Below are 115343 nucleotides of genomic sequence, written 5' to 3' on the forward strand. Positions count from 1 at the left end.
GGACCGCTCCCTCAACGTCCTGCCCTACGCGGTGAAGTTCGTGGCCACCGACGAGACCGGGCGCACCGCCAAGACGGGCTTCACGTTCAACCTGAACTTCACCTGAGCCAGGCCTCGAGGGAACCCCGCGCCGCCCGGGTGTCAGGGGCGGGGTACCGGCGGCGTCTCCGCGGCGCTAACTTGAGGACCGCCATGACGCCGCCGACCCCGCCCATCGCACCCGCTCGACGCCAGGCCGCCCGGGAGGCCCTCGCCCTGGATGACGAGGCCCTGCTGAAGGTCTGCGACGTGGAGTTCTTCATCGCCTCCGGACCCGGCGGCCAGCACCGCAACACCACCGCCAGCGGCGTGCGCCTCAGCCATCCGCCCACGGAGCTGTCCGTCACCGCCACCGAGCGCCGCAGCCAGTCCCAGAACAAGGACGCCGCCGTGCGCCGCCTGCGCGCCGGCCTGCAGGCCCTCACCTTCGTCCCCAAGGTCCGCAAGGCCACCCGCCCCACCCTGGGCTCCAAGCGCCGTCGCCTGGAGGACAAGAAGCGCACCTCGGAGAAGAAGGCCGGCCGGGGCGGCAAGCTCGCGGATTAGGCGGCCAGGCGTCCCGGGCGCTATGCACGACGTGCGGACCTCGCAAGCTTTGCGTAGCCGCTGACGTCGACTGGCCACAGCCACACGGTTTCTTTCCATGGCCTCCCCCGGACGGAAGCCTCCCACGCCGGGGCACACGGTGTGCACAAGCCAAGGGTTGCCCCCGACCCCGAGGGGGTCAGTCGATCCCCAACCCCCGGTGAACCCTTGGCCCCCATCCCCCCCAGAATCTCCGCGGCGCGGCGAATCCTGCTGGGCCTGGCGCTGCTGACGGCGCTGCCGGCGTCCGCGACGGACATCGTCACCTTCAGCCAGGGCGCGCTGATCATCCCGGAGCAGGCCACCTTCCAGCAGGGCTGTGGAAGCCTGTCGGCCTACGGCCTGGTGTGGCGCCTGTTGCAGTCCAACGAGGCGGGCGGCTTCAACGCCAACCACCCGGTGACGGTGTACCTGGCCATCGACGACACGAAGCGGTCTCCCAACCGCTGCGTGCCCACCAACAAGCACCAGCCGCCCCCGCCGCGCAACGGCCAGTGGAACGACCCCAGCTGGAATGACGGCTGCGACTTCCACATCTCCCGCGCGGACGCGGCGCCCGTCGTGCCGGTGCCGCCCCTGCAGGCGCTGCCCCCGAGCGGCCTGTTCCCCGAAGGGAACATCGACAACTTCACCACCAACACGAACCAGGCGCGGCCGAACTTCACGGCCACGACGCTCAACACCGCCAGCGGCTTCCGCGACGTCCAGTACATGGGTGGCGCGTTCATCATCGACGCGAAGGACGCGAAGAACGCGCTCGACTTCCTGAACTCCTCCACCGGGCCGGACGCGCCGAACAAGTTCCGCACCCCGTGCAACTGCAACACGTTCACCAACAACAGCGGCTGCTTCTACGTGCGCCTGCACCAGGCCACCATCGAGTTCAACGCGCCCATTGGCCGGCGGCTGAACCGCGTGCCCCCGAAGATCGCCCTGCTGGACCGGCACGACAACAACCCCGGGGACAAGTCGTTCGTGAAGGGCGGCATGCTGGATGACTACCTGCGCAACGCGGGCCTGGACTTCCCGGGCGCGGGCGGCTGCCCGCAGGGCACCACCAGCGGCTGCACCCTCAACGGCGGCCAGCCCGGCCTCATCTACGACGCGCTCCACGCCAACGCGGACCTCATCTCCACCGCGGCGTACCCCAACGGCCTGCTCAACGCCGTGGACCCCACCACCCAGCGCCCGCGCTACCGCGTGTTCTGGGCGCCGCACTGGCAGATTGGCGACAGCTCCCGCACCGAGTACCGCACCAACGGCGACGGCGCCGGCAACCAGGCGGAGAACGTCCTCAACAACATCGCCTACTTCACCAACCAGCGCGGCAACGGCCTGTTCGCCGAGTGCACCAGCATCTGGTCCTACGAGCACACCAACAAGGTGGGCGGCGGGCTGGTGCCTTCCACGCGCTTCCAGGGTGACGTCAACTTCGAGAAGAACAAGCTGGCCGACGGCGACACGTGGAGCGGCCGCAACTGCACGGACCCCGACTACCTCACCGAGTCCGTGCCCCGGCCCGCCTGCATCATCTACCCCAACCCGGGCGACCCCTTCTCCCAGATGGGTGACTTCCGCTTCAACAACGTGGCGGGCGAGACGGAGAACTACCGCACGACCTTCAAGAACGGCGTGCGGCGGCTGGCGGTGAGCTGGGTGAACTACGCCGCGGGCAACCAGTACGACAACGCCGCGCACGTGGCGGTGGACAACCACCGCGGCCACGACTTCTTCTCCTTCAACCAGAAGGACAATGATCCGCAGAAGGCGACCATCGTCTATCTGGCGGGCCACGACTTCAAGGGCAGCGTCGCGGGCACGCGCATCGTGCTCAACACGCTGCTCAACCTGGGAAGCGAACCGCTGCAGAGCGAGCGCACCGTGTCCGCGCCCGTCGCGCTGGACGACACCAACGGCAGCGACACCAACGGCTCGCGCGCCCTGCTGTTCAAGACATCCTACAACGCCGTGACGGGCTACCCGCCCGGCGCGGACACGTACACGCCCGCGCAGGGCTCGCACTGGGTGTTCCCCTACTACCCGGGCACGCTGCGCGCGCACTCGCTCATTGGCGGGGACGCGCTGTCCACGGGGGAGAACTCCCTGTCGGACGGCACGCTGTGGAACGCGGACGCGCGCATGCCCGCGCCCGGCGAGCGCAACCTCTTCACCTACTTCGGCGGCGAGGTGACGGTGAACCCGACGCTGCCCGCCGGCCGCACCGCGCCGCACGGGGTGATGCAGGTGGGCTGGAAGCCGGAGGAGGTCTCCGGCACGCGCATCAACAACAACTACGGCTCCGTCCCCAACTCCGGCTGCGTGGACGAGCTGAAGCTCGGCCGCGCCACCACGCGCGACGGAAGCTTCCGCTACGACTTCGTGAAGGGCCCGGACGGCATCTGCGATTTGCAGCAGGCGACGCAGTACTCGCCGCAGCTGGCCGGAGCGGACTTCGGCCTCACCAACGAGCTCATCAACAAGGCGCAGCTGACCGTGGACTTCAACGCGGTGGCGATGATGCTCCAGCGGGTGCGCGGCTACTGCTACGCCACGGTGTCCGGCAACGACGGCGCCAACGAGACGCCCATCCTCGAGCCCTCCATCACCCAGTGCAACAACGAGGACGCGGACAACAAGGCGCACCTGGGCGGCTTCATCCACTCGTCGCCCGTGGTGGTGACGGCCAGCCCCCTCATCCCGGACCGCACCGCCCCCCGTCCCACGGTGGCCTACGCCGCGGGCCTGGACGGCCAGGTGCACGCCTTCTACGTCTCCGGCGGCGCGCGCTATGACGGCCCGGCGCAGAACCTGAACTTCCCCAACCCGGACGCCAGCGCGCGCTTCAAGACGGACTTCGCCCAGCGCTTCCGCTCCGGCGCCACGCCCCCGCCGGGCACGGAGCTCTGGAGCTTCCTGCCGGCCACGCAGCTCGCGGGCCTGCGCAACAACACCGCGCGGGTGAACAGCGCGCCCGCCGTCTTCGACGTGTTCGCGGACTTCGTGGGCACCGGCCGCCGCGAGTGGCACACCGTGCTCGTCGCCAACGTGGGACAGACGGGGCGCGACCTGTTCGCGATGGACGTCACCCACCCGCTCAAGCCCGTGCTGCTGTGGCACCTGGTGGGCAGCCACTACGCCACCTCCAGCGCGCCCAACTCCGCGGTGGCGCTGGCGGACAAGCCCCAGGGCGGCACGGACTGGACGTACACCTGGGACGAGGACTCCAGCATCTTCCTCCTGCCGCCGCGCTCGGACCCCGGCCGTCTGCCGAGCGGCCTCTATGACTACAGCGGCCTGGGCGGTTCGCGCGGGCTGTCCGTGGGCGTGGGCCGGCTGGGCATGGAGCCCGTGTACGCCGTCTTCGTCGCCTCCAGCAGCTCCGGCGCGCTGGCGGCGCCGGGCTCCCCGGCTTCTCCCGCCAAGGGTGTGCAGGTGTTCGCCATCGACGTGGCCACCGGCCAGAAGCTGTGGCAGTGGCAGCAGGCCTATACCAGCAGCGTGGACAACAGCGCGCCCGCCGCGCCCACCGTGTCGCAGGACTCGAGCGGCGCCGCGCGCCTCTACGTGGGCGACATGGAGGGCCGGCTCTGGGAGCTGGACGCGTCCACCGGCATGAACATCAACGTGGCGCGCATGGGCCCCGTGTGCTCGGAGGCCTCGCCCTGCAAGTACACGGCGATGAACATCGGCGGGCTGCCCGTCACCAGCCAGCCCATCAGCACCAACGTGGGCCTGGCGCGCATTCCGCTCGACGCGGCGAACACGTCCGCCTTCAGCCAGTACAAGGGCAAGATGGTGGCCCTGGTGGGCACCGCCGGCATGGACTGGGTGCCGGACACGGTGGCCGGCCGCTTCCACGCGCTGCTGCTGGACGCGGGCCTGCGGCTGCCGCTGGGCATGGAGGGCAAGCGGCTGGACGGCGCGACCCTCAGCGCGAACCAGGCCCACTCGGAGGCGGTCAGCTACGGCGTGCTCCAGGAGCCCGCGCCCTTCCCGCTCATCTTCTCCGGGCCCGAGCACGTCTACGGCAACATCACCATCGCCGGGCGCACCGCGTACTTCAGCACCGCGGAGGAGTCGGTGAACGACCCCATGCTGCTGAGCGCGTCCATTGGCGGCCACACGTACAGCATCGACCTGGGCAACACGGCGACCACGCAGGCGGCCATCCAGCCCATGAGCGGCGCGACGCTGGCCAACTACGGCGGCGTGGCCGTCTACCACCGCGACAACGGAGGAGCGTCCACGGACTACGTGGTGGGCGCGGAGGTGAGCGCCCTGCGCGTCACGCGCATCGACAACCCGACCAACACCGGCGCCTCCAGCCCCAACGCGAAGGACTCCGTGGACGGCAACAACGGCGTGCTCTACCAGCTCCTCAACTGGAGCCAGAGGTTCCTCGAATGAGAGCCCTTCCCTCTTCCGCCGCCCGGCGCGGCAGCGGCCTCCTGGAGGTGCTCATCGCCACGGGCATCCTGGCGCTGGCCGCCGTGGGCGCCGTGATGGGCATGGTGGCCGCCACCCGCGACGTGAAGGACGGCCAGGTGCTCCAGGGCCGGCGCATGCTGCTGGAGGCGCGCGTGCAGCGGCTGTGGCTCGCGTCCAAGATGGAGCTGGCCAACCAGGCCGTCCCCCGGCCCGCCCTCTTCCCGCCGGACGTGGCGCTGGCCGCGTCGCCCTGGGTGCTGGACCCCAGCGCGCCGCAGGCGGGCGACATCGGCACGGGCGCCTACTTCCGCGTGCGCCCCACGGGCCAGGTGGAGCCCGCGCTGGACGTGCCCGCCGGCACGCCCTGCACCGCCGCCACCCCGGACTCGGTGCTGCCCCGCGACGTCTACTGCCGTGAAGTCCTGGTGACGCAGGGGCTGCCCAAGGACCTGCCGTCCGCGGCCCAGGCGCTGGTGCCCGCCGGGGCGCTGCCCTTCACCTTCTGGACGCGCGCGTACCGCAAGGGCGACAGCCTGGATCGCGCCATCGTGCACAGCGAGGTCTTCGTCCTATGAGGCTCAGGTCGAAGCTCCGGTCGAAGCTCCGGTCGACGCTTGGGGCACGGGCACGCGGCATGACGCTGCTGGAGACGATGGTGGCCGCGGCGCTCACCACCATCGTCCTGGCGGCGGCCACCGCGCTGCTGCTGGCGGGCGGGCGCGTGGTGCACAACACGGAGCACGTGGCGGACAGCCACGACCACGCGCGGCTCGCGGGAGAGACGCTGCTGTCCGCGGTGCGCCAGGCCGGCGCGGGCATGTCCGAGGGCCTCTGGATTGTGTCCGGTGGAACGTTCCAGCGCATCAACCCCGTCTTCGGCGGTGACGGCGCGGGCGCGGGCGTGCTCGCCGCCACCACGACGGGCAACGCGCCGGGCGCGAATGGCAGTGACGACCTGTGGCTGGTGGTGCCGGACCGCAACTACCTGGGCCGCGACTGCGCGCCGGGCGCGGCGATGACGGTGGTGAAGCCGGGCACCGGCGCCCTGGAGGTCAACTGCGCGGGCACGTTCGCCGGCGCCGCGCCCGCGAACCCCATGCTGGTGGCCAGCAACATGAAGAGCGCCGCGCTGCTCACCCAGACGTCGGTGACGAGCAGCCCGCCCACGGCCACGGTGAACTTCCTGGAGACGGGCGTGCCGGGCTTCTCCAACGCGCCCCACAAGGGCGGCTTCCAGAAGGGCGACCTGGTGTACCCCGTGCGGCTGCTGCACTTCTTCATCGGGACGAACGCGAACAACGGCCGCAAGGCGCTGATGCGCGCGGAGGGCACCCCCGCCAACGACGTGTCGGGGCGCCCCTTCATGGACATGGGCGACCCGGTGGTGGTGCAGGACTTCGTGGAGGACCTCCAGGTGACGTTCGGCATCGACGCCACCAACACGGGAGACCCCACCCGCTACGAGTTCCAGAACGGCCTTGCGCCCGAGTACACGCCGGGCCTGCGCTCGGTGCGCATCAGCGTGGTGGCCACCGGCCGCTCGCCCCGGCGCGACACGCAGAACAAGTCCGTCCTGACCGATGACCTGCCCATCGCCGTGGAGAACCACACCCCGGCCACGGCTCCCGCGGACGGCTACTTCCGCAGCCTCTTCTCCCGCCGGGCGGAATTGCCCAACCTGGCCGCCGCCAGCCTGTGAGCCCGTCCTCCGTGAGGCCCTCCCCCATGTCCCCACGCGCTTTTTCCCGTTCCACCCGCGGCGCCACGCTGCTGCTCGTCGTGCTGCTCGTCACCGTGCTCCTGGGCCTGGTGGCGGGCGTGATGGCCTACGCCAGCAGCGAGCGCTCGCGCGCCGTGACCTTCAGCCGCACGGGCCAGCGGCAGGGCTGCGCGGAGAGCGGCCTGCAACTGGCGCGCGGCTACTTCGGCCGCAACTACGCCCAGTGGAACACCTTCCTGGGCGCGCCGGGCACCTACGACCCCGTCCCCTCGCCCACCAACACCGCGCCCGCCAACCCGCGCACCGCCGACGGCCGCGCGGCCATCAAGACGGTCAACCCCGCGCTGTTCGCGGACCTGGACGGCGACGGCCGGGACGACGTGTACCTCTACATCCGGGACAATGAGGACGAGTTCAAGCCGCTCGCCCCGGAGTGGGACCGCGACAATGATCAACAGGTGATCGTGGGCGCCCTCTGCATCAGCGACACGCTGATTCCGCGCCGGAGCGACAACACGCAGGACACCAGCGCGCTCGCGGTGGAGGGCATCCTCCAGTACAACGGCGGCGGCCACGCCTACACGGCGCAGACGGCGGGCGGCACGGGCTCCGGCAACCTCAACCGTTGAGCCGTCCGCCGGGCGTGAGAAGCTTGCGCCCATGCCCACGCTCGAAGACGCCATCGCCCTGGCGGTGGCCGCGCACCAGGGTCAGCGCGACAAGGCAGGACAGCCCTACATCCTCCACCCCATGCGGGTGATGCTGCGCCTCGCCTCCGACGCGGAGCGCACCGTGGCCATCCTCCACGACGTGGTGGAGGACACGCCGTACACGCTGGAGCGCCTGCGCGGCATGGGCTACCCGGAGGACGTGCTGTCCGCGCTGGACTGCCTGACGAAGCGCGAGGGCGAAAGCTACGAGGCCTTCATCGAACGGCTGCGTCCCCACCCCCTGGCCCGCCGCGTGAAGCTGGCGGACCTGGAGGACAACATGGACGTGCGCCGGCTGAAGGACGTGACGCCCAAGGACGCCGAGCGCCTGTCGCGCTACGTGGCCGCCTGGACGCGCCTGCGCGCGGAGTAGCCGGAAAAGACGACGGCCCGGCGACCCTCTCATGAAGCGAGGGCGGCCGGGCCGCGAAGCCAGCGTGACGCGCCTCTACGCCTTGGCGAGCTGGCGCAGCACGTACTGGAGGATGCCGCCGTTGCGGTAGTAGTCGAGCTCGTTCGGCGTGTCGATGCGGCACAGCGCGGTGAACTCGATGGGGCCCTTCTCACCGGTGGCCTTCACGGTGAGCTTCTTCTGCGGCGCCAGCCCGTCCGCGATGCCGGTGATCTCGAACGTCTCGTGGCCGGTGAGGCCCAGCGACTGCGCGTCCTGGCCCGCCTCGAACTGCAGGGGCAGCACGCCCATGCCCACGAGGTTGGAGCGGTGGATGCGCTCGAAGCTCTTGGCGATGACGGCCTTCACGCCCAGCAGCTGCGTGCCCTTGGCCGCCCAGTCGCGGCTGGAGCCGGTGCCGTACTCGGCGCCCGCCAGCACCACCAGCGGCGTGCCGTCCGCCTGGTACTTCATGGACGCGTCGTAGATGCTCATCCGCTCACGCGTGGGGATGTGCACCGTGACGCCGCCCTCCACGCCCGGGACGAGCAGGTTCTTCAGGCGGATGTTGGCGAAGGTGCCGCGCACCATCACCTCGTGGTTGCCGCGGCGCGCGCCGTAGGAGTTGAAGTCCTTGGGCTCCACGCCCTCGGCCATGAGGTACTTCGCCGCGGGGCTCGTCTTGGCGATGTTGCCCGCCGGGGAGATGTGGTCCGTCGTGACGGAGTCACCCAGGAGCGCCAGCACGCGCGCGCCCTTGATGTCCTGGACGGCCTTGGGCTCCTTCGGGAGGTTCTCGAAGAAGGGCGGCTTGCGCACGTAGGTGGACTTCTCATCCCACTTGAACGTGGAGCCCTTGCTCACCTGCAGCTGCTGCCAGAGCGTGTCGCCCTCCATGGCGTTCGCGTACTGGCTGCGGAACTGCTCCGGCTTCACGGCCGTGCGGATGGTCTCCTTGATTTCGTCGTTGGACGGCCAGATGTCCTTGAGGAACACCGGGCGGCCGTTGGGGTCCGTGCCCAGCGGCTCGTTGTCCAGGTCGCGGCCCACTTCACCGGCCAGCGCGTACGCCACCACGAGCGGGGGGCTCGCCAGGTAGTTCATGCGCACGTGCGGGTTGATGCGGCCCTCGAAGTTGCGGTTGCCGGACAGCACCGCCGCCACCACCAGGTCGCCCTCCACCACCGCGTTGGACACGGGCTCCGGCAGCGGGCCGGAGTTGCCGATGCAGGTGGTGCAGCCGTAGCCCACGACGTGGAAGCCCACGGCCTCCAGGTAGGGCAGGAGGCCCGCGTCGCGCAGGTACTCGGTCACCACGCGGCTGCCCGGGGCCAGGGACGTCTTCACCCAGGGCTGCGGCTTGAGGCCCTTCTCCACGGCCTTCTTCGCCAGGATGCCCGCGGCCACCAGCACGGCCGGGTTGGACGTGTTGGTGCAGGACGTGATGGACGCGATGACCACCGCGCCGTGGCCCACCTGGTAGCTCTGGCGGCCCGCCTTCACGGTGACGGCCTGCGCCAGCCGCTCCGGGGGCACCGCGGCGGCCGGGGCCTTCGCGCCACCCTTGGGGCCCTCGTCGTCCTCGCCCTTGCTCTTGCCCGCGGCGAGCATCTCCACCAGGGACTTCTCGTACCCGGCCTTCATGTCCTTCAGGGGCACGCGGTCCTGCGGACGCTTGGGGCCCGCGAGGCTGGGCACCACGGAGGCCAGGTCCAGCTCCAGCGTGTCGCTGAAGACGGGGTCCTGCGCGCCGGCCTCCAGCCACAGGCCCTGCGTCTTGGCGTACGCCTCCGTCAGCGCCACGACGTCATCCGGGCGGCCGGTGAAGCGCAGGTAGTTGCAGCTCTCCTCGTCCACCGGGAAGAAGCCGATGGTGGCGCCGTACTCCGGGGCCATGTTGGCGATGGTGGCGCGGTCCGGCAGCGACAGCCCCTTCAGGCCCTCGCCGTAGAACTCCACGAACTTGCCCACCACGCCCTTCTTGCGGAGCATCTGCGTGACGGTGAGCACCAGGTCCGTGGCCGTGGCGCCCGCGGGCAGCTTGCCGGTGAGCTTGAAGCCCACCACCTGCGGAATCAGCATCGTGATGGGCTGGCCCAGCAGCGCGGCCTCCGCCTCGATGCCGCCCACGCCCCAGCCCACCACGCCCAGGCCGTTGATCATCGTCGTGTGGCTGTCCGTGCCCACCAGCGTGTCCGGGTACACGGTGCTGCCCTGACGGAAGGTCACCTGCGCCAGGAACTCCAGGTTCACCTGGTGGCAGATGCCGATGTCCGGCGGCACCACGCCAAAGCCCTTGAACGCGCTCTGGCCCCAGCGCAGGAAGGCGTAGCGCTCGCGGTTGCGCTCGAACTCCAGCTCCGCGTTCTCCTTGAAGGCCGCGGTGGTGGCGAACGAATCAATCTGCACCGAGTGGTCGATGACCAGGTCCGCCGGGTTGCGCGGATTGATCTTCGCCGGGTCGCCGCCCATGGAGGCCAGGGCCTCGCGCATGGCGGCCATGTCCACGACGGCGGGCACGCCGGTGAAGTCCTGGAGCAGCACGCGCGCGGGGTGGAAGGAGATTTCGGTCTCCGGGGCCGCCTTGGGGTCCCAGGCGAGCATCTTCTCGATGTGCTCGCGCTTGACGACGCGGCCGTCCTCGTTGCGCAGCAGGTTCTCCAGCAGGACCTTCAGCGAGAACGGGAGGCGGTTGACCGCCGGGTGGGCCTTCGCCAGCGTGGCCAGGCTGAAATAGTCGTAGGTCGCCGAGCCCACCTTGAGCTGGGCCTTCGTGCCGAAACTGTCCGTCATGTGCGTTGCCGTCCTTCCGTGCCGGAATGACGCAACTTCTAGGCGTGTCCCCCCCGGCATGCAAAGGGTTCCTGCACCGCGTTGAAGGCGGTGGACGGTTGTCTTGGCCCCCGGGCTTACGGGCCCGCTCAGAGCACCTTGCGGAAGAAGTACAGCACCCGCTCCACGGCCTTCTGCCAGAGGGGGCGGCGGCGGAAGGCGGCCAGGTCCACCTCGCGGCAGTTGCCGCAATCCAGGCGGAACGAGTCCTCCAGGTCACGCCCCAGCCGGGGATCCGTGAAGACGGCGTTCACTTCGTGGTTGAAGGCCAGCGACAGCCGCTCCAGGTTGAACGACCCGATGGTGCCCCACACCCCGTCCACCACGGCCGTCTTGGCGTGCAGCACGCCCCGGCGCCACTCGAAGATGCGGATGCCGGCGTCCATCAGCGGCTCGTAGAAGGCGCGCGTCGCGTGCTCGAGGAACGGGTGGTCGCTCTTGCCCCCGTTGAGCAGCAGGCTCACCTCCACGCCCCGCTTCGCCGCGTCCTTGAGCGCGGCCACCATGCGCCGGTCCGGCACGAAGTAGCCCGCCGCGATGAGCACGCTGGCCCGCGCGCGCTGGATGGCGTGCAGGTACGCGCGGTGGATGCTGCGGCGGCTGGACAGCACCGCCAGGCCCACGTCGCCCTTCCGGGGCCGGGCCTCCAGCGCCTGCGCCCCGCCGCGGATGCGACGGCGCAGCCGGCTCAGCCGGTCGCGGAACATCATCCGCCACGTGGCCAGGAACCTGCGCTCCAGCTCATGCACCGCGGGGCCTTCGATGCGCAGCACGTCGTCGCGCCAGGCCACGCCCTGCCCCTCCGGGGCCCAGTGCGCCGCGATGTTCACCCCGCCCGTGAAGGCGACCGTGCCGTCCACCACCAGGATCTTTCGGTGGTCCCGGCGCAGCAGGTGGCGCAGCCCGCGCTGGAGGCTGAAGGGCTTGAAGGCCCGCACGTCCACGCCCCGCGCGCGCAGGCCTTCGAAGAAGCTCCTGCGGCTGGTCCAGGAGCCCACCGCGTCGTAGAGCACCTTCACGTGCACGCCGCGCTCGGCGGCCTCCGCCAGCGCCTGGCCGAAGAGCTCGCCCACCGCGTCGGTGACGAACATGTACGTCTCCAGGCGGATGGAGCGGCGAGCGCGGCGGATGGCCTCCAGCATCTCCGGATAGGCCTCCACGCCGTCACGCAGCAGCCGGCACGCATTGCCCTGGAGGGTGGGGTGGTGGTGCGGCAGGTAGTACCGGGCGAGCAGGCGCCGGGACACCCCGGCGCTCCACACCGGAGCGTGTTCGGGCACCGGCCCCGGCGAGCGCGCCGCTGGAACCAACCCTTCCGACCGCCCGTCCTCCCCCGCCAGCTCACGCATCACCCCACTCAGGGTGGGAACGGGGGGAGGGACCGGCAACCCGGACGGGCCCTGCCCGCCTTCCTGGCGGGGTTGCACCGTCCGTTGGCCAACGGCTGCTGGCTACAGCCCGTACTCGGCGCGCTTGTTCTCCGCGCGCGTGGCGCACGGCTGGTCGTACTCGGGGAAGTACTCGCGCATGTGGTCCAGCGTGGAGGCGGCCTGCTTGTAGTGGCCCTGGTTGTAGTAGCCCTCCACCTCCAGCAGCAGCTTGGAGCAGGTGCGGTCCAGCTCCTGCTGGGCGCGCTTCATGGACTCCTGGGCCTCATCGTACAGGTCCGGCTTCGGGTCCGGGTGGGCCTCCAGCATCAGCCACGCCTCGCGGAAGGACTTCCAGGCCTCGTAGCGGTTGCGCGCGCCGATGTCCGGCGTCTGGAAGTTCTTTTCGCCCTTCTTGAAGAGGTCCCGGGCGTTCTCGATGAGCTGCTGCGTGGACAGCTGCTCGGGCAAGAGCGCGCGCTCCACCCAGACGTTCCACACGCGCCAGGTGTCCTCGCCCGGCGGGTTGCGGGTGTTGTCGAAGATGATGCGGTTGGGCTCGCCCTTGCGCAGTTGCTGGGGCGGGATCATCAGCTCCAGCGAGCGCTCCTGGCTGGCCAGCGTGTCCGGGGGCACCTTGCCCACGTCCACGCCGTTGACGCTCACCACCACCTCGTCCTTGGAGATGCCCTGGGCCTGGTAGTGGAGGATGACCACCGCGCGCGTCGCGGCGACGAACTCCCACTCGAAGACCTTCATGTCCGGCCGGTTCCAGGTGACGCCGTCACCCAGGCCGAACGAGTCGTTGATGGGCTGGTTGGACAGGCGCACGGGCTCCTCGCCCTTCTGCACCGTGTCCTCGCCGCCCAGCACCAGCCAGTACATGAGGGCGAAGAGGCCCAGCACCACCACGCCGCCGCCGGCCATCACGCCCGCGCGGACCTTGGAGTTCGCCTCCGCCCAGAACAGGCGCAGGTTGGCCACCAGGCCCGGCGTCTCACGGCGGATGCGGGCGCGCTCGGCCGCGGACAGGCCCCCCCCGCCGCCGCTGGCGCCACCGGCGCGGGGCGTGCGGGCCACCGCGCGGGAGGACTGGGAGCCGGTGCGGCGCGCGGGCGGAGGCGCGGGAGCGGGCTTTTCGATGGCCGCCGGAGCGTCCTCTTCCGGGGGCGGAGCCTGGGGCACCGCGCGCTGGGCGGAGGAGGTGGGGCGGCGGATGGCGCGCATGTTCATGCGCGTGGACTCCGCGCGGATGCCCTGCAGGTCCTCCTCGTCCGCGCCTTCCGGCACGAGCGCGGCGCCCTTCTTGTTGCGCGACTTGCGCACGGAGTCGATGGAGACGATGCGCGTGCTGTTGGCGCCGTCCTCCGCGGGCTTCTCGTCCTCGCCGGTGGGCGCGTCCTCCGCGGCGATCGCGAAGAGGAACGTCACCGGGCCCAGCGTGAGCGTGTCGCCGTCCGCCAGCGTCTGCTTCTGCACGGCCGCGCCGTTGACGACCGTGCCGTTGGCGCTCTTCTGGTCCTCCACGGCGTAGCCGTCACCGTCCTTGAAGATGCGGCAGTGGCGGCGGGAGATGCCAGGGTCGTACAGCACCACGTCGCACTCGGAGGTGCGCCCGATGAGCACGGAGTCCTGGTCGAAGACGAACTCCTTGCCTGCGTCTTTTCCCTCGGAGATCGTCAGTTGGAAGGCCATGTCGTCCTAGGAGCCTATCGAGGCATGTACGGCTCGGGCAACGGCGGCGCGCGCGCTCGCCGGCTCCAGCACCTCCGCCTCTCCCCCGAAGGATAGCACCCACTGCGTGAGCCAGCGCTCACTGTCTCCGGCCACCCGCACCTCCACCCCTCCGTCGGCGAGCGGGCGGGCGTCCTGCCCGAAGCGCTCCTTCACGTAGGGTGCGGCCGTGGGGGTGAAGCGAACCCGGACGGAGGCCTCGCTGGCGCCACGGGCCGGGTTGGGCACGTCCGCGCGGGCGTCCGGCGGAGGCTGGAAGGCGGTGGTGGTGACGGCCAGGTCCTCCATGCGGTCCAACCGGAACAGGCGCGCGTCCTGGCGGGTGTGGCAGAAGCCCTGGAGGTACCACTGGCCCCGGTGGCTGAGCAGCTCGTAGGGGCGCACCCGGCGCGGCTCCGCGGGGCGGCCGGGGCTGGCGTAGCCGAACGTCACCTCCAGCCGCTCCAGGATGGCCCGGGTGAGGGGCCCCAGCGCCGGGGGCGCGTCCGCGGAGGCGTCGATCTTCCGGTACATGTCCCGGAAGCGCTCGCGGGCGGCGGGCGGGATGATGCCCTCCAGCTTGGTGAGGGCGCTCTGGAGCGCGTCGCCGGTGGCCGGGCGCAAGAGCTCCGCCGCGGCGGCCAGGGCCGCGGCCTCGCCCGCGGTCAGCCGGGGCGGCGCGAACAGGCGCTGATCCAGGTCCACGTAGACGCGGTCGTTGTCCACGTAGATGTCGATGTAGTCGTCCGGGTTGAAGGGCGGCCGGCCCACGCAGGTGAGCAGGTCCAGCTCCTCCAGCAGGTCCTCGCGGCTGATGTTGAGGGCCTTGGCCAGGGCCTCCACGGTGACGCCGGGGTGCTTGGAGACGTAGGGGACGAGGAACAGCAGGCGGCGCAGCCGCTCGTGGACGTTGCTCATGCGCTCACCCGCTGACCTTCCACCGGCGCGTGCTTCGCCAGGATGTTCGCCGCCATCCGCTCCAGGCGCTCGCGCGCCTCCGGAGGCCCCTCCACGCGGCAGTCCTGCCCCAGGGACAGGACGAAGCGCGTCAGCCCGTCCAGGAACGTCACCGGGAAGCGGGCCCGCACCACGCCTTCGGACACCGGCTCCAGCGCCGCGCCCGGGAACAGCGAGCCCGCGCGCGAGGCCTGCGGCCCGGTGAGCTGGAGCGTCACCTCCAGCGGCTCATGGAAGCGGTACTGCCAGGGGAAGTACGCCACGTGGGCGTCCAGCGAGAAGTCCGCCGGCACCTCGAAGTCCGGCGTGCGCGGCCGGGCGGTGTTCACCTTCAGCTCGCGGATGCGGTGGACGTGGAAGGTGCGCAGGCCCTGGCGCAGGTGGCAGTAGCCCACCAGCGTCCACACGCCGCGCCGGAGCGCCAGGCCGTACGGGTCCACGCGCCGCTCCGTGACGCCGTCCTTGCGGGGGCTGCCGTAGGTCAGCTGCACCCACTTGTGCGCGGAGCACGCGTCCCAGAGCTGCTCCAGGCGGGCGGAGACCTCCTTCTCCTGGCCCTGCTGGCCGGTGCCCAGCTCCATGCGCACGCGCGGGGTGGGCAGGGATTCGCCGGCGAAGAAGCCGATTTTCCGCAGGGCGTGCGCCAGGTCGTCGCGGCCGGGAAACGCGCCGGACGCCAGCGCGGCGGAGCCGGCGGCGTAGAGCACGGCGAGCTCCTCCTTCGTGAGGTCCGCCTCCGGCAGGTAGTAGACGTTGCGGTCGACGAGGTAGCCGTCGCGCCGCTCGTCGTCGCCCTGCACGTAGCTCAGCGGGAAGCCCAGCTCGACGAGCTCCGCCTTGTCGCGCTCGAACTTGCGCTCGGCGGCGTCATCCGAGCCGCCGTAGTCCGCGGGGAAGTGCTCACGCAGTTCGGCCCACGAGATGGGTTCCCGCGCGTCGAGCAGCAGTGCCACGAGATCAAGGATGCGTTCCGTGCGGTCCATTCAGGTGATCGGTGACCATGGCGGACAGGACCCGGGAGATCAAGAGACCGGGGACTTCCGGGGTGGGAGAAGGGGGCAGGAGGTGAAACGAACAGAAAAGGAACAGTGGAGGGGGCCAGCTCCGTCCAAGGGGGGATAGCCGCCCCAACCTGAACAGGCAAGCAGGTATCGCCATGTACCCCTCGTTTCGTCCGCAAGCCAGCAGACAACCCCGGGCGTGGGGCTCGCACTCGGGGCGCGTCTGGGTTATTCCTTGGACATTGTCGATTTGGGTGAGAAGCGACAGCGGGCCTCCTGGAGGCCTTGCTGGCTGCCGTGGGGCCGACGCGGCGGACCGAAGCTTTTGACGAGGGCTCGACCATGGACCGCACCTCCCTGCTGAAGAAGTGGCTTCCCGGGCTGGCGCTGGTGCTGCTGGCCTTCGTCTCCACCCCGGCGCACGCCCGCAACGAGCCGCTCTACTTCGCGCTGGAGGTCCGGCGCGACGGCCGGCTGATCGCCCAGCCCAAGCTGCTGGGTGAAGCGGGGCGCACCCTTCGCGCCGAGCGCCGCCGTCCGGGCGCGACGGTGGCGGACTACCGGCTGGTGCTCACGCCCAAGGGCGAGGGCGATTCCTTCCAGCTCCAGGTGGACCTGTCCCTGCCGGAGGGGGAAGGCCACTCGCAGCTCGCCCTGCTGCACGGCCAGGAGCGCAAGCTCCAGCTCGGCCGGGTGCCGGGGGAGCTGGAGGTGTCGCTGCTCCTGATGAAGGTGGACTCCCCGGAGTTTCGCGCGCTGATGCGGCTGACGGAGCCGGAGACCGGCACGGTGAAGTCCGTCTCCTCCTCCATCTAGGCGCGCGTTGCGCGGACCGCGGCTACAGCACCGCCAGGTCGTCGCGGTGCACCGCCTCATCCAGGTAGCGGTAGCCCAGCACCGCCTCGATGTCCGCGCTGCGCCGCCCGGCGATGCGCCGGAGCTCGTTGGCGTCGTAGGTGGACAGGCCCCGGGCGAACACCGCCCCGGCCGCGTCCGTCAGGTCCACCGGGTCTCCCCGGCTGAAGTCCCCCTCCACGCCCGTCACGCCGCTGGGCAGGAGGCTGCGCTTGCCGGTGACGATGGCCTCCTTCGCGCCCGCGTCCACCACCAGCCGGCCCCGGGGCCTCAGGGCGTGGGCGATCCACGCGGTGCGCGCGCTGCGGCGTCCGGCGGGCTCGAAGAGCGTGCCCACGGCGTCGCCCTCCAGCACGCCGCGCAGGCGGCCGGGCACCGCGCCGGAGGTGATGACGCAGGGGATGCCCAGCTCCGCGGCGCGCGCGGCGGCGCGAACCTTGGACGCCATGCCGCCCGTGCCCACCGCGCTGGTGGCGTCACCGGCCAGGGCCAGCACGTCCGCGGTGACGCGCGGCACGGCGGGCATCAGGCGGGCCCCGGCGTCCTTGCGCGGGTCGGCGGTGTAGAGCCCCTCCACGTCCGACAGGAGGACCAGCGCGTCCGCCTCCACCACGCCGGCCACCAGGCTCGCCAGCGTGTCGTTGTCGCCGAACTTCAGCTCGTCCACGGACACGGTGTCGTTCTCGTTGATGACGGGCACCACGCCCGCCGCCAGCAGCCGCTCCAGCGTGTGCTTCACGTTGAGGTAGCGCCGTCGCTCCTGCACGTCCTCGTGGGTGAGCAGCACCTGGGCCACCGTCCGGGCCGCGTGGCCGAAGGCCTCCTCGTACGCCTGCATCAGGCGGCTCTGCCCCACCGCCGCGCACGCCTGCTTGCCGGGAATATCCCGGGGGCGGGCGGGCAGCCCCAGCCGCTCCATGCCCAGGGCGATGGCGCCGCTGGACACCACCACCAGCTCCCGGCCCCCGGCGGCCCACAGCAGGTCCTGCCCCAGCGCGTCGAAGTGGGCACGGTTGAAGCGGCCCGTGGCGCTCGTCAGCGCGTTGGTCCCAATCTTCACCACCACGCGGCGGGCCCCGCGCAAGGCGTTGCGTGCGGAATCAGTCACGCAAGGCAGCGTAGGCTGGAACGGGAAAGGACGCGCGTGGCCGGTTGTTCACCAGGCTTCGCGGCACACCGGCTGGGGGCTTTGTCATGAAACGCGGAGGGCCCCAGTCCATCCAATGCCTTGAATGCGGCGCGGGTCATTCGATGTCCGCGCCAGGAGAAACGGTTTGAAGGAAATCTTCGGCAACACCCTGGGCCTGAAGTCGAGCGAGCAGCAGCGGCTGCGCAACACGTTCCGCCGCCGCGTGGATCCGCGCGAAATCGTGTCCGCGGAGCTTGCCCGCCACCTCACCGAGCTTTCGCACGAGCTCAACCGCCAGGTGGGCGTCCTCATCAACCGCAAGGGCGACATCGAGCACGTCGTCGTCGGCAACGCGCACAAGCTGGAGCTGCCGGACATCGGCCGTGCGCGCGCCGGGCAGATCCGTCTGCGTGGCCTGCGGCTGGTGCACACGCACCTGAAGAGCGAACCCCTGACGAAGGACGACCTCACGGACCTCGCGCTCCTGCGCCTGGACTGCGTGGCGGCCGTGGGCGTGGGCCATGAAGGCCTGCCCGGCGTGCTGCACTGGGCCTACCTGGTGCCGGAGAACGGCGCGGGTGAGTTCTGGCACGTGTCCACCCTGCCCAACGTGCACGGTGAACAGCCGGACCTCCTGGCCACGCTGGACGCGCTGGAAGAGGAGTTCAACCGCAAGGCCGCCGCGCGCACGGTGTCCGGGAAGGAGCGCGCCATCCTGGTGGCGGTGTGCCTGGACGGCAACCGCGCCCGGGCGGAGTCGTCCCTGGCGGAGCTGAAGGAGCTGGCGCGCACCGCGGGCGTGGAGGTGGTGGACAGCGTGCTCCAGATGAAGCGCGAGGCGGATCCTCGCTACCTCATCGGCCGGGGCAAGCTGGAGGACCTGAACCTGCGCTCCATGCAGTCCATGGTGGACCTGCTCATCTTCGACAAGGACCTCACCCCGTCGCAGGGCCGCCACATCGGCGATGCGACGAGCCTGAAGATATTGGACCGCACGCAGCTCATCCTGGACATCTTCGCGCAGCGCGCGCAGACGGCCGAGGGCAAGCTGCAGGTGGAGCTGGCGCAGCTGAAGTACCGGCTGCCCCGGCTGGTGCAGGGGGATGACTCGCTCAGCCGCCTCATGGGCGGTGGCGTGGGTGGCCGCGGTCCCGGTGAGACGAAGCTCGAAATCGACCGCCGCCGCGTGCGCGAGCGCATCACCAACCTGGAGCGCCGCATCGACGTCATCAGCCGCGAGCGCAGCGTCCGCCGGGCGCAGCGCAACCGGCGCGAGGTGCCGGTCATCTCCATCGTGGGCTACACCAACGCGGGCAAGTCCACGCTGCTCAACGCCATCACCAACGCGGAGGTGCTGGCGGAGGACAAGCTGTTCGCCACGCTGGACCCCACGAGCCGGCGCCTGCGCTTCCCGCAGGAGCGCGAGGTCATCATCACCGACACGGTGGGCTTCATCCGGGACCTGCCCAAGGACCTGGTGGCGGCCTTCCGCGCCACGCTGGAGGAGCTGTACGACGCGAGCCTCCTGTTGCACGTGGTGGACGCGAGCGACCCGGCGCGCGACGATCAGGTGGAGGCGGTGGAGAAGATCCTCGCCTCGCTGGGCCTGATGGAGAAGCCGCGCCTGATGGTGTGGAACAAGGCGGACCAACTGGCCGCGGACGAGGTGGAGTCGCTCCTGCGCTCGCGGGGCGGCGTGGCCATCAGCGCGGTGAAGCGTGAAGGCCTGGCGACGCTCCTGGCCAAGGCGGACACCACCCTGTTCGCCGAGGGTGCGTCCGAGTCCATCGGCGTCGTGTGACGGTGGGCGGGTTGTCGGCGCGGGGGCCCTCCCCGTAGAGTCGGGGGGCCTTGGCTCCCGCGCTGAAACTGCTCATCCCCCTGTTGACGGCCCAAATCGAAGGCCTGCCCGGACAGGACTCCGGGCCGGACTACGACCGGCCCGTCTCCTCCATCTCCACCGGCTACTTCGAGCTGCTCGAGAAGAACAGCCACATCGTCTACCCGGTGCTCGCCGTGGTGACGCTGCTGCTCATCGGCTGGGGCATCCTGTCCTCGTGGCGCTCCCAGGACCTGGACGGCCTGCAGAAGAACGAGCTCAAGCGCGCCATCATCAACGAGCTGCGCGCCAACATCAGCGGCATGCCCGGCGATTCGCTGGGACGCAGCATCGGGTTGGACCGGCTCAAGACGAACCGCCTGCTGGAGGAGATGCAGACGGAGGGGCTCGTCCTGAGCCACACCAACTCCGAGCGGCTCACCGTGTGGCGCGTGCGCGGCGCCAGCCCCGAAGCGAAGCCGCGCCGCTACTAGCGCGGCCCCTGATGTCCTCCGGCATCCTCAGACGCCGGACAGCTCCGACTTCGGCTGGCGCGTCATCAGGTCCACCACCGCCATCTTGGCGTTCTTGCCCTCGTAGGCGATGAGGTAGACCTGCTCGCAGATGGGCAGCTCCACGCCCGTCTTGAGGGACAGGTCGCGCGCGCTCTTGGCCGTCTTGACGCCCTCGGCGACCTCCTTCATCTCCGCGAGGATGTCCGGCAGCTTGCGGCCCTTGCCCAGCTCCATGCCCACGTGGCGGTTGCGGCTGAGCTCGCCCGTGCAGGTGAGCACCAGGTCGCCCATGCCGGACAGGCCGGAGAGCGTCAGCGGGTTGGCGCCCTTCCTCACCGCGAGCCGGGTGATCTCCGCCAGGCCGCGCGTGATGATGGCGGCCCGCGCGTTGTGGCCCATGCCCAGGCCGTCCGCCATGCCCGCGGCGATGGCGATGACGTTCTTCAGCGCGCCGCCGTACTGCACGCCCACCACGTCCGTGGACGTGTACGAGCGGAAGGTGTCCGTCTGCAGCGCCTTCTGACAGCGCTGGGCCACCTTGTCCCAGTGCGACGCGATGGTCACCACCGTGGGCATGCGGCGCGCGAGTTCCTTGGCGAAGCTGGGGCCGGAGAGCACCGCGACGTACGGGTGGAACTCCTCCGGCAGGCAGTCCTCCAACAGCTCCGTCATGGTGAGCAGCGTGCCGTTCTCGATGCCCTTGGACACCGTGACCAGCGGCACGCTCTTCGGGAGGAAGGCCTTGGCGCGCGCGAGCACCTCGCGCGTGGCGTGGCTGGGCGTGGCGAGCACCACCATCTCCGAGCCGGCCAGCGCCTCCTCCAGGTCCGTGGTCGCGCGCACGCGCTCGGAGAGGGGGATGCCCTTCAAGTAGGTGTCGTTCTCGTGGCGGGTGTTGATGGCCTCCACGGTGGAGGGCTCACGGCCCCACAGGCGGACTTCGTCGCAATTCACCGCGAGCACGTTGGCGAGCGCCGTTCCGAACGAACCTGCACCGATGACACTGCCGCGCATGAGATGACCTCGGGTCGAGAGGTGGGAGGGGGATTTCAGAACAGCGTGGACACCACACCCACCGACAGCGTGGGCATGAACTCCGCGTCCGAGGAGCGGCTGCGGAAGTCGCCACCGAACGAGACAGCGTAGGACGTCTTCTCTCCAACGGGAAACTCCGCGCCCAGCCGGACGAGGACGGACGCATCCAGCTTCCACGCGGGCGGGATGCCGGACAGCGGATCCTTCTGGACGGGGTCCATGTCGAAGGCCATCAGGGCGCGGACGTCCAGGTACGGCCGCCACCCGCGAGGGCTGTCGCCCTGGAAGGACGCCACCAGCCCCGGGGCCACGTTCCAGTCGCGCCGGCCGCTCAGGTAGCGCGCGCCCTTGTCCTCCGTGTCCGGGGCACGCAGGAAGAACGCGTGGCCGCCGTCCACCACGAAGGCGAGGCTGACGTTGTCGCTGTCCAGGAGGGTGAGGCGGGCGCTGGCGCGCAGCTCGGTCATCAGGCCGTAGACGGTGTCCACGCCCAGCCCCAGGTCCAGGTGCTCCAGCACGCCGTACACGCCGCGCGCGGACACGAAGGGAAAGCCCAGCTCCATGCCCACGCCCGCGTGTCCGGAGCCCAGCGACCGGCCGCCGTAGAGGCCGTAGCGGTTGGGGGCCTGGGGCGGAGGCGGCGGACGGGGCGCCTTGACGCGGCGGCGCTCGGGGGTCGGTTCGGTGGGCAGCGGAGGCGGGGCCCGGGGCGGAGGCGGAGGTGGCGGCGCGGGGGCGGGGTCGGAGGCGCCGGGGAAGGACTCCCAGCCCCCGGCTTCGGGCGGCGGCTGGACGCGGGTGGGCGCCTCCTCGTTGGGAGCGGCCTGGGGGCGCGCGGGCGCGGCTTCGGGGGCGGGCTGGCCGGGTTCGCTCCAGGACTCGTCGGGGACCGCGCTCCGGGGAGCCGGACCGGGGGTCTGGGCCCGTGCGGAGAGGGCCGGCGCCAGGGCCAGGAGCGACAGGCTGAGGAGACCGGGGAGGCGCATGGAGGAAGAGGGCAGGCAGCCTAGCCCACGCTCCGGCCCTGAACGAGGCCGGCCTGCCCGACCTCTCCCCCGCCATCCGGTCGCGTCTGGAAAGCGGCAGCCGCGCCACAATGCTGATGACGGGGGCCGGGCACGGTCTACCATCCGCGCCCGCGCGCATGGCGTCGGTGAGGAGAGCCAACGGGATGAGGTTCGGACGGGGTGCACTGCTGATGGCGCTCGCCCTGGGCGCGTGCAGCAGGCCCGGTGCGGGCACGGAGGCGTCGGACGCGGGGGCCCTCGGGATGCCGGGGCGGCCGTCCACGTTGATGCTGCCCTCGTGCGAGGAGCTGCTGCCAGCGGACCTGCGCGACCTCACGCTGAACGGCTTCACGATGAAGGAGGCGCGCGCGTGTCCCACGTGCGGGCCCGTGTGCTCGCTGCGCTCGGCGGCGCTGGCGGACGTGGCCGTGTCGGTGACGTATGACTGCCAGCCGGGCTACGCGGGCGCGGATGTGCGCGCGCTGCTCGCGCCCACGTTGAACGCGGGCGGCGAGGAGATTCCGGCGCTGGGCAAGGCCGCCGCGCGCCGCAACCCGGTGCAGGGCATGACGCAGGTGGTGGCGTGGGATGACGACACGCCGTGCGTCGTGGTCGTGACCTGGCTGGGGGATGACCCCGACCGTGCGATGGACGTGGCCCGGCTCGCGGTGACGTCGAATCACGGCGTGGTGGATGCCACGGCGGACGCGGGCACGGAGCTCCCGGCGGACGCGGGGGACAGCCTCCTGCTGGACGAGCCGCTGGAGCCGCTGGACAGCCTCACCGCGCCGCGCTCGGGCTCGCCGGACCTGCTCTCCGCGCCGAAGGGAGCGCGCCCCGTGACGCCGCCGCCCGTGGCTCCGGCGCCCGCGCCGAAGAAGCCCTGAGGCTCGCGGCGCTGCTCGCGGCCTCCAGGAGGTTCCCCTCCCGGAGGCCTTCGCCACCGGGCTACAGCGTCTCCAGGTACGCCACCAGGTCGTCCATGTCCGCGTCGGACAGCCCCGCGGTCATGCCGTGCTGGTTCGTCTCGCGGCCGTTCATCAGGCGGGCCTTGAGCGTGGGCGCGCTGCCGTCATGCAGGTACGGCGCGGTGCGGCCCACGCCCAGGAGCGACGGCGTGTTGAGCCCCGCCTGGATGACCGCCGCCGCGTCCCGCAGCACGCCCGAGAGCACGAACGTGCCCACGTCCACGTTGCGGTTGTCCGTGAGCGCCGCGCCCGTGTGACACGTGTCGCACTTCGCCTGCGTGAAGAGGGCGGCTCCGCGCGCCTGCGCCGCCGTCAGCGGCTCGCCCCGGAACGCGTTGTCCGTCGCGGGGATGGCGTCGATGAACGCCCCCAGCTTCGCCACCGTGTCCGCGTCCAGCTCCTGGCCGCCCATGCGGTCCTTCACCGTGGCGCTCATGAAGTCGCCCAGCGCGGAGAACTCGCCGCTCCAGTGGAAGGGCGCTGTCGCCGTGGTCATGCGCCCCGCCAGGCTGGGCGTCTGGCGCGGCCCGTCCGGGAAGCCCCACACGTGGCCGTCCTCGCGGCCCTCCAGGTGGCACGACGCGCAGGACACCGCCACGGACGGGCTGGTCATCCGCCGGTCCACCGCGCTGAAGAACAACCGCCGGCCCTCCGCCGCCAGCGGCGACAGCGTGTCGCCCGCGATGACCAGGCGCTCGCCCTCCTCGCGGATGTCCCCCAACCCGTTGCCGCTGGAGCCCAGCGTGCTGACCGTGTGGTCGAACGCGTTGTAGACGTACGCCTTGCGCCCGTCCCGCGTGAGCGCGATGCCGTTGGGGCCCGCGCCCACCGCCACCACCTGCCGCACCGGGCTCGTCTCGTTCACCAGGTCCGAACCAGAGCGGCGCCACGAGGGCAGGATGGCCACGTTGTTCGAGTCCTGGTTCACCAGGAACAGCCACGCGCCCGTGGGGTCCACCACCGCCGCCGAGGGCCCCTGCAGGGGCGTATCGAACAGGGGGCTCGCGATGAGCGACGTGGGGTAGTCCGGCTTCTCCTCCGGCGGCGGCTTGCACTGGTCCAGGTCGTCCACCACCGGCCGGGGCGCGTCGTCCTCCGCGTCGAAGGTGATGAGGCCCGCGGCCACCACGCCGCCACCGGCCGCCGCGCCGCAGGGCGTCCCGCCGCCGTACATGGAGTCCCCCGTATCGGGCCCGCGCCCGTCCACGGGCCCGCCCAGGGGGTCTTCGCGCGACCACAGCACCGGCGCGAAGAGGCGCCGGCCGTCCGGGGCGCTCAACAGGTCCACCATGCCGCGCGACCGGAAGGAGCGCGGGCCCTGCTGGGGATTCATGGGCGGCGGATCGAACTCCGATGGGGCAGCAGGGGGCGACGGCCGGTTGGCCTTCGCGAGCAGGTCCGTGCCGCCGCGCATCACCTGGGGCTGGTTCGCGTCCGACAGGTCCACCGTCATCACGTCGCCCTGACGGAACAGGGACACCGCCGCCTTGCGGCCGTCCTCCAGCAGCGCGATGCCGCGCGGCTCCTCCCCCAGCGGCAATTCCCAGCGCGCCGTGAGCGTGCCCGTGTCGATGGCGGTGAGGCTGCCCCTCGCGGCGGACTCACGCATGGCGCTGTTCACCACGTACAGCGTGCGGCCATCCGGAGACAGCGCCATGCCCGTGGGCTCCACGCCCACCGGGACGCGCGCGGCCTCCACCGCGTCTCCCTTGCGGATGACGGACACGCTCCGGCCGCCCCGGTTCGTCACGTACACGGTGTCGTCCGGGCCCACCATCACGCGCTCCGGGCGCGGGCCCACCCGCACCTCGGACACCTTCTCCCGGCGGGCGGTGTCCACCACGGCGAGGATGCCGTTGTCCGCGTCCACCACGTAGAGCAGCGAGTCGTCCCGGCTGAGCGCCACGGACCCGGAGGCGTTGCTCCAGGTGTTCGCGACCTCGCGCTCCTTGCAACCCGACAGCACCAGCGTCGTCACCGCGCACAGCGCGGCCCATCCCTGCCGTCGCATCGGAAATGCCATCCCCTCCCGCGAAGGCTTTCGCGCGCTTCTTCCGGCCCCACCCCGCGCGCATGCCCCACGGCCTGTCCGGAAGGCGTGCCGGCCCTGCTCACACGCCTTCCCGAGGGCCGCATGCTCGCCCAGCCGCCCCCCGGAAGTCGATGGCTCCTCCACCCGCCGTATGCCTCCGGACAATGTCGGGAAGACTCCCCCCTCCCCCAAAAGCCGCGAGCACCCGGCCGCCGTCGCGTGTAGACACAGGGGGCCGTGTCTCGTCCCGCGCCCGTCATCCTCAGCTTCCGGCGCACGTTCGCGCTGCTCATCCTGCTGGTCGTGCTGCCCTCGGCCGGCCTGTCCGGCTTCGGCGTCGTGGCCATCATCAACGAGCGCGCCGCGGTGGAGAAACGCCTGGAGGCCGCGTGGCGGGGGACGCTGGCGGACCTGTCCGCGGAGGTGCCCCGCGCGCTCGGCAGCGGACGCCTGGAGCGCGTGGGCACCGAGCGGTTGGCCTTCGTGCTGCCGGATGACCGGGAGCTGTCCGACCCGGACGGCACCTTCCACGTGGAGAACGGGCTCGTCCGCACGAAGGACCCTCAACTGGCGGAGGCCCTGGCGGCGCTGGTGCCGGAGGCCGCCTCGCTGCCCACGGTGCCCACCGTCTTCTCGCTCGCCACGGGAGGCCGCGCGGTGATGGTGGCCGCCGAGCGCCAGGGCGCCGCCGTGCGCGGCGTGCGGCTGTCAGGCGTGGCGCTGGACGCGCTCCTGACGGAGAAGGCGCAGGGGCGGGCCACGTCGGAGCCGGTGCGCTTCACGCTCCTGCCCGTGCCGCGCGACACGTCGAGCGAGGGCGGGCTCGTCAACCGGCTGATGTCGGAGGTGGCGCAGGCCCGGCAGAACGCGCTGGGGCCGCCGGTGCTCGCGGAGCGCGTGCTGTCCGCGCCGCTGCAGGACTTCCGCCTGGTGGTGCTGCCCACGGGCGAGGACCCCGTGGCGAGCGCGTCCACGCGCAACCGCGTCGTGTACGGCGTGCTCCTGGGCCTGTTCTACCTGACGCTCACCTTCGGCGTGGGCTACACCGCGCGCGTGCTCTACCGCGAGGCGCGCCTGTCCCGGATGAAGACGGACTTCGTGTCGCTGGTGAGCCATGAGCTGCGCACGCCGCTCACCTCCATCCGGATGTTCATCGAGACGCTGGCCCTGGGCCGGCTGAAGGACCCGGCGCAGCAGCAGGAGGTGCTGGACCTGCTCACGAAGGAGACCGAGCGCCTGTCGGACCTCATCGAGCGGGTGCTGGACTGGGCGCGCATCGAGAGTGGCCGCAAGGTGTACCAGCGCGAGTCGCTCCCGGTGACGAACGTGGTGGACGCGGCGGTGGCGGCCTTCCGCACGCAGCGCCACGGCGACGGCATGGAGTTCACCGTGAACGTGGAGGACGGGCTGCCCCCTGTCGAGGTGGACCGGGTCGCGGTGGCGGGCGCGCTGCTCAACCTGTTGCAGAATGCCTACAAGTACAGTGGGCCCACCCACCGCAGAATCGCCCTCCGGGCGCGCAGAGACGGCGGACACGTGAACCTGTCGGTGGAGGACAACGGAGTGGGAATCGCCAGGAAGGACCTCAAGCGCATCTTCGAGCGCTTCTACCGGGTGGACAACCTGCTCACGCGCAAGACGGAGGGCAGCGGCCTGGGGCTCGCCATCAGCAAGCGCATCGTGGACGCGCACGGCGGCCGCATCTCCGTGAAGAGCGAGCCCGGCCAGGGAAGCTGCTTCACCATCCAGCTGCCGGTGGGCCACGAATGAGCACCTCCGTCCCTCACGACGACAAGCCCCAGCGCATCCTGGTGGTGGAGGACGACCTGTCCATCCTCACCGGCGTGTCCATGAACCTGCGCTTCGAAGGCTACGAGGTGCTCCAGGCCCAGGACGGCCGCACGGGCCTGGCCAAGGCGCTGGACGAGTCGCCGGACCTGCTGGTGCTGGACCTGATGCTGCCGGAGATGAACGGCTACGAAGTGATTCGCGAGCTGCGCCAGCGCGGCCGGGACACGCCCGTGGTGGTGCTGTCCGCGCGGGGCCAGGAGTCGGACAAGATATTGGGCCTCAACCTGGGCGCGGACGACTACGTGGTGAAGCCCTTCGGGCTCCAGGAGCTGCTCGCGCGCATCAAGGCGGTGCTGCGCCGCCGCTTCGGGACCACGGGCACCACGCCGCCGCCGGTGATGTTCGGGGACGTGAAGGTGGACCTGTCCCAGCGCACGGTCGCGCGCGACGGGCAGCCGGTGGAGCTGACGGCGCAGGAGTTCAAGCTGCTGGCGCACTTCCTCGCCCACCCGGGCCGCACCTTCACCCGCGAGGAGCTGCTGTCCGGCGCGTGGGGCTACCACTACGAGGGCAGCGCGCGCACGGTGGACAACTTCATGCGCCAGCTGCGGCTGAAGTTCGAAGCGGACCCGGAAGCGCCCCGCCACTTCCTCACCGTGCGCGGCCTGGGCTACCGCTTCGAGCGCTGAAGCGGGCTCAAACCCCGGCGACGCCAATCTGGCGCAGGTCCTCCAGGTCGAAGGGCTTGCCGTCGAAGCGGCCGTAGCGCTCGCGCAGCGTGAGTCCGCTGGCGATGAGCGCGTTCTCCAGCTCCTCCGGCAGGAAGTGCTTCAGCTTGAGGCGGCGGATGGGGCTCTGGCCGCCCGCCGGACGCCGCTCACGCAGGTGCAGGGCGAAGAGGGGGCGGCGGGGCTCCACGGCGGCGCCGGGCTCGTCGTCATCGCGAGGCAGCACGGGTTCGCGCGGGGCGTTGAGCACGTCGTAGATGAAGGTGCCGCCGGGGGCCAGGTGGTGGCGCACGGTGGCGAGGAACGCCTCCAGGTCGTCGCGGCCGGACATCAGGCCCAGCGCGTGCTGCGGTGCGAGCACCAGGGGGAACTGCTCCGGCAGCCGCAGCGCGCGGGGGTCCGCGACGATGAGGCGCGTGCGCCCGGAGACGTCCTGGGATTCGGAGGCGCGGCGCTCCTCGGCGGAGCGGATCATCGCCTCGGAGGGGTCCACGCCGACGGTGGAGAAGCCGTGACCCGCGAGCGCCCACGGCACCCGGCCGTTGGCGGCCCCCAGCACGAGCACGGGCCCGCCGTGCTCGGACGCCTGCCGTGTGTAGAAGACGAGGTCCGGCTCCTGTCCCACGAGGGACAGCGGGGTGCGGCCGCGCGCGTCGTTGCCTGCCATTGCCCAGGCCCTAGCACGGTTGAGGGGCGCTCCGGGACTCCGGCGTTCACACAATGGGTAGAGGTTTGCCCATCCGGTGTCGCGCAACCGACGCACACCGCCCGTGTCCCGACGGTTGGCGGCCCTCGGGGGCTGGCACCCTCCTTGCCTTGATGGCCGCGAACAATGGCTTCGTGCCGGGGGACCTTCCCCCGGCCCAGGGTGAGGTGGGCGGCATATGAAGCACGGGTGGCGGTGGACGGGGGCGCTCCTCCTGGCGGGAGCGCTGGGGTGGACGGGCTGCGGCGGGGACGGCGGCGACACGCGACAGGTGGACGACCCGGTGGTGCCGGTGACGCCCGTGGACGAGGACCCGCGGCTGCCAGACGCGGGCACGGGCGAAGTGGACGCGGGCACCGGGACGGACGCGGGCACGCAGGTTCCCGACGCGGGCACCGGGACGGATGCGGGCACGGGCACGGGCACGGATGCCGGCACGGACGCGGGCACGGGCACGGATGCGGGGACCGGGACCGACGCGGGGACCGATGCGGGGGTTCCGGAGAAGGTTCAGACCTATCCCCGCCCCTCGGCGCCGGGCTGGACGTTCTACAACCAGGAGCAGGGAGCGCCGCGCTACGTCTACGGCATCACCGCCGACCAGGGCGGCAACGTCTGGGTCGCGGGCGGTGAGGAGGGCCTGTTCCTCATCAAGAAGGGCTCCAACACCATTCAACGCTTCACGATGTCCGAGGGCCTGCGCCCCTACGGCCGCATGCGTGACGGCGTGGGCGGTGCGCCTCCGGGCGTGCCTTATCTCAAGGTCATCTCCGTGGCGGGCGGCCCGGATGGCACGGTGTTCGTCGGCTACGCCGGCAAGCCACCCCAGCCGGGCATGCCCACCTGCGAGGACGAGTGGGACCAGGCGGAGAACGCCCACCGTGAGCCGGACGCCAGCGTCTACAAGAGCGGTGACGCGGACAAGGTGACGCTCAAGGCGGACGGCACCATCGACGTGGTGCACTACGACATCCACACCGGCCCCAAGAAGGTGAAGGCCGAGCTGCGCGGGCGCGAGAAGGTCTGCACCATCTACCGAATCGCCTACGACCCGGTGAAGGAGGTCGTCTGGTTCGGCGGCAATCACGGCTTCGCCATGGGCGACGCGAAGTTCAACGGCATCGTCCCGGCCTACTGCTGGGACCCGCGCCCCTGGGAGACGGATGGCTTCAAGTGGGAGTTCGAGTGCGCGGGCCTCTACGAGCACGTGCACCCCGCCATCTCCGGCTCCAAGGGCGAGCTGCTGTCGGACCGCTATTACGGCATCGCCATCACGGACAACCACGACGTCTTCTTCGGCGGGCAGATCCGCTCCACGCGCTTCTATTACATGACGCTGAGCACCGACCCCGAGAAGAAGGTCGGCAACTACTGGGATGCGCAGTCCTACACGGAGGACTCGGGCTACGACTGGAACCGCTTCGACATCTGGCCGGACGCCGTTCCGAACTACCCCACGGTCGCGCAGCGCGTGGACGACAACGTCTCCGGCATGGCTCCGGCGTCCAACGGCGGCGTGTGGGTCAGCTCCTTCTACTACGGCCTCGCCCGCCTGAGCGCCAACGGGACCGTGGAGACCAAGGTGATGCAGGACCTGGTCAACTACACGCCCGCCAAGGGAGACACGCCCGCGATGGCGCCCACTTCGTCCGTGGCGACGGATCCGTGGGACGGCAGCCTCTGGGTGGGCGCCAACTGGTGGGGCGGCATCACCCGACTGAAGGGGGGCAGCTCGGTGAAGTACGGCGGTGACGTCTTCGGTCACACGGTCACCTCCTTCAGCAGCGTGTCCGACATCCAGTTCGACCGCTCCGCCGGAAGGCGCCGCGTGCTCGTCTCCTTCGAGGGCGTCAAGAACGAGAAGACCGGCGTCGTCACCCCGGGCCTCATCGGCATCTACGAAGGCGACTGACGCCGCATCCACACCGAAGTCCTGACACGGCCGTCCTTCCCGTCATGGGGAGGGCGGCCGTTGTCTTTTTGCGCGAACGCCTCAAGGGCAGGCCGTTGATGGAAAGGCGGCGAATGAACTGTCTGTCCTTCAGCAAAGCACCATCAACAAAGGCAGCCACTCAACAAAAACCCTCCCCCAAGGTCAGCTCGGGCCAGTGCATTCGACCAGGGACTCGCGCCCTCCGCGTAGCTGGAATGCGCGGCAACGCAGGAGACCGCGCGCCCCCATCGCACACACCTGGAGCCTCGCTCGTGAATCGTCGTGCTGCCATTCCATTTCTCTTCTCCGCCGCGTTTTTGCTGGCCTCGTCTGCTCAGGCGAATCTGGAACGCGACATTGTCGCCGGCTCTGAAGACTTCACCCTGCCTCACGCATCCTTCGTGCCTGCTACAGCCAACCTTCGATACGTCGACGCCTATTACACGGGCACATCGGATGGCAGCGAAGCGCATCCCTGGAAGTCCATTCAGGTCGCGATCAACTCCCTGCAGCCAGGACAGGCCGCCTATGTCCGAGGCACCTTCACGGAAAACCTGAACTGGACCGCCGCAGCCCATGGCACTTCCACCCAGCCCATCACCCTGATGGCATGGCCGGGCTACCGGCCCAGGGTGAAGAACCCGGGCTCGGGACCACTCCTCGACGTCACGAAGAGTTACTGGATCGTGGATGGGTTCGACCTGGATGGGGACCAGGTCTTTGCCAATGTCGCGCGGTTCAAGGGCGCAGGGGCGCACAACATCATCTTGCGGAACAGCCTCATCACCGATGCGCGAGGCGGCGCAGCCGTCTTTGTGGGGGACTCCGCCCACCACATCCAGATCCATCACACCACCATCCAGTGGACCAAGAACTGGAGCGGCCTGCGCTCCGATACAACTTGCCGCACCCATGCGGATTGTGCCGCACAGGAGACCTCCACGCCCGTAGGGCTCGTTTGCGTAGACGCGTTCCACTGCGCCACCCGTGAGGATGGTCACGCCGTCAGCATCTATCCGGACAGCCACCATGTGCTCCTCAGCGAGAACACGATGAGCGACAACTCAGGTGACGGCGTGCAGTGCGTGGGCCCTGTGCACGCGGAACCGGCAGGTACAGGGACCGTGAGGCCTCACGACATCTTGATGGTCGACAACACCATCGCGAACACCAGCAGCAGCGATGGCAACACCGAGAACGCCGTCGACATCAAGGACTGCGACCGCGTGACCATTCGAGGTGGCCACCTCAGCCACTTCCGCGCCACCCGCAACGAGACAGGCAACGCGAGCAAGGGCGAAGCCATCATCGCTCACTTCGATGCCCAGGGAATTCTCATCGAAGGAGTGGACATCGCTGACACGTGTCGAGGCATCAACCTGGGTCGCTACGCCACGAGTGAGCAACTGGCCAACGTGGTCATCCGCAACAACATCATTCGAGATCCGACCATCAAGACGGCACGGTGCCCCTCCAACGCGGTGTGGATGACACGCGTGGCAGGTGTTGACCTCTACCACAACACCTTCGACGGCTGGGAAGGCGCCTTCGTATCGGTCGGCGAAGAGATGCTTGGCATCAATGTCACCAACGTCGACGTCTGGAACAACATCTTCAAGGGCGGTGCGGGCTATTACCTGGGCGCGAGCCAGTACGGCGTGAGCCAGTTTGAAAGCGGCTACAACCTCTTCGCCCAGGGCACGCAGAAGATGCTGCGCTGCAATTACGACCTTGTGGACATGGCAGCCTGGAAGACGTGCCTGGGGATCCCGGGGCTCGGGCTCGAGGAAAACAGCAAGTGGGGAGACCCGCTCTTCTCCTCACTCGCGCGCGAAACACAACCTGGCTCGCCGGCCCGGGACATGGCCCTCAATGACGCCCAGACAACGACCTACTGTGGCAACGGCCCGGACGTGGGAGCGAAGGAGAGCTGCGCCATCGGCACGCAGCAGCCCTCGGATGTCGCGCCTTCGCCGGTGTGGGGGCTCCAACGAGGCACGACAGGGGATGACGTCTTCGAGGCCGTGGTCACCAACTCGCAGAACGACGTCTTCTACGCAGGATGGACGACCGGCGAGTTCAACTACACACCGCAAGGTGGTTGGGACGCCATCATCGGACGCTACTCGACGACAGGCACCATGGGCTGGTCCCGCCTGCTGGGAGGCTCAGGTAACGAACAGGCCCTCTCCATCACGGTTGACGCAGCGGACAACGTCTACGCGGCCGGGGTGACGACGAGCAACCTGGGTAACATCCACCAGGGCGGTGGGGATGCCTTCGTCGTGAAGTACGACGCGAATGGCGTGAAGCAATGGGTGGTTCAGCCGGGCACGGCGACTTCGGACGCGTTCACTGGCATTGCCTCGGATGGCAGCGCCATCTACGCGGGTGGCGTCACCGTAGGCAGCTTTCCGGGCCAGCCGCACCACGCGACTGCCGGAGGGGACTACCTGCTCATGAAGTTCGACGCGAACGGGAACACGCTCTGGACCCGAGTCTGGGGCACAGCCGACGACGAATCCGTGGAGGGCGTGGCCTACGGCGCGGGCGGAGTCTACGTCCTAGGACACGACTACAACCGGTACATGTCCGTCACGAAGTTCACGCCCGGCGGCGACAAACTCTGGGAGCGCATCTTCCCTGCGTCATTGGCCCGGGCTTCGGACATCACCGTGGATGCCACAGGCAATGTCTACGTCGCGGGCTTCTTCCAGCCCTATCCTGAGTCCTACACGCCGTGGATCATCAAGATCGACAGCGCGGGCAACGAGCAGTGGACCCGGACCACCACCTTTGCCGGCCCCTTCACTTCGCTCTTCGGCATCCGCACGGACTCCGCCGGCAACGTCATCGTTGCAGGCCATTCCTGGGGCTCCATGGCGGTCTACAAGCTGACTCCCACCGGCAACCTCATCTGGGAAGGAGGACAACCGAGCACGGCTGCCACCTATGGTCTCGCCATCGCGGTCGACAACGCGGACGACATCCTCCTTGTGGGCGAGACCCGCGGGGACGTCTTCAGCACGAATCAGGGAGAGCGCGATGCTTTCATCCTGAAGTACCCCAACTAGCGGGTGTCGCCCCCTCTCGCACCGCGAGAAAACAAACCGGCTCACACGCTTTTGACGCGCCGTGCCCGGCTACCCTCCAGCCGGGCACGGCATTCACCGACAGACAGCCCGCGCGGGCCCGAAGCCGTCTAGAATCCCCGCCCGCTCATGCCTTCCGGTCCTCCCGTCCCCATCCCCACGCACACCGTCGTCGCCGCGCGGGCGCAGGGGGAACGGCTGTCCGCGCAGCGCTTCCACCTGGTGCTGCTGGACACCGAACGAGCGGGCACCGTGTATCCGCTCGCCACGGAGGACCTGCGCGTCGGCAAGTCCACCGACAATGACGTCGTCATCGACCACCCCACGGTGAGCCGCAACCACCTGGTCGTGCGCCGCCAGGGCGACCGCTTCCTCGTGCAGGACCTGGGCTCCACCAACGGCACCTTCCTGGACGGCGCACAGGTGCGCGAGGCCTACCTGCGCCCCGGTGCCCTCCTGGAAGTGGGCGACGTGCGCCTGCGCTTCAGCCCGCAGATGACGCCCGTGCAGGTGGAGCCCACCGTCGAGGACCGGCTGGGCGACCTCGTGGGCCGCAGCGTGCCCATGCGGCAGATCTTCGCGCTGCTCCAGCGCATCGCCCCCACGGACTCCACCGTGCTGCTCGTGGGCGAGACGGGCTCCGGCAAGGGCGCGGGCGCCAAGGCCATCCACAAGTTGAGCCCCCGCGCGGCCGGGCCGCTGGTCGTCTTCGACTGCGCGAGCGTGTCCGACTCACTCATCGAGTCCGAGCTGTTCGGCCACGAGAAGGGCGCCTTCACCGGCGCGGTGGGCCAGCGCATCGGGTGCCTGGAGCGCGCCCACGGCGGCACCCTCTTCCTGGACGAAATCGACGACCTCGCCCTGGACCTGCAGCCCAAGCTCCTGCGCGCCATCGAGGACCGCGAGTTCCGCCGCCTGGGCTCCTCCACGCCCATCTCCTTCGACGCGCGCATCGTCGTGGCCAGCAAGAAGGACCTGTGGGCGGAGACGCAGGCGGGCCGCTTCCGCGAGGACCTCTACTTCCGCCTGTCTGTCTTCACCGTCAGCCTGCCGCCCCTGCGCGACCGCAAGGAGGACATCCCGCTGCTCGTGGAGGCCTTCGCGGGCGAGGGCCTCTGGCCCCGGCTGCCGGAGAAGATTCAAGAGCAGTTCCTGGGGCACACCTGGCCGGGCAACGTGCGCGAACTGCGCAACGCCCTGGAGCGCGCCCGGCACATGGTGGACATCCCGGGCCTCACCGGGGACAACCTCCTGCGCGAGTTCACCCGCGACGTGCCCACGCCCGCCGGGGACTTCCTGCCGGTGGAGTTCACCGGGCCGTTCAAGGTGTGCAAGGACGAGCTCGTGCGCGCCTTCGAGCGCGAGTACCTCACGCGCCTTCTGGGCCGCGCCCGGGGCAACATCGCCCGCGCCGCCCGGGAGGCGGAGCTGGACCGCAAGCACCTCTATTCGCTGCTGCACAAGTACGGGCTCGTTCAGAGCGAGCCGGACTGAGCCTTCATGGCATGGTGGCGGCCGCTTCCAAGCGGTCCCCCATCCCCCAGGAGGGCTTCATGAAGTTACGTCCGTCCCGTTGGCTCGGCGTGCTGTGCGCGGGTGTCCTGATGATGCATGCGACGGGCTGTTTCGGCTCGTTCAAGCTCACGACGAAGATCTGGCAGTTCAACAAGGGCATCTCCGGCAACAAGTTCGTCCAGTGGCTGGTGTTCCTCGTGTTCATCGTGGTGCCCGTCTATGAAATCGGCACGCTGGTGGACGCGCTCGTCGTCAACAGCATCGAGTTCTGGACCGGCGGCAACCCGGTGAGCAGCGTGGAGGGGGAAGACTCCAACACGCGCATCGTGAAGCTCAGCCCCACCGACACGCTGAAGATGTCCCGCGACGTGGAGTCCGGCGTCATGCGCCTGGAGCTCCAGCGCGAGGGCCAGGAGCCCGTGGTGCGCTACTTCGAGCCGCTGGAGGACGGCATGGTCGCGCGCGACGAGGCGGGCGCCCTGCTCATCCGCGCCCAGGGCCAGACGGACGGCGCGGTGAAGGTGACGGACGCCGCCGGCTCCACCGTGACGGTGCACGCCCGGGACGCGGTGGACGCCGCGCGGCAGCTCTTCCTGGACGGCGGCGCGCCCGCGCTCGCGCAGTTCGCCACGCACCAGGGACAGCTCTCCCAGGGCATGGCCACGCTCGACGCCTGCACGCCGTGAGCTGAAACACAGGGCTTCCGGTGTGACTTCGCCGGAAGCCCCGGAGTGCTTCAGGGCGCGGGTTCGTCGACCACCACGTCGCCCAGGTCCGGGCCGAAGCCCGCGTCGAGCGCCAGGGAGTTGAACGTCCCCTCCATGCTGCGCCCCGCGCCGTAGCCGTCGCCCTTCTTGAACGACAGGGAGAAGTCCCCGCGCGTGGGCTCGCCCACGTTGCCGCCTTCATCCAACACCAGGTCGCCGCGCTCCACCTGCGTGAAGACGCGCGCCGGCTCACCGGCGGCCACGTGCACCACCGACGCGCGCTCGCGGCCGGAGGGCGTGGTGCCGCCCAGTTGCACCTTCGTGCCCGGCTTCAGGTCCACGCCTTCCGTGTCCACGGTGAGCCGCGCGACCAGGTCCACGTCCAGGCCGTTGTTGCGGAAGTAGCTCACCTGGAGCGCCTCCGGGTTGCGGCGGATCTCCACCCGCGACACGTCGGTGACGGGGAACAACTCCGACACGCTGCCAGACAGCTCGTTGTCACCGCGACACGCGATGGCGCCCGCGCCGGAGAGCACGGCCGCGAGCCCCAGCGCCGCCACGGCGCGTCCCGCGAGGCTCACCGCTCCACCGCCAGCATCAGGACGCTCGTCGTGGGAACGCGATAGAGCACCACGCGCTGGCCCGTGGACAGGAACGCCAGCTTGGGCGACCAGCCACCCGCCGTGTCCACCGTCACCTCACGCCACTGGTCCTCCACGCGCGTGGCGATGACGAGCGCGTCGTCCGACGGCGAGCAGCCGCCCTCATTGCGCCCGGGCTCCAGCGAGCAGATGTGGAACGCGATGGACGGGTCGTGCGTCTTCGGGTCGAACGCGAGCGACGGGTACCAGCCGCCCGTGCCCGTCTGGTAGACGGGGTCCGGCAGCGTCCAGTCCCCAGGGGCCGTGCACTGCGTGCCCGTCTTGCCGTCGCACGAGATGTACGTGAGCTTGTTGTCCGAGCGGTCCACCACCGCGATGCCGAACCCCACCGCCGGGTCATACGCCAGCGACGCGCCCAGCATCGTGTTGCCCACCGATTGAATCTTCCTCGGCGGCGTCCAGGTCTTCCCGTCCGAGCCGCGACGCTGGAAGTACACGTTCTGTCCCGGGGCATCCGCGGCGTTGAGGGCCTGATCGAACACCAGCGCCGGCTGACCACCCGCCAGCACCATGTCCAGGTGCCCACCGTACGCGGGCTTCTCATCCGCGCCGTCGCCGCCCAAGGCCACCATCTGGTGCTGCCACGACGTGGGGCCGCCGATGGCCAGCTCCGCGTCACTGGCGTTCCAGTCCCCCTGCGGGAACTGCCCGTTGTGCACGTCCCGGTAGGCGACGAGCGCCTCGTTCCCGTTGAAGACGAGCGCGGGATCGAGTCCCACGATGTTGCCCGAGTCGCTGACGCTGTTGTTGGCGAAGGCCTCGTTGCTGCGTCGCACGGCCACCTGCTCCGTCCACGTCCCGTTCGCGGCGCGGTACGCCACCGCCAGGTCGCTCTGGAACCAGAAGATGGATTCGGAGGAGGTCCCGTCGTAGACGCCGCCCAGGTAGCTCACCGCGGGCTGGCCGTTCGCCGCGAAGGCCAGCGATACGCCATACACGCGCTGCACGGTCCGGATGGTCTCCGCGTTCGCCTGCACCTGACCGTCCTTCACCTCGCGGTAGCGCAGCTCGAAGTCCAGCTCCTTGCCGGGCACCTTCACGAAGTACGCGATGCCGATGCGGTCGTCCGGGCCCACCGCCATGGCGATGGAGGAGATGCGGTGCAACTCCGTCGGCTCCGTATCCACCGTCAGCCGCACGAAGGGCGTGTCCGTCGTTCCGCCATCGTCCTGCGGCTTCGGGCCCGCGTCCGGGTTGGCCGGCTTGCCGCCGCCACATCCCAGCGCGAGCGCCGCTCCCAGTAGCCACGCGTGCCGTTTCATGCGGTCCTTCTCCTTGGTTCAGTCGGCCTGGTTGAGCGCGCCATCCTATGTCAGCCACGCGCGTTGTCCGTCACGCCTCGTGGTGCGTCCCCTCGTCACGCACGCGGTGGGCGGCCAACCGACCCCGGAGCCTTTCTCATCTGCCGTGAAACACAGGCACCTGGGTTAGGCTCGCACGCCATGGCTCGCGCGCGTTCGCTCCCCCCGAAGCTGTCCCGGCGCACCTTCATCCAGCGGCTCACCTTCTTCGGCGGCGGCGTGGTGCTGCTGGGCGGCGTTGCGTGTAAACGTTCGAAGGAGGCGGAAGCGAAGAAGGCCCCGGAGCCCACCGGCACCACCTCCGCCGGCCAGGCCCTGCGCACCTTCTCCGCCTTCGAGTACGCCGTCGTCGCCGCGGCCACGGAGCGGCTCATTCCCCGCGACGAGGACCCGGGCGCCCAGGACGCGGACGTGGCGCTCTACATCGACCGCATCCTGGAGACGCAGGGGCTGGAGTCCATGCACCGCGACTTCCTCCAGGGCCTGTCCGCGCTGGAGCGCCGCGCGCAGCGCATGTTCCAGAAGGGCTTCGCGCAGGCCACGCCCGCCCAGCAGGACGAACTGCTCGCCATCTTCAAGGACAGCCCGGCCGGCAGCGGCGAGGCCCACTTCTTCGAGCTGTTGATGACGCTCAGCCTGGAGGGCTTCCTGGGCGACCCGTCCTACGGCGGCAACAAGGGCCGCGTGGGCTGGCGCCTGATGGGCTTCGACACCGTGGGCACGCTCGCCATGGCGCCCCCGGAGGGCTACGACGGCCCGAAGTGCCTGCGCGAGTGCGGAGGCCACCACCCGTGAGCCTGCCCTCCGTGGACGTGTGCATCGTGGGCAGCGGCGCGGGCGGCGCGCCGCTCGCGCTGGAGCTGGGGCGCGCGGGCTTCAAGGTCGTGGTGTTGGAGAAGGGCCGCCACTACCAGCCCAAGGACTTCGTCCACGACGAGATCCTCAACAGCCGCCGCAACTTCTTCATGCCGCTGCCGTGGGAGGAGCCGCACCTGGTGCGCCAGGGGTCCAAGGCCCGCTACGAGCGCAGCAACGCCGCGTGGACCGCCAACTGCGTGGGCGGCGGCACCGTGCACATGAGCGGCTTCTTCTACCGCCTCAAGCCGGTGGACTTCCGCCTGCGCTCCACGCTGGGCGCCGTGCCCGGCACCACCGTGGCGGACTGGCCCATCTCCTACGAGGAGCTGGCCCCCTTCTACGACAAGGCGGAAGCGGAGCTGGGCGTGTCCGGCCAGGCCGTCCCCCACCCCTTCGCCGAGCCCCGCAGCGGCCCCTACCCGCTGCCGCCCCTGGACGTGCACCCGGTGGCGTCCGAAATCGACAAGGTGTGCGCGGCCATGGGCTGGCACGCGCTGCCCACCGCGCGCGGCATCATCAGCAAGGCCTACAAGGGCCGCGCTCCGTGCGCGTACTGCGCGCTGTGCGGCAGCTACGGCTGCGAGACGGGCGCCAAGAGCAGCACGCTCGCGAGCCTCATCCCCAACGCCATCGCCACCGGCAACGTGGAGGTGCGCCCGGGCTGCATGGCGCGCTCCATCGAAGTGGATAAACAAGGCCGCGCGAAGAGCGTGGTGTACCTGGACAAGGACGGCGTCGCGCAGGAGCAGCCCGCGAAGGTCATCATCGCCTCCGCCACCGCCGTGGAGAGCGCGCGCCTCCTGCTCAACTCCACCTCCAGCCGCTTCCCCAGGGGCCTGGCCAACGGCAGCGGGCTCGTGGGCAGGAACCTGCTCTTCAGCTCCTTCGGCGGCTCGCGGGCGCACTTCCGCGTGTCGAAGCAGAAGGCCGCGCGGCCGTGGCTCACGGACCCGGCACCCTTCGTCAACCGCAGCCTCCAGGACTTCTACGTGATGCCGGATGGGCGCCACGGCTTCCGCAAGGGCGGCACGCTGGGCTTCATGTGGGCGCACCCCAACCCCATCTACGCGGCGGTGGGCCTGGCGGGCAGCGGCAAGACGGGCGTGTTCGGCAAGGAGTTGAAGGACCGCATGCGCGCGTACCGCGACTCGCGCATCCTCGAGTTCGAGGTCTACGCGGAGTTCCTCCCCACGCCCGGCACCTCCGTCACGGTGGAGCCCGAGGTGAAGGACAAGTACGGCATCCCCGTGGCCGCCATCACCCTGGACCGGCACCCGGCGGACTTCGCCGCCACGCGCTTCCTCGTGGAGCGCGGCGAAGAAGTGCTGATGCGCCTGGACCCGGACAGCGTGGAGCGCGTGGGCACGCAGGGCGAGACGACCATCCTCCAGCACGGCACCTGCCGCTTCGGCGACGACCCGGCGGCCTCCGTGCTGGACAAGCACTGCCGCGCGCACGAGGTGCCGAACCTCTACGTCGTGGACGGCAGCTTCATGCCCTCCGGCGGCAGCGTGCCCTCCACGCTCACCATCGCCGCCAACAGCTTCCGCGTGGCGGACCACCTGGTGCGCACGCTCAAGGGCTGAAGGCCGCGCGCTACTGGAGGCGCAGCGGCGTCACGTCCACCTTCACCACGTAGCGCGCCTGCATGTCGGAGTCGAACTCCACCAGGTGGTCACCCACGCCGGTGACGTCCGCCTGCTGGGTGAAGACGCCGAACTTCTCCATCTGGTCCAACGCCGCGCGGCCCGTGGACGCCTTGCGCTGGCGTGCGCGGCAGCCCTCCTCGTGCACGGTGATGGCCGTCTCTTCACCGGCCGCCGTCACCTCCTCCAGATAGAAGCTCACCTTGATGGTGGAGGCCTCCGGCACGCGCACCAGCACCTGGCTGTGCCCGGGGAAGCGGCCCTCGGAGTAGCTCTCCGGCCCGAGGATGCAGCCCGCGTACTCACTGCACACGGGCCAGGACGCCTTGCAGACATCCAGCACGCGCGCGCCGATGAAGTCATCCCGCGAGCCGCCGCATGCGACGAGCATCAATCCCATCACAGCGCCCGCCAGCCGCGAGACATTCCGTGTTACAACACCAGACATTCTGCTGAACCTCACCGAGGAGTGGATGTCCATGCGCATGCGCAACCTGTGGCTGCCCCTCACCATCATCGCCCTGACGGGCTGCGGAGACGAGACCGAGGACCTGCCGAACACGCCGCAGCTGCTCATCGACCGGACGGAGCTGAGCTTCGACACGGAGTTCTCCGCTGGGACCTACGTGGGGGCGACGACGTTCAACACGCTCTACATCGAGAACCGCGGGCTCCAGACGCTGGAGCTCAACGAGGCCTCCATCTCCGGCCCCAGCGTCTTCACCATGAAGCGGCCGGAGAACTGGCCGGAGAACGGGCCCCTGAAGCTGGAGACCTACCAGCGCGCCTTCATCGAGGTGGCCTTCAAGCCCAACGCCGCGAAGGAGTTCACCGGCACGCTCACCCTCAAGTCCAACGCCGCCAACGGCGAAACCCGCGAGCTGGCGCTCAAGGGAAAGGGCATCGCGCCGTAGTAGTCCCGGCGGTGCCCCCGGAGGCGGCGGAGGCGTGAAGCCCCGCCGCCCGCCCGGGCCTGCTAGCGGGTGAACTGGCAACCGCCCACCCACGTGCCGCCGTCCTGCGTGGGCGCCGGGCACGACGTGGGCGAGCCGCCATCCGCCGCGTTGTAGCTGCGCGGGTAGTCGCCGTAGCCGGTGCGCAGCGTGTAGCTCACGGGCGTGTAGTCCGTGCGCTCGGTGGCGCTCACCGCCACCTTGAGCGTGCCGCCCCGGATGAAGCGCCGCTCCAGGCAGGCGCACGTGTAGGGCGCCACGGTGACGCGCGTCGTGGTGGCCGTCTTCTCCAACTGGTACAGCGCCTGGTAGCTGCTGAGCGGCGCGCTCGCGGAGGTGTGCCACGCGCGCATCGCCGTGGGGTTGTAGGCCAGCGTCAGCGCGCCGCCCGTGCTGGTGGTCGTCACCGGCGTGCACCCGGCGGTGCCTCCGTCCGTGGCGGAGCCGTCACAGAAGGTCAAATCCAGCGCCAGCCCGTGCGGCGTGCCGCCATCCGGCAGGTTGTCCACGTCCCACTGCACCAGCCACGCCGCGTCCTCGGGCGCGCTCAGCGCGGGGAGCTGGTACTCGAAGGTGTCCGTGTCGGAGGGCACCGCGTCGTAGTCCGTGGGGCCGCGCACGCCCAGGCCCGTGGCGCGGTCGTTGTTGCGCAGCCGGCTGTGGCCGTACGTCAGCTGGCCCTTCGCCTCGAAGGTGGCGTTGCCCACCGGCAGGTTGCCCGTGCCCACGCCGCCGAGCGTCCTGGAGCGCGGCTGCTCCACGCCGCCGCTGTAGGCGCTCTCCTCTTCCGCGTCCTCCGCCTCCCAGGACACCTCCAGCCGGTAGTCGCGGTCATCCGCCCAGTTGTTGCCGTCGTCCTGCACCACGAAGTGGTACGTCAGCTCCCCGCCGTGCGCGGGCACCGGCAGCCGGCCCTGGAAGTTGCTCAGGTTGGGGAAGCGCGCCGGGTCGGACTCCTCGCGCACGGACTGGATGCACAGCACGGCCTCCGCGTTGTTGCAGTAGGTCTGCACCAGCCCCGGCGCGTCGGGGTGCTCACGCGGGTCGCGCGGGCACACGGCCGGGTCGTTGGTGCAGGTGGCGCGCTGCTCGGCGGTGACGGACGTGCTCACGGTGGTGAACACCAGCACCTGCCGGTCCGCCAGCTGGCCCAACGGCAGGGGCAGCGGGTCGAAGCGCGGGGTGGTGGGCCGCTCCGTCAGCCGGTAGCGCAGCACGCTGGGCTTCGTCAGGCTGGACAGCTTCACCGCGAACCAGTCGCGGTCGGTCACGTAGCCCAGCCGGCCATCGAAGGTCGTGGACGCGCCCGGCGCCCCCATATTGTTCACGTACGCGCGCGCGTAGGCGTCGTTGTCCCCGGACTGGTCGCGCGGGTCTTGCTCGTCCACCACGCGCACCTCCACCTCGTACGGCTGGCGCAGGTCGCCCGCGGGCACGGGCTCGTTGTTGCCCCGGTAGCCCTTCACCACCAGGGTCCAGGTGCCCGCGAGCTTCACCTTGCGCGCGGTGGCCAGCACGCCCGGGTGCACCTTGGGCAGCACGTTGCCCTCCGACTCCTTGTCGGTGCCGTTGGGGCGCAGCAGCTCATAGGACAGGCGGAAGTTGGGCGCGAAGCCCTGGTCCGGCGCGGTGACGCGCACGTAGGCGATCTTCCCCGCCGTCAGCGGGAAGCTGAAGCGGTCCACGTCGTTGTCCGTGGCCAGGTAGCCCTGCGCCGTGCCCACCTGCATGGCCCCCTGCGCCGCCAGCGCGATGGGCGTGGGCGTGACGTCGTTGGGCTCGTTCGCGTCCGGGTTCTCCAGCAACTCCACCGTGAGCCGGTAGGCGTTGCGCGCGTCGTAGTTGGGGCGCGCGGGGTTCGTGGGCGCGTCGCGCACCACGATGATGAGCTGCGTGTCCGGCGTGCCGTACGGCAGGATGATGTCCACCGGCTTCGGGGCGCCCGCGCCGTGCTGGTCCGACTTCGACACCAGCGCGGTGCTCTTGTCCTTCTCCTGCACCGTGACGGACAGGTTCACCGGCGTGCTGGACGCCAGGTACGTGCCGGTGACGTGCACCAGCGTGCGCGCGTTGGCGGTGGCGGGGATGCGGACGCTGTACCAGTCCTCGTCACCGGCCTTCACCTCGCCCGTGAGCGCCAGGAAGCGCTCCAGGGGCACGCCGGGCTTCAATTCACAGTCCGCGTTGGACAGGGCCTCCTCGCGGCTGTTGCAGAGGTCCTCCACCACGCCCGTGCCAGCATCCGGCGTGTCTTCCCCTTCCGAGGAACAGGCGGCCAGGAGCAGGAGCGCGAGCGGGAGCAGTCGGGTGCGAAGGCGCATGGGAGGCTCGAAGGGAATCAGGGGACGGGCGAGAGGGTCGGGGCGACGCCGGGGCAGCCGTCCACGAAGTCCTCGGGGTTCACGCGGATGACGCCATCCGGAGGCGACTTGATGCCGCCCACCGGGTAGCGCACGGAGTCCACGCGGAAGGTGCGCACCAGCGTGCGCGCGGTGGGGTCGTCCGCGGGCAGCATGGCCACGGAGAGGTAGATGTCGTTGTAGCCCGCGCCGCGCTGCACGGTGCCGGCGTCCACGCCGCCATCCACGCCGCCGTCGGCGATCATGGCGATGGTGGGCGCGAGCAGCACGTTGTCCACGCGGAAGCGGTAGCACTGACGGCCCTGGTCATCCACCGGGCCGTCCGCCTCCATGCTGTAGCGGTACGCGTCCGAGGCCAGGTTCGCGGTGTCCACCTGCAACGGGCGCATGTGCATGCGCGCCTCGCTGCGGTTGGTGAGCCCGTCCGTGTCCGGGTCCTCGTCCATGTCGTTGCTGGAGCCCTGCGTGCCACCCCGCCACTCCATGCCGTCCGGTACGCCGTCGCCGTCGCTGTCCTGGAGCGTGGCGTTGGTGCCGATGAACTGCTCGTCGCAGTCCAGGAGGCCGTCGCAGTCGGTGTCCACGCCGCGCAGCGCGGGCGGGCAGCCCTTGTCCAGGCCGCCGCCGTCCGGCTGCACTTCCTGGGTGGGGTCGAACTGCACGCCGCGGTCGCGGAAGTACACCTCCACGCCGTCGCTGAAGCCGTCGCCGTCCGTGTCGCGCAGGTTGGGGTTGGTCCCCAGCTCGTACTCGCGCGCGTCGGTGAGGCCGTCACCGTCCGTGTCCGCTTCATCCAGCGGGCTGCCCGGGGGCGCGGAGAAGTTGGAGGCCACGAAGTCCTTCACGATGAAGGCGCGGCGCACCTGGCCGAACTGGAAGTTGAGGAAGTTGATGGGCTCGTTGTTGCGGAAGTCGCGGAAGTTGCCGCCGCCCAGCGTGGCCATCTTCTCCAGGCGGTCCGCGTTCTGGTTGATGATGAGCAGCGGGCAGCCGCCGTCGCCGAAGCCGCCGTCCTCCGCCACCAGGTCGCACACGGACGGCACCGGCTGCGTGGGGTTGAAGACGTGCACGGTGTTGAAGCGCACGTCCTCCACCAGGTCGCGCAGCTGGCGGATGCGCACCACCGCGTCACCGCGGATGAGCTCGTCGTCCTGGTTGTTGGTGGGCTTGCCGTCCGACAGGAAGATGACCGAGTAGCGCGCCTGCGCCAGCGCGTCGCTCCCGCTGGGCTGCTGCCGCGCCCGCGCGATGTCCGTGTTGATGAGCGAGTAGATGTCCGACAGCGGCTTGACGAAGTCCGTCGAGTCCCGGTTCGGCGACGTGTCCGTGTTGCGGAAGGTCAGCAGCTTCTCCGTGAGGATGGCCTTCTGGGTGGCGTCCAGCCTGGACACCTGCACGAAGCCATCCTCCGCCGGCGGCCCCGGGTCCTGCGTGAGGAATGCCGTGGTGCTGCCCGCGAAGAGCATCACCGCGATGGAGACCTCGTCGTCCTGCGGGAGGTTCTCAATCAGGTCCACCAGCGCCGTGGCCCGCGTGCCGTCCGGGTCGCTCACGCGCATGGACTGGCTGGCGTCCATGGCGACGATGATCTTGATGGGCCGGATGACCTCATTGGCGCCCAGCGTGCAGAAGCGCCCGTCCAGCGCCACGGCCCGGTCCGCGGGCACCTCCGTGTCGCGGCGCGGGTCGTAGAGGTACGAATCCGTACAGGCCACCACCACGGCGAATCCCACCAGGGTGAGGGCCAACCAACGTCCCGCGCGGCTCACGGCGACGCGCCTCCCTGCGAAGGCGACACGCCGACGCAATTGCCCTGGGCTCTCCAGGGGTCCACCAGTTGATCCGGACGGCGGAAGTCACTGTCCTGCATGGCCAGGTCCGGCGCCAGCGGCACGCGCACGCTGGGCGGCGCGTACTGCGCCCACGCGCACGCGGTGCGCCAGACGCCGTAGTCCGTGGCCACGCCGCTCTCCGGCGCCTCCGCGAACCACACCTTGAACAGGTTGTAGCCCTGCTTCACGCCCGCGCGGTCCGGCGGCGTCACCAGCTGCAGGTTGGAGACGGTGAAGTCGTAGCAGACGCCGTCCGTGTCGTTGCCGCCCGGGACCTTCTTCACCTCGTACTGGATGCCGTACTTGTCGTGGAAGGGCCGGTCGCGCCGGGTGGGGTCGCTGCCGGCCTTCAGCTCCACGTCGTCCGGGACCCCGTCGCCGTCGGTGTCCAGGCCGGCCACGCTCGACTGGAGCGGGTTCAGGCCGTACTTCGCCTCCAGCCCGTCCGGCACGCCGTCGCCGTCGCTGTCCACGATGCCCTGGCGCGTCTTGAGGTAGGCCTCGGCGAACTGCGACAGCCCGTCACCGTCCGTGTCCCGGCAGGTGCAGCCGGGCGTCAGCGGGGACTGCGGGTTGCAGCCGCGCGCGTCCAGGTCGTTGCCCGCCTTGAAGCCCTGGTCCTGGCGGCGGTACTCGAAGCCGTCGCTCAGGCAGTCCCCGTCACTGTCGATGGTGAAGGGGTTCGTCTTGAGCGTGAAGCTGTTGTCCAGCGAGTCCGGGACGCCGTCGCCGTCGCTGTCCAGCACGCGGCCGTCATCCCCCGGCGCGGAGCTCAGGGGCTCCACCAGCAGCGTCTTCATCACGTTGGGCGACGCGAAGGAGGAGTAGTCCAGCGCGCCCAGGCCCAGCTCGCTGATTTCGGCCGTGTCGCTGAACTCCTGGTACACGCCGTTGCCCATCTCCGCGAAGCGCTTGAGCAGGTACGAGGCGATCTTCTTCGCCGCGGCCGGGTACTGCGCCTCCGGGACGCCCGGGTAGGTGCCGTAGATGTCCTGGCAGATGGGGCCGCAGGCGCGCACGGCCTCTTCGTTGAAGAGCAGCACCGTGTGCATGCGCACGTCGCCCACGTTGTACTGCGTCTTGAGCTCCATCAGCCGGCGCACGTAGCTGAAGAGCTGGTAGTTCTGGTTGCGGTCCGTGCCCACCTCGAAGCCGGTGATGGCGTCGGTGGTGCTGGTGGCGTTGCAGAAGCTGGAGATGGAGTCGCGCCAGGTGAGGTCCGGCGTGTCCGGCCCCGCGTAGACGGACAGGTCGTCGTTGGCGGAGCAGCGCGGGTACGGCGTGCCGTCCGTGAGGAACACGACGACGTAGCGCGTGCGCGGCAGCAGCTCCGGCGTGGACTGGGACACCGCTTCGATGTCGCTGGCGATGAGGCTGTACGCGTAGCTGAGCGCGCCCTGGTAGTCCGTGCCCTTGCCCAGCTGCGACTGAAGGCCTTCGATGTAGCCGTTGATGTTGCCCGGCGGCGCGAAGCGGTCTCCCGAGGAGGCCGGCGGCCAGGTGTTCTTCACGTTCGTTTCGAACGGGGCGATGGCGATGCTGATGTTGCCCTGGCCCGCGGCGTTGATGCGCCGGAAGCCGTTCACCACGTTCTTCAGGGCGCGCACGCGCGCGGGCTCCGTCACGCCCGGCGGGATGATGGCCTGCACCTCCGCGCGCTCGCAGAAGCCGCTGCCCTCCTGCGAGCCCGGCGGATCCGACACGCACATGCTGCCGGACTCGTCCACGACGAGCACCACCTTCACCGGGAAGCCGGTGGGGTTCGCCGGGCGCGTGCACACCCGGCCGGTGAGCGTCAGCCGGTCATCCAGCTGGGACTGCTCCTGGGCGCGCGGCTCCAGGAGCGTGTCGGAACAGGACAGCACACCCAGGACCAGGAGGCCGGTCGCAAGAAGCGGAACGACGAACGGACGGCGCATGCGATGCGGACCTCCTGGCATGGGGGACATCTCTCCTTACGCCTTCTTGCGGCGGCGCAGCAGCAGGCCGAGCACGCCAGCGCCCAGGGCCGCGGCGCTCCCGCCGGCGGGCAGCGAGGTGCAGCCGCCGCCGTCGGAGTCCTGCTTGCCCACCTTCACGAAGAGGCTGGACACGGAGGCGCGCTGCTCGGGGAACACGCGGTCCGCGAAGGCCAGGCGCGTGGACACCTGCAGTTCGTACTCACCTTCCTTGTCCGGGTTGAAGTTGGGCACGCTGCCGTCCACGTACTGGTACTCCCAGTGGCGGCTGTAGGTGACGGCGCCCTTGGGGTTCTCCACCACCGCGGTGGAGCCGGAGGGACGCTTCACCACCGTCCACGTGTACTCGATGGCCGCGCCGTTGCGGTTGGCGAACAGGGGCGGGCGCACGGCCATGCCCGTCTTCTCCACGCTGATGACGCCGCCGGTGCCCACGCTGAAGGGCGACTTCGGGTCGAGGCAGTCGTTGGGGTTGTCCTTGTTGAGCACCACGCAGTAGCGCGTGTCGCACGCGTCACCCAGGCCGTCGCCGTCGTCATCCGCCTGGTCGCGGTTGGCCACCGCCGGGCAGTTGTCCGCGGCGTTGAGCACGGAGTCGCCGTCGATGTCCGGGTCGCACGCGTCGCCGATGCCGTTGGCGTTGGTGTCCTTCTGGTCCGGGTTGGACAGGCCGGGGCAGTTGTCCAGGTTGTCGGAGACGTTGTCGCCGTCCGCGTCCACGCGGCACGCGCTCACGTCCGCCGGCAGCTGCTGGTTCTCATTGGCGATGAGCGGGCAGTTGTCCTCGCCGTCCTTGCGCCCGTCGTTGTCGTCGTCGTCGTCGCAGACGTCGCCAATGCCGTCCCCGTCGTTGTCCGCCTGGCTGGTGTTGGGGATGGTGGGGCAGTTGTCGACGGCATCATCGACACCGTCGCCGTCGTCGTCCGGGTCGCACGCGTCGCCGGTGCCGTCACCGTCGATGTCCAGCTGCGTGGCGTTGGAGACGGCCGGGCAGTTGTCGCAGGCGTCACCGGCGAGGTCGCCGTCACCGTCCGTCTGGTCGCGGTTGGACGTGAACGGGCAGTTGTCCTTGTCGTCCGCCTTGCCGTCACCGTCCGCGTCGTCCGTGTACGACAGCGTCTTGCCGTCGTCCGTGTACGCCACCCAGACGGAACAGCCGCAGCCGCAGCCACAGCCACCGCCCTCCTCCTTGGGCCGACCGCACTCGTCTCCGAGGCACTCCGGGTTGTCCGGGTTCTGCTCCTGGGCCTGCACGGTACGGGGGCTCAGTACCAGGAAGGCTCCGAGCGCCAACATGGGGGCAATGCGACCGATAGTCATGGTGACTCCTTTCACAACCCCCGCCCTAGCAAGAGGCGATCCCGCGTCTGTAGGAGTTTCAGGGTCAGGAACTTCAAGGGGTTATGCGTTCAGAAGGGACTGCTACAGGAAGGGTGTGGGGGGGACACCCCATTCAGACTGTGGGGAACACCCCACGCCAGCGGGCCGGCTCAGTTGCTCACGATGAAGTCGTCGGAGACGAGGGGGACCATGCCGGCGGGGGTGCGGCCCGTGTCGGGGTCGTACTGGATCTCCTGGATGAAGAGCGAACCCACGCCGGCGCCGCGCGGATCATTGTCCCGGCCCACCTGGAGGTAGAGGTAGACCTCGTTGGTGCCCGCGCGGATGACCTCGCCGGGGATCAGCGGGTGGGGGCGCTCCAGGGTGGGGACCAGGGAGACGTTCTCCACGCGGGTGCGGTAGCAGGCGCGGTCGCTGGTGGCCGTGGGAGGCAGCGGGACGATGGAGTAGCCGTAGCCGCGCTCCCGGTGGAAGTCGAGGTCGGCGCTGAGCGGGTCGCCGTGGGCCTCCACCTCCGCCACGTTGGTGAGGCCATCGCGGTCGGTGTCGAGCAGGTCCTCGGCGACGAGCGGATTCGTCCGGGACAGGGCCTCCACCAGGTCCGGCAGGCCGTCACCGTCCGTGTCGCCCACGCAGGGGTCGCTGCCGAGCACGCGCTCCTCGCAGTCGTTGAGCCGGTCGCCGTCCGTGTCCTGCACCACGCTGCAGCCGTTGATGATGTCCACGGCGAGCGGGTCCAGGCCCATGCGCAGCTCCACGCCGTCCATGAGGCCGTCCTGGTCGGTGTCGGGGACGGTGGGGTCCAGGCCCAGGGCGCGCTCGTCGTCGTCCGCCACGCCGTCACCGTCGCTGTCGGTGAGCATCTGGCCGTTGCGCACCTGCACGTTGCGGTTGAAGGCGAGGAAGCGCTTCAGCTTGAGCGCGTTGTCGAGCGCGCCGTAGTCCAGCTGCCTGAGCGCGTTGGGCAGGAGCGAGGCGTCGGTCTCCACGGGCGCGCTGCCGCCCGCGTTGGCGATGGCGGCCACCTGCAACCGCGTGACGGGATCCGGCGAGGTATCGCGGACGTAGATGGGCTGGACGCTGACGTCGCCCGCGCCCAGTTGCTCCACCAGCCCCTTGAGCTCGCCCACCACGGCGGTCAGCTCACACTGGCTGCACGACGCGTTGCACGCGGACTGGGCCTCCGGGGACGCGTTGCAGCCCGCGGCCTTGGACAGCGCGGTGCAGCGGCTGTCGATGCCGATGTTGAAGGCCGGGTTGTCACAGCTCACGTCGGAGCTGCGGATGACGGGCGCGACCACGTAGCGCGAGCGCGCGACCTCCCCCTTGCAGGCGGTCTGCATCTCGCCGGACATCAGGCTCTTGGACAGCCGCAGCGCGGAGCGGATGCTGATGGGGCCATCCTGCTGGTAGCTGGCGTAGCGGGGCAGGACGGCCTGGAAGCTGGCGGCGTCCGTGAAGCTGCCCTGCAGTCCGGTGGCCACCGAGTGGAAGGCCACCAGCCCGAAGCGCATCTGGGGGCCGGTATAGCGCGACGTGAGCGTGGTGAGCCCGTCCACCGCGGCGCCCACCATCGCCGGATCCACGCCGGTGCCGCCCTGGAGCGCGAAGAGGACCTTCACGGGGAACGCGTCGCCGGTGGCCTCGGGGACGCAGAGGTCGCCCTCGAAGTTGGCGCGGTCCCGTGTGCCGCCCGCGCGGTCATCAATCGAATAGAGCCCCGCGTCGGTGCACGACAGCCACAACGTAGGAAGCAGGAGCCAGGCGACCCGGGGGGAGGAACGCATCCGTTGGATTGTAGACCTCAGCCCCCCCTTCCAACGCAAGCGACCCGCGGGCCGGATCCACGTGAAGGCCCCGACAGCGCACCCACCTCTTCGCGCCGACAAAGAAAAGGCCGCCGCCAATCAGGCTGGAATGTCCACATCCCGCCTGGAATCAACCCTCAACAGAATCCTGGTCTTACCGGGATGGTTCCGATTTCGGGGAGGGGAAAGACATTGCCCATGCAGTTCAATCCCCAAGGAGCAAGACCATGAAGAAGACGACCATGAAGCTGGGCGGGACCGTGGCGATGTTCGTGCTGGCGCTGGGTGCGACGGGCGCGATGGCTCACAACCGTGAGGTGAAGAGCCACGATCCGCGCATGGCGGTGGCCATGGAGGAGGTCGTGCTGGTGTCGAAGACGGGCCCCCTGGCGGGTGGCTCCGGCGGCAGCGGCAACGGCAACTGCGGCATCCTCAGCAACATCCTGGGTGGCGGCAACATCATCGGCAACACCACGGGCAACCTGCTGGGCCTCTTCATCGGCGGCGGCAGCATCTCGGGCAACTGCAACTGAGCGTCCGCGGACGTCACAACCCCCTGAAGTGAAGTAGCGGTCCATTCAAGACGGACCCGACGCCGGAGGTGCCCCCTCCGGCGCTCGGTCTGGAGCCCCCATGCGACACACGTTGACTCCCCGGCACGGGTTGTTGACCGGCCTCGCCGTGCTGCACCTGGTGATGGTGGCCCGAGGCGCGCTGCACGTGCCCCTGCTCCCGCTGACGGACGCCACGAGGACCTGGACCCAGGCCTACGGGCATTGGACGGGCTCGAGCAGCGGCTTCAGCTTCTTCGCCCCCGGCATCAGCCCGGCGGTGCGTGTCTCCTTCGACGTGGAGGGTGCGTCCGGCGAAAAGCTGCACGACGACTTCCGGTCGGACAACGGCGCCGTGAGCGTGCGCATCCATTCCATGAACCTGCGCTTCAGCCTGGAGGAGAGCCGGGACGCGCTGGCCCGCGCGTGGGCCGCGGCGATGTTCGGCCGGCACCCGGACGCGAGAGCCGTCACGGTGCGCGTGGAGTCGCTGCGACTGCCTGGCATGGCGGAGCACCTTCAAGGGTCGCAGCCGCTCTGGACGGAGGCCTACCGCGCGGAGTTCCAGCGGCGCGCTCCCGCGGCCGTGTCCACCGGGGAGGTGACGCCATGAGCGCCAGGAATTGGAAGTCCGCCGTGGGCGACAGGCTGGCGGCGTTCGTCGGCGAGCCCTCCTCTCCGCAGCCGCTGGGCGTCCTGCGCATCGGCGTGGCGGCGCTGCTGCTCATCCAGGCGTGGAGCCTGTCGGAGAGCCTGCCGGAGCTGTTGGGCGACCGGGGCTGGGTGCCCTGGAGCGTCTCGGAGGCGATGGCGTCCCCGTCCGTGCCCCGGGTGGGCATGGTGGTGGCCGCGCTGGAGCCGCTGGGCTTCACGCAGGCGGCCAGCATCCAGGGCCTGACGTTCGTCTACGTGATGGCGCTGCTGGGGCTGCTGCTGGGCCTGCACACGCGGCTGTCGGCGGTGACGGCGTGGGTCCTCCACACGGTGCTGCTCAACAGCATCAGCTTCTTCTCCTACGGCGTGGAGACCTTCGCGCACATCAGCCTGTTCTATTGCGCGGTGATGCCGGTGGGCACGGCGTACTCCCTGGACGTGCGGGCGAAGAGGCTCTCCGGCGCGCCGTCCGCGCTGGCGACGCTGTCGCTGCGTGTGTTGCAGGTGCACCTGTGCATCATCTACCTGACCACGGGCCTGGAGAAGATGCTGGGCCCCGTGTGGCGGGACGGGACGGCGCTCTGGGAGGTGCTGATGCAGCCCCAGTACGGCCAGTTCGACTTCGCGTGGCTCGCGGGGGTGCCATGGGTGGTGAAGCTGGCCACGTGGGGCACGCTGCTGGTGGAGGTGGGCTACGCGTTCTGCGTCTGGCCCCGGCGCACGCGGGGGCTCTGGGTGGCGCTGACGCTGGGCCTGCACCTGGGAATCGCGGTGATGATGGGGCTGTGGATGTTCAGCGGGATGATGGCGGTGCTCACCTTCGCGGCGTTCGGGTGGCCGCTGCTCTCCGAAGCCCTGGCCACCCGGGTCCGCGCCGCGGTGCTGCTCCCCTTCCACTCCAATCCCGCGCGTTAGCCCTCACAGCGTGAGCAGGTAGGCGAGCAGGTCGTCCCGCTCCTCGGCGCTGAGTTCCTGCGCGGCGCCGTGGTTCAGGCCGGGGGTTTCCAGCAGCGTGCGCAGGGGGAAGCGCGAGCCCACCACGAGCCGGTCCTCCTGCACCGCGTAGCCCGCCGTGGCGCTCGTCAGCAGGGGCCACACGTCCCAGGTGCCCACCAGCGAGGGCGGCGCCGCGCCTGTCACCAACTGCTGCTGCGCCAGCCGCAGCGGCAGCGCGATGGGCGTGCCCACGTCCTGGTACTGGCCCCGCGTCGCGGGGTCCTGGTCCAGCGTGTAGAGGGGCGCGGGGTGGCAGGCCAGGCACCGGGCCTTCCCTTCGAAGAGCGCCAGGCCCTTCACCGGATGGCCCGTCCTCCCGTCCGGCAGCGTGACGGTCTCCAGCGGCGCGCCGTCCTCGCCCCGGTAGGGGTTGGGCGCGGTGGGCAAGAGCGAGGTGTAGAGCGCCAGCGCCTCCACCTCCGACGGCGTTGGATCCGGGTTGTGGTAGCGGTTGCGCCCGCCCACCGTCTCCACCGTCTCCGCGATGCTGCGCGTGCTCGCGGGCGTGAAGTAGGGCGGCGTGTCCCGGCTGCCCAGGGCCGTCGTGGACCGGTAGATGCGCATGGGGCGCGTCTTCTCGAAGAAGACGCCGCCGGTGTGCCCTTCGATGTGGCACGCGTCGCAGCTCATGCCCGTGCGCCCCACGTCGGTGAAGTAGAGCACCTGGCCCAGGCGGCGCTGCTCGCGCGAGCGCACGTCCACCACGGGCCACTGCCGCGTCACGCTCGCCCTGCCCGCGCGCGCGTTGCTCACGTCCACCACCGCCACCGTGCCCGTGAAGCGGTTGAGCACGTAGAGCGTGCGCCCGTCCGGGGACAGCGCCAGCGAGCGCGGCCCGGAGTGCAGCTCCAATCCCGCCCTGCCCTTCGTGCCCAGGTCCTCCACGGGGCGGATCCACGGCGTGCCCTCCGGCGGGGGCACGGGCAGCGTCTGGAGCAGCGCCTCGCGCGCGCCCGCGTCACTCTTCACCAGCGCCTTCGCGTCCAGCACCCGCACCTGGCCCAGGCCCACGTCCGCCGCGTAGAGCAGCCCCGCGCGGTCATCCAGCGCCAGCCCCTCCGTCACGCCCGCGCCGAAGCCCCGGTGCCGCACCACCTCCTGCCGGTCCAGGTCCAGCACCGCGACGCCACTGTTCGCGCTCACCTCCATGCGCTGGGCGTTGGGGCCCACGTTCGGCCCCAGGCTCGACATGAAGAGGCGCTTCAAGCGGTCGCTCGCGACCAGGGCGCGCGGCGCCTTGCCGCCCATCACCTGCGCGGAGAAGGCCTCCGTGGGGCCTCCGATGATGGGGACGCCGGGCTTCGGCACCACCGGCGCCAGCTCCCGGCCGTCGTCCTGGCGCAGCAGCACCACCTGCCCCGTCTGGAGGCTTCCCACCGCGAGCAGCCCGTTCCACCGCGCCATCGCGCGCGGGTTCGGATCCACGGCCGCGCGCCACAGCTCACGGCCATCCTCCAGCGCGAGCGCGTGCACCGTGTCGCGCAGGTGCTCGGCGACGAAGGCCACGCCCTTCGCCCCGTCCACCTCCAGGCCCCACGCTCCCGAGGGCGCGGGGACGACCCGGGCCTTGCGCTCCGGCGCGTCCAGCGCGTACAGCCAGAGCTCCGCGCCGTGCTGGTGGGCCACGCCCAGCCAGGGATGGCCGCTGGCGTCCTTCCAGGTCGCGAGCGCGGACGGCCCGTCTCCCACCGCCATCGGCTCCACGCGCCCGGACGCCACGTCCAGCGCGAACACCGTGTCCGTGGGCGGCGACGCGACGAAGAGCGTGCGCCCGTCCGGAGACAGCGCCATCGCCATCAGGTCCGGGAAGGCCGCGTCGTTGATCAGCGTGAGCCGCGCGGTGCCCGTGGGCCGGGGACCGGTCGCGGCGAGCGACAGCTGCACGTCCGCATGGAAGGTGCCCTCGGGGAGTTCGAGGCCGGACGGGAGCCTCGCGTAGCCATGGCGCGCGTCCACCACCGCGAGCGGCACCTCGCGCGACAGGGGCGCGCCGAGCACCAGCCTCAGACCCGGCACCAGGTTCTCTCCGTAGACGGAGATGGGCTGCGAGGTCTGGTTGCTGATGAGCTTCGGGCCCACCGCCTGGAGGATGGGGCGCGGCCCGGCGGGAGCGGCGGACGGCGCGGGCGTTGGCGCGGGGCTGCTGGGGGGCTTCAGCACCAGGACCCCAAGCCCCAGGAGCACCAGGACTCCGAGCACTGCCGCGATCCATCCCCGATGGCGAGTGACACCTATCACGCGTGGGCATGCCTCCCGCGCGCGAGCATCCTCCATCCGCCCACCATGTCACGATGACTTCGTGCCACGTCTGCTCGCATGCTGGGGAGGCACTGCTCGGAGGGAATCCCACGGGACGTTTCCAGCGTACCGGCACGAAGAAGGACGAGTCGTGGAGAGTCCGCCCCAGGTGAGGTGGACTGCCCCCCACACCTGATCGCCACGGGCCCTGCCATGGGGCTGGAGTGTGCGTTGACAGGTCGGGGCTCGCATCGCTTAACCTGTTGATGATGCGACGTTTCCTCCTCTTCTGTGCCGTCGCCAGCGTGCTCGGCTTCGGTCCCCTCTCCCCCGCGAACGATGCCTGGGCCCAGGGGCGTGCACGCGCCTCCAAGACGAAGGCCGCGAAGGCGCCCAGGGCCAAGAAGGGCTCGAGCAAGGCGCCCCCGCGCATCGAGACGAAGTCGAGCACGGCCGTCACGGATCCGGTGACGGGGGATGCCTCGGCCGCCGCGGCGTCAGCGCCGCCGCAGCGCGGCCCGTCGCGCATCGACTTCGACGACCGGCTCATCCAGGGCCAGACGAACAAGTCCGGCGCCGTGTATCTGTATGACCGCAAGGAATTGAAGACGCGGTCGATGCTTCGCGAGCGGGACAGCTTCCGCTCGGAGACGCTCGCCACCGTCTACGATCAGTAGGGCCGTACCGCCCATCACCCCTCGAAGGGAGCGTCACCGTTGAGCGGCCAGCCCAGCGTCCTGCAAGTCGTCATCCTCCGCGACGGCCTCCTGGTGGGGACGGAGGTCTTCGTCCCCGGCACCTACGCGCTCGGCTCCGATGCGTCGTCGGATCTGCGGCTGGACGACGCGTCCGTGTCGCCTCGCCATGCGTTGCTGTACTTCCAGAACGGCCGCACCGCGATCCAGGACGCGGGCAACGGCACCAGCGGCGTCTTCGTCAACGGGCACCAGGTCACGGCCTGTGAGATCCGCTCCGTGGACGAGGTGCTGTGCGGTCCGTTCGTCCTGAAGACGCGGATCCTCAACCAGCGTCCCGTGGAGACCAAGCCGCAGCCGCCGCCCGAGGTCGCCGCGCTCCTCGGAGGTGCGGGGGCTCCGCCCGCCGCGCCCCTGAACGGAGGCAACGGGGCGACGCACGCGTTCGGGCCCGCGAATGGCTTCGCGCCCCATCACGGCGCGCAGGCCGCGCACGCGCAGCAACAGGCGCAGCAGGCCGCCTACGCGCAGCAACAAGCTCAGCAGGCCGCACTCGCGCAGCAGCAGGCGCAACACGCGGCGCATGCACAGCACCAGGCGCAACAGGCCGCCTACGCGCAGCAACAGGCCCAGCAGGCCGCACTCGCGCAGCAGCAGGCACAGCGAGCCGCGCAGGCCCAGCAGGCCGCACACGCGCAGCAACAAGCCGCGCTCGCGCAGCAGCAGGCACAGCAGGCTGCCTACGCCCAACAGCAGGCCCAGCAGGCCGCACTCGCACAGCAGCAGGCACAGCAAGCCGCTTATGCCCAGCAGCAGGCGCAGCAGGCCTCGTACGCGCAGCAGCAGGCCCAGCAGTCCGCGCACTCGCAGCAGGCCGCGTACGCGCAGCAGCAGGCCCAGCAGGCCGCGTACGCGCAGCAGCAGGCGCAACACGCGGCGCATGCACAGCATCAGGGGGCCCAGGCTCAACAGGCGGCCTTCGCTCAGCAGAACGCGCACGCCCACCACGGCGCGCACGCGGGGCACCCCCAAGCCGCGCACGCAGTGCACGGCGCACACCCGAACGGTGCCCACGCCCAGCCCGCGGCCTCGAAGCAGGCCCCCGCTCCCGCCGTTCCCGCGGGCACCGTCCCCTCCACCCGGCGCCGTCCGCCTTCGGAGGTCATGCCCAGCCTCCTCGTCGCGGACGACCTGCTCTCGGACGTGGACACGGACGTCGCCGCGCCCGCCTCCGGCCCCCTCGTCCTCGACGCGGCCCCGGCCAGCCGCCCCACGCACGCGCCGAAGATCGGCCCGGGCAAGAAGGGCGCGGCCCAGCTCTACCTGGAGCTCTACTGGGGCGCCGTGCGCCGCGACGCGCGCCGCTTCGTCCCGGACGCGAAGAAGCCCGTGAAGGCCGCCGTGGACGAACTGGCCCCCATGCCGCTGTGGGGCTTCACCCTCCCGGAAGGCGACGACTTCACCCTCGCCGAGTCCGTCAACGGCAACTACCGCCTCTTCGTGCCCCCCGGCACCGACGTGGAGAAGGCGAACGGAGACGGCCGCTTCGCCCCCGTCACCACCGCCGCGCTCGAGTCCGACGGCAGCCGCCGCTTCGTCACCCTGCGCGACGGCGCCGCCGCCCGCCTCACCCAGGGCAAGATGTCGCTCGTCGCCTACGCGGCCCCCGCCCCCGAGCGCATCTTCGTCAACCCGCTCAAGGGCCTGCCCTGGCTGACCCTCTTCTTCCTCGCCATCTTCGGCGGCGGCCTGGGCTGGTTCATCGCCACCCGGCCGCAAGGCCCCGCGACCGCGGACTTCACGCAGAAGAACCTCCCGCCCGTCGCGCTGCGCCTCATCGCCCCCGAGCCCAAGAAGAAGGAAGAGGCCAAGAAGAAGCTCGAGGCCCTCAAGAAGAAGGAGCCCGTGAAGGAGAAGCCCGTCGTCGCGGAGAAGGCTCCTCCCAAGCCCGTCAAGCAAGTGCAGGTCCCCAAGGCCGTGGCCGCCGCGCCGGAGAGCAAGGCCCTCAAGGCGCTCGCGAAGCTGTCCGCCGCGGGCCCCGCCGCCAACGACCTGCTGGCCGCCGTGGACAAGCTGGGCAGCGGCCCGGGCAGCAAGAACGCCAAGCAGACGAACTACAAACTCGCGGGCCTCATCGGCAAGGCGCCCATCGCCAACGCGGGCCTGGGCACCTTCGGCCTGGGCGGCGGCGGCAAGGGCGGCGGCGCCACCCTGGGCGCGGAGCTCTTGCGCGGCAAGGGCGGCGGCGGCATCGGCGCGCTGGGCGCGGGCGGCGTGGGCAAGGGCGCGGTGGGCGGCACCGTCACGCGCGCCACCGCGCGCAGCATCTCCTCCACGCAGGGCACCGTGGACCGCGAAGCCGTGGCCAAGGTCATCAACAGCCACCTGAATGAAGTCCACGGCTGCTATGAGCGCGCGCTGCTCAAGGACCCCGGCCTCGCCGGCAAGGTGGTGCTGGAGTGGGCCATCGGGCTCAACGGCCGCGTCGCCTCCGCGAAGACGAAGTCCTCCACCCTCCGCAACGCCTCCGTCGAGGCGTGCATCCTCAGCAGCCTGAAGGGCTGGCAGTTCCCAGCCCCCAAGGGCGGCCAGGTCATCATCACGTACCCGTTCCTCTTCAACTCGGTCGGCTACTGACGCGGGGGACTTCCCCCCACCCCACGTCGTCCCCCGCCTCCTGACAGGAAAAAGTCCCCGTGCGATTCCTCCTGCTCTCCCTCCTGTGCCTGGTGCCCGGCCTCGCGCGCGCCCAGGCCGAGGAACTCGAGAACCCCGGCACCGTCTCCGCGGTGCAGGACCGGCTCTACCGCATGCACCACGAGCTCTCCCTGGGCGTGGGCGTGCTGCCCGCGGACGCCTTCTACAAGGGGCTCATCGGCACCGTCGGCTACACGTACCACTTCAGCGACAGCGTCGCGTGGCAGGTGGGCCGCGGCACGTACAGCTACAACGTGCAGACCAGCCTGCGCCGCCAGTTGGAGCGCGACTTCGACGCGGCCCCCACCGCCACCGCCTTCGAGGACCAGGTGCAGTGGATGGTGGGTTCCGACCTCATGTGGAGCCCGCTGTACGGCAAGACGTCCTTCCTCAACGCCAACGTCCTCCACTTCGAGGTCTTCCTGCTCGCTGGCGGCACGGTGGTGAAGGTGGACCGCAGCGACGGCTTCCGCCCCGCCGTCAACCTGGGCCTGGGCGTGCGCCTGTTCTCCAGCCAGAACGTGTCCTTCCGGCTGGACGTGACCAACAACACCGTCTTCGCGGGCGCGTCGCGCATCATCAACGTGCCCACCGTGCAGATTGGGACGGCCTTCAACTTCGGCGCCACGGAATGACGTCCCGCCCGCTCATCGTCGCCGCGCTCGCCAGCGCCGCGCTCCTCGTGTCCCCAGCGGTCGCCCATGCGGCACCGGACGCGGGCACGCTGCCCATGCCCCCTCCACCGGCCGCCGCCACGGCGAAGGCCGCTGGCACCCCCACGGACGCGGGCACCGCCGGTCCCACGGACGCGGGCACCGCCGCCGGCACGCCCGCCCCCGCCAAGACCGCCGTCGCGGAGGCGCCTCCGCCCCCGCCGCAGAAGGTGCCGCCGGAGACCTTCGACAACGCGCTCAAGGCCTACTTCGACGGCAAGCCGCGCGACGCCGCGGGCCCGCTGTACGCGTGGCTCCAGGCCACGCCGCGCACGGATGACAACTACGCGTGGGGCCAGTACTTCCTCGCGCGAAGCCTCATCGACCTGGGCCTCACGCACGCGGGCGCCACGTACTTGGCGCGCATCGCGCGGGAGCGCTCCAACCCCAACGTGCTGCCGCGCGCGCTGGACGCGCTGAAGGGGCTGACGGACCGGCCGCACGACGAGGTGATGATCGACGAGCAGGTCTTCGGCGCGCTCGACCTGGGCTTCCTCCCGGACGAGACGGGCGCCTACGCGCACTACCAGCAGGGCCTGGTGGACCTGCGCGTGGGCAACGAGCGCTGGGCGAACACGCACTTCTCCAAGCTGCCGGAGACGAGCGCCGAGGCGAGCCGCGCGAAGTTCGCGCTGCTCGTCACCCGGCTCAAGCAGGTGAAGGATCCGCCGGAGGAGATGGTGAAGGACTTCCTCGGCCTGTCCCAGGACGAGAAGCTCACCCGCGAGGCGCGCAATGAAGCGGCGCTCGCGGTGGCCCGCCTGCGCTACGAGAAGAAGGACTTCACCGGCGCGCTGGACGCGTACAGCCAGGTGAAGCTGCCGGAGCTGGACCCAGGCCGCGCCAGCCTCTACCTGGAGGAGGCGTGGACCCGCTACAAGCTGGGCGACCTGCGCGCGGCGCTGGGCATCCTCACCACGCTGGACGCGCCGTCCTTCCGCGATGAGTTCATGCCGGACAAGTACCTGCTGCGCGCGCTCATCTTCCGCGACCTGTGCCACTACCTGCCCGCCAAGCGCGCGGCGAAGGAGCTGACGCGCCGGTACGCGGACTCGCTGGAGTCCGTGCGCAGCCGCGAGGACCTGAGCCAGGACGTGCGCCTGCGCCGCGCCGCCAACGCGCACGGCGGCACCCAGCGCGCCGCGAAGTTCGTGGCCCTGCTGGACCTGGAGGGCGAGCGCCTGGGCCGCTACGCCGGCAGCTTCGGCGACCGGCTCTTCGGGCACCTGACGCGCGTCTACGATTTGTCCCACGCGGAGGCCGTGCGCGTGTACGACGCGCGGCTGCAGGACGCCGTGCGCCAGGAGGCGGACACGCTGCTTCGCGCCGCGGAGCAGGTGCGCCTCATGGAGTACGAGGTCGGCCTCAAGCTGTACGAGCGCGTGAAGAAGGGCGCGCAGGTGGTGGCGGCGCAGGAGGAAGAGCTGCTGTCGCCCGCGCAGGTCGCCTTCAAGTTCGACAACGAATACTGGAACGACGAGCTCAAGTCCTACCGGGTCCGCATCGAGAGCCGTTGCATCGAGGAAACCCCATGACCGGCCCGTTCACCGGCCTCATCACCGCCGCGCTGCTCGCGGCCGCGGCTCCCGGCCCTGGCGGCCGTATCGGGCCCAACACCAACCCCATCGTGTCCAAGGCGAAGGAGCGCGAGGAGCTCGTCGCCAAGCTCAAGCGCGACATCTTCAAGGTGGACCGCGCCATCGGCGAGACCGAGAAGCTCATCTCCAAGAGCCGCAACGCGCCGTACCTGCCGGACCTGCAGTTCCGGCTGGCGGAGCTCTACGTGGAGAAGAGCCGCTACGTGTACTACCTCCAGGCGGAGACCCGTCCGGAGGGCGCCACCGGCGCCATCGTCTCCCCGGAGACGCGCCTGATGAAGCAGAAGGCGGTGCAGATGTACTACCGCCTGCTGCGCGAGTACCCGGACTTCAAGGACGGGGACCAGGTGACGTTCTACCTGGCGCACGAGCAGCGCGAACTGGGCCAGTTCGACGAGATGCTCAAGACGCTGGGGGACCTGACGCGCAAGTACCCCAACAGCCCGCTGCGCCTGGAGGCCGAGCAGATCCTCGGTGACCACTTCTTCGACAAGGCGGACCTGGTCGAAGCGGAGAAGCACTACCAGGCCATCCTGGAGCTGCCGCCGTCGCCGGTGCACGACCTGGCCCGCTACAAGATGGGCTGGATCCGCGTGAACCAGGCCAAGCACGCGGAGGCCGTCACGTTCTTCGAGGCGGCGGCCGCCAGCGCGCCCCTGCCCGGCGTGGACGTGAAGAAGGCGCTCAACGTCAAGCGCGAGGCGCTGCTGGACCTGGTCTACAGCTACACGGAGGCCAAGCCCGCCAAGGGCGCGCTCAACTACTTCGAGAAGCTCAGCGACAGCCGGGCCACGTACGCGCTCGCGCTGGACAAGCTGGGCAACCGCTACTTCATCAAGCAGCAGTACGAGTGGGCCATCCCCACGCTGCGCAAGCTGATGGAAGTGCAGCCCGACCCGGAGATGGACCTGGAGCGCAGCCAGAAGCTGTACGACTCGCTCAAGGCCGCCAAGGGCAAGGTGATGCCGGAGCCGGAGGACATCCGCTTCCTGGTGCGCGCCGCGGTGCAGAGCAAGACGGACCCGGAGATGGCGGAGTCCGACCGCAAGAAGCAGCTCGCGGAGACGGAGGAGATGGCGCGCGACCTGTCCACGCAGGTGCACCTGGCCGCGCAGAAGGCGGACTCGCGTGAGCTGTACCTGAAGGCCGCGGACGCCTACCGCGAGTACCTGGGGCTGTTCCGCCCGGAGCAGTACGTGCGGCCCATCATGAAGAACCGCGCGGACGCGCTCTTCGCCGCCAAGGAGTTCCCGGAGGCCGCGCGCCAGTTCGAGGAGCTGGCCCGCTACGAGGACAAGGCCAAGGACAACAAGGCCGTGGACACCGCCATGTACGGCGCGCTGCTGGCCCACTTCTCCACGCTCAAGCCGGAGGAGGCGCAGAAGCGCAACGCCTTCGAGGTGGCGGACGCGCGGCAGGCCCTGAAGCTGTTGGGCGCGAACTACGTGTCGCGCTACCCGCAGAGCCCGCACGTGCTGGACGTGAAGTTCAACATCGCGCGCGCCTACTACGAGGACGGTGAGTACCCGAAGGCGGCGGAGCTGTTCACCGCGTTCGCGCTGGCGCACCCGCAATACAAGGACGCGCCGGTCGCGGGCAACCTGGCCCTGGACAGCCTCCGGCAGGTGAACGACTTCAAGAAGCTGGACGAGACGGGCCGCAAGTTCCTCGCGTCCTCGCTGCCGTCCGGCTTCCGCGGTGAGGTGCAGAAGATCCTCACGCAGAGCAAGGCCGAGGCCCTGGACGAGCTGGCCCTGCAGAGCGCGCAGGAGACGGGCGACGTCATCGAAGGCCTGATGAAGGTCGCGGACGAGAACAAGAACAGCGACATCGGCGAGAAGGCGCTCTACGGCGCGTTCACCGCCGCGCGCGAGAAGCGCGACCTGCCGCGCGAGCGCGAGCTGGGCGCGAAGCTGGCGCAGTCCTATCCCAAGAGCCAGTACCTGTCGGACGTGCTGCTGACGTTGGGCCGGCACGCGGCGGAGGCCGCGGCCTTCAACGAGGCGGCCGGCTGGTTCGAACAGGTGGGCCAGAAGCTGACGGGCGACCTGGCGTCGGTGGACGGCTGGATGGCCGGCGCCCGCCTGCGCATCGCGCTGGGTGAGTACAAGGAAGCGTCCCGCAACCTGGAGACGGCGTCGGAGTCCGCGGGCGCGCGCAAGGGCGAGGTGCTGGCGCTGCTCGCGGAGACGCGCCTGAAGCAGAAGGACTACGCCCGCGCGAAGACGGCGGCGGAGACCGCCATCAAGCTGGACAAGAACAACGTGGCCGCCGCGGCGGTGCTCGCGGAGGTGCAGGCCACCACCGCGCCCACCGCTCCGCCGGATGCGCTCATCTCCACCCTCACCCCCGCGGTGCAGGGCCCCAACGGCCAGACGGAGGAGGCTGCCAAGGGGCTCTGGTACCTGGGTGAGATTCTGTACCGCGGCTACAAGGACCTGCCGGCCGACAAGGTGGAGGAGAAGGTCGCCGCGCTCCAGGCCATGGAGGGCGTGTACACGCAGGCCGCGTCGCTCGGGTATCCGGAGTGGGCGGTGGCGTCGCTGTGGAAGATCGCCCTGGCGTACGGCCACATCGCGGACGTGGTGGACCAGACGCCGGTGCCCGGCGGGCTGTCCGCCGCGGAGACGAAGCAGTTCCAGGACGCGGTGAAGCAGCAGGTGGGGCCGCTCAAGTCCCGCTCGGACGAAGCCTTCAAGGCCTGCCTGTCCCGCGCGGAGTCGCTGGAGGTCTTCAACGCGGCGGTGGTGGGTTGCCGCAACCGCACGGACGTGGCCGCGCTGCCGGTGCCGCAGCCGGCCGCGCCCACGCAGCCCGCGGCGCTGGAGGACCTGCGCAAGAAGGCGGAGAAGGTGCTCACCGCGGAGGCGCTGGAGGCCCTGGGCATGGGCTACCTGGACGCGCACCAGTACGGCATGGCGCAGCTGACCTTCGGGCGCGTGACGGAGTTGCAGGACACGCGCGCGTCCGCGCACGCGGCGCTGGGCTGGGCCATGCTCAACCTGGGGGATGCCATGGGCGCCCGGGCGGCGTACGCCAAGGCGCTGGAGGCGGACCCCACCTACGACAAGGCCCGCCTCAACCTGGCCGCGCTGCGCTGCCGCTTCGGCGACACGGACGGCGCGCGCCGCGAGCTGGCCGTGCTCAAGGACATGGGCACGCTCAACGGCCCGGACGTGGACGCGGGGTGGAAGGCATGCAAGTGAGCGCGCCCCTCCGCCGCATCGCCCCGGTGCTGTTCGCGCTCGTCGCCACCGCGTGTGGTGAGGAGGGCGGCCGGGTGGAGGGCAGCGTGTCGGAGCTCCTCGACCTGCGCTACCAGCGCACGGAGGCGGCCCTGGCGGAGGGCACGCTGGCGGTGAGCTTCGTCAACACGCAGGGCAGCGGGCAGGACGTGGTGTTGAAGGTGAGCGCGCGGGTGGCGGACATGCTGCCGGACAACGAGTACGCGGGCTCGCTGGACATCGACCTGGCGGAGGCGCTGGAGGACGGCTCGCAGCGGGGCAGCGTGGACCGCAGCGTGCTGGATGAGCCGGTGCGTCCCTTCCCGCCGCTCGTGCGCGGCAACCTCTTCGTGAAGTCCCTTCCGAAAAACACCGGGGACCGGGTGTCGGGCGAGTTCAACGTCACGTTCACCAACGGCACCGACGTCTACTCCGGCCGGACCCTCTTCAGCCGTTTCGAGGCCATCGCTCCATGAAGCGCCACCTGCTCCTCAGCCTGTCCCTCCTGACCGCCGCCTGCGGCCCGAGCTACGGCATGCGCGTGCCGGACGCGCTGGTGAAGAAGCTGCCGTACGAGACGCGCATCGAGCTCTTGGAGGCGGAGAACGACCTGGCGCTGGCCATCGACCGCGTGGACGAGGCGGACAATGAGATCAACCGCGCGCGCGACAACATCCGCCGGGCGAAGTCCCGCCAGGAGGCCGCCGAGGACGAAGAGGACCGCGCGCAGGACGCGTCCTCCCGCGAGGTGGCGCAGCTGGCCATCGCGGAGTCGGAGGCCCGCGTGGAGTATTTGCGCGCGCACCAGCGCCTCAATGTGGGATTGCGCGAGGTGGAGAAGCTGTCGTTGCGCTGCGCGTTCGCCCGCTTCGAACTGGCGCGGCTGACGTCGGCGCGCAAGGCGAAGGTGCAGGGCAGTGAGCGCCTGGAGCCGAAGGATTTCGAGGAGCAGGTGTCCGAGTGCGAGGCCGCCGTGAAGGAAGAGCGCGCGAACCTCGGGGGGGACACGAAGGAAGCGCAGGCGGCGAAGGAGGCGTGGGAGGCGAAGAAGGCCGCCCTCGCCAAGAAGACCTTCGACGCGCGCGCCAGCCCGTACGTGGAGAACCTGTGATGACGAAAGCCGGAGTCCTTCTCCTTCAATTGCTGACGGCCCAGGCTCCCGCGCCGGAGGCACCTCCACCGGAGAAGCCCGCCGCCGCGCGCGCGGACAAGCTCCCGGACGACCCGGACGCGCTCTACAAGCTGGGCACGGCCTTCCTGTCGCAGAACCAGCCGCGCCGCGCGGTGGCGCCGCTGACGAAGCTCGTCGGGCTCACGCCGGACGGCGTCCCCGCGAAGGTCGCGCTCGCGCGCGCGCTGCGGCTGTCCGGTGACGTGCCCAAGGCCAAGGCGGTGCTGGACGCGGCGCTGGCGGCCTTCCCGGAAGAGGCCACGCTGCGCTCGGAGCGCGGCCTGCTGGCGCGCATCCAGGACGACACGGACGAGGCCATCACGCAGTACTCCGTGGCCACGGAGCTGTCGCCCAAGGACGCGGAGCTGCGCTTCAACCTGGGCGAGGTGCTCCAGCGCGCGAACCGCACGGACGACGCCATCGAGGCCTACCGAGAAGCGCTGAAGCTGGACGGCGCGCTCCAGGTGGCGCGGGTGAACCTGGGCAAGGCGCTGGCGGAGAAGGGGCTGGCCGCGGAGGCGAAGGAGACGCTGCGCGAGGCCATCCGCCAGAAGGACGGCGACGCGGAGGCGCACTACAACCTGGGCGTCGTGCTGATGCGGGAGAACGACGTCACGGGCGCGTTCGCGGAGTACCAGGCGGCGCTCAAGGCGGACCCCAGGCACGCGCGCGCGCAGAACAACCTGGGCGTGGTGCTGGACGGCCAGGGCAACGCGCGCAAGGCGGCGGAGGCGTTCCAGAAGGCCATCACGTTGGATCCGAAGTACGCGGAGGCGCACTTCAACCTGGGGCTCGCGTGCTTCCAGTTGGGGGAGAACGCCCGGGCGACGAAGGCCTTCGAGAAGGCGCTGCTCCTGGAGCCCCGCCGCGCGAGCGGCCCGTACACGCAACTGGGCCAGCTGTACCTGGCGCAGGGCAAGAAGACGCAGGCGGTGTCCGCGTTCCAGAAGGCCATCGAGAAGAGCGCGGACGACGGCAAGAAGACGACGGAGGCCTACCAGGGCCTGGCGCGCGCGTACCTGGAGCTGGGCAAGGTGGACGACGCGGTGGCCACACTGAAGACGGCGGTGGAGACCTTCCCGGACGAGCCCGGCGTGCGCGCGGGCTACGGCGACGCGCTCAAGGCCAAGGGCGACCTGGACGGCGCCATCGCGCAGTACTCGGCCTGCGTGAAGCTCCAGCCCACGGTGGAGAACCGGCTGATGCTGGCGGAGGCGTACGCGAAGAAGCACGTGGGCGCCCAGGCGCGGCCCCTCTACGAGGCCGTGCTCCAGGAGGATCCGAAGCACCGCGCGGCGAAGCTGGGCCTGGCGGACCTGCTGCTCGCGATGGGCGACTACGTGGCGGCGGAGAAGCTGCTCACGCCCGCGCAAGGCGAAGAGGCGGACACAGCGGCGCTCGCGCGGCTGGGCATCCTGCACTCGCGGCGCGGCCGGCCGGACCTGGCGGTGCCGGAGCTGGAGGCGGTGGTGACGAAGGACCCCGCGCAGTTGGAGGCCCGCGCGGAGCTGGGCTTCCTGTACCTGCGCGGCGGGGACGAGGCCAAGGCGCTCCAGGTGCTGAGCGACGTGCTGGCGGTGGAGCCGCGCAACTCGCTGGGCCTCTTGTACCTGGGGCACACGCTGTACCGACAGGGCAAGCTGCCGGAGGCGGAGAAGGCGTTCCGGGGCGCGTCGCAGGTGGACGCGAGCGCGGGCGAGCCGCACTTCGCGCTCGCGCAGCTGCTGGAGGCCACCAACCGCAAGCCCGAGGCGAAGAAGGAATACGAGGCCGCCGTGCAGTTGCAGCCGGACCACGCGGACGCGAAGAGCGCGCTGCAGAAGCTGGCCGTGGACGTACCTTGAGGACCCTCATGAGAAACCATCCGATGCGCGTGGGACTGGCCGCGGTGTTGCTGCTGGGGCCGGTGACGGCCGGCGCGGTGAGCCAGAAGCTGCGTTACAAATTCGAGTCGGTGTCCGACCCGGTGACCACCGTGGTGGACGACAGCGGCAAGGGCCACACCGGCACGGCGCAGTCGAGCAACGGCGGCGCCGTCACGGTGGAGGCGGCGGGATACGAGGGCCAGGGGGTGCGCTTCCCCGCCGTCTGTATCGGGACGGCATGCGCGAAGGCGTTCATCAGCGCGGCGGACTCCGCGTCGCTCAACCCGGGCACGGCGCTGTTCTCCTTCGGGGCGCGGGTTCGCGTGACGCTCGCGGAGCTGAGCACGGACCACGGCTCCAACCTGGTGCAGAAGGGGCTCTCCTCCACGCCCCAGTGGAAGCTGCAGCTGGACGACGCGGTGACGGGCAAGCCCAGCTGCGTCGTGCGCACCACCGGCGGCGCGGACGCAGTCATCGTCAAGGCGTCCGTGGGCATCGCGGATGGCGTCTGGCACAAGGTGACGTGTCAGCGCACCAGCACCACGTTGACCATCCTCATCGACAACGTGGCCCGGGGCAGCGCGCTGCTCGCCAGCACCTACGACATCAACCCCACGGGCCAGTCCGTCGGCATCGGGGCCAAGAGCGCCGGGAACAACAACGACCAGTTCCACGGCGCCATCGACGAGGTGTACTTCAACCTGGATTGAGCCCGGGGTTACTCGCGGGAGCGCATGAGGGCCTCTGGCAGCGGAGGCCCCGTGGGCGTGGGACGCGGTGACTCCGTGAGCGGCCGGCCGAAGTGGTAGCGCGCCTCCGCGTGGACGCCGAAGGATTCGCCCGCGGCGCTCGCCAGCAGCACGAGGTCGTCGTCGGGGCGGGAGCCCTCGGTCAGGCCCAGGGTCCAGGGCACTTCCCGCGTGTCTCCGTCCAGGACGATGGGCGACGTGGGGCCCTCCCGGAGAACTGTTCGCGGCGGCACGCGCAGGGAGACCTCCACGGGCGCGGTGAAGCCCGGGCTCCGGTCCAGCCGCGCGATGAGCCGCACCGTGTCCGCGCTGGCGTCCACCACCCGCCAGGAGACATGCAAGGGCGCGGGGATGCGCGCCGTGGCGGGGAGCATCGTGGTCCGTGGCGCGGGGCTGTCCGTGGCCGTGGCGCCGTCCTCCTCCGGGCTTCGCGTGAGCACCGGTGTCTGCACCTCCGTGACATGCGTCTTCGCAGGGGCAACAGGCCGCGAGCGCGGGGCTTCGCGCGACGGCAGGTCCCATGAAGGCATTCCGTGCGCTGGCAGCGCCACCGACCGCGCGGAGGCGAGGAGCGTCGGGGAGGACGCGTGGACGGGCTTCTCCTGCGCCGCCTGAGGCGGTGACTCGGAGGGCCTGGGCGGCTTCTTGCGCCGCACGCGGTCCACGCCAGACGCCATGCCCGCCGAAAGTGCTCCGACGAGCGCCAGCGCCAGCACGGCCCCCGCCACGCGTTTGCGCATCATGGCCGTGGACCGCCGGCTTCTCTGCATCGGACGGGGAAGCTTCATGGGCACAGGGGCTCGTGGCTGGGATACGGAAAGGAAGTCGCGGGTTCGGTGGCCGCGTCCACCCGTGTGCTCGGGAAGCCCTGGCACGTCAGCGCGTCCAGGAAGTCCGCGAGACACGGTGACGGCCTTCCCGTGTCCGCCACGTCCGTGAGCGCGCCCGTCTCATCCCGCGTCCAGGTGTGCTTCGTGTAGCCGCGCGCCCAGGGAGGCTGGTTCATCGCGGGCGCGGCGAGCGCGTCGTAGAGCGGCTGGCTGGACGGTGTGCCGGTGGCCGTGCGGTAGAGGATGGCGGCGACCTCGTTCTCGTCCATGGGCTGGAGCAGGCCGTCTTCGGCGCGGGGCCGCGTCCAGGGGCTCACCGAGGAGGCTCGCGCGGACAGGTCCACCCAGAACAGCGTCCCGCCCTGCCGGTCGAAGTAGCGGGGACTGCGGCGCGCGTCCGCGCTGAACCAGGTGGCCCAGCCCTCGCTCCACGCCTGTCCCGGGAAGGTGGGCACGCCCACGTAGTGCGGCCCGCCCTCCTCCGGACTGGTGCCCTGGCTGGCCATCACCCAGTGCCCCAGCTCGTGCATCACCATCGCGTCCGACCACCACGCCGCATCCGAGTCCCCCGGCAGCCACACCTGCGAGTCCCAGCTCCGGCCCACCGCCGTCACCGGCCACGGCGCGAAGCACGCCCCACAGGACCAGGTCGTCCCGAAGCCCAGCCACGCCACGATGGGCAGGCCGTCGCGTCCTCCGTAGCGCTCGCGCATCCGGCGCCAGGCCGTGCCCAGCACGTCGAACACCGCCGCCGCGCCGGAGCCCTCGGACTCGGCGAGGGTGAACACGGGTCGCTCCGACAGCTCGCGCGTCGTGCGCGACCAACTCCAGATGCGGGCCGCGTCCCCCGGCACCGTCTTCACCGACTGCGCCCCCTGCAGCCCGGGGTCCGCCACCGCGTAGGCCACCGCGCCATCCCGTCCACGGCCGGCCGCGTACACGACGACGCGGTCGTCATCGCCCGGGGACGACGACACCTTCAGCGTGAAGCGGCCGGCGTCATCCGTCACCTGCGAGTCGAGCACCTTCGAGCCCTGGAACGACACGATGAGGAACCCGCGCGCAGGCACCGGCTCCACGTCCAGCGTCCACGCGCGGAACTCCGCGTCCGGGAAGCGGCGCGCGTAGCGCACAGTGCCGCTCAACGTGGGCCCGGGCCTGCCGCAGAAGCCCCGTCCGGGCGCGGCTTCGCAGGCCACATCACAGGCCCGCGCGGCCCACCGGCCGTTCGTGCACACCTGCAAGGCCCTGGACTCCGTGCACTGCGAGACGCCGTCGACACACGCCGAGCCCGAGACACAGGCGACCTCCGGCGATTCGACGCAGGTCGTGTCCTCCGCGCAGTCCTCCCGGTGCACGGCGCCATCCACGCAGCGCTCCAGCACTCGAGGCCCCAGGCACCGTGACGGCGCGAGGAGCTGATCACACGCGAGCGCGGGCCGGACGGTCTCCTCGGGAAGGGACGTGACGCAGGCCGCGCAGGCCGCGCCCTCGCAGTCCACGGCACAGGGCGTCAGCTCCGCCCCCGAGCCGCAACCCGCGAGCGCCAGCGCCACGAGCGCCCAGCACCACACCCAGACCCCGCGTCCCACCAGGAGGAAACCTCGTTCGAGCCAGCGGGCGCGAGAACACCACGCACGCCTCGACGTCAGGCAGAGCCAGGGGGACGACGGCCCCCCTGCCCGCCCGCCCTACCCGCCGCGCCGCGCACAAACCTGTTCGACTGTCGGACAGGTTCGACCAGCGGGACAACGGCTCATACAAGGGGCATGTCCATGAATGAGGCGTCCAGCCGCCGCCGCTTCCTGTCCACGGTCGTCTTGCTGGGCGCGGCAAGCACCGTGAACGCGGCGCCCAAGTCCAGGCCCGCGGAGGTGAACGCCACGGAGGACCTGATGCGCGAGCACGGCGTCATCCGCCGCACGCTCCTGGTCTACGACGAGCTCGCTCGCCGCCTCGACCTCCGTGAAGAGAAGGCTCCCGCGGAGGTGCTCGCCCAGGCCACCCGGCTCATGCGCCGCTTCGGCGAGGACTACCACGAGAAGACAGAGGAGACGGAGGTGTTCCCCCGGCTGGTGAAGGCGGGACAGCAGAAGGAGCTCGTCCAGGTGCTGCTCGAACAACACGCCGCCGGGCGCAAGCTCACCGCGTCCATCCTCGCCGCGGCCTCGGGCCGCGACGCCCTCACTCAACCCCAGCAGAGGGCCACGGTCGCGCGGCAGCTCACGCAGTTCATCCGCATGTACCGGCCCCACGCCGCGCGTGAGGACACGGTCCTGTTCCCCGCGTTCCGCGAACTCTTCGACGAGAAGCAATTCCAGGAACTGGGCGAGCGCTTCGAGGCGCAGGAGCACCGGGTGCTGGGGAGCGACGGCTTCGAGAACGCGCTCAAGGAGGTGGCTCAGCTGGAGCGCGCGCTTGGCATCCACGACCTCGCCCGGTTCACGCCTCCGGAGAAATAGTGCGCGCGAGGAACGCGGCCAGCAGGGCCCGCCGCTCCTCTTCACCCAGCACTCCATCCAAGGCGGGGAACAGGTACGTCTCCTCGCGCAGTGAGTGGTGGTGCTCCAGGTGCTTGAACGTGCTCTCCATGTCGAACACGCGGAGCACCGCGCGGCGGTAGTCCGGTGTGCTCGCGTCCAGCGCGTCCACGGCCTCCTGACACTTCGCCAGCAGCTCCCGCATGCGCTGGTGCTCGCCGGTGAAGAGCTCCGGCGCGGCGCCTCGGATCCTTCCGGCGCGCGGCAGCTCCGGCAATAGCAGGGCCTCCTCCGCCTCCAGGTGCCGCGTCAGCTCGTCTCGATAGAGCGTCAGGCGTTCGCGCGCGGCGGGCAGGTCCATGCCCATCAGCGCTTCCTGGTGCTGGAGGAACAGCTCCTCCAGGTCGCGGTGGAGCGCTCCCAGGCTGACGAAGTCGGTGGGCGCGGCCATCAACGCCCTTCAGTGCACCTTGTCGTCGCGCACGTGGGCCTCGCGGGCCACGCGCGGACGCGGCGTCACCATGCGGGTCACTCCGGAGTAGAGCTGCTCCTCCGTGTAGACCTTGCGCACGCGGCGGTGCGACGCGCGCGGGTGGTAGGCCGGGCCCGGGCGCTCCAGCCACTGCAGCACCCGCACCTCGCCCGAGTGCGCCAGGTCCGTGAGCAGCGCCTCCGGGCACAGCTTCAGGTAGCGGCGCACCAGCGGCCGCAGGCGGCGCCCGAACTCCGCGCCCAGCTTCGCGTGGCGGCGGCCCGCGTGCAGCGTGCCGTCGAAGCGCAGCGAGATGTGGAAGAGCTCGTGCATCAGCGTCTCCAGCCGCGACTTCGCGGTGGAGCCCCGGAAGAAGAGCGGGCGCAGCGTGATGCAGTACAGGATGCGGCGGCCCCGGATGCGCACCACCGGCTTGCGCCGCCCCGCCTTGTCGATGCTCTTGCCCCCCTTGAAGCACAGGGGCTTCACCGTGCCTCGCGACGCCCGGCGGGCCTCGCCAGCCACCACCAGGATGCGGCCCACCTTCACGTGGCTGAACTCGGGCATGCGCGCGGCGATGTCCCGGATGAGGGAGCGCAGGGTCCGGTTGAAGTTGGGACGTCGGGGAGCCACGGTTGGTGGACAGTCTAGCGGAAATCCCCTTGGGCCGAGCCCCTGGCCTCCCCAGAATGTCCTTTGTGAATCGCTCGACCTGCTTGATGGCCCTGGTGTCCGCGCTGTTCGCCCTCAACTCCGGGTGTGCCTCCGCCCCGGTCCGCTCCGGAGGCCCCCCGGCCCTGACGGCCCAGGAGACCGCCGTCGTCTCCCAGGGGCTCACCGACGCCTCCGTGCGCTACACCGGACAAATCACCGGCACCGCCAACGGCGTCGTGGAGCGCGCCGACTACGAGCTCGTCGCCGACGGGCAGGTGGTCAAGACGGGCTCCGCGAAGCTGGGGGTGCCGTTCGCGCCGGGGACCCCCGCGGACTTCTCCATCGAGGAGAAGTCTTCCTACGTGAAGAGCCCCGAGGACCTGGCCCGCCTGAGCGCCCAGGGCGGCACGGTGCTCATCGCGCTGCGCGGCACGCTGGTGGTGCGCTCCGGCGGCAGCGAGGAGACCGTGCCCTTCGCCGCCAGCCGCGCCGTGCGCGTGCCCCGGCTGCCGGAGGTCATCGTGGAGAGCCTGGACGCCGCGCGCTATTCGCCGGAGGAGGTGCAGATCAACCTGCGGCTGGGCGTGCGCAACCCGAACCCCTTCCCGCTGCGGCTGGACTCGCTGACCTACCAGGTCGCCGTGGCGGACAAGCCCCTGGAGGAGGGCACCACCGCGCAGGCGGACTCGGTGGATGCGTCCGCCACGGGCGTGTACCCGGTGGAGGTGGCGGTGACGGCCCAGTCCTGGGGGCCGGGCGTCAAGGCGCTCATCGGGAAGGGCGTCCTGCCCTACAGCGTGAAGGGCGAGCTGAAGGGCCCCCTGTTGCAGGTCCCCTACTTCCTGAAGGGTGACGTGAAGCTCAACGTGTCCCGCTAGACTGGGGCGCACGCGTGCCCATCTACCTGCTGAGTGACGACGAGCCGGAGCTGTTCCCCCCGCCCTCCAAGGCGGACAAGAGCGGCCTGCTGGCGGTGGGCGGCGACCTGCGCCCGGAGCGGCTGGTGGCCGCGTACTCGCAGGGCATCTTCCCCTGGTACAGCGAGGGGCAGCCCATCCTGTGGCACTCGCCCGACCCGCGCTTCGTGCTGGAGCCGGACAAGATTCACGTGGGCCGTTCGCTGCGCAAGGTGATGAACCGGGGCACGTACACAGTGCGCTACGACACGGTGTTCGCGAAGGTCATCGACGCGTGCTCGCGAGTGCACCGTCCGGGGCAGGACGGCACGTGGATCACGGACGCGATGAAGCAGGCGTACATCCGGTTGCACGAGCTGGGGCTGGCGCACTCGGTGGAGGCGTGGGACGGCGAGGTGCTGGTGGGCGGGCTGTACGGCGTGTCGCTGGGCGCGGCGTACTTCGGGGAGAGCATGTTCGCGCTGGCGCCGGACGCGTCGAAGGTGGCGTTCGCCACGGCGGTGGAGCGCTTCAAGGGCTGGGGCTTCCAGCTCATCGACTGCCAGGTGGAGACCGAGCACCTGGAGCGCTTCGGCGCGGAGTCCTGGCCGCGCAAGCGCTTCCTGGCGGCGCTGGAGCAGGCGTTGAAGGAGCCCACGCGGCGGGGGCGGTGGACGGAGTAGGCGTCACGGGCCGGGCTGCAACTGGAGCTCGTATCGAACCTGGACACCCGCCTTCTCGAGGATGACATCCAGCAGCCTCGCGGCGGTCGCGCTCGCTTCCGCGGAAGAGGCTGCGTCCACGCGGAAATACACTTCGTCGACGTCGCCCTTCTGCGGGCCGACGCAACCGCTATCGGGCACGACTTCGTCGAGTACATCAGCGACAGCTCTTCGTTCCACCTCGGTCAGTGGGCGCGACAAATCGGCGTAGACGGACCAATTCATCACCCTGTCTTTGCTGAACACGGCAGCAAGGCAGCTCATGAAGCACCAGGAATCCTGCCGCCCAACCCTTGAGAGCAAGGGCTTGGGCGGCAGGAATGGATTCTGGCACTCATCAAGGGCCCAAGCGCCAGGCCATCACGGAGCCGCAGGCCGCCAGCCGGCGCTGGCGGGAGATCGCGGTCGCTCTCAAGGTTCAGTCCCAGACCCAGCACCGGGCGTGGAGGGATCTCGCCCCTCCTGCTTCAGCCGCGTAGCTCCCTGCGAAGCAACAGGGTGTGGCAGAAGGGGCCGGTTGTGGCGCCATCCCGGTCGCCAGTGCAGCGACCCGTTACGATTCCAGATCCTGTCTTGCGAGGTCGAGTGCCACTGCCAGTTGTATGCGCCCAACCCTACCAAGACCCATCTCGTATTGATTCAGTGGAATAGCCACCACCTTCGGCTGAATCTGAAGGTCCATTCGATCCAGCTCGACAGCCGCGATTGTGTTGTCGTTTACAAGAATCCGGAATAGCTCCTCGCCCTGCTCGGGCGTCCAGCTCAACACGTACGCAGTCGACATGTGCGGGAAGTGTGCCCGGAGCGCGGAGAGCAGACGGTGTTTGCCTGGATCCCGAAACAATGATTCGCGAGATCCCGACAGCTCTGTGCGGAAGTCTTCTTCTGTCTTGCTCCCTATGAGCTTCACTTGATCACTCCGGGTGTCACTGTCACCAAGTTACCGAACTTGTCCGTGAGGACCGTCATCGTCGAGGTTGGCTGCAATCCCTTGAACTTGTCCACCCCTATCGGGCGGTCGAAGGTCAGTTCGCGCACATAGCGAACGCCATCGGCGCTTTGGAGCTCGCGCAGGACTGGAGCACTCACCACATCTTCGCTTTGAAGGAGTTCTCGAAGTTCTTCCTGTGAGATCGTGAACTGCGAGGCGTTCTTGGCAGGATTGAAGTGGCGATCGACAACATGGCTCCAGCCAACGCCCTCCGCCACGCTCCCCATTCGCAGGTTGATTCTCGATAGAACACGACTAGGAACGCCGGACAGACCCTTGGCGGCGAACTTAAGTTCTCCAAGAATTGCCTTCCCATCTCCCAGGCTTGCCACAACAGCAACCATCGCAACAACGCCAACAGCGCCATTGAAACCAACGCCTCGGTAGTTACCGCCAGCGAAAGCACTTTGTGCATCGGAGAAGGCAGTCCACATACTGAAGACAGGGACCTGGGTATCAATCGCCCCCGCTCCCGCTCCAGCCAACCCCCAATTCGAGTATCCTGCCCTGGCACCATCGGAGACCGACAGAAACGTCTCACTGCTCATCTGGAGCAATGGGTAGGCCCCCCACATCATCCGGCTTGAAAGCGACCGGTTCGCCTCATGCTCCAAGGCAGCATTCGCCATGCTGGAGATCGCGTGGCCCGCGCCGTCACTCACGTCCTCCGTCTTCTGTACGGCGCCATTCACATCTGAAACACCGGTGAATGTCTCAACAATTGTATTGATTGCGCGAACAGCAACATCCGCCACCCAACTGGCGATAGCCACCACTGGGCGGGTCAGATCCAGTCCCGCTCCGCTTTGCCCACCGCACCCGTAGCATCCGTTGATGCCTTCGGCGGTGAAGCCAGACGGGTCCGTCATGGACAAGGGGTTGTTGAAGACGTAACTGTACCGGTTGTACCCCTGGCTGGAGAACGGGGCAGTCACGAACGGATCCACTGACAGGAAGCGGCCGGCGCGCGGGTCGTAGAGCCGGCCTCCCATGTTCACCAGCGAGGATTCCGCGTCATCTTCATGTCCCGTGAAGCCCGTGCGGATGGAGTTCGTCGTCGCCAGCACCCGCTGCGTCGGATTGGCAGGGTTCGCCTGCGCACCAAAGGGCTGGTACTTCCGCCGCTGGACCACGGCTCCCGCCTGGTTCGAGACGGTCTCGATGGAGCCCAGGTGGTCACCGTGGAGATAGAGGGTCTCGACGTTGTAACCACCGCTTCCCGCCGTCCACTGAACCTGGGCCACCGGCCCGCTCGCACCGGGAATCTGGAAGACGTGCGAGACGACTCCCGCCATCTGCCGCTTCTCGTAGAGCCCTGACACGTAGAGCGTAGAGTCGCCGTTGTTGCGCAGCTTCAAGACCCGCTTCTGGAAAGCGTCGTACTTGAAGTCCAGCCGTCCAGCCTGCGCCGACTCCAGGACCTTGGGCAGGCTGAACGACGTGTACGTCACCTGGCGGTAGTCCCCGTTGGGCGCCGCCCAGGAGAGCTGATTGCCGGCGGAGTCATACCCGAACACCTCTCCACCCAGCCCGGTCAGCGCATTGGGCCCCGCCCCTGCTTCGCCATACCGGTAGTCCTGCTGCTCGGTGAACGCGTCCGCCCCTTGCTGGCTCACGGTGCGCAGCAACAGATTGCCGATGTCGTCGTAGCTGAAGCTCGTCGTCGAGGTGTTGCAGGCCGTCTTGACGTTCCACGCCGTCAACCGGTTCAGCGCGTCGTAGGAGAAGCTTTCGTGCACGTTGACCAGCAGGTCATTCCGGAGTTGGAGATTCCCCGCCGTATTCCACACATAGGCGATCCGCTGGAGCGTTCCCTGGCCGCCCTGTGACTCAATGAAGCGGAGCTGCCCCTGTCTGTCGTAACGGCTCAGGGATGAAACTCCGTTGCCGTAAAGCTCCCGGGTCAATTGCCCGGCGGCGTTGCTCTCCAGGGCGCTCCAGTAGAGCTGACCCGTCACCGTGTTGCGGATTCCGCTGAACCGCCCGTTGTAGCTGTTGTACTCCAGCGTCATCCCCAGACGCAGTTGGGAGTCGACCTGCGGGTAGATGAGCGCAGCCATGCGGCCGTAGGCGTCGTAGCCCCGGTCGACCCGGTACGAGCTGGCGCCCCCATCCACGCTCGTGGTCTCCCACAGGGAGCGGCCCAGGGCGTCGTAGCCGTACGTCAGCACCACGTCCGTCGGGCTCGATGTAGCGGAAGGACCTGACCTGGCCCAGGCCAGGGCCCCCATGCCGTTGGGAGCGGTGTCCCATTCGAAGCGCGTGACCCCCTCCGGCGTCTGCACCGACACGGGCCGCCCCAGGAAGTCACGAGCGAAGGTGGTGACGTTCCCCAGGGAATCCGCCTGCTCACGGACATCGCCCAGGGCGTCGTAGCGGGTCTCGGACGCACCTGCCTCCGGCGTCACGAGCTGCGTGCGGCGCCCGAGGACGTCGTAGTTCATCGTGGTGAGGTTGCCCTTGGCATCCTCCACGAAATCCACCACCCCAAAGGGGCCGTAGCTCAGCCGCGTGCTGACGGCACTCTGGGGGTTGCCCACCGTCTTAAAGTCCTGGCTCTCCACCACCTGGCCCCGGGCATTCACCAGGAGCCGCCGCTCCGACCAGCCACTCCGCTGCCGGACGTTGCGCCCTTCGTAGGTGCGCACCTCCTTGATGGTTCCGCCGGCCTCCACCTGGGACAGCCGCCCCGCCTTGTCATAGTTGATGACAGTGAAGGCGGGCGTCTCCCGGTCGGAATAGGGGAAGGACTGTTTCCACAGGCGCCCCAACGCGTCGTACTCCCGGGTCGCATGGCTCCAGCTCCCGTCCGAAGCTCGCTCGCGCTCCTCGACCAAGCGATCGAAGCCATCCAGGAGACTGATGTGTTCCCCGCCGCCGTCCTGCTTCACTGTGATGGTCGTCCGCGACTGCTCCTTTCCGTAGCTCACGGTCGTGTTCGCCGCGGATGCGACCGTCTGGCTTCCCACCCGGTACGGAGCGCTCTGCCTTCGCAGACGGCCCAATCCGTCGTAGCGCCATTCTTCGCGCACGCCGTTGGCGTCCTCCTGGATGGCCAGCAACCCCAGCCCTGGGTGATACAGCCGATCCGTGCGATGTGACGCGGTCGAGACGTCTTCGCCCAGGAAGGTCTGGTCCACGACCGGAAAGATGCGCTCCACCGGGTCGTACTCGCGAACCGAGAACGATTTGACGATGCCCTGACGCGCCCGCTGCGTCTGGGAGGTCACCTGCCCTGTCGTATCCCGGCTCACTGTCGTCGCCAGCCAGACGTCGGCGCCCGCTGGCCCCGTCGCATCCGGCTCGATCACGACCTTGTACAGCAGGTTGGACCACGGGCACTGCTCCGCCGCCTCCTCCTGGTAGTCGTACTGAGTGCAATAGCTGTAGCGCACGGTGCGCGAAGCAACCCCTCCCGAAGGGTGCCGCGCATCCGCCGCGATGCTGTCCGTCTCCGTCCTGGACATCGGCATGCCCAGCGTCCAGTTGGGCGTGTAGTTCGAGTAGCTCACCTCCACCTTGTGGCGGTGGGGGTTCATGTCCTGGGCGTCGTTCGCGATGAAGGTCTCTTCGCTCACAATGTTGCCGTAGGCATCACAATCCCGGTTCGTGACGACATCCCGGAACTGTCCCTGCTGGTTGTCGTATTCGCCCGAGAAACCGAGGGTCGGACACAGGAACTTCGTCCGGTTCTCGGGCGCGTTCCGCAGTTCCCATTTCCGGGTGGTCTGCCTCGAGAGGGTCACACTGGTGGACGCGGGAATCGAGGACGTCTCCAGGTATGGCAGGCGCGCCCAGGGATAGAGCGAGCCGGCCTGCTTGGCGTTGTCCATGTGCACCGTGGACGTCTGCAGGGTGTCCGAGTCAAAGGTGGTCCTGGAGGCGAACCCCAGCCACCCCTGGCCTCGAAGCGCATAGCGGCTGTCCTTGTAGCTGAACTGAGCGGAGCGGGTTCCTCCCCGGCCATTCGGGGCATACAGCATTCCGACCACCGGGAGCGCGGACGCGGCACAGTACTGGGGGTAGGTGCACGTCCCCGGCGTATAGAGCGCGGTGCTGACGCGGAAGTCCGTCAACGCCATGTAGATCACCGTCGTCCGGTTGCCATTGGAGTCCAGCACCGCCTTCATCAGGTCAGGCCGGCCGGCCTGGCGGCGGTAGATCTGAAGCGAGAACTCGTTGAGGTTCCCGGTGGGCTCGACCTGCACCAGGTCCGTCAGGCCATCACCGTCGATGTCCATCAGGCGTGACAGGCGATAGCCGTACCCCGTTCCCGGCTGCGACTGGGGATGGGCGGCACCACCGCTGCCCGTGGTGATTCCCGTAGGGATGGCATTCAGGGTCCGCGGCACGAAGCCACTGCCCGTCGACTCGAGGACCGTCACCTTCGAACGGCCCACGGCGTTCGGGTAGACCCCGTCCGTGAACGAGTCCATCAGCAGGAGGTCCTGCTTGCCGTCCATGTTGTAATCGATGATGCGAACGCCATTGTCGATGTAGCGCCCCTCATTGACCTGGATGGGGCTGGGCATCGCGCCCAACGGAATGTCGAGGTGCTCGGGCGGCAGGTAGCCCACGCCCGTGTTCAATGAGAGCAGGAGGTCGCGCGGCGTGCGCACGCCGCCGACCTTCGCCTCCTTCGCCATGCTCACGACGTCCTGGAGGCCATCGCCGTTGACGTCCAGGAACCACCGCTGCAGGTGGTGATAGGGGCCCTGGGGCCGCTGGATGTAGTCCCAGGGAAGGGCCGACAGGGTGGCGGTCGTCTGCGCCGGACACGACGTCCCTGCGGCCCCGCCGGCACACGGCGTCGGAGAGACTTCGACCGCAGAATAGAACTGCTCGAAGCCGTCCACCGTCGTGGTGGAGGCAGGCTGCCGCAACAACACATCGACGGCGCCATCTCCGTCCACGTCCGTCGCGTAGCCTGCGAGCGCCGAGGTCCGGGAGAAGTCCCCTCCGATGCGGGTGGGCGCCGAGAAGCTCAACCCGGCATGGGTCGTGGTGTTGAGGCGGTAGCTCCAGTTCGCGATGCTCGCGGAGGTGATCGGCTGGCGCGAGCGCAGCAGGTCCGGGCGACCATCACCGTCCAGATCCGCGACGTGCATGATGGGGGCCGGCACGTCCTGCACCGAGTCGTAGCAGAGGTCGTAGAGCTCCTCGCCGCTGTTCCACTGCGCTTCGAAGCCAGCGCCCGTGGAGCGGTAGAGCTGGTAGTGCCCGTCACACGGCGACGTGGGATGGCCGGAGTTCGTCCGGTTCAGACCGATGACGTCGGTCTTTCCATCCATGTCCAAGTCGACGGTGATCAGCTCATCCAGCGAGTCCCCCACCACCGCCCTGGGGAGGTTGTTGGCGGTCTGCGGAGGGCCGAAGCCCATCCCGGTGGAGAGCCGGTACCTCCAGACCGGAGGCAGGCGCACGCCGTTGCTCGTCACGCCCGTGTACCGGTAGAGGATGTCGTCCCGACCGTCGCCGTTGATGTCCAGCGTCTGGAGCGTCCAGTAGTCGAGGCCCAGGTAGTCCGCGCTCTGGAGGGGATCATTCGGGTAGACGACGCCGTTGGCCGCCACGTCCGTGATGCCCGTGTCGATCTTCTCGAAGGTCCGGTCGGGGTTCGGATCGAGGCCCTTCTCCCACTCGAACGTGAGCGGGCTGCGGCAGACGTCCTTGCCGTCGCACTCCTCGACGTAGGTCAGCAGGCTGCGTTTCGAGACGCTGTCGTTGCCGTAGGTGAAGACATACTCGCGAAGCTTTTCGATGACCGTGCCCTGGGAATCCACCGGGGCCGACATGGAGATCTTGAGCAGCCGCTGGGTGGACCTCAGCTTCAGGCCCGAGACGTATTGGACATCCGTGTCCGGCCGCGGCCCGTACTGAAAGGAGACGCGACGGAGCGGCTGGAGCTGGGGCACGGTGTTCACCGAGCCCGTGTATTCGATGGCGGAGGGGATCTGCTCGACGGCTCCGTCGGTCTCCGTGCGGGTGTAGAGCACGCGCATGAAGTTGCCGCTGCGGTCCTCGACCTTCGAGACGGACCACGAATACCGGACGCGAGGTGCCCCGGTGTACGTCGCGGAGACCCACGACGGGGGAACGGCCGAGACCAGCACCCGCGGGCCCTCCAACACAGAGCCCTCCGCGGCCCCGCCGTAACCGCCGTAGGTGAGGACCTGCCCGTCGCGGGTGCGGACCTCGAACTGCTTCGGGCCGTTCGCATCCGCGTCGGTGATTTTCACCTGCGAGAAGGTGTCGATCTCCGTGCGGTACGTCGCGCCGATGGCGCCCGCGGTTCCGGTGATGAGCACCAGCCGGGCCCCGTCCAAGCAGAGGTCATCCGCCGGGTTGAACTGGATGGGCAGCCGCTTCCCCGCCCCGTCCAGCGAGGGATTGCAGCGGGCGATGCGGGAGAAGCCGCTCACCGACCAGCCCATGCCCAGCAGGCCATTGCCGCCACGGCTGTTGTAGGACAGCGTCAGCGACGGCTGGACCCCCGCCCGCCCTGGAGGAACCCACAGGGGCAGGGCATAGGTCGCGGCACCATCCAGGGACACATCCAGACGGCCCACGGTCAGTCCCGTGGCGAGGCCATTCACGGTCTCCGTGGGCAGGACCGTCGACGCGGGCAGCGTCAGGCTCGTCGCCCCATTCAGTTGGGCTGACGCCTTCGACAGGGCGCGCGCGTCGTCCTGCGCCGACACGGGGCCGCAGCTTCCCAGCAACTGCACGACGTAGAGGGATAGGACCGACGTGGAGAGGAACTGCTTCAAGCGGCTTGGCGCTGCATTCCTGAACTGGGTGTCCATCACTTGTCCCCCTCCATCGAGCTGAAGCCGCCACCGTTCGTCTGGCAGATGCCGAACTTGCAGGTCGAACCCGAGCCACAGGTCCCGCAGCTCAGCACTCCGCCACAGCCCGTGGGGACGCTGCCGCACTCGCGATCACCGCAGGCCTCGTAGACCGGGTATGGCGTGCAGCCACACACGTTGGGCGTGCCGCCTCCTCCGCAACTCTGGCTCCCCGTGCAGCCGCTGCCGCAGGTGTAGATGCCTCCACATCCGTTGCTTACAGTGCCGCAGTTCTTCCCCGCGCAGGCCGTGGCCTGGGAGATGGGCGTGCAGCCACACACATTGGTGGTTCCGCCGCCGCCGCAGGTCTGCGGCGAGGTGCAGGTGCCACAGGCGTACGTACCACCGCAGCCATTGGGCACCGTTCCGCAGTTCTTTCCCGCACACGCAGTGACCAGGGGAGTGGGCGTGCAGCCACACACGTTGGCCATGCCACCGCCGCCACAGGTCTGGGGGCTGGTGCAGGCACTGGAACCGCAGGTGTGGAAGCCGCCGCAGCCATCCGCGACCGTTCCGCAGTTCTTCCCCGCGCAAGCGGTTTCCTTCGAAACGTAGGAACAGGTTGCGCAGACGTTGGCCACGCCTCCTCCTCCACAGACCTGTCCGCCCTGACAGGAGCCGCAATTCAGCGTTCCCCCGCACCCGTCCGAGACGCTTCCGCAGTTCTTCCCCAGCGACGCACAGGTCGCGGCGCAACAGGCGTTCGAGCTCAGCCCGCACACCTCTCCTTCCCAGCCCTGGGAGCCCTCGTCGATGCGGCCGTCGCAGTCGTCATCCAGGCCGTTGCAGGACTCCGGGGTGCTGGCATTCCCATCCCCGACGCCATCGCGGTCGTCATCGCAGTCGTTGCAGGGCAATTCCCGCGACGCCGTCGAGGGCTGACAGGGACCAAACGACCCGTCCATCCGGCAGGCCTGGCTTCCTCCGGCGCCACAGGTTCCACAAGCCTTTCGGCTGTCAGGCGCCAGGACACAGGTGGGACCCGCGGCGGTACAGGCCCTGACGCCCGAGCAACCATTGGGCATCGTACAGGGCGCTCCGGTGAGCCCCTCGTCCACCAGCCCGTCGCCGTCGTCATCACAGCCGTTGCAGAGCTCGTTCTGATAGGCCGAGCAGGACTGGGCGTCCACCGTGAAGTCCGTGCAGGTCTTGTAGCCCGTGCGTCCACAGACGTTGCAGGTCGTGTTCGCTACGCCCGTGGGAAAACACTCGCCCAGCCGTGTCCCTTCGCAATACGCGACGCCCTGGCAGGCCCCTTGTGAGCATGTATGGGGTGACGTGTCGCTTGCGCTGCATGGGGTAGCGGAAGCGGACGTCGCTCCAGCCAGGACGGCCATGAGGAACAACACGGACCACGCGCGTGCGGTTCTTGCGCACGCGCGGAACAACCCAGGCCACTGCATGAATACGCTCCCCTCTACAGCCCACGGGCTGGCACAGCCCTCAGAAGGGCTGCTCGACGCACTTCAAGTGCGTTCGTGAATCCACCTGGGGGAGCACTGACTTCAGGCGGACATGGTTCTAACGGCAACGGCAAAACTTATTGAGCATTTCGCTCAGGAAATCAAATCTCCCTGCCGTCTGCCCTGATGCTGAGGGGCGCGGTCATGCAGGCTGACACCCCAACGGGATGTCAGGGAATACCCTGCTCCAGACGCTGCGGATCGATTCCACCACCTGGGGCCCGTTCCCGGTGGCGATCTGCTCCCAGTAGGGAAAGTGCGCGAACACGGCCTCATGGTTCGCGGTCACCTCTCCGTGGAAGTCCATCCCGTTGTACCCGTGGATTCCCATCAGGGTCTGCAGCTGGGTCCGCGCATTCTGCCTGCGCAGGGAGAAGGACTCTGGAACCTTGCCCGTGAAGTGGGGACCGAAGTCCGCGGCGGTCATGCGGATCCGTCCCTGGATGTGATTGTTGAATGCATCCAGGGCCTCGGCCGGAACCCAGAGTTCCTGGTGCATCCGGGCGCCGACCTGATGGACCTCGAATGACGCGGAGTGGGCGTCCTCCACGTCGAATGCCATCACGTAGCCGGCGCCTTCGGGACTGGCGGCGTTCCAGTGCTGGCTGATCTGCCGGGCATACGGTTCGTTGAGCACCGGGTAGAAGATGGGCTGCTCCGGCAGACGCGGTGGGAAGCGCCGCATGCCCGACCGGTAGATCAACAGCAGCTCGGCAAGCCCGACGGGGCGATAGAGGCGCATGGCGGACCTCTCCTTCCTGGAGCGCTTCACGCGAAGAGCCCCCGGATGCTGACAGCAGCGTCCAGGGACCTTGGCTTCACGGCTTGAGCGTGGCTACTTCTTACACGGAGGCAGCGTGTGCCTCGCGTGGATGAGATCCTTGCGAGAAGGGCTCGGAGGCCTCCGTACGCTTACCGCTCGGCTCGTCTCACTGTGGTAGCTCTCCTGTGCGAGCTGCGCGTACAACTTGTGGAGCTTCGCCCGCAACAGCTCCTTTGAGGGCAGGAACGTCTGGTATTCGGCGACGAGAGTGGGCGCCGTCGTCCGCGCGAGCGCGTACTCGTCATCCTTCGTCGCGCAGAGGAGCAAGCCTATCGAGGGCCGCTCGTGGAGCTTCTCCACGTCGCGGTCAAGCGCCTCGACGTAGAACGAGAGCTGACCGAGATCGGCCGGCTTGAACTTGTCGACCTTCAACTCGAAGGCGACGAGGCATTGAATGTGAGTTTGTCTCACCGCTGGCGAGACTTTCTTCGTGGCGCGGGCCTCGCGGAGGACGGCGCCCGAACGGATCTGCCGTTCGAGTTCCCGCTTGGACCAGCGCTCCTTGAGGGCGGTGAGGATGTAGAACTCGCGGGGCTCGACGGGCTTGGCCTGGCTGAGGATGATGAGGTGGTGCGTCCACAGCAATTGTCTCACCAGCGGTGAGACTTTCCGGTTCGACCTGGGAACATGGGTTCCGGCGAACTTTGCAATCTCACAAGCGAAGCTGGCCAGTCGATTGCCCCTGGATGCTGACTGCAGCGTCCAGGGGCATTGGCCTCACGGCCTGAGCGCGGCTACTTCTTGCACGGCGACAGCGTGCGCTTCGCGTGGATGAGGTCCTCTTCCGTCGGGCTCCCGTACCGCACGGCCTTCGGCGCGGCCTTCAGCTTCTGGTAGTCGTACGCGTAGAGCACGCCCATCTCCCGGCTCAGGATGAAGCGCGGGCCGCTGAAGTCCCAGAGGCCTCCGAAGAGCTGTCCTCCCGGTTTGAGCGGCGTCAGCGCCGTGCTCTCCCGCCCCCGCACGAACAACATGGACAGGTCGTCCGTCGCCCAGTTGCACGGGTTGCTGCCGTTCTTGTGCAGATAGGACACCGTCAGGTCGAACGCGCCCTCGCCCTCGTCGCCCGTCACGCCGAAGTACTCCCACAGCCGCGCGCACTCCGGCGCCGCGCAGTCCTGCGGCGGGATGTGCTCCGCGTAGTCCGGCGGAATGCCGTCCGACTCCTTGCCAATCAGGCTCCGGTTGGGCCGCCGCAGCACGCACCCCGTGGGCTCGTCCTTCTGCCGCAGCGCGATGGGCGTGCCCGCGAGCCGGCCGGGAGGCAGCACCTCGCACTCCGTCGCCAGCTCCGCCATCAGGTACGTCTGGCGGTCCTCGTCCGTCCCCATCCGCACCGCCCAGTACGCGATGGGCGTGCCCTTGCAGGCCTTCGCCTTCTCCTTGCCGAAGACCCAGATGGGCGCCTTGTTGGTGTCCAGCGCGCCCAGCTTCTTCGCCTGCTCCATGGGCACCGGCTTCACCCCGGAGCGGCTGCGCGCCCCCGCCTGGAAGAACTTGTCCTTCGAGGACGGGATGATGGCCTGGTGCACCAGCCAGCCCAGCCGGTCGATGCCCACCTGCCCCATGGGCGTCATCGGCAGGAACTCCGGCTTCACCGGGCAGCCCCGGTCCATCTCCGGCAGGTCCACCACCACCGCCGAGCCGTCGTCCTCATCCACCTGCGCCCACGCGGCCCCAGGCCCCACCGTCAGCGCCAGCACCAGCGCGAACCCCGCGCGCTTCACTCCGTTCGTCATTCCGTCGGACCTCCACCCACGGTCATACCGCAAGCGGCTGCCCTCCGGCGCGCTCCCCAGGGGGCATTCAGCGCGGCTTTTTCGGAGCCGCCTTGCGCTTCACCGGCGGAGGCGGCGCCGGCGGCACCCCGGCATCCCGCGGCACGTCCGACACCGTCGCGTCGAGCGCCTCCTGCTTCGCGGCGTCCTGCTCCTTCGGCGGCGCCTCCACCTCCGTGCGGTCCTCCAGCGGCACGCGGCCCACGGCGCGGTCGAACAGCGCCCACAGCGCCTTGCGGTGGCCCTCGCGGTCCGTCTTCCCGGACAGCACCAGCCCCGCGCCGCTGTAGCGCACCGTCAGCCCCGGCGGCATGCCCGCCTCGAAGTCCTCCAGCTGCGCCTGGAGCTGCTCCACCGCGAACGTCAGCTCCAGCTCCTTCGCCAGGTACGCGTGCGTCTTGAGGAACGTGCGCAGCGCCAGCCGGCACGCGTTGTCATTCACCGTCGCCGTGAGGCCGCGCTCCGCGCCTTCCGTGGCCTTGAGGCCCGGGCAGGCCTTCCTGGCCGCCGCGAGCTGGGCCTCGGTGTTCTGCAGTTCGATGGGCCCCACCATCACCCGCCACACCGCGAAGCGGCCCTCCGCGTACAGGAGCACGCGGGCGATGCCGGCGGCGTGCGGCGTCAGGAGCAGCTCGCCGCTCTGGGACAGCGCCTCCGCCGTCACGACGTCGGGCGCGTCGGACTCCGCCCAGTCCACGGCGGTGAGCTTCTGGAAGGTCTCCTTGCCGGGCTCCAGCGTCAGGGCCTGGTCCACCGGCCAGGCCCGGGCCGCCGAGGGCGCCGCCAGCGCGCCCAGCAGTCCGCCAATGACGTACATCCGACGTCCCCGCATGGTGCCTCCCGCCAGGGTGGTATGCCCCTCTAGCACGGGATAAGAACCTCCCCCTATGCCTACCTGGACCCTCTGGGTCGCCTGCCTGGCCCTCTGCTTCATGAGGTCCCTGGTCGCCGCCGCGGAGTCCGCGCTCTATGGGACGTCCGACCTGCGCGCCCAGGAGCTCGCGGAGGAGAGCAAGAGTGTCGCCGCGCGCCGGGTGCTCCGTCACAAGACGGACCGCGAACCCGCCGCCACCGCCCTGCGCCTGGGGATGGTGCTGTCCGGCTTCCTCGCCGCCGCCATTGGCGCCTTCGTCCCGCCGCGCCTCCTGGACTTCAGCCGCTACGCGGAAGCCACCTGGGTGCCCATCGCCACGGTGTGTGCGGGCGCCCTCTTCGTGGGCGTGCTCGCGAGCCTCATGGAGGTGACGCTGCGCGGCCTGGCCAACGGCAACCCGGAGCGCTGGGCCCTGCGCCTGTCGGGCCTGGTGTCCCTGCTGGTGACGGTGCTCTACCCGCCCATGCGCATCATGCTGGGCCTGCTCAACCTGGGCGCCCGCACCATGGGCCGCACCCTGCGCTTCGAGCCGCCGCCCCCGCCCCTGGAGGAGCTGGAGAAGCTGCTCGCCGCCCAGGCCGCGCGCAACGAGGTGGACAAGAGCGCCCCGCAGCTCATCCGCTCCATCTTCGAGCTGTCCGACAAGCGCTGCCGCGACGTGATGGTCAACCGCACGGACGTCGTCTCCGTGGACATCACCACGCCGCCGGACGAGGTGCTGCGCATCCTGGCGGAGGAGAACCACTCGCGCATCCCGGTCTACAAGGACGACGTGGACCACATCGTCGGCGTGCTGCACGCGCGCGACCTCATCCCGCTGCTCCAGCACCCGGAGCTCATCGTCCTGCAGGACGTCATCCGCCCCGCCCACTTCGTGCCGTGGATGAAGCCCGTGGGCGACCTCTTGCGCGACATGCAGAAGCGGAAGATCCACATGGCCATGGTCGTCGACGAGTACGGCGGCTTCATGGGCGTCGTCACCCTGGAGGACATCCTCCGCGAAATCGTGGGCGACATCGGCGACGAGTTCGAGGTGGAGGAGAAGCTCGTCGAGAAGATGGCCGACGGCACCTCGCTGGTGGACGCCGCCATGGAGGTGGATCAGTTCACCAAGCTCTTCGGCTTCCCGCTGCCGGAGGGCGACTTCGACACGCTGGGCGGCTACCTGTCCTCGCTCGCGGGGCACCTGCCGGACGTGGGCGAGCGCTTCACCTACAACGGCTGGCAGTTCGTCGTGGCCACCAAGGAGGGCGCCCGCATCGACCGCGTGCGGATGTCCCGCCTCAAGAGCGTCGCGCCCGGCCTCCCTGACGGACAGCCCCGCGACGGCGTCCTGGCGTCCCGGGACGACGGCCAGGGGGGCCCGCCGCGGCAGCCCCCGGACTCCGGCGCGGCGCCAGACGCCAAGGGCTGAAGGCGCGTCACTGCGCCGGGCTGGACTCCCCGCCCGGCACCCACGCGAGGTCCAGCGAGCGCACGTCCCGGAAGGGCGCGCGCCGCTCGGAGCCCCCGAAGCGCAGCACCACGCCGCCCTCCACCCGCACCACGTGAGAGGCCGCCTCTGGCCGGCCACCGCCGCGCGCCACGGCCAGCGGGAAGGCGACCTCCAGGGGGACCTGGCCCTCGCCGTCCAGGGGCACGCCCATCACCTGCTCGCCCGTGGCCACGCGCCGCCCGTCCACGCGCAGGTCGAAGTCCACGCGCGTGAGCGTGGCCGCGTCCGAGGACGGGTTTCCCACCTGGAGCTTCAGCGTGAGCGCCCCCGAGCCGTCGCGCGTGAAGGCCACGTCCACGGCCTCCACCCGCACCGCCTCGTCGTAGGCGCGCGGGCGGAAGGGCACCACGCCCAGGCAGCCGGACATGCACAGGATGCCGGACAGGCCCAGCCCGAGCACCGCCCGGCGCGAGCGCATCAGCCGCCCAGCAGAGGCTGCAGCGCCTCCACCGTCAGGGGCCAGCCCGCGCGGCGCGCCAGGACCTCCAGCGCCTTGATGAACTCCGCCGCGGTCTGGAAGCGGCGGGCCCGGTCCGCGAACAGCGCCTTGCGCGCCACCCGCGCCGCGTAGTCCGGCAGGTCCGGCGACAGCGTGGAGAGCAGCGGCACGCGGGCGTCGCGCACCTGGTGCATCAGCTGCGCCTCGTTGTCGCCGGTGAAGAGGCGGCGGCCGGCCCACAGCTCCCAGAGGATGACGCCCACCGCGTACAGGTCCGTGCGGGCGTCCACCGCCTGCCCCAGCACCTGCTCCGGGCTCATGTACGGCAGCGTGCCGCGCAGCGCGCCGGAGTCGCCGCGGATCATCCCCTCGACCTCCGCCACGCCGAAGTCGGTGAGCTTCACGTCGCCCTGGACGCCCAGGAGCACGTTGGCGGGGTTCACGTCGCGGTGGACGATGGTGGCGCCGTTCTCCCCCACCTTGGCGCGGTGGATGTAGTCCAGCGCCTTGAGGATGCACCACGCGATGTAGCAGGCGGACTCCGGCGGCATCGCGGCGCCGGCTTTGATCAGCAGCTCCTGCATGTAGCCCAGCGTCCGGCCACTCACGAGCTCCTGCACCATGAGGTAGTCCGGCCCGGCGCGGAACAGCCGGAACGTCCGCACGATGTGCGCGTTGCGCAGGCGCACCGTCAGCTTCGCCTCGTCGACGAAGGCCTTCACATACGCGGGGTCGTTGCGGAAGGACGGGTGCAGCCGCTTGATGACCACTTCCTCGGGCTCGCCCGGGGAGCGCTGGGTCGTCTCACGGGGACGCGCCTGATACACCTCGGCCATGCCGCCGACCGCCAGCCGGCCGACCACTTCATAGCCACCCAGGTCCGGAGCTTCCGCCACGGCGGCAAGTTTAACGCGGATCCGGGAGAGGCCCCACTATTCCTCCACCAGGGAGTGGAAGAGGGCCTCGTACTTCCGGGCGGACGCGGTCCAGGAGAAGTCCTTCCCCATGCCCCGCACCTGGAAGTGCCCCAGCCGTGCGGGGTCCGCGTACAGGGAGAGCGCCCGGCGGATGGCGGCCAGGAGCGCCGAGCGGTGGAAGGCCTCGAAGAGGATGCCATTGCCGTCCAGCCCGCCCTCCACCGTGTCCACCAGCCCGCCCGTGGCCCGGACGATGGGCACCGTGCCGTAGCGCAGGGAATACATCTGGTTCAGCCCGCACGGCTCGTAGCGGCTGGGCATGAGGAAGAAGTCCGACCCGGCCTCCACCAGGTGTGACAACGCCGGGTCGAACCCGATGTGCACGCCCACCTGCCTGGGGAAGCGGGCCTGGAGCGCCCTCAACCCTTCCTCCAGGGCCGGGTCGCCGTTGCCCACCGCCACGAACCGCAGGTCCGCCTGGAGCGCCGCGGGCAGCGTCTCCAGGAGCAGGTCCACGCCCTTCTGCCACGCCAGCCGGCTGACGATGCCGAACACCGGGGCGTTTCCTTGCGTGGGCAGGCCGAAGTGCTCCAGCAGGGCGCGCTTGCAGACGGCCTTCCCCGTCATGTCGTCCTGGCCGTAGCGCGCGGGCAGGTAGGAGTCCGTCTGCGGGTTCCACTCGTGCGCGTCGATGCCGTTGATGATACCGGTGAGCGCGTGCGAGCGGCGGCGCAGCAGGCCATCCAGCCCGTAGCCCTGCTCCGGCGTCTGGATTTCGCGCGCGTAGGTGGGCGACACGGTGGTGAGCGCCTCGGAGTAGACGAGCCCCGCCTTGAGGAAGTTGACGTGGTCGTAGAACTCCACGCCCTCCGGGGTGAAGAGGTCCCACGGCAGCCCCAGGTCCTCCATGGTCCGCTTGGGGAACTGCCCCTGGTAGGCCAGGTTGTGGATGGTGAAGACGCACTTCGCCTTCGCGAGCGGCGTGCTTTGGAAGCCCCGGCGCAGCGCCACCGGGACGAGGCCCGTCTGCCAGTCGTGCAGATGGATGATGTCCGGGAAGAAGCGCAGGCGCTGCGCGGCCTGGAGCGCGCCCACGCACAGGTAGGCGAAGCGGCGGGGGTTGTCCGCGAACTCGCCGGCCGCGTCGCCGTAGAGGCCCTTGCGTCCGCCGTAGAAGGCCTCGTTCTCCAGGAAGAGGACCTCCAGGCGTTCACTGAGTCGCGCGGACAGGATGGGGCCGCCCGTCTCACCGAAGGGGAAGCGCAGCACCAGGGACTGGCCGGTGGGCAGCAACTGTCCGGTGTTGCGCACGTCCTGGTAGCGGGGCGTGACGATCTTCACGTCGTGCCCCAGCCCGGCGAGCGCCGTGGGCAGGGCCCCGGCCACGTCGCCCAGTCCCCCCGTCTTCGAGAAGGGGGTGACCTCCGAGGCGATGAAGAGGATCTTCATGAGTCCCGCCATTGCGTGCGAGTCCCGACAGGGAGTCAACCGCGAACGTGCGCGCCGGGGCCGTGTTTCCTATGGTGCGCCGCGTGACGACGATTCCTCCCGACCCCATCCAGCGCTTCGCCGACCTCTTCGCCCAGGCGAAGGCCGCCATCCCCGTGGACCCCAACGCCATGGTGGTGGCGTCCGTGGACGACCAGGGCCGCCCCAGCTCACGCGTGGTGCTGCTCAAGGACTTCGATGCGCGGGGCTTCGTCTTCTTCACCAACTTCCACAGCCGCAAGGGGCAGCAGTTGCGTGCGCACCCGTACGCGGCGCTGTGCTTCTTCTGGCAGCCCCTGGAGCAGCAGGTGCGCATCGAGGGCCGGGTGGAGCAGGTGAGTGACGAGGAAGCCGACGCGTACTTCCAGAGCCGGGCGCGCGGCAGCCAGATTGGCGCGTGGGCCAGCCTCCAGAGCGAGGAGCTGCCCTCGCGCGAGCTGCTGGACCAGCGCGTGGCGGAGGTGGAGGCGCGCTTCCAGGGCCGCGCGGTGGAGCGCCCGCCGCACTGGAGCGGCTTCCGCGTGGTGCCGGACCGCATCGAGTTCTGGCACGCCCGCCCCAGCCGACTGCACGAGCGCAACGTCTACCTGCGCGACGGCGCGGAGTGGAAGACGCAGCTGCTCTACCCCTGAGTTCTCAGGGCACTCGGTGCTCGCGGAAGGTGACGCGCAGCGTGTACGTGCCCGCCGGGGCCTCCACCCGCACGAAGTCCCGCGCGTGCGGCGTCTGGAGCGTCAGCGTGCCGCCCGTGGCCTGCTTCTCCCAGGCCACCAGCGCCAGGTCGTCCACCGCCGTCACGCCCTGGCCGGACTTCGGGGGCGCGGTGTTGAGCGTCAAATCCAACGCCCAGGGCGCGTTCCACAGGTCCGGCTTCGGTGGGTCGGCGGGGAAGCGCAGGTCCTCCGCCACCAGCGTCCAGTCGTAGGTGCCGCCGTCGTGGCGCAGCAGCGTCTGCTCGCCGAAGAGCGTGTAGGACTCCACGGGCAGGTACTGCACCTTCGCGGAGAACGCGCCGCCGCCCTGCCCCTTCAGCCACGCCACCGCGGTGAGGTCCCGGTTGGGCGGCCCTTCCGCGAAGCCCGGCGGACGGAAGCGGTTCACCAGCTTCACCGCCGCGCTCCGTGAGTCGCTGGCCGCGCGCCGCTGGCAGAGCGCCGCCGCGCCCCGGTGCGGCCCGTCCTGGCACACGTAGCCCGCGTTCGGGCCCACGCTCCAGCGCGTCGCCTCGTTGGCGTCGTCGTCCACGTCGTGGTCCTCGAAGTCGCCGTGCAGGAGCACGTCGCGGCCGGCCTTGAGCTTCACGCCCGTCACGTCCGCGCCCGTGAGCTTCGCCACCGCCACGGACTCGCCTTGCTGGCGCAGGGGCCGCAGGTCCACCGTGGCGCGGCCATTCGCGTCCACCGTCACCGGCACGTCCACGGTGCGCTCGCTCACCGCCGCGTGTCTGTCTTCCGGGAGCAGCTCGCCCCAGGAGGGCTGCGGCACCAGCTCCACGCCGCCCTCGCGGGACAGCTCCGCCAGGTGGCGCAGGAAGCTGTCCGCCAGGTCGCCCGCGACGGGCCGGGGGCGGTAGTCCTCGATGTACACGGGCACCGCGCGGGCGCGGTCCACGCGCGTGCCCGTGGCCTCCACCTCCGCCATCAGGCCCACCATCGTCTCCATGCGGTCCTGGTCGAAGGCGAAGTTGCCCAGCGACTGCGCCATCAACACGCCTTCGTGGCGCGCGAAGCCCTGCGGGATGTGCGGGTGGTGCGCGATGACGAGCCCCGCGCCCGCGTCCACCAGGTCGCGCATCCGCTGCGCCGTCGGAGTGGAGGGTCGGACGCTGTACTCGACGCCGGTGTGCAGCACCGCCACCGGCACGCGCCCCTGCGCCTTCTCCGCGGACAGCAGCGCGGACGCCCGCGTCAGGTTGCGCGCGTCCGCCGCGCCGCCCTGGTTGGGGCCCGCGACGTACTGCTGATCATGCGCGCTGCCGGTGATGGAGCACAGGGAGACGAGGCTGTAGTTCGCGCCCGGGAGCGACATGCGCGCGGGCATGAACGCCGCGTCCTCGTCCTGGCCCGCGCCACTGAAGGCCATGCCCGTCGAGCCCACGTGCGTGAGCGTGTCCGCGAGCCCAGGCGCCAGGTAGTCATAGACGTGGTTGTTGCCCAGGCTCACGTAGTCCACGCCCAGCCACGGCAGCGCGGGCAGCGAGCCGGGCAGCGTGAAGAACGCGTAGGCCTTCTCGTCATGCGGCGTCGCCGGGTGGTCCGTCACCGGCGTCTCCAGGTTCACGGCGCGGAAGTCCGCCGCCTGGAAGTAGGGCCGCACGTGGGTGAAGACGGCCTTCGTGCCCGGCAGCGGATCCGACACGCGGATGAGCGCCGCCGGGTCGTCCTTTGGCATCTGGTTGCGCGGCGTGGTGTCGTCCGGGTCGAGGAAGCGCCGGCCCAGTGACACGTCGCCCGCGAAGAGCATCCGCACGCCCTCCTTCGGAGACAGGCGCACCGGCGGCAGCGTCACGCGCTTCTCCGTGAGGCCCCGGCGCAGCTCCACCGCCACCACCGCCGGACGAAAAGCCTCCGCCTCCACCGTCAGCAGCCGGTTGTGACGGGGCAGCACGGGGAAGCGGAAGTGGCCGGATGCGTTCGTGCGCGCCTGCGCGTCCCCCACCTTCATCACGGCGTCCGCCACCGGCGTGCCCGCCGTGGAGACCAGCGAGCCCTCCAGCGCGATGCCGGTGCAGGCGTAGTCATGGCGCGCGGTCCGCTCGGCTTCGGGCACGGTGGCGTCCGCCGCGGGCTCCGGCGCGCAGGCCGTCAGCACCGGATTCTCCTCCGGTGGGGGCGGCTCCTCCGCCGTCTCGTCGGGTGGCGGCTCCTCGTCCGGGGGTGGCTGGGGAGGCGGAGGCTCTTCCTTGCCGGGCGTTTCGTCCGGAGGCGTCACCGGCGTCGAGGGCTCATCGCCCGGCGTCACGGCCTCCTGCCCCTGCTTCGGCGTGGACGCGCCAGGACCGCACGCCACCAGACACGCCGCCACCCACGCCACGGACCATCGCCGCCACGCCATCCCACCCCTCCACCGCGGACTGCCTCGCGACGAGATGGGGACGACGGCAGGCAGGCGCCAGCGACGGCCTCGGACCCGGGGGCTGCTTGCCTGCCCCCGGGGGCCGGGGCGTGTTCAGCAGGGAACAACGACCCTGTCACCGGGGTCCACTACCAGGGCACCTCCGCGCCTTCGTAGTCGAAGAACCGGCCGGAGTGCTCCAGCGAGACGCTGTCGATGACCCGCAGCATCCCGCGCACGGACTCCTCCGCCGGCAGCGGCGCGTCGTGCCCGCCCATGTCCGTCTGCACCCAACCCGGATGCAGCAGCACGCACGCCAGGCCTTCGCGGCGCAGGTCGTTGGACATGGAGCGCACGCCCATGTTCAGCGCGGCCTTGGACATGCGGTAGGCGTACGCGCCGCCCTCCGTGTTGCTGGAGAGCGAACCCATGCGCGACGTGACGTGCGCCACCTTGCGCCCCGCGCCGTGCCGCAGCGCGGGCAGGAGCGCGGAGGTGATGCGCAGCGGCCCGAGCGCGTTCACCTCGATGGTGCGCGCCAGGTCCTCGTAGTCCAGCTCATGCAGCCCCACCCACTGGCCGGACACGCCCGCGTTGTTGATGAGCACGTCCACCGGCTCGCGGCAGACGCGCTCCGCGAACGCGTGCACGCTGTCCGCGCGGGTGACATCCAATGGGTGGATCCTCAGGCGGCTGCCCGCCTCCAGCAGCAGCGGCTCCAGCCGGCGCGCCAGCTCCGGAGCACGCACACCCGCATCCACCGTTTCTCCCCGCCGCAGCAGTTGCTGCACGAATTCGAAACCGATGCCACGGCTTGCTCCCGTGATGACATAGCGCATGCCTTTATTAACGCGCCGGGTGGCTCTCCTTGGCAAAGGTCTTGCCTTCGCACTAAGGCGCCCGGGGTTGCTCACCTCACGACAAGCTCGGGAGTAGGACGACATGACGGTCGCGGTCATTGGGGGAGGCATCACCGGACTGGCGCTGGCCTATCAATTGCGGGCTCGCGGTACTGATGCCGTGGTGCTGGAGTCGACGTCACGCGTGGGTGGAAACGTGCAGACCCACGCACGCGGGGGCTACCTGTTGGAGGCGGGGCCCAACAGCTTCCTGGACCGGGAACCCACGACGCGTGAACTGGCGGAAGCGCTGGGAGTGTCATCCCGGATTCGTCCGGCGGATGCGGCGGCGAAAAACCGTTACGTATTCACCCGGGGTGCCCTGCGGGCCCTGCCCACATCGCCCCCGGCGTTCCTGAAATCCGACATCCTCCCCCTTGCGTCCCGCCTGCGGGTGGTGGGGGAGCTGTTCAGCGGACGCAACCCCACGGGTGCGGACGAGTCCCTGGCCACGTTGGGGCGGCGCCACCTGGGACGTGAGGCGACGGCGGTGCTGCTGGACGCGATGCAGACGGGCACCTACGCGGGCGACCCGGAGCAGCTCAGCGCGGAGGCCACGTTCCCGCAGCTCGTGAAGCTCGAGCGGGAGCACCGCAGCCTCATCCTGGGCGCCATCCGCGCGCAGCGCGCGGCGCGACAGGCGAAGGGCGCGGCGGAGCCAGGGCCCCGGCTCACCGGGCAGATGAGCACGTTCGACGGCGGCCTGGGCGTGCTGGTGGACGCGCTGGCGAAGGCGCTGGGCGACCGCGTGAGCACGGACGCGAAGGTGGAGGGGCTGGAGCGCGCGGCGGACGGCTGGAAGGTGCGCTACCAGCACCGGGGCCAGCCGGCGGAGCTGACCGCGTCGGACGTGGTGCTGGCGGTGCCCGCGCACGTGGCGGCGTCGCTCGTGCGTCCGCTGGACGCGGAGCTGGCGGCGAAGGCGGACGCCATCCCGTACGCGCCCATCGCCGTGGTGCACCTGGGCTTCGCGCCGGGGACGGTGCCGAAGCCGGACGGGTTCGGGTTCCTGATTCCGGCGGTGGAGGGCACGGCGATGCTGGGCACCATCCATGTCTCCACCACGTTCCCCTTCCGCGTGGAGGGCGGGCGCGTGCTGCTGACGTGTCTGATGGGCGGCGCTCGCCGTCCGGAGGTCGTCTCGCGCGACGAGGACGCGCTGGTGGCGCTGGCGCGCGAGGAGCTGAAGACGATGGCGGGGCTCACCGCGACGCCGGAGCTGACGGCGGTGTTCCGCTGGCCGCGCGGGATTCCGCAGTACACCGTGGGGCACCTGGAGCGCCTGGCGGCGATGGAGGAGCGGCTGAAGCGCTGGCCCGGCCTGCACCTCGCCGGCAACGCGTACCGGGGCGTGGGCGTCAACGACTGCCTCAAGGAGGCGGCGCGGCTGGCGGAGGCGCTGGGAGGGCCCGCGGCGGGTGCCGCCCGGAGCGCCTGAGCGACCGCTCACCCAGGGACAGCGACGGCCGGGGGCAACCCTCCCTGGAGGGGCCCTGGGTCGATGCCAGAGTCCGTGGGCATGTTTCATGGACACTGGAGAAGCCCCCCATGTTCTCACTGCGCTCGCCGCTCCTGTCCATGCTCGCCGTCCTCTTCTTCCCCGCGCTCCTCGCCGGGACGTTCGTCCTGGAGCTCGTCCCCGCGACCGCGCCCCAGCGCTAGGACGCGGGACGGTGTAGCCTCCCGCTTCCGCATGCCGGAGACGTCGTCGGAAGGCTCCATCGTTCGCGCCACGCTGCGCGCGCTCATCGCACCGTGGCGGCTGGCCCCCATCGTCCTGGTGTCCATCCCGCTGCTCGTGGCCCAGGTGCGCTGGAGCGTGGACCCTCGCGCGTTCTGGCTCGGGCTGCTGCTGTGCCTGATGTGCGTCGCGGTGGCGCCCGTGTCGTACCGGGTGATGTTTCCGGAAGGACTGGACCTGAGCCACGGCGGCATCCGCCTGCTGCTCTACGCGGCGGTGGGCTGCGGCGTGGTGCTGTCGGTGGGCTACGCCCTGCCGCGCGTCACGCTGATGCAGGACACGTTCCTGTCGGAGCCGTACAACCTGGCCATCTGCGGCGGGCTGTTCCTCGTCGCGGGCTGGGGGTTGGGGCGGGACATCGGCTTCGAGGAGACGCTGGCCCGTGAGCGCGCCCGCGCCACCCGCTTCGCCTGGGAGGCGGAGCAGGCGCAGCTGCTGGCGCTGCGCAGCCACCTGGATCCGCACTTTCTCTTCAACACGCTGAACGCCATCGCGGAGTGGTGCCGCGAGGACGGCGCCGTCGCGGAGGCCGCGGTGCTGCGGCTGTCCACGATGCTCCGCTCGGTGCTCGCGGGCGTGCGCAGCGTCACCTGGCCACTGTCGCAGGAGCTGGAGCTGATGCACACGCTCTTCGACCTGCACCTGTTGCGCGACCCGGACCTGTTCCAGCTGCGCATGGACGTGGCGGACGGGCTTTCGGACGTGCCCGTGCCGCCGCTGCTGCTGCTGCCCCTGGCGGAGAACGCGGTGAAGCACGGCCCGGCGGCAGGCCACCGGGGGCCGCTGAGCGTGGAGGTGGCCGCGCGCGAGGGGGCGGTGGTGGTCACCATCGACAACCCGGGCGCGTCGAAGGGCCCCCGCGAGGGCAGCGTGGGCCTGCCCACCGTGGAGCGGCGGCTGGCGCTGGCCTATGGCGGCCACGCGCTGCTGTCCCTGGAGAGCGCCGACGGGCGCACCCGTGTCACCGTCACCCTGCCCCGCCAGGGCCCCCAACCCGGAGTCCTCACGTGAGAGAGCCCTTGCGCGTCCTCATCGCAGACGATGAACTGCTGGCCCGCAAGCGCCTGTCCCGCCTCCTGGCCGCGCTGCCCGACGTGAGCGTCTGCGGCGAGGCGGTGGACGGAGACTCGGTGCTCGCGGCGGTGCGCGCGGGCGGCGTGGACGTGGTGCTGCTGGACATCCACATGCCGGGCCTGAGCGGGCTGGACGCGATGGCGCTGCTGCCGGAGGGCGGGCCCCACGTCATCTTCTGCACCGCGCACGCGGAGCACGCGGTGAACGCCTTCGAGCACGGCGCGGTGGACTACGTCCTCAAGCCCGTGGAGGCGGCGCGGCTGCAGAAGGCGCTGGAGCGCGCGCGGGCGCGGCTGCCGGCGCGGGTGAAGGCCATCCCCACGACGGCGCCGGCATCAGGCGCGGAGAAGCCCGCGCTGGCGCGGCTGCCCATCCCGACGCGGCAGGGGCTGGTGCTGGTGTCGCCGGACGCCATCTCCCACGCGTCGCTGGAGGACGAGCTGGTGACGGTGTTCACCGCGCAGGGCGACTACCTCACCGACTTCACGCTCAACGAACTGGCGGACAAGCTGCCACCGGAGCACTTCCACCGGGTGCACCGCCGCGCGCTGCTCAACCTGGCCCACGTGACGCGGCTGGAGCCCCTGGAGACCGGCGGCTACCTGGCGCGCACGGCGCGGGGCCACTCGGTGGAGGTGAGCCGCCAGTCCGCGCGCGAGCTGCGCCGCATGCTGGGCCTGCGCAAGGGCGCGGAGGACGAGGGCTGAGCGCGGCCGCCAGTCCGCGCCATCCACCGAGGACTGACGCCAGCAACGCCGGAGCGGGCACGGCGAAGCGCCCGGCTCCGGTGCCGTGCGCCTTCAGTTCCAGACGAACAGCCGGTGCACCTGCGCCGCGTCGTCGCCCAGCGTGTCCGTCAGGGCCTGCTTCGCGGGGCCGGGCAGCTCCACTCCACCGCGCGCGCAGCGGGCCGCCTCTTCCACGGCGAAGGCGGGCGCGTTGCAGAACGACTCCTGCCAGCGCGACATGAGCGAGGCGAAGAAGGTCTGCTCGTAGCCGCGCAGCTGCCCGTCCAGCCAGCCCTCCTTGTTGGGCCGCTCGAACTTCTGCGGCCGCACGCCGCCGGGCTCGAAGGTGATGTTGTGCTCGTAGCCGGAGGCCTCCAGGGCGTTCTCCGCCTTCACCGCCAGCGGCGCGTGCCGCTCCTGGAGGATGCCCTGGGCCACCACCGCGAAGTGGTACTCCACGCCCCGCCGCTGCGCGTGGTAGTCGAACGAGCGCGACACGTCGCGGTACTTCGTCACCTCGACCGTCGTCTTGTACTCGACCGTCTTCTTCTGCTGGACCAGGCGCTTCTTCATCACGCCCTTGTCCTCGTAGGACTCCTCCACCGTGTACGGCACCTCCGCCGTCGCGGTGCGGTCCTCGTGGTCCGTGTACGGAACGCGCTCCGTCCACGGCGCCGTCAGCGTCACCGGCTCGCTCAGGCGCCGCTCGCTCAGGCTCCCCGCGATGGTCATCGGCGCGTGGCGCTGGGACGCCTCCGAGTACCAGGGCGAGGCCTCGAACGCGCCCGACAGCCGCGTCATCAGGTACTGCACGACGTCGTTGCTGATGCCATCCACGGACACCTGCCACGTGGGCACGCCCAGCGCCTCCGGGAACATCCCCGCTTGGGGCGAGGGCTGCTGGTAGTGCCCGCAGTAGCGAGCCACCAGCTCCGCCCAGTGCTGCGCGCCGCCGGACAGCGACTGCTTCAGGTTCGCGCACGTCGCCGCGCCGCCCTGCGCCACCGCCTCCTCCATGTCGCGGCGGATGGGCGCCATCTCCGGGTGGGCCAGCAGCGCGCGCTTGCGGTCCAGGTGCGACTCCGCCGTCAGCGCGTGGCCCCGCTTCGCCGGGTCGATGATGAGCTGGCGCAGGTGCCGGTGCGTGCCCGCCATCTCCTCCAGCAGCGAGCTCTCCATGCCGCCATCCAGCTTGGAGTTCCACTTCACCTTGTAGGTGAAGAACTGCTCCAGGTTCACTTCCGCGTCCTCGTCCCGGCCCTCCACGCGCGCCTGGCGGGCCTGGGTGAGCAGCTGCGACAGGCCGCGCCAGCGCAGGTCCTCCAGCGACGCGCGGTACTCCGGGTTGTTGGGCTCGTCCTGGACGAGCTTCACGTAGACCTCGGCCGCCTCGACGAAGCGGCCCTTCTCCGCCAGGTCATTGGCTTTGCCCCGGGTGGTCGAGCACGCGGACAGGACGCCCGCGCACAGGAGCGCCGGCACGAGGAAGGACCTCCGGCGGGCGCCGGAGCGGAACGAAGCAAGGAGCGAGGCAATCACGGGAACGGCACCCTTCAGCACGAGGCACGAGGCCCCGCCCGCTGACCTACAGGATGGCCGGATTATTCACCGCGACCGCCCCGTCCCGACAAGGCCCGGGGTCCGAAGACCCCGGGGCACGTCAGCGCTCCACCGGCCAGGTGTGCACCGGCAGCCCCTCCTCCGACAGCTCCAGGTAGCGCTCCAGCAGGGCCGCCAGCGCGTCCTGCCGGGGCATGTGGGCCTCCAGCCGCTCCAGCACCGCCCGCTGCCAGCGCGCCCCGGTCCGTTGAATCGCCACGCGCCGGGCGATGATGTCCAGGAGGCCGTCCGCCTCCGCCGCCTCCACCCCGGCCTCCAGCAGCCCGCGCCGCGCCACGGGCAACAGCTGCTTCACCAGCTCCACCGCCGGCAACACCCGGGGGCTGGGCGCGGTCTCCGCCGGCCACAGCAACTTCGCGCCCAGACCGTAGTGCGCCGCCTGCTTGAAGTTGCGCCGCGCCTGCCAGAAGGGCAGCGCCGGCAGCAGCGCGTCCACCCGCTCCGCGAGCCCCAGCGTCAGCCCCAGCATGAACGCGCCGTTGGCCACCATGTCCACCGGCGTGGGGCCGGAGGGCAGCGCGCGGAACTCGATGCGCACGTGGCCTTCGCCGTGCGGATCATAGACGGCCCGGTTCCACGACCAGACCGTCCCCGTGTGCAGCCGCAGCTCCTCCAGCTTCGGCAGGCCCCCGGCGGCCACCACCTCCAGCGGGGACTCCTGCCCCATCACCGGCAGCAGCGCCGGGTAGAGCGCCACGGCCTCCGCGAACAGCTCGTGCGGGCCCTCGCGCACCCAGCCGTGTCCGAACGTCACGCGCGGGTGCAGGTGCGCGGCCTCGTCGCTGTCGCTGCGGTCGTCCGTGGCCTGCTGGAAGAGCGCCACGCGCGTCTCCTCCCACAGCCGCTTGCCCAGGAACACCGGCGAGTTTCCGCACGCGGCCAGCACCGGCCCGGTGGCCAGCTGCGCGGCGTTGTACACGCGCGCGAAGTCCTCCGGGGCCACGCGCAGGTGGAACTGGAGCGACGTGTTCGCCCCCTCCAGCGTCACGTCCTCCCAGGTGAGGTTGAGCGTGTCGTCGCCCGCGATGGCCACCTGGAAGGGCCCGTCGCGCCGCTTGCGGATGGCCGAGGCCAGCGCCCGGTAGCGCGGCTGCGGCGTGAGCGCGTTCTTCCCCAGGTCCGCCTGCCGCAGCGTGGGCAGGATGCCCACCGCCGCCACGCGCGCGCCCTCCGTCGCCGCCGCGCGCCTCAGCTCCGCCAGCACGTCGTCCAGCTGGGCCTGGAGCCCGGTGAACGGCCGCCCCGCGAGCAGCGAGGGGCGCAGGTTCATCTCCATGTTGAAGCGGTTGAGCTCCAGCGTCAGCCGGTCGTCCTTCGACTTCGCCAGCACCTGCTGGTTCACCGGCAGCGGGAAGCCCGCGCCGTCCACCAGCGCCACCTCCAGCTCCGCGCCCATCGTCACGGGCCCCACGCCGAAGCCGGGACGTTGGAGCACCTGCCGCAGCGCCTCCAGGCTCTCCGCGAGCCGCGCCACGAACCGCGTGTGCTCCTCCGGCGTGAACTCCTCCTGCTGGATGGCCAGTCCCATAGGCCCTCCACGATTGGCACGACGCGGCGCGCTGGCACGCGGGGTGTCAGCCGCTGGACGCCGCCACGCACCGGGGAGCCCCCACCCGCGCCCACGCCGTGCTGGCTGCTCTCCTGGCCGCCCCCCGGCCCGGCGGCCCCGGGTGCGCCCGCGCCGGGTGTGTTATCCCAGGCCCCGTCATGCCGGACGCCACCGTCAACCTCCACGACCTGCCCCGCCCCGCGCTGGACGTGCGGCTCTCCGGCTGGGGCTTCAGTCCCCAGTACCGCGAGCGCGTGTGGGCGGGCCTGTACCGCGACGGCGTCACCGCGCTGGGCGACGTGACGGGGCTGCGCCCGGACCTCCAGGCCGTGCTCCAGGAGCGAGCGCACCTGGGCACGCTCGCCACGCACCACGAGAGCTTCAGCAGCGACGGGCTCACCCACAAGCTGCTCCTGCGCCTGCACGACGCGCAGACCATTGAAACGGTGCTGATGCGCTTCAAGGGCCGCGCCACCGTGTGCGTGAGCACGCAGGCCGGGTGCGCCATGGGCTGCGTCTTCTGCGCCACGGGCCAGATGGGGCTGTCGCGCCACCTGACGCCGGGCGAAATCGTGGGCCAGGTGCTCCACGTCACGCGCCTCCTGCGCGCGCAGGGGGAAGCCTTGCGCAACATCGTGCTCATGGGCATGGGCGAGCCCCTGCACAACTACGAGCACACCATGGCCGCGGTGGACATCCTCGTGGACCCCAAGGGCCTGGCGCTGGCGCCGCGCTTCATCACCCTGTCCACCGTGGGCGTGGTGCCCGGCATCCTCCGGCTCGCGGACGAGGCGCGCCCGGTGCAGCTCGCGGTGAGCCTCCACGGTGCGACGGACGCCGAGCGCGCCGCGCTGGTGCCCGCGGGCCGCCGCTGGCCGCTGAATGAACTGATGGACGCGTGCCGCTACTACGTGGCGAAGCGCAAGCGCCGCATCTTCTTCGAGTGGACGCTCATCTCCGGCCGCAACGACACCGCGGAGCACGCGCACACGCTGGGGCAGCTGCTGCGGGGGATGGACGCGCACGTGAACGTCATCCCGCTCAACCCCACGGTGGGCTATGACGGCGGCCCCAGCGTCCCCGACGCGGTGCGGGCGTTCCAGGACGTGCTCACGTCATACGGCGTGCCCAGCACGGTGCGCCAACGTCGCGGTATCGACATCGACGCGGGCTGCGGCCAGCTCAAGGCCGCCGTGGAGCGCAAGCCCCGCCGCTCCCTTCCCGTCGCGTCCTGAGCAACGTGCGGGGTCGCGCGGAACACCACCCGACCTGTCGTGTCACCCTGAAGCGCTAGCGTCCGCCCCGCTCGCACACGCGTAACGTAGGTGTGTGCGGCACGTGGATGTTCGGGGGCCCTTGCATGGCATGGGCTCGTGGGCACATTCTTCAAGACGACTTCCACGCAACCCCAACGGCTTCTCTGGCGGAGGTGGACAATGCTTTCCATCCAGGAGCACGGCACGGTGGAAGAGGCGAGCAACAACCTGCTCGACTTCATCCTGATCCCCGACAACTGGCTTGAGCAGGCGCCCCCGCAGCCCGAGGGCTCCTCCACATGGCCGGCATCGGATACCCAGTACCAGCGGCGCGTGGGCCCGCTGCGCATCTGTGCGTCGGTGGACGTGGCGCCGTCCCTGGACGTGACGCTCCACATCGCCTTCCGCGCGCCGGGGCTCACGCCGCTCAAGGCGGCGGACCACCTGGAGAGCTTCCTCAAGCAGCGCCTGCCGCTGACGCCCAACAGCGAGTGGCAGGTGGAGGTGGACGAGCGCCGGTGGATCCACTTCTCGCGGCGCTACGCGGGCACGCACCTGCTGGCGTGACGGCGGCGTCCAGCTACGGCGCCAGCCGGTAGTGCCGCAGCGGCTGCGCCACGTTCTTCACCGTCGTTTCCGTGAGGGGGCCGAACTGGAGCTTGCGCACGAAGGGCTCCTGCGACTGCTTCAGCGCTTCGTGCACGCTCTCCATCACCAGCGTCTCGCGAAAGCCCGCCAGCGACTGCAGGCGCGCGGCCTGGTTCATGCCGCTGGAGAAGGCCGTGTAGTTGCGGTTGGGCCCGAAGAGGCCGCAGTTCGCGGTGGCCAGGTTCACGCCCACCGCCACGCCCAGCCCCGGCAGCTTCACCCGCCGGCACAGCGCCGCCACCTCCTCGCGCTCGCTCAACTCCGCGGTGAAGGCCTGGATGTCCTGCGCGGCGCGCACGGCGGCCTCCGCGCGGCGCACGCGGTCCGTCTGGAAGAAGGGCGGGCCGAAGAGGCCGATGACGCAGTCGCCCACCATCTTGTCGAAGACGCCGCCGCGCGCCCAGATGCAGTCCACGGCGCGCGCGCTCCACTCGTCCACGAAGCGGCCGATGCTGCGCGGGCTGTCGAAGCCCTGCTCGCAGATGCGGGTGAAGCCGTTGATGTCCGCGAACAGGATGCCCACCTCCTGCTCCTGCGCGCGCAGGTGCCGCGCGTAGTCCGGGTCCTCCAGCAGCGCGTCGATGGACACCGTGGGGAAGAACTGCGACAGGTGGATGCGCTCGCGGTTGTAGTCCAGCAGGCGCTGGCTCAGCGTGGAGGCCAGCACGCGGATGAGGTCCATCGCGTACGCGGAGAAGCCCTCGTTGCTCCAGACGACAATCTTGCCCAGGGGCTCGCTGCGCGTGGCCGCGGAGATGAGGACGGCCTCCGTGGTGCGCCCGTCGAACAGGCGCTTGAGCACGCCCGCGTCCCCGTTCAACAGCCGCGTGCCGTGCTGGTGCAGCAGCGTCTCCAGTTGGGGGCCGGGCTGATCTCCGCTCTCGTACTCCAGCTGCCCGTGCCGGTACGTGCGGTAGTGCAGCACGTGCGGCTGCACGGCGTCGCGGTAGAGCAGGAGGAAGCCCGGCAGCCGCACCCGCTGCGCCAGCGTGCGCACCGCGTGGTCCATGCCCGCCTCGAAGACGGGGTTGGCCAGGTGCTCGTTGCACTGGAGGATGAGCTGGTGCTTCTCCGACGCGGTGTGGACCAGCATCAGCACCGTGTCCAGCTCCTCCGCCACCACGTCCAGCGCCCGCGCGCGCTTCGCGGTGGTGCTCGCGTCACCGGGCGGCCCCGCGAAGAGCACGCCCAGCGTGCCCACCGGTGAACCCGCCACGTCCAGCGTCTGGGTGAGCAGCGTGCCCGTGTCGTGGACACTCAGGCCCACGGGCCCGGCGAGAAGACTTCCGGCGAAGACACCGCCCCAGTCGCCCTCGCTCCAGGTCTGCTCCACCAGCTCCTCGTCGCGCGTGGTGACGGCGATGGCGCGTGCGCCCAGGTGCGTGAGCAGCGTGGGGAAGCAGCGCCGGAAGCACTGGGTGAGCGTCTCGCGCTCCCGCAGGCTCTCCTCCAGGAGGTCGTCCGTGACACGTCCCAGCTGGCGCAGGAAGCGGTACTCCTCCAGGGACAACTCAGCGGGTGGGGACGGGGTCGCCGGGGTCATGTGCGCCCCTTGTACCGCCGCCCAAGGGAACTGTCACAACGCGGGCACGTGCTTCGTCCCGCCCACGACGACGCCGTCCTGGACCTCGATGAGCCAGTAGCCCTCCTTCCCCGCCTGGGTGGAGGAGCCCGCGCCGAACAGGTGGGGCCGGTCCGCCGTGGCCGGGTGGTGGTAGCGCTGGTGGATGTGGCCGTGGAGCACCGCGAAGCGCGGGCCCGGCAGCAACTTCAGGAGCGCGTCCGCGTCATGCAGTCCGTGGTGCCAGCCGTCCGCGTGGTTCGCGGAGCTCCGGGGCGCGTGGTGCACCACCACCAGGATGGCGCGGCCGTCCAGCCGGGCGTCCTTCAGCAGGGCCGCCAGGCCTTCGAGCTGCGCGGGCCCCACGGTGCCGTAGGACAGGCCGGGCGTGGGCAGCGGGCGCGCGGAGCACAGGCCCACCACCGCGGCGCCCTCGCCCACCAGCCGCACGAAGGGGAACGCGCCCTCGCGGCGGTACTCCGGCAGGTCGCTGCCCAGCAGGTCCCCGAAGTGCCGGGCGAAGCGGCCGTCCCGCGCGGCGCCGGGGGTGAAGACGTCGTGGTTGCCGGGGATGACGGTGCAGCGCGCGGGCGTGGGGGCCAGGGGCGCGAGCGCGGCGCGGGCGGCGCGGAACTCGCCCTCCAGCGCGTAGGCGGTGAGGTCGCCGGAGAGGATGAAGTGGTCCACGCCGTGCGTGCCCGCCTCGCGGGCGATGGTGGACAGCGTGGCCTGCGCGTTCCGGTAGGCCTTCGCCCGGCCTCCCGCCGTCAGCTCCACGAGCGCCACCCAGCGGCGCCAGCCCAGCTTGTGCAGCGGCAGGGCGAAGTAGTCCTCGGTGATGTGGACGTCGGAGCAGTGCAGGAAGCGCATGGAGGCGGTCACACCCGGAGGAACGGAAGGAAGCGGCGGGGCATTCTCTCCCAGCGCGCGAAGACGGGCAGGGAAGTTATGGTGGCCACCACGATGCGAGGACGCTTCGCCCCCAGCCCCACCGGCCGCATGCACCTGGGCAACGTGAGAAGCGCGCTCCTGGGCTGGCTCCAGGCCCGGGCCGCGGGCGGCGCGTTCCTGCTGCGCATCGAGGACCTGGACCGCGCGAGGTGCCGCCCCCAGTTCCTCCAGGACCTCTACGAGGACCTGCGCTGGCTGGGCCTGGACTGGGACGAGCCACCGCTCATCCAGAGCGAGCGCGACGGCGTCTACCGCGAGGCCCAGGAGAAGCTGGCCCGCGAGGGCCTCATCTACCCATGCTTCTGCACGCGCGCGGAGATTGCCCGCGCCGCGAGCGCGCCCCACGGCCTGTCCGACGAAGGCCCGCGCTACCCCGGCACCTGCGCGCACCTCACCGCCGAACAGGTGTCGGAACGCGCCCGCACGCGCGCCCCCGCGTACCGCTTCCGCGCGCGCGAAGGCGAGGTGCGCTTCGTGGACGAGCTCATGGGCCCGTACGCCCAGGACGTGCAGGCGCTGGTGGGGGACTTCGTGGTGCGCCGCAATGACGGCGTGGCCAGCTACCAGCTGGCGGTGGTGGTGGACGACGCGGCCAGCGGCATCACGCACGTGCTGCGCGGGGACGACCTGTTGCCCTCCACGCCCCGGCAGCTCCAGCTCTACGCCGCGCTGGGCCTGAGCGCGCCCGCGTTCCTCCACGTGCCGCTGGTGCTGGGCGAGGACGGCAAGCGGCTGGCGAAGCGCGACGGGGCGTTCGCGCTCGCGGAGCTGCGGGCACGCGGCCGGCCTCCCGAGCATGTCCTGGGCCTGCTCGCCGCATGGAGCGGCCTGGGTGACGGCAGCCCGGTGACCCTGCCCGCGCTCGTCGCGCGCTACCGCACGGACGCGCTCCCTCGGGAGCCGGTGGTGGCGCGCGAGGCACTGCTCCTCGACGCGCTCGGCCTGCGCTGAGGCCACCCGGCCTTCCGCCCCACCCTTCGGGGCGGGGCGACCGTGAGGCGGTGAAACGCCCGGGCGTGCCCGGTGCACAGCTTCACCCAGACACGTCCGTCCCCGGCCGCGCCGTTGGAGCGCGGCCGGGGCGGCACACGGGAAGCGAGGGTGGAATCCAATGGCAGCCATTGTCGAGAGCGAACGCGCCGGCATCATCCCAGCAGTGCCGGGCAGTGCGTACAAGCTGAGCTGGGGCGCCATCTTCGGTGGCACCTTCGTCGCGCTGGGCGTCTGGATATTGCTCTACACGCTGGGGCTGGCGCTGGGCCTGTCGTCGGTGAACCCCGCCGATGCGTCGAGCGCGAAGTCCGCGGGCATCTTCACCGGCATCTGGAGCGTCATCGTCCCGTTGGTCGCGCTCTTCGTGGGCGGCGTGGTGGCCGCGCGCAGCGCGGGCATCGTGGACAAGGCGGGAGGCGCCATGCACGGCGCGGTGCTCTGGGGCCTGACGACGCTCCTGGGCGTCATGCTCGTGGGCATGCTGGTGTCCAACGTGGTGGGCGCGGTGTTCAACGTGGGCAAGGCGGCCGTGGGCGCGGGGGGCACCGCCGCCGTGGGGGCGGTGGCGGGCGGCGGTGACGCGGCGAAGGCGTTCGGCCTGGACGCCAACGACGCGCTCGCGCCGGTGAACAAGCGCCTGCGGGAGGAGGGCAAGCCCACCATCACCGCGAACCAGTTGGAGGCCGCGACCAAGGACATCGTCACCGAGGGCGTGCGCCAGGGCCGCATGGACCGTGAGCTGCTGGTGAGCAACATCGCGCAGAACACCAACCTGTCGCGGCAGGACGCGGAGGGCGTGGCCGACCGGGTGCAGCAGCAGGTGGACCAGGCCAAGACCAAGGCCAGTGAGGTGGGCCAGCAGGCACAGCAGGGCGCGCTGAAGGTGGCGGACCGCTCCGGCCGCGTCTTCTGGGGCATCTTCGCGGGCCTGCTCCTGGGCCTCGTCGCGGCGGTGCTCGGCGCCACGCTGGGCGTCAGCCGCAAGCAGCGCATCCGCGCGGAAGGCGCGGTGGTGGTGCCCCCGACGACGACCACGCCGGGCCCGCGCCGAGAGGTATATCCGTAGCCTCGGGCGCTCGCGTGCATCCCCGCTTCACGCCCCTGCGTGAGGCGGGTATGACACGCGGGCACCCGGCCCATGGCGTCCTCGCACCGCACCCTCGTCCGCTGGCTCCTCATCCCTGGCCTGAGCCTGGGCCTGTTCCTGCTGTTCACGCTGGGGGCGGCATGGGTGACGCGCTTCATGGACGCGCCCATGCCGCCTGAACCGGCCGCGCCGCCGCCGGCCCTTCCGCCGCGCGCGAGCGTCCCGGCCCCCGAGCCCACCCGGCCCGCCGTCCCCCCGGCGCCGCTCCCTCGCCCCGAGGCTCCGGTGCGCGAACCGCCCCGCGCGCTTCCTCCGCGCGAGGACTTCGACGCCCCCGACCCGCGCCACGTGGAGGTGGTGGAGCCGGTGGTGGAGGCCTCCTCCGGCCGCATCGACGCGGAGGACCTGCGCCTGGCCATCCAGTCGGTGACTCCGCTCGTGCAGCAATGTTTCCAGGACGCCGCACAACGCAACCGGGGCACACAAGAAGTGAAGTTGCGCTTCACCGTGGAGGGCGAGGGCTCCGAGGGGAAGATGACCCGGGGCGAGCTCGTCTCCAGCACCATCCCGGACCCCATGGTGCAGGCGTGCGTGCTGGATTCGCTCCTGGACGCGCGCTTCCCGGCACCCCACCTGGGAGGGTCCGCGACCGTGCTCCACCCATTCCGTTTCACCGTGCCTGGGGACGCTGGCCCGTGAGGTCGGGTTGCGCGTAAGGTTCAGGCCCCTTCGTCCCCCGCGCATGCCCGTCACCGTCGAACAGCTCGCGCCTTCCCACACGGACGCCCTGCGCGCGCTCCTGGCGAAGGATCCCGTCCACAACCTCTACCTCCTGGGGTTGCTGGAGGAGTTCGGCATCGCGGCGCCGGAGCGCCAGGCGGCCTTCTCCTTCCACGGCCGCTTCGACAGCGGCGTCCTCACCGCGGCCGTCTTCGTGGGCGGCGAGGGCGGGCTGGTGGTGCCTAGCGCCAGCGACGCCAGCGTCACCGGCGTCATCGCGGACGCGCTCGCCCCAAGCCTCAAGCTGCGCGCCACCGTGGGGGACAAGGCCTCCGTGGACGCGCTGGTGCGCAGCCTTTGTGAAGGCAAGCCGCGCCTGTCCCGCACCCAGAAGCTGTTCAGCGTCTCCGCGGACGACCTGGGCCCCTTCACCAACCCCACCCTGCGCCTGGCCCGCGAGGAGGACGTGCCCCGCCTGCTGCCCCTGGCCCAGGGCTACGTGCGGGAGATCCTCGAACGGGACCCGATGGAGGAGGACCCCGCCCACTACGAGGCCCGCGTCCTCCAGCGCGTGCGCCAGCGCCGCACCTACGTGCTGGAGGAGGGCGGCGAGCTCGTGTTCAAGGTGGACATCGGCTGCCGCTCGCAGTTCGGCGCGGAGCTGGAGGGCATGTACACGCCCCCGTCCCGCCGCCGCCAGGGCCACGCCACGCTGTGCCTGGGACAGATTTCCCGGCACCTGTTGTCCTCGCTGCCCCGGCTGGCCATGCGCGTGGACGAGCGCGACGAGAGCACCGCCCGCATCGCGCGCAAGGTGGGCTACCACGCCGGCCGCACCCAGCGGCTCGTGCTGGTGGAGTAGTCCCCGCGGCAACGCAGGCAACACCCGCCCGTTGCTCCGGGAACAACACGGATTGCCATAAAGACACGTAAATATCTGAAAGCACGCCATCCCGGATGAGGGCATGGCGCTTGCTCCCAGGCGGTGCGGCGCGCGCGTTCGCGAGCCCGGCGGCCCCAATCACCGCCGCATCCCACGGGAGCAGTCCGATGAAGCGTTTCCAGACGTTGGCGAAGGTGTGCGCGTTCGGCGTGGTGGCGTTGAGCGCCGGGACCGCGGCCGCGTGGCAGTACCACCCGGGCGCCGCGTTCAAGGCCGCCTATGCGGCCGACGCGGCGTGCTTCAACGTGAGCAGCTTCTCCGCGCTGGTCAACAACTGTTCGACGTTGCGTGAGGCGATCGCCACGGTGCCCATGTGGACGGTCGGCTACCACCCGACGACGGTGCAGATCTACGGCAACAACAGCTGGTGCGAGTCGACCACGGTCAACGGCGTGGGCAACGGCGCGCACCTGGGCGCCATCACGTACACGCTGGCCGGCCCCATGCAGTGGCAGACCCTCAACACGGGTGACCGCTACGTCTGGGAGGACTACGCCATCGTCATCCGCTGCGGCGTGCAGTCGGGCGGTGCCCTCGGCGGCTTCACCATCGACTGATGAAGCACGGGGCCGCGCGAAGGCTTCACATTCCTCCCCTTCGCGCGGTCCTTCTTCCCCACCCCCAAGCCCCGCGAGCGCCCCGATGACCTCCAGGCTCCAGACCGTCCTCGCCATCGTCAACACCGCCGCCATCGCGGGCGTGGGCTTCGCGCTCGCCGGACACCAGCGCGCCTCCGACGAAGCGCTGGAGGAGCTGCGGGCCCAGGTGCGCCGCGCCAACGCGAGCACCGACGCGAACCTCGCCGGCCGCCGCGCCGCCGCGGAGACCGCGATGCGCATGTGGGCCGCCAACGCCACGCACCCGTCCCCGGCCCCCTCCGCGCGGCCCGGCCCCCCGGAAGCGGCCCCTTCCGGCGAGGCGGAGGACTCCGGTGGTGACGTGCCTCCGCCTCCGCCCATCCGCCCGCCCCCGGCCTCGTTCGAGCAGTCGCGCACCCGCGTGTCCGACGCGTTCGCCGCGGAGCCGGTGGACGGAGACTGGAGTGCCCGCGCGTCCAAAACGCTGGATGACGCGTTCCGCGCGCACCTGCCTGGCACCTCCCGCGTGAAGTCGCTGGAGTGCCGCGCCACGCTCTGCCGCGTGGAGCTGGTGCACCGGGCGCAGGCGGACCACGGGGCCTTCCTGATGAACGGTCTGCGCACGTGGCCGGGCTCCGTCTTCATCGCCAGCGAGGCGCAGGAGGGCAACGACTACGTCGTCACGCTGCTCGCGTCGAAGGAGGGCACGAACCCGCCGCTGTAGCGCGGTCCGGAGCCGGACACGGTGGGCGGCCCCTCACCGTGTCCGGGCCGGATGTCCCGGGAGGAAGCGGGCTGGAGAGCACCTCACGACACCCGCGCACGCTGGCCGGCGGATGCCCTACAGTCCGCGCCGAAATGAGCAGCCGCCCCACGCCCTCCCGCCGTCCCCTCTCCGGAGCGGGCCCCGTCATCCTCCACGCGCCCACCGACCCCGGCTGGCTGCCGCTGGCGCTCGCGAACTTCGACGCCGTGCTGGTGGACCACGCCCACTGCGAGAAGAAGGCCGCCGCCAACGCGCTGTCCATGCTCCAGGCCTACCCGGACCTGCCGGGCCTGCCGTCGCAGATGGCGCGCCTGGCCCGCGAGGAGAGCGCCCACCTGGCGCGCGTGCTGGACCTGATGGCCGCGCGCGGCCTCACGCTCACCAAGGACGCCGGGGACCCGTACGCCCAGGGGCTGCAGAAGCACGTGCGCACGCCCGCCCCCGAGCGGCGCGTGGACCGCCTGCTCGTCGCCGCCATCATCGAAGCGCGCTCGTGCGAGCGGCTGTCCCTGCTCGCGGAGGGGCTCACCGACCCGGCGCTCGCCCGCTTCTACGGCGAGCTGGCCCAGTCCGAGGACGGCCACCAGTCCCTCTTCCACCGCCTGGCCGTCACCGCGTCCAACGGGGACGAGGCCGCCGTGGACGCGCGCCTGGAGTACCTGCTCGCGCAGGAGTCGCGGGTGCTGGCGGACGTGGGGCTGCGCGCCGCCATCCACTGACGCTCAGTGGAAGGGCCACACCACCGGCACGGCGAAGACGAGGAACACCACCAGCACCGCGGTCAGCGGCGTGCCCAGCCGGAAGAAGTCGGTGAACCGGTAGTGCCCGGGCCCGTAGACGAGCACGCAACTGGGCTCCAGCGGCGTGATGAAGGAACAGCTGGCCGCCAGCGTGATGCCCATGGCGAAGGGGCGCACGTCCACGCCCAGCTGCGTCGCCGCGTTGAGCGCCACCGGCAGCACCACCAGCGCCGCGGCCTGGTTGCTCATGGGCGCGGACAGCACGATGGTCAGCACCATCAACAGCGCCAGCACCGCGCGGGGCCCGCCGTACGCGCCCAGCCGGGCCACGTGGTCGCCAATGAACTTCCCCGCGCCGCTCACCTCCATGGCCAGCCCCAGCGCCATCATGGCCCCGATGAGCAGCACCACCCGCCAGTCCACGCGGAACGCGGTGCGCGCGTCCACGCAGCCGGTGGCGATCATCAGCAGCATGCCGGTGAGCCCAGCCAGCGACAGCGGCACCCAGCCCAGGGAGCCCGCCACCAGCGAGCCCAGGAAGATGACCACCGCGAGCAGCGCCTTCGCGTAGCGCGGCGGCTCGTACTCGTGGCCCTCCAGCACCATCAGCGTATGGCCCGGGGCCAGCTCCGCCACCTTCTGCCGCGGACCGCGCAAGAGCAGCACGTCCCCCACGGACAGGGGCAGCGTGGACAGCGAGTGGTGGTGGTACGCGCGCTGCAAGAGCTGCAGCTTGGTGCTGCGCTGGATGGCGGGCCGGCGGTGCAGCCCCAGCGCCACCAGCCCGAAGCGCTCCACGAACAGCGCCTCCTTCAGGCTGCGCCCCACCAGCGGACTTCCAGGCGGCACGCTCACCTCCGCGAGCATCGACTCCGGCCCCTCCAGCTCCGCGTCCGACAGCCGCACGTCCGGCCGCAGCTCGATGCCCCGCAGGTCCTTCACCCGCAGGATGTCCTCGCGCTTGCCCTCCACCACCAGCCGCTCGTCGCCCGTGAGCACGTACGACGGCTTCGCGTTGAGCGTCTCGCCGTCGCGCACCACGCCAATCACGCGCAGGCCCAGCCCCTCGCTGATGTCCGACAGCGGCTGGCCCACGTAGCGCGAGTCCGCCGGCACCACCGCCTCCGTGAGGTAGTCGCGCAGCGAGAACCCCTCCGTGCCCGGCTTGCCCTCGCGCGACGGCAGGAGCCACCGCCCCAGGAGCAGCACCACCGCGAGCCCCAGCACCACCACCGGCAGCCCCACCGGCGCCAGCTCCGTCACGCCAATGGGCGCCAGCCCCTGCCGCTTCAGCGCCGCGGACACCACCAGGTTCGTGGACGTGCCGAAGAGCAGCACCGTGCCCCCCAGCATGGACGCGTACGCCAGCGGCAGGAGCAGCTTGCTGCGCGGCACCTTCGCCCGCTGCGCGGCGCCAATGGCCACCGGCAGGAAGGCCGCCGTCGTCACCGTGTTGGAGATGAACGCGGAGAACACCGCCACCGCGCCCATCATCGCCAGCACGAACGCCTGGGAGCCGAAGCGCGCGAAGAACGCCATCCGCTGCCCCACGGCCTGAACCACGCCCGTGGCGGCGAGCCCCTGCGTCATCGCCAGCAGGGTGAAGATGAAGATGACGGTGTCGTTGCTGAAGCCCTCGAACGCCTGCGCCGGCGTCAGCACCCCGGAGAGCGCCAGCAGGCACACCACCACCAGCGAGGTGAACTCGATGGGGATGGACTCCATGGAAAAAAGGACCAACGCGACAACGATGACGGCCAGGACGAGGGCGATGGACATGGAGTGGTCGTGTGCCCCTCAAGTTGGACACGACGCGATGCACTGCCAGCGTCTGCCGCACCGCGCCGTTATCTGATGAGCGACCGGGCGCTGATAAGTGGAATTAGGCCAAAGCGGTCGAAAGTCCGGTTGACTGCCGGACGTCGGTTGATTTTGGGCCCCCGGTCCAGAAGGTTTGGTGTTCCTTCCGCTGTAGGGTTTCCCCCCCTCGCACGACGCGGAATGCGGGAAGACCCCACGCAATGAAACACCCCGAGGAGACCTCCATGGCTTCGACGCAAGCGGCCGCCGCCACCGAGCAGGCGCCCACGAAGAACCCCACGCTGCTGGCGTGGGTGGCCAAGATGGCCGCGATGACCCAGCCGGACCGCATCGTCTGGTGTGACGGCTCCGAGGCGGAGAAGCAGCGCCTCACCGAGCAGGCGGTGAAGGACGGGACGCTCATCCCGCTCAACCCCAAGACGCGCCCCGGCTGCTACCTGCACCGCTCCAACCCCAACGACGTGGCGCGCGTCGAGCACCTCACGTTCATCTGCACGCCCAACAAGACGGACGCGGGCCCCACCAACAACTGGATGGAGCCGGAGGCCGCCTACACGAAGCTGTCCCAGCTGTTCGAAGGCTGCATGAAGGGCCGCACCATGTACGTGGTGCCCTACGCCATGGGCCCGCTGGGCGGCGCCTCCACGAAGATTGGCGTGGAGCTGACGGACAGCGACTACGTGGTGCTCAACATGCGGATCATGACCCGCATGGGGAAGGCCGCGCTGGACATGCTGGGCGACAGCGACGACTTCAACCGCGGCCTGCACTCCACGGGCGACGTGAACCCGGACCGCCGCTACATCTGCCACTTCCCCCAGGACAACACCATCTGGAGCTTCGGCTCCGGCTATGGCGGCAACGTGCTGCTCGGGAAGAAGTGTCTCGCGCTGCGCATCGGCAGCTACCTGGGCCGCGAGGAGGGCTGGCTCGCCGAGCACATGCTCATCCTGGGCGTCACCAGCCCCAAGGGTGAGACGACGTACATCGCCGCGGCCTTCCCGTCCGCGTGCGGCAAGACGAACTTCGCCATGATGATCCCACCCAAGGAGTACGCGGGCTGGAAGATCGAGACCGTGGGCGACGACATCGCCTGGATGCGCCCGGGTCCGGATGGCCGCCTGTACGCCATCAACCCGGAGGCCGGCTACTTCGGCGTGGTGCCGGGCACCAACTACAAGACCAACCCCAACGCCATGGAGACCATCTCCAAGGACACGCTCTTCACGAACGTGGCGCTCACGCCCGACGGCGACGTCTGGTGGGAGGGCAAGGACGGCGAGGTCCCCGAGGAGCTCATCGACTGGCAGGGCAAGCCCTGGAAGAAGGGCAGCACGGAGAAGGCGGCGCACCCGAACAGCCGCTTCACCGCGCCCATGAGCAACAACCCGGTGCTCTCCGCCAAGGCGAACGACCCCCAGGGCGTCCCCATCAGCGCCATCATCTTCGGCGGCCGCCGCTCCAACACCGTCCCGCTGGTGCTCCAGGCCTTCAACTGGACCCACGGCGTGTTCCTGGGCGCCACCATGGGCTCGGAGACGACGGCGGCGGCCACCGGCAAGGTGGGCGTCGTGCGCCGCGACCCCATGGCCATGCTGCCCTTCTGCGGCTACCACATGGGTGACTACCTCCAGCACTGGCTGGACATGCAGAAGTCCATCCCGCAGCTGCCGAAGATCTTCCAGGTCAACTGGTTCCGCCAGGACAAGAACGGCAAGTTCATCTGGCCGGGCTTCGGCGAGAACATGCGCGTCCTCGAGTGGATCGTGAACCGCGTGCAGGGCCGCGTCCCCACGCAGGAGACGCTGCTGGGCTGGGTGCCGCGCCAGGACCAGGGCCTCAACCTCAACGGCCTGGACCTGCCCGCGGAGGCCATCCAGGAGGCCACCTCCATCAAGGAGGACGAGTGGAAGTCCGAGCTCAAGAGCCAGGAGGTCTTCTTCGAGCAGCTGGGCACCAAGGCCCCCGAGGCCCTGATGCTCCAGCGCAAGCTGCTCAT

91 protein-coding genes (2 of these 91 running past the window's edge) are annotated in these 115343 nt (G+C 70.3%); 50 read left to right on the forward strand and 41 right to left on the reverse strand.

Translation table 11 applies throughout. The features are described 5' to 3' along the window. The 7 genes from JYJ93_RS36455 to JYJ93_RS36485 all read left to right on the forward strand — a co-directional run. A protein-coding gene (locus JYJ93_RS36455) for a hypothetical protein (protein ID WP_206799225.1) crosses the window boundary here: on the forward strand, positions 1 to 106 show its end. 605 nt of this gene lie to the left of the window's left edge; only the last 106 of its 711 coding nucleotides appear in the window; the start codon falls outside the window, past its left edge; the stop codon is at positions 104 to 106. Between the two features lie 86 nt (positions 107 to 192). Beyond that, positions 193 to 585 carry a peptide chain release factor-like protein gene (locus tag JYJ93_RS36460; RefSeq protein WP_120619592.1) on the forward strand — a complete coding sequence of 131 codons (393 nt, stop codon included), beginning with the start codon at positions 193 to 195 and terminating at the stop codon, positions 583 to 585. Positions 586 to 792: 207 nt separating this feature from the next. Then, positions 793 to 5031 (forward strand): hypothetical protein, encoded by a 4239-nt coding sequence (locus JYJ93_RS36465; protein WP_206799226.1) that lies wholly within the window; start codon positions 793 to 795, stop codon positions 5029 to 5031. Next, positions 5028 to 5627: a type II secretion system protein gene (locus tag JYJ93_RS36470; protein ID WP_206799227.1), complete on the forward strand. Its 600-nt coding sequence runs from the start codon at positions 5028 to 5030 to the stop codon at positions 5625 to 5627. The genes JYJ93_RS36465 and JYJ93_RS36470 overlap by 4 nt, the downstream gene beginning before the upstream one ends. After that, positions 5624 to 6751 (forward strand): PilW family protein, encoded by a 1128-nt coding sequence (locus JYJ93_RS36475; RefSeq protein ID WP_206799228.1) that lies wholly within the window; start codon positions 5624 to 5626, stop codon positions 6749 to 6751. Before JYJ93_RS36470 ends, JYJ93_RS36475 begins: the two co-directional genes overlap by 4 nt. A 26-nt stretch (positions 6752 to 6777) precedes the next feature. Further along, positions 6778 to 7401, forward strand: a complete 624-nt coding sequence (locus JYJ93_RS36480; protein WP_206799230.1) for a hypothetical protein — start codon at positions 6778 to 6780, stop codon at positions 7399 to 7401. Positions 7402 to 7432: 31 nt separating this feature from the next. Further along, the gene (locus JYJ93_RS36485; RefSeq protein ID WP_120576859.1) at positions 7433 to 7855 is read left to right on the forward strand and encodes an HD domain-containing protein; all 423 of its coding nucleotides are present in this window, start codon (positions 7433 to 7435) and stop codon (positions 7853 to 7855) included. 75 nt (positions 7856 to 7930) lie between these two features. Here the strand turns inward: JYJ93_RS36485 and acnA are convergent, their stop codons facing one another. The 5 genes from acnA to JYJ93_RS36510 all read right to left on the reverse strand — a co-directional run bounded on the left by acnA (position 7931) and on the right by JYJ93_RS36510 (position 15725). Then, positions 7931 to 10666 (reverse strand): aconitate hydratase AcnA, encoded by a 2736-nt coding sequence (gene acnA / locus JYJ93_RS36490; protein WP_206799232.1) that lies wholly within the window; start codon positions 10664 to 10666, stop codon positions 7931 to 7933. A 128-nt stretch (positions 10667 to 10794) separates the two neighbouring features. Then, a complete protein-coding gene (locus JYJ93_RS36495) occupies positions 10795 to 12054 on the reverse strand; it encodes a phospholipase D-like domain-containing protein (RefSeq protein WP_206799234.1) in 1260 nt (419 codons plus the stop codon). Between the two features lie 102 nt (positions 12055 to 12156). After that, entirely contained in the window at positions 12157 to 13767 is a 1611-nt protein-coding gene (locus tag JYJ93_RS36500; RefSeq protein WP_206799236.1) for an FHA domain-containing protein, read from the reverse strand. Between the two features lie 6 nt (positions 13768 to 13773). Beyond that, positions 13774 to 14703 (reverse strand): WYL domain-containing protein, encoded by a 930-nt coding sequence (locus tag JYJ93_RS36505; protein WP_206799239.1) that lies wholly within the window; start codon positions 14701 to 14703, stop codon positions 13774 to 13776. Beyond that, positions 14700 to 15725 carry a WYL domain-containing protein gene (locus JYJ93_RS36510; RefSeq protein ID WP_120576864.1) on the reverse strand — a complete coding sequence of 342 codons (1026 nt, stop codon included), beginning with the start codon at positions 15723 to 15725 and terminating at the stop codon, positions 14700 to 14702. The genes JYJ93_RS36505 and JYJ93_RS36510 overlap by 4 nt, the downstream gene beginning before the upstream one ends. Before the next feature lie 360 nt (positions 15726 to 16085). Here JYJ93_RS36510 and JYJ93_RS36515 point away from each other — a divergent pair, with 360 nt between their 5' ends. Next, positions 16086 to 16559, forward strand: coding sequence for a hypothetical protein (locus tag JYJ93_RS36515; RefSeq protein ID WP_206799241.1), 474 nt, complete (start codon positions 16086 to 16088; stop codon positions 16557 to 16559). A 22-nt stretch (positions 16560 to 16581) separates the two neighbouring features. On the opposite strand, the gene proB is transcribed toward JYJ93_RS36515, so the two are convergent. Then, positions 16582 to 17706, reverse strand: a complete 1125-nt coding sequence (gene proB / locus JYJ93_RS36520) for a glutamate 5-kinase (protein WP_206799243.1) — start codon at positions 17704 to 17706, stop codon at positions 16582 to 16584. A gap of 166 nt (positions 17707 to 17872) precedes the next feature. On the opposite strand from proB, the gene hflX reads away from it, so the two are divergent. Both hflX and JYJ93_RS36530 read left to right on the forward strand, forming a co-directional pair. Further along, positions 17873 to 19528: a GTPase HflX gene (hflX, locus tag JYJ93_RS36525; protein ID WP_206799244.1), complete on the forward strand. Its 1656-nt coding sequence runs from the start codon at positions 17873 to 17875 to the stop codon at positions 19526 to 19528. Positions 19529 to 19578: 50 nt separating this feature from the next. Next, positions 19579 to 20040, forward strand: coding sequence for a hypothetical protein (locus JYJ93_RS36530; RefSeq protein WP_242544062.1), 462 nt, complete (start codon positions 19579 to 19581; stop codon positions 20038 to 20040). Between the two features lie 27 nt (positions 20041 to 20067). Here JYJ93_RS36530 and JYJ93_RS36535 read toward each other — a convergent pair whose 3' ends face one another. Next, positions 20068 to 21075 carry an NAD(P)H-dependent glycerol-3-phosphate dehydrogenase gene (locus JYJ93_RS36535; RefSeq protein ID WP_206799246.1) on the reverse strand — a complete coding sequence of 336 codons (1008 nt, stop codon included), beginning with the start codon at positions 21073 to 21075 and terminating at the stop codon, positions 20068 to 20070. A 35-nt stretch (positions 21076 to 21110) separates the two neighbouring features. Beyond that, entirely contained in the window at positions 21111 to 22082 is a 972-nt protein-coding gene (locus JYJ93_RS36540) for a hypothetical protein (protein ID WP_206799247.1), read from the reverse strand. Positions 22083 to 22267: 185 nt separating this feature from the next. Between JYJ93_RS36540 and JYJ93_RS36545 the strand changes: the two genes are divergently transcribed. Then, positions 22268 to 22990, forward strand: a complete 723-nt coding sequence (locus JYJ93_RS36545; RefSeq protein WP_206799249.1) for a hypothetical protein — start codon at positions 22268 to 22270, stop codon at positions 22988 to 22990. A 61-nt stretch (positions 22991 to 23051) separates the two neighbouring features. Here JYJ93_RS36545 and JYJ93_RS36550 read toward each other — a convergent pair whose 3' ends face one another. Next, complete coding sequence (locus tag JYJ93_RS36550; RefSeq protein ID WP_206799251.1) at positions 23052 to 25082, reverse strand: c-type cytochrome; 2031 nt, start codon at positions 25080 to 25082, stop codon at positions 23052 to 23054. A 258-nt stretch (positions 25083 to 25340) separates the two neighbouring features. Here JYJ93_RS36550 and JYJ93_RS36555 point away from each other — a divergent pair, with 258 nt between their 5' ends. Beyond that, entirely contained in the window at positions 25341 to 26873 is a 1533-nt protein-coding gene (locus tag JYJ93_RS36555; protein ID WP_206799253.1) for an ATP-binding protein, read from the forward strand. Further along, positions 26870 to 27583 (forward strand): response regulator transcription factor, encoded by a 714-nt coding sequence (locus JYJ93_RS36560; RefSeq protein ID WP_206799255.1) that lies wholly within the window; start codon positions 26870 to 26872, stop codon positions 27581 to 27583. The genes JYJ93_RS36555 and JYJ93_RS36560 overlap by 4 nt, the downstream gene beginning before the upstream one ends. Positions 27584 to 27590: 7 nt before the next feature. Here the strand turns inward: JYJ93_RS36560 and JYJ93_RS36565 are convergent, their stop codons facing one another. Further along, complete coding sequence (locus JYJ93_RS36565) at positions 27591 to 28289, reverse strand: class I SAM-dependent methyltransferase (RefSeq protein ID WP_206799256.1); 699 nt, start codon at positions 28287 to 28289, stop codon at positions 27591 to 27593. Positions 28290 to 28506: 217 nt separating this feature from the next. Between JYJ93_RS36565 and JYJ93_RS36570 the strand changes: the two genes are divergently transcribed. The 4 genes from JYJ93_RS36570 to JYJ93_RS36585 all read left to right on the forward strand — a co-directional run bounded on the left by JYJ93_RS36570 (position 28507) and on the right by JYJ93_RS36585 (position 35554). Then, the gene (locus tag JYJ93_RS36570) at positions 28507 to 30240 is read left to right on the forward strand and encodes a hypothetical protein (RefSeq protein ID WP_206799257.1); all 1734 of its coding nucleotides are present in this window, start codon (positions 28507 to 28509) and stop codon (positions 30238 to 30240) included. Between the two features lie 293 nt (positions 30241 to 30533). Continuing rightward, complete coding sequence (locus tag JYJ93_RS36575) at positions 30534 to 33335, forward strand: SBBP repeat-containing protein (protein WP_206799258.1); 2802 nt, start codon at positions 30534 to 30536, stop codon at positions 33333 to 33335. Between the two features lie 147 nt (positions 33336 to 33482). Next, positions 33483 to 34847, forward strand: a complete 1365-nt coding sequence (locus JYJ93_RS36580; RefSeq protein WP_206799259.1) for a sigma 54-interacting transcriptional regulator — start codon at positions 33483 to 33485, stop codon at positions 34845 to 34847. A 59-nt stretch (positions 34848 to 34906) separates the two neighbouring features. Further along, positions 34907 to 35554 carry a DUF3332 domain-containing protein gene (locus JYJ93_RS36585; protein ID WP_206799260.1) on the forward strand — a complete coding sequence of 216 codons (648 nt, stop codon included), beginning with the start codon at positions 34907 to 34909 and terminating at the stop codon, positions 35552 to 35554. A 50-nt stretch (positions 35555 to 35604) separates the two neighbouring features. On the opposite strand, the gene JYJ93_RS36590 is transcribed toward JYJ93_RS36585, so the two are convergent. Both JYJ93_RS36590 and JYJ93_RS36595 read right to left on the reverse strand, forming a co-directional pair. Next, positions 35605 to 36156, reverse strand: a complete 552-nt coding sequence (locus tag JYJ93_RS36590; protein WP_206799261.1) for a hypothetical protein — start codon at positions 36154 to 36156, stop codon at positions 35605 to 35607. Continuing rightward, positions 36153 to 37499, reverse strand: coding sequence for a hypothetical protein (locus tag JYJ93_RS36595; protein ID WP_206799262.1), 1347 nt, complete (start codon positions 37497 to 37499; stop codon positions 36153 to 36155). The genes JYJ93_RS36590 and JYJ93_RS36595 overlap by 4 nt, the downstream gene beginning before the upstream one ends. Before the next feature lie 180 nt (positions 37500 to 37679). Between JYJ93_RS36595 and JYJ93_RS36600 the strand changes: the two genes are divergently transcribed. Then, the gene (locus JYJ93_RS36600) at positions 37680 to 38333 is read left to right on the forward strand and encodes a gluconate 2-dehydrogenase subunit 3 family protein (RefSeq protein WP_206799263.1); all 654 of its coding nucleotides are present in this window, start codon (positions 37680 to 37682) and stop codon (positions 38331 to 38333) included. Continuing rightward, positions 38330 to 39982, forward strand: coding sequence for a GMC family oxidoreductase (locus JYJ93_RS36605; protein ID WP_206799265.1), 1653 nt, complete (start codon positions 38330 to 38332; stop codon positions 39980 to 39982). Before JYJ93_RS36600 ends, JYJ93_RS36605 begins: the two co-directional genes overlap by 4 nt. Before the next feature lie 10 nt (positions 39983 to 39992). Here the strand turns inward: JYJ93_RS36605 and JYJ93_RS36610 are convergent, their stop codons facing one another. After that, positions 39993 to 40433 (reverse strand): hypothetical protein, encoded by a 441-nt coding sequence (locus JYJ93_RS36610; RefSeq protein ID WP_242544063.1) that lies wholly within the window; start codon positions 40431 to 40433, stop codon positions 39993 to 39995. Between the two features lie 88 nt (positions 40434 to 40521). Between JYJ93_RS36610 and JYJ93_RS36615 the strand changes: the two genes are divergently transcribed. Further along, positions 40522 to 40956, forward strand: coding sequence for a hypothetical protein (locus tag JYJ93_RS36615; RefSeq protein WP_206799268.1), 435 nt, complete (start codon positions 40522 to 40524; stop codon positions 40954 to 40956). 62 nt (positions 40957 to 41018) lie between these two features. Here JYJ93_RS36615 and JYJ93_RS36620 read toward each other — a convergent pair whose 3' ends face one another. The 5 genes from JYJ93_RS36620 to JYJ93_RS36640 form a co-directional block, all read right to left on the reverse strand. Next, complete coding sequence (locus JYJ93_RS36620; protein ID WP_206799270.1) at positions 41019 to 43316, reverse strand: hypothetical protein; 2298 nt, start codon at positions 43314 to 43316, stop codon at positions 41019 to 41021. Between the two features lie 17 nt (positions 43317 to 43333). Beyond that, the gene (locus JYJ93_RS36625; RefSeq protein WP_206799271.1) at positions 43334 to 45124 is read right to left on the reverse strand and encodes a VWA domain-containing protein; all 1791 of its coding nucleotides are present in this window, start codon (positions 45122 to 45124) and stop codon (positions 43334 to 43336) included. Beyond that, complete coding sequence (locus tag JYJ93_RS36630) at positions 45121 to 47106, reverse strand: VWA domain-containing protein (protein WP_206799272.1); 1986 nt, start codon at positions 47104 to 47106, stop codon at positions 45121 to 45123. The genes JYJ93_RS36625 and JYJ93_RS36630 overlap by 4 nt, the downstream gene beginning before the upstream one ends. Positions 47107 to 47142: 36 nt before the next feature. Next, positions 47143 to 48465: a thrombospondin type 3 repeat-containing protein gene (locus tag JYJ93_RS36635; protein WP_206799273.1), complete on the reverse strand. Its 1323-nt coding sequence runs from the start codon at positions 48463 to 48465 to the stop codon at positions 47143 to 47145. A 170-nt stretch (positions 48466 to 48635) separates the two neighbouring features. Further along, on the reverse strand, positions 48636 to 50273 hold the full coding sequence (locus JYJ93_RS36640; protein WP_206799274.1) for a calcium-binding protein: 1638 nt from the start codon (positions 50271 to 50273) through the stop codon (positions 48636 to 48638). Positions 50274 to 50521: 248 nt separating this feature from the next. On the opposite strand from JYJ93_RS36640, the gene JYJ93_RS36645 reads away from it, so the two are divergent. The 3 genes from JYJ93_RS36645 (at position 50522) to JYJ93_RS36655 (ending at position 52414) form a co-directional block, all read left to right on the forward strand. Next, complete coding sequence (locus JYJ93_RS36645) at positions 50522 to 50827, forward strand: hypothetical protein (protein ID WP_206799275.1); 306 nt, start codon at positions 50522 to 50524, stop codon at positions 50825 to 50827. A 100-nt stretch (positions 50828 to 50927) separates the two neighbouring features. Next, on the forward strand, positions 50928 to 51458 hold the full coding sequence (locus JYJ93_RS36650; RefSeq protein ID WP_206799276.1) for a hypothetical protein: 531 nt from the start codon (positions 50928 to 50930) through the stop codon (positions 51456 to 51458). Further along, positions 51455 to 52414, forward strand: coding sequence for an HTTM domain-containing protein (locus JYJ93_RS36655; RefSeq protein ID WP_206799279.1), 960 nt, complete (start codon positions 51455 to 51457; stop codon positions 52412 to 52414). Before JYJ93_RS36650 ends, JYJ93_RS36655 begins: the two co-directional genes overlap by 4 nt. 3 nt (positions 52415 to 52417) lie before the next feature. On the opposite strand, the gene JYJ93_RS36660 is transcribed toward JYJ93_RS36655, so the two are convergent. Beyond that, on the reverse strand, positions 52418 to 54769 hold the full coding sequence (locus tag JYJ93_RS36660) for an MtsA protein (protein ID WP_206799280.1): 2352 nt from the start codon (positions 54767 to 54769) through the stop codon (positions 52418 to 52420). Positions 54770 to 54999: 230 nt separating this feature from the next. Between JYJ93_RS36660 and JYJ93_RS36665 the strand changes: the two genes are divergently transcribed. Genes JYJ93_RS36665 through JYJ93_RS36705 form a run of 9 tightly spaced genes read left to right on the forward strand, consistent with a single transcriptional unit; the run spans position 55000 to position 67406 of the window. Further along, entirely contained in the window at positions 55000 to 55410 is a 411-nt protein-coding gene (locus JYJ93_RS36665) for a hypothetical protein (protein WP_242544064.1), read from the forward strand. Between the two features lie 39 nt (positions 55411 to 55449). Continuing rightward, positions 55450 to 58065 carry an AgmX/PglI C-terminal domain-containing protein gene (locus tag JYJ93_RS36670; RefSeq protein ID WP_206799283.1) on the forward strand — a complete coding sequence of 872 codons (2616 nt, stop codon included), beginning with the start codon at positions 55450 to 55452 and terminating at the stop codon, positions 58063 to 58065. A 59-nt stretch (positions 58066 to 58124) separates the two neighbouring features. Next, a complete protein-coding gene (locus JYJ93_RS36675; RefSeq protein ID WP_206799284.1) occupies positions 58125 to 58760 on the forward strand; it encodes an outer membrane beta-barrel domain-containing protein in 636 nt (211 codons plus the stop codon). After that, positions 58757 to 60373, forward strand: coding sequence for a hypothetical protein (locus tag JYJ93_RS36680; RefSeq protein ID WP_206799285.1), 1617 nt, complete (start codon positions 58757 to 58759; stop codon positions 60371 to 60373). Before JYJ93_RS36675 ends, JYJ93_RS36680 begins: the two co-directional genes overlap by 4 nt. Then, positions 60370 to 63642 (forward strand): tetratricopeptide repeat protein, encoded by a 3273-nt coding sequence (locus JYJ93_RS36685; protein WP_206799286.1) that lies wholly within the window; start codon positions 60370 to 60372, stop codon positions 63640 to 63642. The genes JYJ93_RS36680 and JYJ93_RS36685 overlap by 4 nt, the downstream gene beginning before the upstream one ends. Then, positions 63633 to 64136, forward strand: a complete 504-nt coding sequence (locus JYJ93_RS36690; RefSeq protein ID WP_242544065.1) for a hypothetical protein — start codon at positions 63633 to 63635, stop codon at positions 64134 to 64136. The genes JYJ93_RS36685 and JYJ93_RS36690 overlap by 10 nt, the downstream gene beginning before the upstream one ends. Continuing rightward, a complete protein-coding gene (locus JYJ93_RS36695; protein ID WP_121718154.1) occupies positions 64133 to 64771 on the forward strand; it encodes a hypothetical protein in 639 nt (212 codons plus the stop codon). Before JYJ93_RS36690 ends, JYJ93_RS36695 begins: the two co-directional genes overlap by 4 nt. Then, the gene (locus JYJ93_RS36700) at positions 64771 to 66675 is read left to right on the forward strand and encodes a tetratricopeptide repeat protein (RefSeq protein ID WP_206799288.1); all 1905 of its coding nucleotides are present in this window, start codon (positions 64771 to 64773) and stop codon (positions 66673 to 66675) included. The genes JYJ93_RS36695 and JYJ93_RS36700 overlap by 1 nt, the downstream gene beginning before the upstream one ends. Before the next feature lie 8 nt (positions 66676 to 66683). Further along, positions 66684 to 67406 (forward strand): laminin G domain-containing protein, encoded by a 723-nt coding sequence (locus JYJ93_RS36705; RefSeq protein ID WP_206799289.1) that lies wholly within the window; start codon positions 66684 to 66686, stop codon positions 67404 to 67406. Between the two features lie 8 nt (positions 67407 to 67414). Here the strand turns inward: JYJ93_RS36705 and JYJ93_RS36710 are convergent, their stop codons facing one another. Continuing rightward, on the reverse strand, positions 67415 to 68188 hold the full coding sequence (locus JYJ93_RS36710; RefSeq protein ID WP_206799290.1) for a hypothetical protein: 774 nt from the start codon (positions 68186 to 68188) through the stop codon (positions 67415 to 67417). A gap of 41 nt (positions 68189 to 68229) precedes the next feature. Further along, positions 68230 to 69867 (reverse strand): hypothetical protein, encoded by a 1638-nt coding sequence (locus JYJ93_RS36715; RefSeq protein WP_206799292.1) that lies wholly within the window; start codon positions 69865 to 69867, stop codon positions 68230 to 68232. 183 nt (positions 69868 to 70050) lie between these two features. Here JYJ93_RS36715 and JYJ93_RS36720 point away from each other — a divergent pair, with 183 nt between their 5' ends. Next, positions 70051 to 70737 carry a hemerythrin domain-containing protein gene (locus tag JYJ93_RS36720; protein ID WP_206799294.1) on the forward strand — a complete coding sequence of 229 codons (687 nt, stop codon included), beginning with the start codon at positions 70051 to 70053 and terminating at the stop codon, positions 70735 to 70737. On the opposite strand, the gene JYJ93_RS36725 is transcribed toward JYJ93_RS36720, so the two are convergent. Then, a complete protein-coding gene (locus JYJ93_RS36725; protein ID WP_206799297.1) occupies positions 70718 to 71206 on the reverse strand; it encodes a hemerythrin domain-containing protein in 489 nt (162 codons plus the stop codon). The genes JYJ93_RS36720 and JYJ93_RS36725 overlap by 20 nt on opposite strands. A 9-nt stretch (positions 71207 to 71215) precedes the next feature. Next, the gene (locus JYJ93_RS36730; RefSeq protein WP_206799298.1) at positions 71216 to 71860 is read right to left on the reverse strand and encodes a hypothetical protein; all 645 of its coding nucleotides are present in this window, start codon (positions 71858 to 71860) and stop codon (positions 71216 to 71218) included. A gap of 56 nt (positions 71861 to 71916) precedes the next feature. Between JYJ93_RS36730 and JYJ93_RS36735 the strand changes: the two genes are divergently transcribed. Beyond that, on the forward strand, positions 71917 to 72759 hold the full coding sequence (locus JYJ93_RS36735) for an LEA type 2 family protein (protein ID WP_206799299.1): 843 nt from the start codon (positions 71917 to 71919) through the stop codon (positions 72757 to 72759). 14 nt (positions 72760 to 72773) lie between these two features. Continuing rightward, complete coding sequence (aat, locus tag JYJ93_RS36740) at positions 72774 to 73460, forward strand: leucyl/phenylalanyl-tRNA--protein transferase (RefSeq protein WP_206799300.1); 687 nt, start codon at positions 72774 to 72776, stop codon at positions 73458 to 73460. A gap of 3 nt (positions 73461 to 73463) precedes the next feature. On the opposite strand, the gene JYJ93_RS36745 is transcribed toward aat, so the two are convergent. From JYJ93_RS36745 to JYJ93_RS36780, 8 genes are all read right to left on the reverse strand, one after another. Then, positions 73464 to 73763 carry a hypothetical protein gene (locus JYJ93_RS36745; protein WP_206799301.1) on the reverse strand — a complete coding sequence of 100 codons (300 nt, stop codon included), beginning with the start codon at positions 73761 to 73763 and terminating at the stop codon, positions 73464 to 73466. Positions 73764 to 74052: 289 nt separating this feature from the next. Then, on the reverse strand, positions 74053 to 74409 hold the full coding sequence (locus tag JYJ93_RS36750; protein WP_206799302.1) for a hypothetical protein: 357 nt from the start codon (positions 74407 to 74409) through the stop codon (positions 74053 to 74055). Beyond that, entirely contained in the window at positions 74406 to 81296 is a 6891-nt protein-coding gene (locus JYJ93_RS36755; protein ID WP_206799303.1) for an RHS repeat-associated core domain-containing protein, read from the reverse strand. The genes JYJ93_RS36750 and JYJ93_RS36755 overlap by 4 nt, the downstream gene beginning before the upstream one ends. Next, complete coding sequence (locus JYJ93_RS36760) at positions 81296 to 81700, reverse strand: hypothetical protein (protein WP_206799304.1); 405 nt, start codon at positions 81698 to 81700, stop codon at positions 81296 to 81298. Before JYJ93_RS36760 ends, JYJ93_RS36755 begins: the two co-directional genes overlap by 1 nt. 1243 nt (positions 81701 to 82943) lie before the next feature. Next, on the reverse strand, positions 82944 to 83543 hold the full coding sequence (locus JYJ93_RS36765) for a hypothetical protein (RefSeq protein ID WP_206799306.1): 600 nt from the start codon (positions 83541 to 83543) through the stop codon (positions 82944 to 82946). A 93-nt stretch (positions 83544 to 83636) separates the two neighbouring features. Beyond that, positions 83637 to 84323 carry a PDDEXK nuclease domain-containing protein gene (locus JYJ93_RS36770; protein ID WP_347402717.1) on the reverse strand — a complete coding sequence of 229 codons (687 nt, stop codon included), beginning with the start codon at positions 84321 to 84323 and terminating at the stop codon, positions 83637 to 83639. A 35-nt stretch (positions 84324 to 84358) separates the two neighbouring features. Beyond that, complete coding sequence (locus JYJ93_RS36775) at positions 84359 to 85363, reverse strand: hypothetical protein (protein ID WP_206799307.1); 1005 nt, start codon at positions 85361 to 85363, stop codon at positions 84359 to 84361. 67 nt (positions 85364 to 85430) lie between these two features. After that, positions 85431 to 86234, reverse strand: a complete 804-nt coding sequence (locus JYJ93_RS36780) for a hypothetical protein (protein WP_206799309.1) — start codon at positions 86232 to 86234, stop codon at positions 85431 to 85433. A gap of 55 nt (positions 86235 to 86289) precedes the next feature. Between JYJ93_RS36780 and JYJ93_RS36785 the strand changes: the two genes are divergently transcribed. Beyond that, positions 86290 to 87690, forward strand: a complete 1401-nt coding sequence (locus JYJ93_RS36785; RefSeq protein ID WP_206799311.1) for a hemolysin family protein — start codon at positions 86290 to 86292, stop codon at positions 87688 to 87690. Positions 87691 to 87697: 7 nt separating this feature from the next. Here the strand turns inward: JYJ93_RS36785 and JYJ93_RS36790 are convergent, their stop codons facing one another. The 3 genes from JYJ93_RS36790 to glgA are packed head-to-tail and all read right to left on the reverse strand — an operon-like array spanning position 87698 to position 90576. Next, positions 87698 to 88189: a hypothetical protein gene (locus JYJ93_RS36790; RefSeq protein ID WP_206799313.1), complete on the reverse strand. Its 492-nt coding sequence runs from the start codon at positions 88187 to 88189 to the stop codon at positions 87698 to 87700. Further along, positions 88189 to 89106 (reverse strand): serine/threonine-protein kinase, encoded by a 918-nt coding sequence (locus JYJ93_RS36795; protein WP_206799315.1) that lies wholly within the window; start codon positions 89104 to 89106, stop codon positions 88189 to 88191. Before JYJ93_RS36795 ends, JYJ93_RS36790 begins: the two co-directional genes overlap by 1 nt. A gap of 36 nt (positions 89107 to 89142) precedes the next feature. Then, on the reverse strand, positions 89143 to 90576 hold the full coding sequence (gene glgA, locus JYJ93_RS36800; RefSeq protein WP_206799317.1) for a glycogen synthase GlgA: 1434 nt from the start codon (positions 90574 to 90576) through the stop codon (positions 89143 to 89145). A 71-nt stretch (positions 90577 to 90647) separates the two neighbouring features. On the opposite strand from glgA, the gene pdxH reads away from it, so the two are divergent. Continuing rightward, positions 90648 to 91247, forward strand: a complete 600-nt coding sequence (gene pdxH, locus JYJ93_RS36805; protein WP_206800638.1) for a pyridoxamine 5'-phosphate oxidase — start codon at positions 90648 to 90650, stop codon at positions 91245 to 91247. Positions 91248 to 91251: 4 nt separating this feature from the next. Here pdxH and JYJ93_RS36810 read toward each other — a convergent pair whose 3' ends face one another. Beyond that, positions 91252 to 93669 carry a CapA family protein gene (locus JYJ93_RS36810; protein WP_206799318.1) on the reverse strand — a complete coding sequence of 806 codons (2418 nt, stop codon included), beginning with the start codon at positions 93667 to 93669 and terminating at the stop codon, positions 91252 to 91254. Positions 93670 to 93818: 149 nt separating this feature from the next. Then, the gene (locus JYJ93_RS36815; RefSeq protein WP_206799320.1) at positions 93819 to 94508 is read right to left on the reverse strand and encodes an SDR family oxidoreductase; all 690 of its coding nucleotides are present in this window, start codon (positions 94506 to 94508) and stop codon (positions 93819 to 93821) included. A 103-nt stretch (positions 94509 to 94611) separates the two neighbouring features. On the opposite strand from JYJ93_RS36815, the gene hemG reads away from it, so the two are divergent. The 3 genes from hemG to JYJ93_RS36830 all read left to right on the forward strand — a co-directional run bounded on the left by hemG (position 94612) and on the right by JYJ93_RS36830 (position 98090). Beyond that, on the forward strand, positions 94612 to 96006 hold the full coding sequence (hemG, locus tag JYJ93_RS36820) for a protoporphyrinogen oxidase (protein WP_206799322.1): 1395 nt from the start codon (positions 94612 to 94614) through the stop codon (positions 96004 to 96006). A 255-nt stretch (positions 96007 to 96261) separates the two neighbouring features. After that, positions 96262 to 97320, forward strand: coding sequence for a histidine kinase (locus tag JYJ93_RS36825; RefSeq protein WP_206799324.1), 1059 nt, complete (start codon positions 96262 to 96264; stop codon positions 97318 to 97320). After that, positions 97317 to 98090 (forward strand): LytTR family DNA-binding domain-containing protein, encoded by a 774-nt coding sequence (locus JYJ93_RS36830; protein ID WP_206799326.1) that lies wholly within the window; start codon positions 97317 to 97319, stop codon positions 98088 to 98090. The genes JYJ93_RS36825 and JYJ93_RS36830 overlap by 4 nt, the downstream gene beginning before the upstream one ends. 93 nt (positions 98091 to 98183) lie before the next feature. Here the strand turns inward: JYJ93_RS36830 and JYJ93_RS36835 are convergent, their stop codons facing one another. Together JYJ93_RS36835 and JYJ93_RS36840 are read right to left on the reverse strand one after the other, a co-directional pair. Beyond that, entirely contained in the window at positions 98184 to 99650 is a 1467-nt protein-coding gene (locus JYJ93_RS36835) for a hypothetical protein (protein ID WP_206799328.1), read from the reverse strand. A gap of 121 nt (positions 99651 to 99771) precedes the next feature. Next, positions 99772 to 101259, reverse strand: coding sequence for a glutamate--cysteine ligase (locus JYJ93_RS36840; RefSeq protein ID WP_206799330.1), 1488 nt, complete (start codon positions 101257 to 101259; stop codon positions 99772 to 99774). Positions 101260 to 101438: 179 nt separating this feature from the next. Between JYJ93_RS36840 and rlmN the strand changes: the two genes are divergently transcribed. Both rlmN and JYJ93_RS36850 read left to right on the forward strand, forming a co-directional pair. Further along, positions 101439 to 102515 (forward strand): 23S rRNA (adenine(2503)-C(2))-methyltransferase RlmN, encoded by a 1077-nt coding sequence (gene rlmN, locus JYJ93_RS36845; RefSeq protein ID WP_206799332.1) that lies wholly within the window; start codon positions 101439 to 101441, stop codon positions 102513 to 102515. Positions 102516 to 102716: 201 nt separating this feature from the next. Beyond that, a complete protein-coding gene (locus JYJ93_RS36850; protein ID WP_206799333.1) occupies positions 102717 to 103103 on the forward strand; it encodes a hypothetical protein in 387 nt (128 codons plus the stop codon). A 13-nt stretch (positions 103104 to 103116) separates the two neighbouring features. On the opposite strand, the gene JYJ93_RS36855 is transcribed toward JYJ93_RS36850, so the two are convergent. After that, positions 103117 to 104727, reverse strand: a complete 1611-nt coding sequence (locus tag JYJ93_RS36855; protein WP_206799335.1) for an adenylate/guanylate cyclase domain-containing protein — start codon at positions 104725 to 104727, stop codon at positions 103117 to 103119. A 33-nt stretch (positions 104728 to 104760) separates the two neighbouring features. After that, the gene (locus JYJ93_RS36860; RefSeq protein ID WP_206799337.1) at positions 104761 to 105615 is read right to left on the reverse strand and encodes a metallophosphoesterase; all 855 of its coding nucleotides are present in this window, start codon (positions 105613 to 105615) and stop codon (positions 104761 to 104763) included. A 93-nt stretch (positions 105616 to 105708) separates the two neighbouring features. Here JYJ93_RS36860 and gluQRS point away from each other — a divergent pair, with 93 nt between their 5' ends. The 7 genes from gluQRS (at position 105709) to JYJ93_RS36895 (ending at position 111502) form a co-directional block, all read left to right on the forward strand. Further along, complete coding sequence (gene gluQRS, locus JYJ93_RS36865) at positions 105709 to 106647, forward strand: tRNA glutamyl-Q(34) synthetase GluQRS (protein WP_242544067.1); 939 nt, start codon at positions 105709 to 105711, stop codon at positions 106645 to 106647. A 160-nt stretch (positions 106648 to 106807) separates the two neighbouring features. Next, positions 106808 to 107755, forward strand: a complete 948-nt coding sequence (locus JYJ93_RS36870) for a hypothetical protein (RefSeq protein WP_206799339.1) — start codon at positions 106808 to 106810, stop codon at positions 107753 to 107755. 72 nt (positions 107756 to 107827) lie between these two features. After that, positions 107828 to 108475, forward strand: a complete 648-nt coding sequence (locus JYJ93_RS40715) for an AgmX/PglI C-terminal domain-containing protein (protein WP_206799340.1) — start codon at positions 107828 to 107830, stop codon at positions 108473 to 108475. A gap of 43 nt (positions 108476 to 108518) precedes the next feature. Continuing rightward, on the forward strand, positions 108519 to 109358 hold the full coding sequence (locus JYJ93_RS36880; RefSeq protein WP_206799341.1) for a DUF4081 domain-containing protein: 840 nt from the start codon (positions 108519 to 108521) through the stop codon (positions 109356 to 109358). A gap of 188 nt (positions 109359 to 109546) precedes the next feature. Continuing rightward, complete coding sequence (locus JYJ93_RS36885; protein ID WP_206799342.1) at positions 109547 to 109996, forward strand: hypothetical protein; 450 nt, start codon at positions 109547 to 109549, stop codon at positions 109994 to 109996. 85 nt (positions 109997 to 110081) lie between these two features. Next, entirely contained in the window at positions 110082 to 110741 is a 660-nt protein-coding gene (locus JYJ93_RS36890; protein WP_206799343.1) for a hypothetical protein, read from the forward strand. 134 nt (positions 110742 to 110875) lie between these two features. Further along, complete coding sequence (locus JYJ93_RS36895; RefSeq protein ID WP_206799344.1) at positions 110876 to 111502, forward strand: tRNA-(ms[2]io[6]A)-hydroxylase; 627 nt, start codon at positions 110876 to 110878, stop codon at positions 111500 to 111502. A gap of 3 nt (positions 111503 to 111505) precedes the next feature. On the opposite strand, the gene JYJ93_RS36900 is transcribed toward JYJ93_RS36895, so the two are convergent. Next, complete coding sequence (locus JYJ93_RS36900; protein ID WP_206799345.1) at positions 111506 to 113302, reverse strand: SLC13 family permease; 1797 nt, start codon at positions 113300 to 113302, stop codon at positions 111506 to 111508. 266 nt (positions 113303 to 113568) lie between these two features. On the opposite strand from JYJ93_RS36900, the gene JYJ93_RS36905 reads away from it, so the two are divergent. After that, positions 113569 to 115343, forward strand: partial view of a phosphoenolpyruvate carboxykinase (GTP) gene (locus JYJ93_RS36905; protein ID WP_206799347.1) — the 5' portion only. The gene runs 19 nt beyond the window's last position; only the first 1775 of its 1794 coding nucleotides appear in the window; its start codon is at positions 113569 to 113571; its stop codon lies beyond the right edge, outside the window.

Origin of the sequence: Corallococcus sp. NCSPR001 (genome assembly GCF_017309135.1) — a bacterium.
Lineage (GTDB): Bacteria > Myxococcota > Myxococcia > Myxococcales > Myxococcaceae > Corallococcus.

Excerpts from the sequence above, each read along its gene's own strand:
- JYJ93_RS36535 (WP_206799246.1), bottom strand. The coding sequence starts at position 21,075 with ATGCGCGGCAGTGTCATCGGTGCAGGTTCGTTCGGAACGGCGCTCGCC.
- JYJ93_RS36745 (WP_206799301.1), bottom strand. The coding sequence starts at position 73,763 with ATGAGCTGCCTTGCTGCCGTGTTCAGCAAAGACAGGGTGATGAATTGG.
- JYJ93_RS36475 (WP_206799228.1), top strand. The coding sequence starts at position 5,624 with ATGAGGCTCAGGTCGAAGCTCCGGTCGAAGCTCCGGTCGACGCTTGGG.
- JYJ93_RS36720 (WP_206799294.1), top strand. The coding sequence starts at position 70,051 with ATGAATGAGGCGTCCAGCCGCCGCCGCTTCCTGTCCACGGTCGTCTTG.
- JYJ93_RS36480 (WP_206799230.1), top strand. The coding sequence starts at position 6,778 with ATGTCCCCACGCGCTTTTTCCCGTTCCACCCGCGGCGCCACGCTGCTG.
- JYJ93_RS36885 (WP_206799342.1), top strand. The coding sequence starts at position 109,547 with ATGAAGCGTTTCCAGACGTTGGCGAAGGTGTGCGCGTTCGGCGTGGTG.
- acnA (WP_206799232.1), bottom strand. The coding sequence starts at position 10,666 with ATGACGGACAGTTTCGGCACGAAGGCCCAGCTCAAGGTGGGCTCGGCG.
- JYJ93_RS36725 (WP_206799297.1), bottom strand. The coding sequence starts at position 71,206 with ATGGCCGCGCCCACCGACTTCGTCAGCCTGGGAGCGCTCCACCGCGAC.
- JYJ93_RS36505 (WP_206799239.1), bottom strand. The coding sequence starts at position 14,703 with ATGAGCAACGTCCACGAGCGGCTGCGCCGCCTGCTGTTCCTCGTCCCC.
- JYJ93_RS36880 (WP_206799341.1), top strand. The coding sequence starts at position 108,519 with ATGCCCGTCACCGTCGAACAGCTCGCGCCTTCCCACACGGACGCCCTG.
- JYJ93_RS36810 (WP_206799318.1), bottom strand. The coding sequence starts at position 93,669 with ATGGCGTGGCGGCGATGGTCCGTGGCGTGGGTGGCGGCGTGTCTGGTG.
- JYJ93_RS36470 (WP_206799227.1), top strand. The coding sequence starts at position 5,028 with ATGAGAGCCCTTCCCTCTTCCGCCGCCCGGCGCGGCAGCGGCCTCCTG.
- JYJ93_RS36710 (WP_206799290.1), bottom strand. The coding sequence starts at position 68,188 with ATGATGCGCAAACGCGTGGCGGGGGCCGTGCTGGCGCTGGCGCTCGTC.
- JYJ93_RS36825 (WP_206799324.1), top strand. The coding sequence starts at position 96,262 with ATGCCGGAGACGTCGTCGGAAGGCTCCATCGTTCGCGCCACGCTGCGC.
- JYJ93_RS36680 (WP_206799285.1), top strand. The coding sequence starts at position 58,757 with ATGACGTCCCGCCCGCTCATCGTCGCCGCGCTCGCCAGCGCCGCGCTC.
- pdxH (WP_206800638.1), top strand. The coding sequence starts at position 90,648 with ATGGTGCGCCGCGTGACGACGATTCCTCCCGACCCCATCCAGCGCTTC.
- JYJ93_RS36640 (WP_206799274.1), bottom strand. The coding sequence starts at position 50,273 with ATGCGTTCCTCCCCCCGGGTCGCCTGGCTCCTGCTTCCTACGTTGTGG.
- JYJ93_RS36735 (WP_206799299.1), top strand. The coding sequence starts at position 71,917 with ATGTCCTTTGTGAATCGCTCGACCTGCTTGATGGCCCTGGTGTCCGCG.
- JYJ93_RS36510 (WP_120576864.1), bottom strand. The coding sequence starts at position 15,725 with ATGGACCGCACGGAACGCATCCTTGATCTCGTGGCACTGCTGCTCGAC.
- JYJ93_RS36540 (WP_206799247.1), bottom strand. The coding sequence starts at position 22,082 with ATGCGCCTCCCCGGTCTCCTCAGCCTGTCGCTCCTGGCCCTGGCGCCG.
- JYJ93_RS36705 (WP_206799289.1), top strand. The coding sequence starts at position 66,684 with ATGAGAAACCATCCGATGCGCGTGGGACTGGCCGCGGTGTTGCTGCTG.
- JYJ93_RS36635 (WP_206799273.1), bottom strand. The coding sequence starts at position 48,465 with ATGACTATCGGTCGCATTGCCCCCATGTTGGCGCTCGGAGCCTTCCTG.
- JYJ93_RS36570 (WP_206799257.1), top strand. The coding sequence starts at position 28,507 with ATGAAGCACGGGTGGCGGTGGACGGGGGCGCTCCTCCTGGCGGGAGCG.
- JYJ93_RS36815 (WP_206799320.1), bottom strand. The coding sequence starts at position 94,508 with ATGCGCTATGTCATCACGGGAGCAAGCCGTGGCATCGGTTTCGAATTC.
- JYJ93_RS36600 (WP_206799263.1), top strand. The coding sequence starts at position 37,680 with ATGGCTCGCGCGCGTTCGCTCCCCCCGAAGCTGTCCCGGCGCACCTTC.
- gluQRS (WP_242544067.1), top strand. The coding sequence starts at position 105,709 with ATGCGAGGACGCTTCGCCCCCAGCCCCACCGGCCGCATGCACCTGGGC.
- JYJ93_RS36850 (WP_206799333.1), top strand. The coding sequence starts at position 102,717 with ATGCTTTCCATCCAGGAGCACGGCACGGTGGAAGAGGCGAGCAACAAC.
- JYJ93_RS36855 (WP_206799335.1), bottom strand. The coding sequence starts at position 104,727 with ATGACCCCGGCGACCCCGTCCCCACCCGCTGAGTTGTCCCTGGAGGAG.
- JYJ93_RS36610 (WP_242544063.1), bottom strand. The coding sequence starts at position 40,433 with ATGCTCGTCGCATGCGGCGGCTCGCGGGATGACTTCATCGGCGCGCGC.
- JYJ93_RS40715 (WP_206799340.1), top strand. The coding sequence starts at position 107,828 with ATGGCGTCCTCGCACCGCACCCTCGTCCGCTGGCTCCTCATCCCTGGC.
- JYJ93_RS36655 (WP_206799279.1), top strand. The coding sequence starts at position 51,455 with ATGAGCGCCAGGAATTGGAAGTCCGCCGTGGGCGACAGGCTGGCGGCG.
- JYJ93_RS36780 (WP_206799309.1), bottom strand. The coding sequence starts at position 86,234 with ATGCGGGGACGTCGGATGTACGTCATTGGCGGACTGCTGGGCGCGCTG.
- JYJ93_RS36485 (WP_120576859.1), top strand. The coding sequence starts at position 7,433 with ATGCCCACGCTCGAAGACGCCATCGCCCTGGCGGTGGCCGCGCACCAG.
- JYJ93_RS36660 (WP_206799280.1), bottom strand. The coding sequence starts at position 54,769 with ATGGAGGATGCTCGCGCGCGGGAGGCATGCCCACGCGTGATAGGTGTC.
- JYJ93_RS36645 (WP_206799275.1), top strand. The coding sequence starts at position 50,522 with ATGAAGAAGACGACCATGAAGCTGGGCGGGACCGTGGCGATGTTCGTG.
- JYJ93_RS36890 (WP_206799343.1), top strand. The coding sequence starts at position 110,082 with ATGACCTCCAGGCTCCAGACCGTCCTCGCCATCGTCAACACCGCCGCC.
- JYJ93_RS36460 (WP_120619592.1), top strand. The coding sequence starts at position 193 with ATGACGCCGCCGACCCCGCCCATCGCACCCGCTCGACGCCAGGCCGCC.
- glgA (WP_206799317.1), bottom strand. The coding sequence starts at position 90,576 with ATGAAGATCCTCTTCATCGCCTCGGAGGTCACCCCCTTCTCGAAGACG.
- JYJ93_RS36550 (WP_206799251.1), bottom strand. The coding sequence starts at position 25,082 with ATGCGACGGCAGGGATGGGCCGCGCTGTGCGCGGTGACGACGCTGGTG.
- JYJ93_RS36685 (WP_206799286.1), top strand. The coding sequence starts at position 60,370 with ATGACCGGCCCGTTCACCGGCCTCATCACCGCCGCGCTGCTCGCGGCC.
- JYJ93_RS36665 (WP_242544064.1), top strand. The coding sequence starts at position 55,000 with ATGATGCGACGTTTCCTCCTCTTCTGTGCCGTCGCCAGCGTGCTCGGC.
- JYJ93_RS36495 (WP_206799234.1), bottom strand. The coding sequence starts at position 12,054 with ATGCGTGAGCTGGCGGGGGAGGACGGGCGGTCGGAAGGGTTGGTTCCA.
- JYJ93_RS36565 (WP_206799256.1), bottom strand. The coding sequence starts at position 28,289 with ATGGCAGGCAACGACGCGCGCGGCCGCACCCCGCTGTCCCTCGTGGGA.
- JYJ93_RS36785 (WP_206799311.1), top strand. The coding sequence starts at position 86,290 with ATGCCTACCTGGACCCTCTGGGTCGCCTGCCTGGCCCTCTGCTTCATG.
- JYJ93_RS36630 (WP_206799272.1), bottom strand. The coding sequence starts at position 47,106 with ATGCGCCGTCCGTTCGTCGTTCCGCTTCTTGCGACCGGCCTCCTGGTC.
- JYJ93_RS36620 (WP_206799270.1), bottom strand. The coding sequence starts at position 43,316 with ATGCGCCTTCGCACCCGACTGCTCCCGCTCGCGCTCCTGCTCCTGGCC.
- JYJ93_RS36500 (WP_206799236.1), bottom strand. The coding sequence starts at position 13,767 with ATGGCCTTCCAACTGACGATCTCCGAGGGAAAAGACGCAGGCAAGGAG.
- JYJ93_RS36560 (WP_206799255.1), top strand. The coding sequence starts at position 26,870 with ATGAGCACCTCCGTCCCTCACGACGACAAGCCCCAGCGCATCCTGGTG.
- JYJ93_RS36580 (WP_206799259.1), top strand. The coding sequence starts at position 33,483 with ATGCCTTCCGGTCCTCCCGTCCCCATCCCCACGCACACCGTCGTCGCC.
- JYJ93_RS36515 (WP_206799241.1), top strand. The coding sequence starts at position 16,086 with ATGGACCGCACCTCCCTGCTGAAGAAGTGGCTTCCCGGGCTGGCGCTG.
- JYJ93_RS36790 (WP_206799313.1), bottom strand. The coding sequence starts at position 88,189 with ATGCGCTCGCGCCGGGCGGTGCTCGGGCTGGGCCTGTCCGGCATCCTG.
- JYJ93_RS36840 (WP_206799330.1), bottom strand. The coding sequence starts at position 101,259 with ATGGGACTGGCCATCCAGCAGGAGGAGTTCACGCCGGAGGAGCACACG.
- JYJ93_RS36545 (WP_206799249.1), top strand. The coding sequence starts at position 22,268 with ATGAGGTTCGGACGGGGTGCACTGCTGATGGCGCTCGCCCTGGGCGCG.
- JYJ93_RS36765 (WP_206799306.1), bottom strand. The coding sequence starts at position 83,543 with ATGCGCCTCTATCGCCCCGTCGGGCTTGCCGAGCTGCTGTTGATCTAC.
- JYJ93_RS36775 (WP_206799307.1), bottom strand. The coding sequence starts at position 85,363 with ATGACGAACGGAGTGAAGCGCGCGGGGTTCGCGCTGGTGCTGGCGCTG.
- JYJ93_RS36755 (WP_206799303.1), bottom strand. The coding sequence starts at position 81,296 with ATGGACACCCAGTTCAGGAATGCAGCGCCAAGCCGCTTGAAGCAGTTC.
- JYJ93_RS36895 (WP_206799344.1), top strand. The coding sequence starts at position 110,876 with ATGAGCAGCCGCCCCACGCCCTCCCGCCGTCCCCTCTCCGGAGCGGGC.
- JYJ93_RS36585 (WP_206799260.1), top strand. The coding sequence starts at position 34,907 with ATGAAGTTACGTCCGTCCCGTTGGCTCGGCGTGCTGTGCGCGGGTGTC.
- JYJ93_RS36695 (WP_121718154.1), top strand. The coding sequence starts at position 64,133 with ATGAAGCGCCACCTGCTCCTCAGCCTGTCCCTCCTGACCGCCGCCTGC.
- JYJ93_RS36690 (WP_242544065.1), top strand. The coding sequence starts at position 63,633 with ATGCAAGTGAGCGCGCCCCTCCGCCGCATCGCCCCGGTGCTGTTCGCG.
- JYJ93_RS36595 (WP_206799262.1), bottom strand. The coding sequence starts at position 37,499 with ATGAAACGGCACGCGTGGCTACTGGGAGCGGCGCTCGCGCTGGGATGT.
- JYJ93_RS36860 (WP_206799337.1), bottom strand. The coding sequence starts at position 105,615 with ATGCGCTTCCTGCACTGCTCCGACGTCCACATCACCGAGGACTACTTC.
- JYJ93_RS36700 (WP_206799288.1), top strand. The coding sequence starts at position 64,771 with ATGACGAAAGCCGGAGTCCTTCTCCTTCAATTGCTGACGGCCCAGGCT.
- JYJ93_RS36900 (WP_206799345.1), bottom strand. The coding sequence starts at position 113,302 with ATGTCCATCGCCCTCGTCCTGGCCGTCATCGTTGTCGCGTTGGTCCTT.
- JYJ93_RS36870 (WP_206799339.1), top strand. The coding sequence starts at position 106,808 with ATGGCAGCCATTGTCGAGAGCGAACGCGCCGGCATCATCCCAGCAGTG.
- rlmN (WP_206799332.1), top strand. The coding sequence starts at position 101,439 with ATGCCGGACGCCACCGTCAACCTCCACGACCTGCCCCGCCCCGCGCTG.
- hemG (WP_206799322.1), top strand. The coding sequence starts at position 94,612 with ATGACGGTCGCGGTCATTGGGGGAGGCATCACCGGACTGGCGCTGGCC.
- JYJ93_RS36650 (WP_206799276.1), top strand. The coding sequence starts at position 50,928 with ATGCGACACACGTTGACTCCCCGGCACGGGTTGTTGACCGGCCTCGCC.
- JYJ93_RS36615 (WP_206799268.1), top strand. The coding sequence starts at position 40,522 with ATGCGCATGCGCAACCTGTGGCTGCCCCTCACCATCATCGCCCTGACG.